The following is a 112,570-nucleotide window of genomic DNA, read 5'->3' as shown; positions in this document are numbered from 1 at the left end:
GGGCAGCTCGGCGCGAATCCGCAGAAGGTGGCGGTCGGCAGCCCGGTCGACTTCAAGCTGGTGCCGGCGGCGCTGTAGATCGCCGTCCATGAAAAAAGGGCGCTGCCAACGCAGCGCCCTTGTTCGTCCGGGCGGCCGCTTGCGCGGGGCGCCCGGATCGATCGTCGGCGGCCGTGCGGCCGCCATGCTCAGTCGGCCGCCGCCGGCACGAGCACCTCGCGGCTGCCGTTGATGCCCATCGGCGACACCAGTCCGGCCGCTTCCATCTGCTCGACGAGGCGCGCGGCGCGGTTGTAGCCGATGCGCAACTGGCGCTGCACCGACGAGATCGACGCGCGCCGCGTGCGCACGACGAACGCGACCGCTTCGTCGTACAGCGGATCGGCTTCCGCATCCGGCGCGTCGCCGAACAGGTCCTGCGTCGCACCGTCGGCGGCCGGGCCGTCGAGAATCCCCTCCTCGTACTGCGGCTCGCCGAACTGCTTCAGGTATTCGACGATCCGGTGCACTTCCTCGTCCGCGACGAACGCGCCGTGCACGCGCTGCGGGTAGCCCGTGCCCGGCGGCAGGAACAGCATGTCGCCCTGGCCGAGCAACGATTCGGCGCCCATCTGGTCGAGGATCGTGCGCGAGTCGATCTTCGACGACACCTGGAACGCGACGCGCGTCGGGATGTTCGCCTTGATGAGGCCGGTGATCACGTCGACGGACGGGCGCTGGGTCGCGAGGATCAGGTGGATGCCGGCCGCGCGCGCCTTTTGCGCGAGACGGGCGATCAGCTCCTCGATCTTCTTGCCGGCGACCATCATCAGGTCGGCCAGCTCGTCGATCACGACGACGATCAGCGGCAGCTTCGACAGCGGCTCGGGATCGTCGGGCGTCAGCGAGAACGGGTTGCCGATCTTCTTTTCCTTCGCCTCCGCGTCGCGGATCTTCTGGTTGAAGCCCGCGAGATTGCGCACGCCGACGGCCGACATCAACCGGTAGCGCTTCTCCATTTCGCCGACGCACCAGTTCAGTGCATTCGCCGCGAGCTTCATGTCGGTGACAACCGGCGCGAGCAGGTGCGGGATGCCTTCGTAGACCGACAGCTCGAGCATCTTCGGGTCGATCATGATCAGCCGCACGTCCTCAGGCGTCGCCTTGTACAGCAGCGACAGGATCATCGCGTTGATCGCGACCGACTTGCCCGAACCCGTCGTGCCGGCAACCAGCATGTGCGGCGCCTTCGCGAGATCGGTGACGACCGGGTGGCCGGTGATGTCCTTGCCCATCGCGATCGTCAGCTGCGATGTCGAGTGCTGGTACTGGCGCGATTCGAGGATCTCCGACAGGCGGATCATCTGGCGTTTCGCGTTCGGCAGCTCGAGGCCCATGCAGGTTTTGCCGGGAATCGTCTCGACGACGCGGATCGACGTGAGGCCGAGGCCGCGCGACAGGTCCTTCATCAGGCCGACGATCTGGCTGCCGCGCACGCCGAGCGCGGGTTCGATCTCGAAGCGCGTGATCACCGGGCCTGCCGATGCGCCGACCACCGTCACCGGCACCTTGAACTCCTGCAGGCGCTGCTCGATGACCTGGCCCGTCTGCGCGAGGTGTTCCTCGGTGATCGTTTCGACGTCGTCGGACGCGGGCTCGAGCAGGTCGAGCGTCGGCAGCTCGACGTTGAACGATGCGGGTGCGTGGAATTCGAACGCGTTCGGGCGCGGCTGGCGCTCGGGTGCGGCCGATGCATCGGCGGCCGGAGCGCTCGATTCCGCCGGTGCCGGCGGCACGGTGGCCGCGGGCGGCGTTGCGGCCGGAAGCGGCGATGTCGTGGCGGCCGGGATGGTGATGCCGGTTGTCGCGGGCGTCGTGCCGATGTCGGACAGGGACCAACTCGCCGGCGCAGCGGCGGGAGCCGGCGAGGTGGTGAACGACGGGGCCTGCGGCAGCGGTGCGGACGCGATGGATTGCGCCGGTGTCGCCGTGTCGACAGATCCGCCCGGCGCGGAGTAGGTCGGCAATGCCGAGACCGACGGGGGCGCGGAAGTCGGCGACGCGGCCGGTGCCGTCGCGGCGGGGGCAGCGGCGAAGGAGGCCGGCGCGCCATTTGTCGCGGCAGGCGTGGCGCTGGTTGTCGTCTGCGCTGCTCCGGTCGTCGCGGCCGGCACACCGAATGCCGAACCGTCAGGCGTGCGGGTGGTCGATGCTGCCGAAGGCGTCGCCGATGCGGTCGACGTTGCGGCCAATGCGCTGCCCGACGAGGTGAAAGACGCGGCGGCAGGCGACACCGACGTGCGTTGCGCAGGTTGCGATCCGGTTGCGCTGAAGGACGTGCCGGTCGATGCGGGCGCCGTGGCGGCTGCCGCGGTCGGCGCGGATGCGAACGGCTGCGCGGTGGCCGGGCCGGAAGCGCTCGCTGCAGACGTCAGGGCAGAAGCCGCTGCCGCTGCGCTTGGCTCGGCCGCAAAAGCTTGTGCCGTTGTCAGGCCGGGGGCGCCAGTCACGGGTATGGGGGCGGATGTCGCCGCTGCCGCGGTCGGCGTGGGTGCGGACGGCTGCGCGGCGGACGGGACGGAGGCACTTGTCGAAGGCGTCCGGGCAGGCGTCGTCGGTGCGGGTGCCGGCGCGACCGTGCTCGATGCCGGATCCGTGGCGTCGATCGTCGACGCTGCGGCAGCCGGCACGCGAACGCTGGAACCGTACGCAGTATCCGTGACACTCACCGGCGCGGACGGCGCGGACGGCGCAACGGGCGCAGCAGGCGCAATAGGTGCAACAGGTGCAACAGGTGCAACGGGTGCATCGGGCGCATCGGGCGCATCGGGCGCAACAGGTGCAACAGGCGCTACTGATGCGGCCGGTCGCGACAGCGAACCGGCGGCCGGGTTCGTCATGCCGGTAAACGCAGGCGCTGCGGCGACAGGTGTGCTGTTCGGCGTGTTCGCGGGTGCCGGCGCAGCAGAACCGGGTGCGCTGCCGACGGGCGACGACGCGTCAGCTGCCGAGGTCGTCTGCGCACCAGCGAAGGGCTCAGCGGACAACGGCTTCGACCATGATGCGGAGGAGGCAGCGGCGTCGACGGACGCAGGTTCCGTGGCCGCGGCGGTCGCCGCCGCCGGTGCCGGCGGCGTGGCGCGTTGCATGCCTGCAGGCGACGGAGCGGTTTCGCCACCGTGCTTTGCTGCCGCGTGCCAGACCGTTCCCGTCACGGCGCCGGCCGGTGCCTTGTTCGACGCGGCCGAGGCTGCCGTCGTCGCTGCTGCGACGGGCATCGCATCGGTACGCGGCTGCGTCGGCGTTGCCGCGATCGACGAAGCGGAGAGGGGAGGAGGCGGCGTGACGGGCTGGACCGGCTTCACAACATCCTGCGTCGCGTGCGCGTGTTCTTGCGCAACGACCGATACGGCGGTATCGGCAAGCGCCGCAGCTTGCGATTGGACCTGGCCGACAATTCCTGCGGCCGTTGCCGCATCCTTCGCATCGACGGTGCGGCCCGTGGCGCTTACGGTCGACGTGACAGCGGCCGAAGGCGTCTCGACCGCTGCGCTCGCGGCCACCGACTCATCCGCGTCCGACAGTGGCACGGCAATCGGGCTTTCATGCGACGCGCCGAGCCCGGAAACCGGTGGGCTGACGATGTCTTCCCACGGCGCAAAGTCGATCGGGGCATCGAATGCCGGCGCGGCAGGGGCATCGGAGTCGTGTCGATGCTCGCCGTCCGCACGACGCGTCGGTTCATCGGTCTCGACGCGGAAATCCGGCATGGCATGCCGCATGGCCTCGCCGAAGGCCGGGGCGCCCGCATCAACGGCAGGCGCTTGCATGCTCGGCTCGGCCGGCATGAATGCATCCAGCACGATCGGTGCGTCGTCATAGGCCGGCGCCGCTTCGTGCGCATCCGGACGGCCTGCGTCGCGGGGCGCGGCCTGATGCGCGTCCGCAACGATCCCGGCCGGTACGGCCGTCGACCCCGACTCGGCGACGCTGCCCGCCGCTGCAACCGCGCTGGCCACGGTCGCCGCGGCGGCCGGCGCCGACGACGCATCGGTCGACCGCACACCGTCCAGCGTCGCCCACTGCGCGGTACTGGCTTCGATCGAGCGCAGCGTGTCGTGAACGCTCGGTGCCGGCGTGATCGGCTCCGCGGGCTGTTGAACCCACGCGTAGAGCGGCGCGCGTGCGGGGGCCGGCGGCGCGGGGCGGCGGCGTGCCGCGTCCGGCGACTGGCCGGCGGCGCCGGCGCCCGTCACCGGGCGGGCGGGCGTGCGCGGCGTCGTCGCGGCGGCCGGGCGTGGCGTGACCGCGGTGCGCGGCGCGGCCGGCTGCTTCAGCGCGGCTGCGGCCGGTCGCGCGGCGGTCGGTTGCGGCCGGACGGGCTCGAACCCGGCCGGCAGCGGGGCCGGACTGGGGCGCGGCACCTGGGTGTTCGCGGCGGCGCGCGCGAGGCTGGCGGTGCTGCCGGTCGTCGGGGGCGGCATGGCGCTCGTCGCGCCCGGTGCGGGCGGCGGGGGCATGCGATTGGCCGACGTCGGCTTCAGCCAGCCCGTCGGCGCGACCGGCTCGGCGAGCGGACGCGGCGCGGGCTTGCTGCGCGGCTTCGGCCGCGCCTGCGGATCGGGCTTCCACAACGTCGGGCGCGAATACCGGCCGTTCTGCCGCGGCGCCATCGAGTTGACGGTATGGGCGGTGCTCGGCTGCACGATGTCGTCGTCGCGATGCAGCGCGCTGCGCGGCAGGTCGGCAACGCCGCGCACGTCGTCGTCGACGTCGCGCGCGAGCTTGACGCCGAACGACGTGTCGACCCACGCGGCGAACTGCCGCCAGCCGATGCCGGTCAGCCACGGCAGGCCCGCGAAGAACAGCACGACCATCGCGACCGGCGTGCCGATCGGGCCGAGCACATGCGCGAAGCCGTTCGAGAACGCGTGGCCGAGCGCATTCGAGTCGGGGCCCGACAGCGGGCTCGTCAGCGCGCAGCTCGCGACGAACACGGCCGCGAAGCCGAGCCACAGGCGAATCGAGCCGCGGCCGGCGAGTCCGCCGCCGCCGGGCAGCATCGTCTGAACGAGACGCCAGATGAGAAGGAGGAACCAGACGGCGGAGATGCCGAACCAGCCGAAGACAACCGTGTGCATGCTTTGATGAAACAGGAAGAGGGCGGGGAGCGCGGTGCGCGACCCGCCGAGTTTAACCGGCCGACGAACAGGACTCTAAGGCAGTTTGAAGGCGTCGAAGCGCTTCCAGGCCGCGGGACGCATGCGTCCGGGATCCGCGCGCGGCGAAGGCGGCCGATCGGCCTTCGCCCGCGCGCTGCATCAGGGGCTCCGGCGCGTGAAGGTCAGCGTCGCGCCGGCTTCGGTCACGATCTGCAACTGCTGCGGCTCGCGCATCTGCACGCCGGTCTTCCCGATGTGCGCGAGCGCATCGAGGTACGCGTGCTCGAGCTGGCCGCCGAGCGTGTTCGGGCATGCCATGCGCGTGCCGGCGAGCGGCCCGAAGCTCAGCAGGCCGTTCTTGAGCGCGTAGGTTCCCATATAGCGGTTGCAGCCCGAAAAGCCGCTGGCGCGGCGGACGCCCGCTTCGGTGGACAGCGCGAGCTTGATCGGCTCGCCGTTGTCGCCGTGCGGAATCGTGCGCGGCGTGCCGTCGGCGTTCACCCAGCTCGTGAGCTCCCAGCTCGTGTCGTCGAGCAGCTGGACGGCGGCGGGGTTGTACGGGTCGGGTGCGGGGGCGGCGGAATCGGGGTGGGTCGGCATCGCGCAGGCGGCGAGAAGCGTGGCAAGCGTCAACGCGCAGAGCGGCGCGCGCAGCGGGCGAAGCAGGCCGGTGCGTGCGCGTGCGGCGGCGGACAGGTGGGACATGAGCCTCGTTCCTCATCGGATTCTGATCAAGGCGTAAGAGTAACGCACCCGCCCCGCGTGAGGCGAGCCGACACTTCGCGCGTGAAAACGTTCGCAATCCGCCCGCGGGCCTCGCGGGGCGGGGCGGCGATGCGACGAAACCGACCGGGCCGGCGCGGGTGCGAGTGGGGTGTGCGTCGGGTGTGCGTGTTAACATCGAAGCCGTTTTCGTCCTCCAACAGAACCAGCGGGAAATCACATGCAGATCGGTCAGCGGCTCGGTACGCCGCTCTCACCCTCGGCCACGCGCGTCATGCTGCTCGGCGCGGGCGAACTCGGCAAGGAAGTCATCATCGCGTTGCAGCGGCTCGGCGTCGAAGTCGTCGCGGTCGACCGCTATCCGGACGCACCGGGCCATCAGGTCGCGCATCGCGCGCACGTGATCGACATGACCGACGCCGCCGCGCTGCGCGCGGTCGTCGAGGCCGAGCGTCCGCACCTGATCGTGCCGGAGATCGAGGCGATCGCGACCGATGCGCTCGCGGCGATCGAGGCGGCCGGCCTGGCCGAGGTGATCCCGACCGCACGTGCGACGCAGCTCACGATGAACCGCGAAGGCATCCGCCGTCTCGCGGCCGAGGAACTCGGGCTGGCAACTTCGCCGTACGCGTTCGCCGAGTCGTTCGACGCGTTCAGCGCGGCCGTCGCGAAGATCGGCATGCCGTGCGTCGTGAAGCCGGTGATGTCGTCGTCGGGCAAGGGACAGTCGGTCGTGCGGACCGAGGCCGACGTGAAGCCCGCCTGGGACTACGCGCTGGCGGGCGGCCGCGTGAACCACGGCCGCGTGATCGTCGAGGGCTTCGTCGATTTCGACTACGAGATCACGCAGCTGACCGTGCGCGCGATCGACCCCGCGACGCTCGAGACGCGCACCTACTTCTGCGAGCCGGTCGGGCACGTGCAGGTGGCGGGCGACTACGTCGAGTCGTGGCAGCCGCAGCCGATGAGCGCCGTCGCGCTGGAAAAGTCGCGCGAGATCGCGCACAAGGTGACCGAGGCGCTCGGCGGGCGCGGGCTGTTCGGCGTCGAGCTGTTCGTGCGCGGCGACGAAGTCTGGTTCTCCGAGGTGAGCCCGCGGCCGCACGACACCGGCCTCGTCACGCTCGCGTCGCAGCGCCAGTCGGAGTTCGAACTGCACGCGCGCGCGATTCTCGGGCTGCCGGTCGATCCGGCGCTCGGTTCGCCGGCCGCGTCCGCGGTGATCTACGGCGGGCTCGACGAGCGCGGTATCGCGTTCGAGGGCGTGCGCGACGCGCTGGCCGTGCCGGGCGCCGACCTGCGCCTGTTCGGCAAACCGGAAAGCTTCGCGAAGCGGCGCATGGGCGTCGCGCTCGCGACCGGCGCGACCGTCGACGAAGCCCGCGAACGCGCGAAGCGCGCCGCGGCGGCCGTGCGGCCCGTGTCGGCGCGCTGACACGACCAGGAGAGCGCGATGGCGTCGACATGGCAGCGGATCGGACGGATCGGCAAGCTGGGCGCCACGCTGGCGCTGGTCGCGAGTCTCGCGGGGTGCGGCCTCGCGGCCGCGCCGTGCCGGGTCGCATCGGCCGGGCTGAAGATCGTGCCGCTCGTCGGCCACGTCGCGGCCGTGCCGACCGACGCGTGCGCCGACGTCATCGATCCCTGACCGGCGAACCCTCGATCCCTAACCAACGATAATCGCGCGTCCCGCGAGGGCGCGCTTCCACCCGTCTCGTGAGAGGAACTGCATGATTCGCCACACCCTCGCCGCGCTCGCGCTGGCCGGCACCGCCGTTTCCGTCGCGCAGGCCGCGCAACTGACCGTCGAGGAGATCGACGCCGATGCGCGCGTGCAGACCCTCTATCAGTGCGCGAACCAGAAGCAGCCGGTACGCGTGTCGTACTGGCGCGCGGGCAACGGCCAGAGCTTCGCCCTGGTGCCGGTCAACGGGCAGCAGCTGCTGTTCGTCGATACCGTTTCGGCGTCGGGCGCGCGTTACCAGGCCGGACGCTATACCTGGTGGACGAAGGGCAGGGAAGGGACGCTGCGCGACGAGATCGCCGACCAGAACGCGGCACCGCTGCTGGGCGACTGCGTGCAGGTCGAGAAGAAGAAAAAGAAGAAGGGTTGAACGCGGCGCCACGATCGGATACGCCGTGCGGGCGTGCCGGTTGCCGCGATCGATCCGGGCAGCCGGGTTCGACCGCGGACCGGACGGCGGAGCAGGCGGCGCTCGGGCTCGCCGGCGGCCTGTCGATTCCCCGAGGCAGATGCCCGAGATTCGACCCTGTATTTTGACCATCAGCCGATCGGGATAGCCCGATCGCACGACGCATCCGCCCCGCGCCCGGCCTGCCGACGCACGCTGCGAGCCGCCGCCGGGGCCGTTCGCGGCGTTGTCACGGACAGATTGCTGCGCAGTGCTACAATACGGCCCTTTCCGCCGGCATTCGCGCCGAACGGAGTCCGCACGGCCTGTGGTGCCCGATGTTCGAATTGAACCGGTCCCAAGCGCCAGAGCGGCGCCGCGCGGCGCGCCGCGGCTCCGTCTACTTCCGAAATGTGATGAGCGCAGGCCCGGCCGGCCTGACGCACGAAGTCCCCGCCGCGCCTTTTGAGCGAAACGCCACCATGTCCGATTCTGTCGCCAAGCCAGTCGACGCAACCTTCGATCAATTCGGCCTTGCCGCCGATATCCTGAAAGCCATTGCGGAGCAGGGCTATACGACGCCGACGCCGATCCAGGCGCAGGCCATTCCGGTCGTGCTCGCCGGCCGCGACGTCATGGGCGCCGCGCAAACGGGCACCGGCAAGACCGCGAGTTTCTCGCTGCCGATCCTCCAGCGCCTGCTGCCGCAGGCCAACACGAGCGCATCGCCCGCGCGCCACCCGGTGCGCGCGCTGATCCTCACGCCGACCCGCGAGCTCGCCGACCAGGTCGCCGCGAACGTGCATGCGTACGGGAAGCACACGCCGCTGCGCAGCGCGGTCGTGTTCGGCGGCGTCGACATGAACCCGCAGATGGCCGAGTTGCGCCGCGGCGTCGAGATCCTGATCGCGACGCCGGGCCGCCTGCTCGACCACGTGCAGCAGAAGACCGCGAACCTCGGGCAGGTGCAGATGCTCGTGCTCGACGAGGCCGACCGGATGCTCGACATGGGCTTCCTGCCGGACCTGCAGCGCATCCTGAACCTGCTGCCGAAGGAGCGTCAGACGCTGCTGTTCTCGGCCACCTTCTCGCCGGAAATCAAGAAGCTCGCGTCGACCTACCTGCGCAACCCGCAGACGATCGAGGTCGCGCGCAGCAACTCGACCAACGCGAACGTCACGCAGATCGTCTACGACGTCGCCGAAGGCGACAAGCAGGCCGCTGTCGTGCAGCTGCTGCGCGATCGCGGGCTCAAGCAGGTGATCGTGTTCTGCAACAGCAAGATCGGCGCGAGCCGGCTGGCCCGCAACCTCGAGCGCGACGGCGTGGTCGCCTCGGCGATCCACGGCGACAAGACGCAGATCGAGCGAATGCAGGCCCTCGACGCGTTCAAGCGCGGCGAGATCGAGGCGCTGGTCGCGACCGACGTGGCCGCGCGCGGCCTCGACATCGCCGAACTGCCGGCCGTGATCAACTTCGACCTGCCGTTCAACGCGGAAGACTACGTGCACCGGATCGGCCGCACGGGCCGCGCGGGCGCGACGGGCGATGCGCTGTCGCTGTGCAGCCCGAACGAGCGCAAGCAGCTCGCCGATATCGAAAAACTGATCAAGCGTCCGCTCGAGGTGCAGACGCTCGCGCTCGACAAGCCGGCGCGCCATCGTCACGACGACCGTGGCGGCGAGCGCGGGGGTGAGCGCGGCGGCGAACGCGGCGGCCGTCGCGAGCGCGACGAGCATCGCGGTGCGTCGGGGCGTCGTTCGGGCGGTTCCGAGCGTGGCGGCCATCACCGTCGTCACGAGGCGCCGGTCGACGATTTCTTCCTGAAGCCGTACGAACCGTCGGCGCCGGCGAAACAGCCGGAAGAGACCAAGTCCGCGCAGCAGCCCGAGAAGAAGGGGCCGAAGCGTCAGGTCGCCGCGCTGCTGGGCGGCTTCGGGATGCCGCGCAAGCCGTCGGCATAAGCGGGCGGTTCGGGCGGTCGGTGCGGCGCGCGAGCGCTGCCGCGAAAACGGGTGCATGCGATGAGCATGTGCCCGTTTTTCATTGGGCGAGACGATTGCGAAGGGACAGGGGCGAGGGGGGGCCGTTGCCGCATGACGGCGACGGGGATTCCGGTGCTGTGGCGTCAGCGGATATGACGTTCGGTCCGGCTTCCGTCACGCTTGCCTGCGTCCGAATTCAACGTCGAACGATGCAGGAATGCGGGTGGCGCAGACGCTGGGCTATAAACGCCTCAACCGGCGCGCGGCCCGAAGCGACGCGCCCACGCATCGATCGCGGACGTGTAGAACGCATCCATCGTCGTGCCCGATGACTCGCTATCGGTCGACAGGCCGAGATGCGCGGCGGCGGCGCGCAGCGCCGGCAGCGGATCGTCGCGCTCGAGCGCGATCGCGCCCGTCTGCTTGCTGAGCTTTTCGCCGTTCGCGTCGACGACGACGGGCACGTGCAGGTACGCCGGCGTCGGCACGCCGAGACAGCGCTGCAGGTAGATCTGGCGCGCGGTCGAATCGAGCAGGTCGGCGCCGCGCACGACGTGCGTGATGCCTGCGTCGGCATCGTCGACCACGACCGCGAGCTGATACGCCCATTGGCCGTCGGCGCGCTTCAGCACGAAATCGCCGACCTCGGTCGCGAGGTTCTGCGCTTGCGTGTGCTGCCAGCGGTCGTCGAACGTGACGAGCGCCGCGTCGCCGTCCGGCACGCGCAGCCGCCACGCGCGGGCGGGCTTGCCGTGCAGGCCGGTGCGGCAGGTGCCCGGGTAGGCGAGCGTCGTGTGGCGCTCGTGCGCGGCACGCAGCGAATCGGCGATTTCCTTGCGCGTGCAGCCGCACGGATAGACGAGCCCCGCGGCGACGAGCCGTTCGAGCGCGGCCGTGTAGTCGGCCTCGCGCGTGCTTTGCCACACGGGCGGCTCGTCGGGCGTCATGCCGAAATGCGCGAGCGTCGCGAGGATGTCGTCGGCGGCGCCGGGCACCGTGCGCGGGCCGTCGATATCCTCGATGCGCACGAGCCATGCGCCGCCGTGCGCGCGCGCGTCGAGCCAGCTCGCGAGCGCACCGACCAGCGAGCCGAAATGCAGCGGGCCGGTGGGCGACGGCGCGAAGCGGCCGCGGTAGCCGTTCATCGGGGCGCGGAGCGACGCGCGCTTACGCGGCGCTGGCTGCCTGCGCGCAGGCCGGGCACGACTTGCCGGGCACGTAGCTCGGCGCTTGCTGGGCTTCCGGCGTGACGACCGCGCGGCACGCGAAGCACGTGACGTTCTCGGTCGGCTGCAGTTGCGGGTTCAGCGCGGTACGGTAGTCGAACACGAAGCAGTCGCCGTGATAGTGCGCGCCGCCGACTTCCTCGAAGTACTTCAGGATCCCGCCCTCGAGCTGGTACACGTTCTCGATGCCGATTTCCTTCATGTGGATCGCCGCCTTCTCGCAGCGGATGCCGCCGGTGCAGAACGACACGACCGTCTTGCCCTCGAGATCGGCGCGGTTCGCGTCGATCACTTCCGGGAACTCGCTGAACTTGTCGATCCGGTAGTCGAGCGCGTTGTCGAACGTGCCGACGTCGACCTCGAACGCGTTGCGCGTGTCGAGCATCACGACCGGGCGGCCTGTGTCGTCGTGGCCGCGGTCGAGCCATGTCTTGAGCGTGGGCGCGTCGACGAACGGCGCGCGGCCGAGCTCCGGCTTGATCGCGGGCTTCTTCATCGTGATGATCTCGCGCTTCAGGCGCACGAGCATCCGGCGGAACGGCTGCGAGTCGGACAGGCTCTCCTTGAACTGCAGCGTCGCGAACTTGCCTTCGAACAGCGGATCGTGGCGGAGGTAGTCGATGAATGCGTCGGCCGCGTCGCGCGGGCCGGCGATGAACAGGTTGATGCCTTCCGGCGCGAGCAGGATCGTGCCGCGCAGGCCGAGTTCGTTGCAGCGCGCGGTGACGAGCGGGCGCCATTGCTCGGTCGCGTCGAGCGACACGAAGTGGTAGGCGGCGAGGTTGACGATGGTCATGATGGTCCGACGGGAAAACGGCCGCGGCCGTGCGGCGGGCGCACGGCGGCCCCGCAAAAAAGGGTGCGAAGCCGGGGCGGTGATTCGAAAACCCGTATTATCCCGCAAACTGCACGTCTGCCGGCACCCGGCCGTTCGGCCGGCGTCGCGCGCATCGGCCGAACGGCCGGGCGCGGGGATTTTTTGGGCAGCCTGCGCGGCGACGCGGCTACAATAACGCCCATGTCAGATCCCCGCTTCGTCCATCTTCGCGTTCACTCCGAATTCTCGATTGCCGATGGCATCGTGCGTCTCGACGACATCGTCAAGGCGGCGGCCGCAGACGGCCAGGGCGCGCTCGCCCTCACCGATCTCGGCAACGCGTTCGGCCTCGTCCGTTTCTACCAGGAAGCCCGCGGCAAGGGCATCAAGCCGATCGCCGGCTGCGACGTCTGGATCACCAATCCGGACGACCGCGACAAACCGTCGCGCCTGCTGCTGCTGGTGAAGGACAAGGTCGGCTACCTGAACCTGTGCGAGCTGCTGTCGAAGGCATGGCTCACGAACCAGTACCGCGGTCGCGCGGAGCTCGACGCGAGCTGGCTCGACGGCGAGCTGTCGCAAGGGCTGCTCGCGCTGTCCGGCGCGCAGCAGGGCGACATCGGGCTCGCGTTCGCGGCCGGTAACGAGGAGGCCGCGCGCCGGCACGCCGAGCGCTGGGCGAAAGTGTTCCCGGGCGGCTTCTACATCGAGCTGCAGCGTTACGGCCAGCCGGGCGCCGAGGCGTACATCCAGCAGGCCGCGACGCTTGCTGCGTCGCTGAAGCTGCCGGTCGTCGCGACGCATCCGACGCAGTTCATGACCGACGACGATTTCACCGCGCACGAAGCGCGCGTGTGCATCTCGGAAGGCGACATGCTCGCGAATCCGCGGCGCCAGAAGCGCTTCACGACCGATCAGTACTTCCGCACGCAGGACGAGATGGCCGCGCTGTTCGCCGACCTGCCGTCGGCGGTCGCGAATACGGTCGAGATCGCGAAGCGCTGCAACCTGAAGCTCGAACTCGGCAAGCCGAAGCTGCCGCTGTTCCCGACGCCGGACGGCATGTCGCTCGACGACTACCTGGTCCAGCTGTCGAAGGAGGGGCTCGAGAAGCGCCTCGAGCAGCTGTATCCGGATGCGGCGGAGCGCGACGCGCAGCGCGACACGTACTACAAGCGGCTCGAATTCGAGTGCGGGACCATCACGAAGATGGGCTTCCCGGGCTACTTCCTGATCGTGGCCGACTTCATCAACTGGGCGAAGAACAACGGCGTGCCGGTCGGTCCGGGCCGCGGCTCGGGTGCCGGTTCGCTGGTCGCGTACGCGCTCGGCATTACCGATCTGGACCCGCTGCGCTACAACCTGCTGTTCGAGCGATTCCTGAATCCGGAACGCGTGTCGATGCCCGACTTCGACATCGACTTCTGCCAGCACGGCCGCGATCGCGTGATCCAGTACGTGAAGGAAAAATACGGCGCGGATGCCGTGTCGCAGATCGCCACCTTCGGCACGATGGCCGCGAAGGCGGCCGTGCGCGACATCGGCCGCGTGCTCGATCTCGGCTACATGTTCACCGACGGCATCGCGAAGCTGATCCCGTTCAAGCCGGGCAAGCACGTGACCATCGCCGACGCGATGAAGGAGGAGCCGCAGCTGCAGGAGCGCTACGACCACGAGGATGAAGTGCACCAGCTGCTCGACCTCGCGCAGCGTGTCGAGGGCCTCACGCGTAACGTCGGGATGCACGCGGGCGGTGTGCTGATCGCGCCCGGCAAGCTGACCGATTTCTGTCCGCTGTACACGCAGGGCGACGAGGGCGGCGTTGTCAGCCAGTACGACAAGGACGACGTCGAAGCCGTCGGCCTCGTGAAGTTCGACTTTCTGGGTCTCACGACGCTGACGATCCTCGACTGGGCCGAGCGCTACATTCGCCGCCTCGATGCGTCGAAGGCCGACTGGTCGCTCGCGCAGGTGCCGCTCGACGATCCGGCGTCGTTCCAGATCCTGAAGAAGGCCAACACGGTCGCCGTGTTCCAGCTGGAAAGCCGCGGGATGCAGGGCATGCTGAAGGATGCGCAGCCCGACCGCTTCGAGGACATCATCGCGCTCGTGTCGTTGTACCGTCCGGGCCCGATGGACCTGATCCCGAGCTTCTGCGCACGGAAGCACGGTCGCGAGAAGGTCGACTATCCGGATCCGCGCGTCGAACCCGTCCTGAAAGAGACCTACGGCATCATGGTCTATCAGGAGCAGGTGATGCAGATGGCGCAGATCATCGGCGGCTACTCGCTCGGCGGCGCCGACCTGCTGCGTCGCGCGATGGGCAAGAAGAAGCCCGAGGAGATGGCCACGCACCGCGAGATCTTCGCCGAGGGTGCGGCGAAGAACGGCCTGACGCGCGAGAAGTCCGACGAGATCTTCGACTTGATGGAGAAGTTCGCGGGCTACGGCTTCAACAAGTCGCACGCGGCGGCCTATGCGCTGCTCGCGTATTACACCGCGTGGCTGAAGGCGCACCATCCGGCCGAATTCATGGCGGCCAACATGACGCTCGCGATGGACGACACCGACAAGGTGAAGATCCTGTACGACGACTGCGTCGTGAACAACCTCGCCGTGCTGCCGCCGGACATCAACGCATCGCATTACCGGTTCGAGCCGGTCGCCGAAGCCGACGGCAAGCGCTCGCGCACGATCCGCTACGGTCTCGGCGCGGTGAAGGGCAGCGGCCAGAACGCGATCGAGGAGATCCTGCGCGCCCGCGACGAAAAGCCGTTCACCGACCTGTTCGACTTCTGCGAGCGGATCGACCGGCGGATGGTGAATCGCCGCACGGTCGAGGCGCTGATCCGCGCCGGCGCGTTCGATTCGCTGAACGCGAACCGCGCGCAGCTGATTGCGTCGGTGCCGCTCGCGATGGAAGCGGCCGACCAGGCCGAAGCGAACGCGATGCAGGCCGGGCTGTTCGACATGGGCGCCGAGTCGCCGCACGCGCATGCGCTCGTCGACGAACCCGCGTGGGACGACAAGCGCCGCCTGCAGGAAGAGAAGGGCGCACTCGGCTTCTACCTGTCCGGCCACCTGTTCGACGCGTATCGCGACGAAGTGCGCCGGTTCGTGCGGCAGAAGGTCGGCGACCTGAAGGAAGGGCGCGACAAGCTCGTCGCGGGCATCATCGCATCGCTGCGCACGCAGATGACCCAGCGCGGCAAGATGCTGATCGCGCTGCTCGACGACGGCTCGGGCCAGTGCGAGATCACGATCTTCAACGAGCAGTTCGAGGCGAACAAGGCGCTGTTCAAGGAAGACGAACTGCTGATCGTGCAGGGGCAGGCGCGCAACGATGCGTTCACCGGCGGCATCCGCTTCACGGCCGACACGGTGATGGATCTCGAACGCGCGCGCAGCCGCTACGCGCAGGCGGTGCGGCTCACGATGAACGGCAACGCGGATGCGGCGGCGCTGCGCCGCGTGCTCGAGCCGCACGTGTCGAAGGACGATCCGGCGGCCGCGCCCGCGGTCGAGGTACCCGCGCCGCGCGGCGGCGGGCGCGACGGCGGCCGTCGCCCGCAGGCGCCGCTGCCGAACGGGCTCGCGGTCCAGGTTCACTACAGCAACGCGCGCGCGCAAGGGGAAATGCGTCTCGGCGACGCGTGGCGCGTGAAGCCGAGCGACACGCTGCTCGCGGAGTTGCGTGCGACGTTCGACGGCAGCATCGTCGAAATCACGTACTGACGGTCCCCGCCGGACGGTCGTTGCCTCGCGGCCCGTCGCATCGCCATCGTGCGGTGCGGCGGGCCGTTTTCATGTCGGCGGATGCTTGGGGCCGTCATCCGGACGCTATACAATCCGTCGCGCGACGCTGATACGGCGCCGGTTGCGGTCTGTCCGCCGGCCGGCGGCGACATCGCGTGCGTGAATAAAACGGGGACGGTTCCGCGCGGCACGCGACGCGCCGCGGTGCCGCGAGCGACCACGCGACGAAGCCGGCACGGTAAAGAACGCCAGGATGCCGGCTGGTACGCGACGACAAAAAATCGACAGCATCACAACAACGATGGCCAACGGGAAACCGGCGGGGCGGATCCTCGTGATCCGGATTGATTTTCTGGGTGACATGCTGTGCACGACCGCTTTTCTCGGCGCGCTGAAACAGCGCTGGCCCGGTGCGGAGCTGCACGTGGTCGCGAACCGCTACAACGCGGCCGCGCTGGCCGGCAACCCGGACGTGCACACGGTCCATACCTACGTGTACAGCCGTCAGTGCGAGCGTAACGACCGCCCCGGACGGATGCGCGCGTTCTTCGGCCGGCTGCGGCTCGTGCACCGGCTGCGCCGCCTGCGGTTCGACCTCGTGGTCGTGCCGAACGGCGGCATGCATCGCAGCAGCATCCGGTTCGCGCGGCAGCTCGGCGTGAAGGATTGCCGCTGGCACGATGCCGATTCCGAATTCGACGACCGCAAGCCCGACCATGTCGCGTCGCGGCCGATGTGCCATGAAGCGCTGTCGGGATTCCGGCTCGTGCCCGAACTCGGCCGCACCGATCTCGAAGGTCTCGCGCTGTCCGTCCACCCGGACCGCGCGCTGCAGGACGCGTGGTATCGGCTGCTCGGGCCGCGCACGAAACCGCGCGTCGGGCTGTTCGTGTCGAACAAGGCGGCCGAGCGGCGCTGGCCGGCCGATCGATGGCGCGACCTCGGCCGGCGGCTCGCACCGTTCGCCGACGTGATCGTGTTCCGCGATTCCGCCGTGTCGGCCGAGGCCGACGCCGACCGCGACGCGTGGCGGGACGTGAACGCCCGGCATGTCGCGCCGTCGTCGGTCGTCGAACTGGTGGCCGCCGCAAGCCTGCTCGACGCGATCGTGTCGGCCGACAGCGCACCCGTGCATCTCGCGTCGGCGCTCGGCGTGCCGGTCGCCGCGCTGTTCGAGGACCGCCCCGAGAAATACCGGCGCTGGTATCCGCTCGGCGTGCCGCACATGATCCTGCGGGCCGGCGCGACGGTCGACGCGATCGGCGTCGACGCGCTCGAGCGCGCGGTGCTTCATCTGTTGACGCAGGCCGGACAGTCCGACGACGCGATGGGGCGCGCGATGCCGCTCCCGGCCGCGACGATCGCGGCACCCGCGGTCGGCGCGATCGTTTCGTAGCCCCCGGAAGGCCGGCGGCGCCTGCATTGCCGGCACCGCCATCGGACGCGCAAACGGGGGCCACGCGGCGCGGCGGCCGCAGGCCCCGCCGTGCGTCGTTGCCTGCCGTGTTGCCAACCGACGCCCACCGCCCACCGCCCACCGCCCACCGCCCACCGCCAACCGCCAACCGCCAACCGCCAACCGCCAACCGCCAACCGCGGCATGTCGCTGACGCCCGCGCCCGACGCCACGCCACCGGCCGCAAAATCCTGTACATTGCGAGCCTTGTCCAGCCAGCTAGACGGAACGATCGCCGTGGCCCTGTTTTCTTCCGCCCGCCCGCCCCGAACCATCCTCGTCGCAGCCCCGCGCCGTATCGGCGACGTGCTGCTGACGACGCCGCTCGTGCGTTCGCTGAAGGCGCGCTGGCCCGATGCGCAGATCGACATGCTGGTGTTTCGCGGCACCGAGGGTGTGCTGGAGCACAACCCCGACGTGCGGCGCGTGATCGTCGTCGCGCAGCGCGCGGGGTTCCGCGAGCGGCTGCGCGATGCGCTGTCGATGTGGCGCCGCTACGATCTCGCATGCGCGGCACTGAGCTCCGACCGGCCGCGCTTCTATACCTGGTTCGCCGGCCGCAAGCGCGTCGGCCTCGTCGATCCGAACCGCGTCACGTGGCTGACTCGAATGATGCTGAACGGCATCGCGATCAATCATCACGAGTCCGCGCATACGGTCGTCAGCACGCTCGCGCTCGCGCCGGTGATCGGCATCGAGCCGGTATCCGAAGTGGTTGCGCCGGGCATCGGCGACGATCCGGCGCGGCGCGCGCGTTTCGACGCGTGGCTGGCCGAATCGCCGGCGATCCGCGACGGCAAGCCGCTCGTCGTGCTGCATCCGTATCCGATGTTCCGCTACAAGCAATGGCGGCTCGAAGGCTGGGTCGAGATGATCGAATGGCTGCGCGCGCAGGGGTTTGCGATCGCGCTGTCGGGTGGCCCGGCCGATCGCGAGCGCGAGTACGCGGAGCAGGTCGCGGCCGAGGCGGGCGGCGACGTGCTGAACCTGGTCGGCCGCCTCACGTTCGGTGAAAGCGCGGAGCTGGTGCGGCGCGCGCGGCTGTTCATCGGGCCCGATACGGGCGCGACGCACGTTGCGGCCGCGACGGGCACCGACACGATCGCGCTGTTCGGTCCGTCCGATCCGGTGCGCTGGGGGCCGTGGCCGCAGCACTGGCCGGCGACCGAGAACCCGTGGGCGCTGCGCGGCTCCGCGCGGCACGGCAACGTATGGCTGCTGCAGGGGGAGGGCGATTGCGTGCCGTGCCGGCACGAAGGCTGCGAGCGCCATGTCGACAGCCACAGCGACTGTCTCGTCAACCTCGGCACGCAGCGTGTGAAGGCGGCGGCCGCCGAGATGCTCGGACTGAATCCGCCGGGCGCCGCCGGCGCGGTCGTCGACACGTCGCGACTGCATCGCGCGCGCCCGGACTGACGCGCGAAAGCCGTACGTTTCCTGATTCGAAAAGCGGGGAGTGGCGACGCGACGCGTCGGCGCCGAGCGGCTGTGCTTCCGACATGCGGCACGCATGCGCCGCCATTGAAGCCGTAGAAGCCGAACCGGCGGCAGGCGGCAACGCGCGCTGCCCGCCAGAGCGCCGCATGATGCGTTACGCGTTACGCGTTACGAGTTACGCGTTACGCGCTGCGCCGGATCGCCGACGTTTCGCGCGGCAGTGCTTCCGTGCGCGCGCCGCAGCCGAGCAGGATCCCGGCGAGCAGCACCAGCAGGTGACCTTCGGCGAAATCGAGCAGCAGCGAATTCGCGAGGCTGCCGATCGCGAAGATCGCGAGCCACGCGAGCAGCACATGCCGCGAGCGCGGGTCGAGCGCGCGGCTGCCGCGCGCGATCTGCACGATCAGGTTCACGAACAGCAATACGCCGAGCGTGCCGAGCTGCACGGCCATCAGCAGGTATTCGTTATGTGGATTCGACGTGAGCTGGCCTTCGGCAGCCGTCTTGCCGGCCGTGAGCTTCTCGAACTCGAACTCGAGGCCGCCGGCGCCGTAGCCGATCACCGGGCGCTGGCGATACAGCTCGAGCCCCTTCTTGTACCACTCGAGACGCAGCCCGGTCGACGTGACCGCATCGGTCTGCCGATACTGCTGCACTTCCGACACGACCTTCACGAGCCGGCCGTTGTGCACCGTGCACGCGGCGACGACGAGCGCGACGCCGGCCAGGACCAGCGCTCCGGCGGCGAGCCCGGCGCGCAGCGCCGACTGGCGGCGCAGCAGCAGCACGAAGCGCACCGCGACGACGAGGATCAGCAGCAGCGCGATGACCTGCCCGGTGCGTCCCTGCAGCATCACGAACACGTTGATCAGCGACCATGCGGCCACGGCGGCATACGCGGCACGCGACAGCGCGGTGCGGGCCGACAGCGCGAGGTCGGCCGCCTGGTAGAACAGCAGCGCGCCGAACATGCCGGCTGCGATGTGGTTCTTGAATACCCAGGCGCGCGACAGCGGCAGTTCGCTCGAATGCGCGGGCCCGATCGCGGTCAGCCCGAGATAGTTGGTGGTCGACAGCAGCAGGATCACGCACAGCGTGCCGAACCAGGCGCGCCGCACGATCGGCGCCCAGTTCGAATGGCGGAAGGCCAGCACGGCAAACGGCAGCAGCAACAGCTTGTCGTACTTGGCGACCCAGTTCCACGCCTTCGGGTGCGGCGCGACCGTATAGGTGACGCTCGCGGCCAGTGCCGCGAGGATCAGGAGCGCCGCGAGCGACGCCGGTTCGGTGACGAACGTGCGCAGGTCGCGCCGGAATTCGGGGGAGATGACGAGCGCGGCCGCGAACAGCCCGCAGAACACGTTGGTCAGCGCGGTCGAGACGGGCACCATGCAGAGCGCGACGACGGCGAAGGCGCGGGCGGCGGTCAGGCGCCGCGTGGCGGGAGCGGAAAACGAAAGCATCGGAACCTGTCGAATGGACGAATGCGGCATGCGGGCACCGTGCTGCGCGCCGCGCGTCCCGGCGGCACCGCGCGGGACGAAGCGCGCAGTATACGCGAAGCCGCAGGCGTTTCCGTGCCGTTTCCGGGGTCGGGTCAGCTGAACGCGCGCTTGATCCGCGAGCGCAGCAGCGCGCGCTTCAGGCGGCCTTCGACGGCCGGCGTGTCGAGCGCGACACGCGCGCCGGCCGGCTCGCCGCGATGCAGGTAATAGCGGTCGAACGTGGCCTGCGTCATGCCCCATTTGTTGAGGAACTGGCGGCGGCCGTCGTTCTTGACGATCTTGCCGGTGCTCTTCTGCTGGAAGTGATAGACGAGGCTGTCGCCCACGCCGAGGAAGATCCGGCAGCCGGCGTCCCAGAATTTCATCGAGAAGTCGTTGTCGCTGCTCATCCCCGGCGACAGTTCGCTGCTGTAGCCGCCGATGCGGTTCCACCAGTCGCGGTGCACGAGCGTCGGCGGCCAGGTCGAGCCGAGCCAGTCCGCGCGCGCGAGCCGCGGCGTGGCCGCGACGAGGCCGGCCGCGTCGAACTGTTCGGCGTCGCGGCCGAAGTTGCTGACGACGACGCACGGGTTGCGCGTGTCGACCGGCTCGACCATCGTGCCGGACAGCATGAACAGGTCGGTCGGCATCTGCTCGATGCGCCGCACGAGCGCCGCGTCCCAGCCGGGGCAGCAGTACATGTCGTCGTTCATGTAGACGACGTAGTCGCGCGTCGCGCGGGCGGCGGCCAGGTTCACCGCGTGGCAGATGCCGATATTGGCCGGCGACGCGGTGTGCTCGATGCCTTCGCTGCGCACCCAGTCGAGCGTGCCGTCCGCGCCGTCGTTCACGTGCACGATGATCTGGTGGTCGTACGCCGAATGACGGCGCAGGCTGTCGACGACGAGCTTGAGGTACGGCAGGTTGTTCCAGGTCGGGATGATGATGGAGAACATGGCGGTCGGATTCGGTGGTCGTCGTATCGGCGGCGCGCAGCGCTGCGCCGTGCTCGGGCGCGCATGGCGCGCGGGCAGCCCGGCATTGTAACGCCGGGCCGGCCGCATGCCGGCGGCGTCAGGGTGGCGGCAGGGCGGGGCGCGCTCAGCGGGCCGCTTCGTGGCCGAGCTTCAGGAACCGGTAGTAGACGGTTTCCGCGTTGAACACGGCGATCATGAAGCCCGCGCGGCCGTCGAGAAATCCGCGCCGCAGCACGTAGGTCCGCACGAACGCCCACGCGCCGCGCGCGAGCGCCTTGCCGAAGCCGCCGCGCTGGCCGGCCGCGCGGCGCTGGCGCGCGCCGGCCGTCGAATACGCATCGAGCTTGCGCACGACGGTTTCGAAATCCTCGTACGAATAGTGCATCAGCTTGCCCGGCAGCCGCTGCGCGGGGGTGTCGAAGACGAGCCGCTCGTGCACCAGGTCGTCGGAGAAGCGGGCGGTGCCGCGCCGGAACAGGCGCGGCACCCAGTCCGGATACCAGCCGCTGTGGCGGATCCACTGGCCGCAGAAGCTCGACAGCCGGTCGAGCGCGTAGACCTGCGCGGCCGGCGTGCGGATGGCCGCGCGGATCGACTGCGCGAGTTCCGGGCTGACGACCTCGTCGGTGTCGAGCGACAGGATCCAGTCGGTGTCGAGCGCGTCGAGCGCGCGGTTCTTCTGCGGGCCGAAGCCCGGCCAGTCGCGCTCGACGATCACGCGGGCGCCGTGCGCGCGGGCGATCTCGACCGTATCGTCGGTGCTGCCGCCGTCGATCACGACGACGTCGTCGGCGAAGGTCAGCGCGTCGAGGCACTGCGCGAGCCGCGCGGCCGCGTTGAGGGCGATGAGGGCGACGCCGAGGGTGGGTTCTGCCATGAAATCGTCGAAAAGGCGGAGAAAACGGTGAGCGGCAGTATACCCGCGCGCAGGCAGCCGGCCGCTTCGGCGATGGCCATGCCGGCGGGGGCGGTACAGCTATAATGTTGGGCCTTTTTCGGCACCCGCCGGACGGGGCGAATTCCGGGCAGTCACGCCCCGGGCGCCGCGTTGCGGCTCAAGAAGGATTGCCTTGGAAACCCAGAACACTCTTCGCAAACCGATGGACGGCACCGGTACCTCGCCGGTCACGGTCCTCAAGCGCCTGTGGCCGTACATCCGGCCGCTCATCGGCATCGTGCTGCTCGCCGTGATGACGATGGGCGTGGTCGCGGCCACGGAAGCCGGGATCCCGGCGCTGCTCAAGCCGCTGCTCGACCACGGCTTCGGCTCGCACGGCAGCGACAGCGCGAAATGGTACGTGCCGATCGCGGTGATCGGCCTTGCGCTCGTGCGCGGCGTGTCTCAGTACACGTCGAACTACCTGCTCAACTACGTATCGAATCGCATCCTGCTGCAACTGCGGCTCGAGATGTTCCAGCGGATGCTCCACACCGGCGCGTCGTTCTTCCAGCGCGAGACCGCGAGCACCGTGATCAACGCGATCGTGTTCGAGGTCAACCAGATCCTGTCGGTGCTGACCGGCGTGATGGTCACGCTCGTGCGCGACTCGCTGACCGTGGTGTTCCTGCTCGGCTACCTGTTCTACCTGAACTGGCGGCTCACGCTGATCGTCGCGGTGATCCTGCCGGGCATCGGCTGGCTCGTCAGCAAGATCAACCGCCGCCTGCGCCGCCTGAACCGCGAGCACCAGACGCTGACCAACGAGTTGTCGTACATCGTCGAGGAGACGGTCGGCGGCTACAAGGTCGTCAAGGTGCACAACGGCGAAGCGTACGAGATGGACCGCTTCACGACGATGAGCAAGCGCCTGCGCGGCTATGCGATGCGCATGACGATCTCGGGCGGGCTCGCGCAGCCGCTGACGCAGTTCCTCGCGTCGATCGCGCTTGCGGTCGTGATCACGATCGCGGTCGTGCAGTCGACCAATGACCAGACGACGGTCGGCGGCTTCGTCGCGTTCGTCACGTCGATGCTGCTGGTGATTTCGCCGCTCAAGCACCTGATCGACGTCAACCAGCCGCTGCAGCGCGGGATGACGGCCGCCGAGCTGATCTTCGGGCTGATCGACGAGCCCGCCGAGCCGCAGGGCGGCGGCCGTGCGCTCGCGCACGCGCGCGGCGAGATCGAATTCCGCGACGTGTCGTTCGACTACGGCGCCTCCGAGCGGCCGACGCTCGACCGCATTTCGTTCAAGGTCGCGCCGGGCGAGATGATCGCGCTCGCGGGGCCGTCCGGCAGCGGCAAGACGACCCTCGTGAACCTGCTGCCGCGCTTCTTCGATCCGACGGGCGGCGCGATCCTGGTCGACGGCGTGCCGGTGGCCGACTACGACATCCACGCGCTGCGCGGCCAGATGGCGATGGTCAGCCAGGACGTCGTGCTGTTCAACGACACGATCGCCGCGAACGTCGCGTACGGGCAGACGCCCGACCGCGCACGCGTGCAGGCGGCGCTCGAGGCCGCGAACCTCGCCGACGCGGTCGCCGCGATGCCCGACGGGCTCGACACGCTGGTCGGCGGCAACGGGATGCGACTGTCGGGCGGCCAGCGGCAGCGGCTCGCGATCGCGCGCGCGATCTACAAGGACGCGCCGATCCTGATCCTCGACGAGGCGACTTCCGCGCTCGATTCGGAATCCGAGCGTCACGTGCAGGCTGCGCTCGAGCGGCTGATGGAAGGGCGCACGACGCTCGTGATCGCGCACCGGCTGTCGACGATCGAGCGCGCGGACCGGATCCTCGTGCTCGAAGCCGGCAAGATCGTCGAAGAGGGCAGCCACGACGAGCTCCTGCGCCACGGCGGGCTGTACGCGCACCTGCACCGGATCCAGTACCAGCAGCAGGCGGCGTGACATGAAGTCGGGTCGCACCCGTGTGCTAGTCTTGATCGGGCAAGTCCAGTTGTTTCCGGTTCGACGTGACAACACGGAGGGAAGGACGATGAGGAAGATGCACGGGATGATGCTGGCCGCGCTGGTTGCGGCGGGTTTCGCCGCGCCGGTCGCGATGGCGCAGGGGCACGGCAACGACGACAACCACGGTGATCACGGCAATCACGGCATGCACCGCGGTCACGGCCCGAAGCACATGCCGCCCGGCCAGGCGATGCATCGCGACGACGACGTACCGCAGCGCTGGGCCGACCAGCCGCGCCGCGACTGGCACAAGGGTGACCGGCTCCCGGACGAATTCCGCGATCGCCAGTACGTGGTCGACGACTGGCGCGGCTATCGGCTGAGCCCGCCGCCGCGCGGCTATCACTGGGTCGGCGTCGGCGGCGACTATCTGCTCGTGCAGATCGGCTCGGGCATCGTGCTGCGGGTCGGTCCGTAACGCCTGCCGCACCTGCCGCCGATCATCGCTTCATCCGGTTGCCGGGGCGTGCGTCCCGGCAACCGCGTCACTTGTCCTGGTCCGACTTCGCCGCCCGGCGGAACCAGCGTCGCTCGATCCGCGACATTGCCCAGCACACCGCCAGCGCGCAGACGGTGCCGAGTGCGACTTCCCCGAGCCGCATCAGCGGAATGTCCCATAGCGGGCCGTTGCCCGGAAACAGCAGCACGATCGTCGCGGTGACGCCGCCGAGCCGCGCCGCGCTGCCGACGTTCAGGCACCAGCAGCCGACGATCGTGATCGCGACCGCAATCGCATAGGCGACGAGGCGGTCGCCGCCGAGCGCGGCCCCCGCGAAGCCGACCACGCCGCCGATCATCGCGCCGATGAACTGGTCGCGCGACAGCGACATCGTGTCCGAATAGTTGTGCTGCGTGACGGCGATCGCGGTGATCGCCGCCCACACGGCCTGCTCGGTGTGCAACGCGCGGCCGATCGCGTACGCGAGGCACGCGCCGCACACGGCCTGCAGCGCCATCAGCGCGCCTTGCGTGAGGCGTTCGCCGAAAGTCAGCCCCTTGAACAGATCGAAGATCGACTGCTGGATCTGCTGGCGGGCTTCGTTGAGGGTCCTGATCGTATCCATCGTGTCGGCCAAGAAGCGGGGCGGCGCGCGCGTCAGTGCGCCTGTTCGGACGATGCGGCGGCCGGCGCGCCCTCGGGTGCGTCGCCGTTGTCGACGCGCGTTTCGGGCATCGCGAGCCAGACGAGCAGGGCCGCGAGCGCGCCGGCAGCGGCGAGCCCGAAGAAGCTGATCGCGTTGCCGAAGTGATCGGCGACATAGCCGGCCACGGCCGTGCTGAGCGTCGCGCCGATCCCGGCCGCGAGACCGAACAGCCCGATGCACAGGTTGTAGCGGCCCTTGCCGCCCGCGACGTCGGCCGCGATCAGCGGCAGCATCACGCCGAACACGGCGGCGCTGATGCCGTCGAGCATCTGCACCGGCACGAGCAGGTAGGGGCTGCTCACGCCGGCGAACAGCAGCGCGCGCACCGGCAGCGCCGAGAAGCCGAGCAGCAGGATCGGCCGGCGTCCCCAGCGTTGCGAGGAACGGCCGACCCACGGCGACAGCATTGCGACGATCGCCTGCGGCACGATGATGCACGCGGCGATCACGAGCTGCACGTTCTCGCCCATCCCGGCCGTCACTTCGCCGGCCGCGAGGTTGAGCATCGCGGCGTTCGACAGGTGGAACAGCACGACGCACGCCGCGAAGATCAGCATCCGGCGATCGCGCAGCAGTTCGAGCAGCGTCTCGCGCTTCTCGCCTTCGTCGTGATCGTCGGGTTTCGACGATTGCGGGATCACTTCGTGCGTCGGCTGGATCATCGCGAGCGCGAACAGCGCGGGCAACGCCAGCACGGCGGTCAGCCAGAACACCGCGCGCGCGGAGAAATACTCGCCGGTGAGCCCCATCAGGCCCGCCGCCACCGCGCTGCCGATCGACGCCCAGCGCGCGTTGCGGCCGAGCCGGTCGCCGAGATCGGCGCGGCCGACCAGCGAGAACGAGATCGCGGCCATCGCCGGCACGAGCATGCAGCTCGCGAAGCCGTGGAACACTTCGGCCGCGATCACCGGCACGATCGTCGGGCTCGACGCGAGCAGCACCGCGGACAGGATGATGGCCGCGATCGCCCACGCGGCCGCGCCTTTCTTGTTCTTCAGCGCATCGACGGCCGCGCCGCCCGGCACCTGGCTGACCATCGCGCTGATCGTGCCGATCGACAGCACCATGCCGATCTCGCCCTGCGTCCACTTGTGCGACGCGAGGTAGGACGCGATGAACGGACCGAACCCGGTTTGAACGTTTGCAACGAAAAAGTTGAGCCAGTCGAGGGACCGCAGACTGCGTACGCTGACGGAATGCTTGATCGTCATCGGGTGGCACTCGCAGACGAAGCCGGCACCGGTGCCGGGGCAACGGGCGGGTAGACCGCGACGATCGGCTTGTCGGCCGCGTAGGGCGGCGACGCCTTGATCTGCGCATCGTTCAGGTCGAGCTGCGGATGCAGCGCCTTGTCGCGCGTGATGAAGCGCAGCGCGCCCCAGCTCGCGGCGATCGAGCGGCGGTCGGTGTTGACGAGCCCGCCGAGGTCGAGCACGACCGCCTGCGGCTGCGCGGCGCGGTCGATCAGCACGTCGACGATGCGGCCGATCTTCGTGCCGTTCGGGCGCTCGACATCGCTGTCGAGCATCGGCAGTCGCGTCGCGGGCAACGCCGCGGCCGAACCCGACAGCGGCACGGCCTTGGGCCGCGCGGCCGGGGGCAGGTCGCCCGACGGCACGTCGAGCACGATCGGCTCCTGTTTGCCGCCCGGCGTGAAGCGGAACACGTTCCACGGGAAGATGACCTTGCGGTCGCCGATGCCCATGAAGCCCTGCAGGTTGACGATCATCTCGCGCGGCTTGCCGCTCGCGTCGGTCACCATGTCGACCGCGCGGCCGATCACCTTGCCGTTGCGGCGCGCGACCTCGCTGTCGAGCAGCGCATGGATCTGCGTGCGGTCGAGCGGGCGCGTCGCGACGATCGGGGCGGGCGGTGGTGGCGGCGGCGTCGGTGTTTCGGGGCGCTGCACGGGTTTCGGCCGCGTCACTTCGCGGTGCGGCTTCTTCGGTGCTTCCGGCGCTTCCGGTTGCGTCGGCGCCGGCACGGGCGGCATCGTCAGCGGTTCGCCGGCGGTTTCCTCGACGGGTTCGACGAGCGCTTCGCTGATCGGCGCGGGCGGATTCTGCGTCGGCAGCAGCCCGCAGCCGGACAGCAGCGCGGCGGCGAGAACGAGGAAGACCGTCGAGGACGGGAACGACATGCGGGATGCGGGAAACGGAAGTCCGCCGCTCATTGACACTCACTCCATGGGTCGGGGGCCGGGCCCGGAGGCGCGCGGCTGGCGATGGATGGCGGGTGCGGGCGGCGCACCACGCGAGGTGAGAGTTTAACGTGTCTTCCTTTCAGGACCGATTTCGATGGCTTGCTGGAGGCGGACTGTCGGGGAAAGGTAGGGATCGGCGGCGGTTGCGTCGCTGTCGGGCGACGGGGAAGGCTGGCGGATGAGGGGCGGCTCACCTGGGTGCCGCCCCGGCCCGCCGCCGTCATGGCGGGCAGGCGCGGGCGCAGCATGAAGCAGGGAGAAAACGGAGCGTCAGGCGTCCGGATACCACGCGTCGGTGAATTCGCTGACCCGGACGTCGGTCAGCTCCGGACGTGCGGCCAGCCAGCCGCGCACGCTCTCGCGGTCGGCGTCGGTCGTCGTGCCGCGCGGCGCGCCGGAGATCACGTAGGCGCCGATCCCTTCGTCAGCGGACGCGACGGTCAGCAGCCCGTTTGCTTCGACGAAATCGATGAACGCGTCGATCAGCTGGCCGCGCTCGAGGTCGGTCAGCTCGTTGCGGTATTGCGCGGTCGCGTTGAACGCGAGTTCCTGGAACTCGGCGATGTGGAGTTTCTTGCGCTGGCGGCGGTTGCGGCGTTGGCTCATGGTGTGTGGTGAGTGAATGTTGGGTGGGAAAGGATCGCGCGGCGGCTGGTGCTGGCACGATGTCGACGTGCCGCGCAGCCCGAGCACGCAGCGAGTGGCCCGAGCGTTGCGCCGTCGCGATATCGGTTTGTCGCGCGGTTGATCATGAAACCATTGTTAAACAATCGATCGACCGGGTTTTCTCGGTGTGGCTTGGCCCGGCGGGTCATCGCGCGTATGACCGAATGATACAGGGATGGCGAGCCGCTTCGGCTTTGCTAAGGTCGGCGGCTATTCGAACAACAACGAGGGCCGTATGTCGGACAATCGCTATTCGTACAATGGTCATGTCGATCTCAAGCCGGGGGATTTGTTTTTCTGGATCGCGGTCGATGAGATCCAGCGGCGCGTTGGGTTCGATGACCTTGCAGCCGCTTCCACCATATTGCTGGGTCAAGCCGATGTGCCGGCACCAGGAAAATTCGTTGCGGCGACCAAGGGCACATCGGTCGCATCAATTGCTGCGCGCAAGCTGTTGCCGATTCAGATGGGAATGCGATTGCCAATGATCATGTCGGTGGGCGCTCAGGGCGTACGTCTCGCGTCCACGCGGAATCTCGGTGCATGGGTCGGCCGAACCATCCCCGTGGTCGGGGAGATGTTCTTGGCCGCCGACGCGGCCGTAATCATGTTCAACACGGTGCGTCGCTACAACGCCGTCGTCAAACTTGAAAACAGGGTGTTCTGATCGTGTCTGCCGCTAGGTGGGAAAAGCTTGCCGCATTTGCGCGCGAAGAGCTCGGTCGCCCGTTGTTCGGCGGCCAATTGCGAATCGAGCCGTCGTCACGTCTCGAGGAGGATCTGCGCGTGACGGGAATCGATGCAATCGAATTCATCGACAAATGGGCCGAAACGTTCGGTGTGAATGCTGCCGAATTCCCTTACGACCGCTACTTCGGCCCTGAAGGGCAGGAGATGGTGACGACGTTTCTCGCGCTGTTTTCCGAGCGTTACCGGAAGCGACCTTGTGTGCCCCTTACCCTCGGCATGCTGGAAGAAGCAATGCGCATCGGCCGATGGGATACGGACGCGATCGAGAGCGTTGCACGAGACCAGGTCGCTCGTGGGAAATGAACCCACGAATCGGCGAAATGTAAAAAGCCCGCTTGCTGTCGCAAAGCGGGCTTCGATGTTTGGTTGCGGGGATAGGATTTGAACCTATGACCTTCGGGTTATGAGCCCGACGAGCTGCCAGACTGCTCCACCCCGCGGCACGAATTATAGTGGCACTGCTGCGGTGCGTCAAACGCTCCGTGACCAAAGTTGAAATCAAGCGGCCGTGCTTCGCTCGCCAGGGGGCGCTTACGTTGCCCGAGCCCTCGAAGCTCGGCGTGCCAACTGATATTTTTGCTCGATGCCCGCGGCAAGGGTTGGGGGCGATCTCCCGATTCGGAGATCGCCGCGCATGACCTTACATCAACACGATGTCGTACTGTTCCTGGCTCAGGTTCGACTCGACCTGCAGCGACACCGGCTTGCCGATGAAGTCGATCAGCATCGCGAGATGCTGCGACTCCTCGTCGAGGAACAGGTCGATCACCTGCTGCGCGGCGATCACGCGGAATTCGCGCGGATTGAACTGGCGCGACTCGCGCAGGATCTCGCGCAGGATGTCGTAGCACACGGTGCGCGACGTCTTCACCTGGCCCTTGCCCTGGCAGGTCGGGCACGGCTCGCACAGCACGTGCGCGAGCGATTCGCGCGTGCGCTTGCGCGTCATCTCGACGAGCCCGAGCTGCGAGAAGCCGTTGACCGTCACGCGCGTGCGATCGCGCGACAGCGCCTTCTTCAGCTCGGACAGCACCGAGTCGCGATGATCGGCGTTCTCCATGTCGATGAAGTCGATGATGATGATCCCGCCGAGGTTGCGCAGCCGCAGCTGCCGCGCGATCGTATGCGCGGCCTCGAGGTTGGTCTTGAAGATCGTGTCGTCGAAGTTGCGCGCACCGACGTAGCCGCCGGTGTTCACGTCGATCGTCGTCATCGCCTCGGTCTGGTCGATCATCAGGTAGCCGCCCGACTTCAGGTCGACGCGGCGCGACAGCGCGCGCTGGATCTCCGTCTCGATGTTGTACAGGTCGAACAGCGGCCGCTCGCCGGTGTAGTGATGCAGCTTCGGGCTCACCGCCGGCGTGAATTCGTTCGCGAATTCCGCGAGGCGCTGGTACGTCTCGCGCGAATCGACCTGGATGCGCGTCGTGTCGTCGTTCGCGAAATCGCGCAGCACGCGCTGCGCGAGATCGAGATCCTGGTACAGCAGGCTCGTCGCCGGCAGCCGCTGCGCCTGGGCCACGATGGTCGCCCAGGTCTTGCGCAGGTAGGCGACGTCGCCGGCCAGTTCGTCGGAGGTCGCGTCCTCGGCGATCGTGCGCACGATGTAGCCGCCTTTCTCTTCCGCCGGGATCACCGCCGTCAGGCGCGCGCGCACGGCCTCGCGCTCGGCCTCGCTCTCGATCTTCTGCGAGATGCCGATGTGCGGCTCCTGCGGCAGGTAGACGAGCGTGCGGCCCGCGATGCTGACCTGCGTCGACAGTCGGGCGCCCTTCGTGCCGATCGGATCCTTGATCACCTGGACCATCAGCGTCTGGCCTTCGAACACGATCTTCTCGATCGGCTGGTGCGGCGCGCCCGACTGCGGCTCGCCCGCGAGGCGCGGATGCCAGATGTCGGCGACGTGCAGGAACGCCGCGCGCTCGAGACCGATGTCGATGAACGCCGACTGCATGCCGGGCAGCACGCGCACGACCTTGCCGAGATAGATGTTGCCGACCCGCCCGCGCGACAGCGTGCGCTCGACGTGAAGCTCCTGCACCGCGCCTTGCTGGACGAGTGCGACCCGCGTTTCCTGCGGCGTGAGGTTGATCAGGATTTCTTCGTTCATGGTGGGATTCAGAAGGCGACGCGCGCGGTGCGCAGCAACGCGGCAGTCTCAAAAAGGGGCAGACCCATGATACCCGAATGGGAACCGTCGATTCGCTCGATGAATTCGGCCGCGCGTCCCTGGATCGCGTAGGCGCCCGCCTTGCCGAACGGTTCGCGGGTGTCGACGTAGCGCTCGAACGCGTCGCGCGGCGCGGCCGAAAAGCGCACCGACGAGCGCGACAGCGCGGGCGGCAGCAGTTCACCGTCGGCGCCGACCACCGCGACGGCGGTCAGCACCTCGTGTTCGCGGCCCGCGAGGCGGGTCAGCATCGCGAGCGCGTCGTCGGCATCGGCCGGCTTGCCGAGGATCGTACCGTCGATGGTCACCGTGGTATCGGCGACGAGCACCGGCGCGGCCGGCTTGCCGCTCGCGACGAGACGCGCCCGCGCGGCCTCGGCCTTCGCGACGGTCACGCGCTGCACATACGCATCGGCGGCTTCGCCGGGCCGTTCGGCTTCGAGCGCCTCGGCGTCCTCGTCGGGGCGCGGCAGCAGCAATTCGAAGCGCACGCCGATCTGCTGCAGCAGCTCCTGGCGGCGCGGGCTTTGCGAAGCGAGATAAAGGGTCGGGAAAAGGGCAGGGGGCGTGCTGGACGGCATGGTGTCGTTATCTCGTTGAGCGCGCGCGGCGCGCGTCTCGAGGACGACACGTCATGCGCGGTGGTAGGGGTGATTCTGCGTGATGCTCCACGCCCGGTAAAGCTGTTCGGCGAGCAGCACGCGCACCATCCCGTGCGGTAGCGTCATGCTCGAGATGCGCAGCAGCACGTCGGCGCGCGCTTTCAGTTCCGGATCGAGCCCGTCGGCGCCGCCGATCACGAACGCGACGTCACGGCCGTCCTGCTGCCAGCCGGGCAGCGCCTGCGCAAGCTGCATGGTGGTCCAGTCGCGGCCGCGCTCGTCGAGCGCGACGATGCGCGCGCCCTTCGGCAGCGCGGCCTCGATCTTCTGCCGCTCGGCCGCCATCACGCTTTCCGCGCTGCGGCCGCCCGAACGCAGTTCGGGCTTGATCTCGCGCAACTCGATGCGCAGCTCGGGCGGCATCCGCTTCGTGTATTCGTCGAAGCCGGACGCGATCCAGCCGGGCATCTTGTGGCCGACCGCGAGGATGAAAAGCTTCATCGGGACGACTCGTTGCGACTCAGCGGCGGCGGGCAGCCGTCTTGCGCGCCGGGCGTGCGGGCGCTTCTTCCTCGTCGTCCTCGTCTTCGCTGGCGGTAGCGAAACCGTTCGGGCCCTTGCCGCCGCCGAGCTTCATCCGTACCGGCTTGTCGCCCCAGATTTCCTCGAGGTTGTAGTACTGGCGCAGGGCCGGCTGCAGGATGTGCACGACCGCGTCGCCGCAGTCGACCAGCACCCATTCGCCGGTGTCTTCGCCTTCGGAGCTGACGATGTCGCCGCCGGCTTCCTTGACCTTGTCGCGCACGCTCGACGCGAGCGCCTTGGTCTGGCGGTTCGACGTGCCCGACGCGACGATCACGCGGTCGAACAGTTCGGTCAGGTGGCTGGTGTTGAACACCTTGATGTCTTGCGCCTTGATGTCTTCGAGAGCGTCGACGATCACGCGCTGCAGTTTGCGGATATCCATGGAATCAGGAATGGTAGAGACGATGTTGAAGAATATAGGCCCAGACGGCGGCCGGCACATGTTCGGCCGACGCATCGGGCATTTGCGCATGACGCGCGATGCATTCGCGCAGGTGTGCGCGGATGTCGGTTGCGGCGATATCGAACGCCAGCGTCGTGTCGATCAGCAGGTGGCCGGCCGGCGTCGCCTTCAGCACGTCGGCACCGGCCTGCCGCCGCGCGATTTCCTGCGCGACGTCCGGCGGCGCCGCGCCGAGGTCGAAGCCCGGGCGCGTCGACGCGCACACGTGCGCGTAGTCGAACAGCTGGCGCCAGTCGCGCCACGTGTCGAGCCGCACCAGCTGGTCGGCGCCGATCAGCAGCGACAGCGACGCATCGGGGCCGATCCGCTCGCGCCAGCGTGCGAGTGTCTCGACCGTATAGGTCGGCCCCGCGTGCTCGATCTCGTCGGGCGCGACGGTGACCGTCACGCCGGGCAGGGACAGCGAGCCGGCAGCGGCGCGCGTCATCGCGAGCCGATGCTCGGCGGCCGACACGTCGCGCTTCTGGTACGGCTGCCCGGCGGGCAGCAGCGCGAGTTCGGTCAGGCCGAGCACGTCGGCGAACCGGCGCGCGAGCGCGAGGTGGCCGTCGTGGATCGGGTCGAACGTGCCGCCCAGCAGGCCGATACGACGTGACAGCGGCTGCGGGGCGGGGCGGGCGGTGGTGTCCAGAAAAACGTGTCCTGTTCTTGAGGCGACGGGGCGCGGCGGGCTCAAACCCAGTCGCGCGGCACGAGGAAGTCGTTCAGGCGCGCTTCCGGCGAGCCCGGCTCGGGCTGCCAGTCGTAACGCCAGTGCGCGACCGGCGGCATCGACATCAGGATCGACTCGGTCCGGCCGCCGCTTTGCAGCCCGAACAGCGTGCCGCGGTCGAACACGAGGTTGAATTCGACGTAGCGGCCGCGCCGGTAAGCCTGGAAGTCGCGTTCGCGCTCGCCGTACGGCAGCGCGACACGGCGTTCGACGATCGGCAGATACGCGTTCAGGAACGCGTCGCCGACGCTTTGCATCATCTCAAACGAGCGTTCGAATCCGGGCTCGGAGAAATCGTCGAAGAAGATCCCGCCGATGCCGCGTGTCTCGTTGCGGTGCTTCAGGAAGAAATACTCGTCGCACCACGTCTTGAAGCGCGGGTAGAGCTCGGCGCCGAACGGATCGAGCGCGTCCTTGCAGGTCTGGTGGAAATGCCGCGCGTCGTCCTCGAACGGATAAACCGGTGTCAGATCCATGCCGCCGCCGAACCAGAAGATCGGCGCCTCGCCGGGCTTCGTCGCGATCAGCATCCGCACGTTCATGTGCACGGTCGGGCAGTACGGGTTGCGCGGATGCAGCACGAGCGACACGCCGAGCGCCTCGAAGCCGCGACCGGCCAGCTGCGGGCGCGCGGCGCTCGCCGACGGCGGCAGCGCGTCGCCGGCGACGTCGGAAAAACCGATCCCCGCGCGCTCGAACACGCGGCCGCCTTCGAGAATCCGCGTGCAGCCGCCGCCGCGCAGGCGCTCTTCCGGCCCGCGCTGCCACGCGTCGGTCGCGAGCGGCGTGCCGTCGAGCGCGCCGAGCGCGTCGGCGATGCGTGCCTGCAGGCCCTGGAGATACGTGCGCACGCGCGCCACGTCGTAGGTCGAATCGGTCATGTCTGGACTGGCTGCCCCCGCGCGAAGCGGGGGCCGTAAAAAAGGCATCTGCCGGGCATTCTATCGAACCCCGGCAGAGGAGGCCGCCGTTTGCGACGGCAAAGCGGCGGTCAGCGCGTTACGTGCTCTTGCGATTCAGCGCGCGGAAGCCGATGTCGCGGCGGTACTGCATGCCTTCGAAATTGATCTGGTTGATCGCGTCGTACGCATGCTGCTGCGCTTCGCGCACCGAATCGGCAAGGCCGACCACGCACAGCACACGGCCGCCGGACGTTGTCAGCTTGTCGCCGTCGAGCGTCGTGCCCGCATGGAACGTCACGGCCTGCTCGGTCTCGGCCGGGATCCCGTTGATGCGGTCGCCCTTGCGCGGCGCGTCCGGATAGCCGTGCGCGGCCAGCACGACGCCGAGCGCGGTACGGCGGTCCCAGTCGAGTTCGACCGTGTCGAGCGTGCCCGCGATCGCCTGTTCGACGACCTTCGAGAAATCGCTCTTCAGGCGCGCCATGATCGGCTGCGTCTCGGGGTCGCCCATCCGGCAGTTGAATTCCAGCGTGCGCGGATTGCCTTCCTTGTCGATCATCAGGCCCGCGTACAGGAAGCCCGTGAAGCGGATGCCGTCCTTCTCCATCCCGCGTACGGTCGGCATGATGATTTCGCGCATCACGCGTGCGTGCATCTGCGGCGTGACGATCGGCGCGGGCGAATAGGCGCCCATGCCGCCCGTGTTCGGGCCGCGGTCTTCGTCGAGCAGGCGCTTGTGGTCCTGGCTCGAGGCCAGTGCCAGCGCGTGCTTGCCGTCGACCATCACGATGAAGCTCGCTTCCTCGCCATCGAGGAATTCCTCGATCACGACGCGCGCGCCTGCGTCGCCGAGCTTGTTGCCCGACAGCATCATGTCGACCGCGGCATGCGCTTCTTCCAGCGTCATCGCGACGACCACACCCTTGCCGGCTGCGAGGCCGTCGGCCTTCACGACGATCGGCGCGCCCTTCGCGTCGATGTATGCGTGGGCGGCAGCCGCGTCGGAGAAGGTTTCGTAGTCGGCGGTCGGGATGCCGTGGCGCTTCATGAACGCCTTCGCGAAATCCTTCGAGCTTTCGAGCTGTGCGGCTTCGCGGGTCGGGCCGAACACCTTCAGGCCGCGCGCGCGGAACAGGTTGACGATGCCGGCCGCGAGCGGCGCTTCCGGCCCGACGAGCGTGAACGCGACGCCTTCGCTTTCCGCGAAATCGGCCAGTGCGTCGAGCGACGTGATGTCGACGTTCTTCAGACGCTCGTCCTGCGCCGTGCCGCCATTGCCGGGCGCGACGTAGACCATCTGGACGCGCGGCGACTGCGCGAGCTTCCACGCCAGTGCATGTTCGCGGCCGCCGGAGCCGACGACGAGTAGTTTCATGGGATTCCCCGCAGACTAGAAAACAGGGCGGCCGGCACGCTCAGGCGCGCCGGCCGCGAAATCGGTCGGGCCGCCGCCGTGACGATGCGCACGGCGGCCGGCATCTCATTCCTCGACGATGACGGCGTTCGTATACACCTCCTGCACGTCGTCGAGGTTCTCGAGCGCGTCCAGGAGCTTCTGCATCTTCGCCGCATCGTCGCCGGTAAATTCGACTTCGTTCTGCGGCTTCATCGTCACTTCGGCGAGTTCGGCCTTGAAGCCCGCGGCTTCGAGCGCGTCCTTCACCGCCGAGAACGCCTGCCAGTCGCACAGCACTTCGATCGAGCCGTCGTCGTTCGTGCTGACGTCGTCCGCGCCGGCTTCGAGCGCCGCTTCCATCAGCGCGTCTTCCGACGTGCCGGGCGCGAACAGGAACTGGCCGACGTGATCGAACATGAACGCGACCGAACCGTCGGTGCCCATGTTGCCGCCGAACTTCGAGAATGCGTGACGGACTTCCGCGACCGTGCGGGTGCGGTTGTCGGTCAGCGTGTCGACGATGATCGCCGCGCCGCTGATGCCGTAGCCTTCGTAACGGATTTCTTCGTAGTTCGCGCCGTCCGCGCCGCCGACGCCGCGGTCGATCGCGCGCTTGACGTTGTCCTTCGGCATGTTCGCGTCGGCCGCCTTGTCGACCGCGAGACGCAGGCGCGGGTTCGAACTCGCGTCGCCGCCGCCGAGGCGGGCCGCGACCTGGATTTCCTTGATCAGTCGGGTCCAGATCTTGCCGCGCTTCGCGTCGGCTGCCGCCTTCTTATGCTTGATGTTGGCCCATTTCGAATGACCAGCCATACCTTTCTCCGTGCCCGGGCGCGCTGCGCGGGCGATTGTGCCAATGTGTCGTTGAATCGGCGGCCGTCTGGGCGGGCATGAAGCCGCGGGGCCGCGCGTGTCGAGTGGAACGTGATTTTATCACGCGGCGACCGTCGCTTCGGGGCCGCCGCGCATGGCCGAACGGCCGGGCGGGCCGTTGCGGCGTGCCGGGCCGCGCGGCCCGGCGGCGCCGTCTGTCAGTTCTTGGTGCCGAACAGGCGGTCGCCCGCGTCGCCCAGGCCCGGCACGATGTACGCATGCTCGTTCAGGTGCGAGTCGAGCGACGCGACGAACAGTTTCACGTCCGGGTGCGCGTCCTGGAACACCTGCACGCCCTCGGGCGCGGCGACCAGCGCGACGAACATGATGTTCGCGGCCGGCACGTTGCGGCGCTTGAGCACGTCGACCGCGTGCACGGCCGAGTAGCCGGTCGCGACCATCGGGTCGCACAGGATGAAGATGCGATCCTCGAGATCGGGCAGGCGGACCAGGTATTCGACCGGGCGGTGGTCTTCGGCGCGGTACACGCCGATGTGGCCGACGCGCGCGGACGGCACCAGGTCGAGCAGGCCGTCCGACATCCCGATGCCGGCGCGCAGCACGGGCACGATCGCGAGCTTCTTGCCCGCGATCACCGGCGCGTCGACCGCCACCAGCGGGGTTTCGACCCGCTTGGTCGTGATCGGCAGGTTGCGGGTGATCTCGTAGCCCATCAGCAGCGTGATCTCGCGCAGCAGTTCGCGGAACGTGCGCGTCGACGTGTCCTTGTCGCGCATGTGGGTCAGCTTGTGCTGGATCAGCGGGTGATCGGTGATGAAGAGATTCGGGAAACGGCTGTCCTGTTTCATGACGGGGTGCCTTGGCGGCAAAAGGGGATCGGGGGCGGCGCCGGCGCCAGGCCGGCCGCCGCTCATGGCCGCAATTTTACCAAGGCGCGCCGCGTGATCCGGATATTATCGACGTCTCACGACAATCCGCGCGCCGTGTTCGCCCGCTCGCCTCCGTTCGCGACCGTTCGCCCGCCCGGCGAACCGGCCTGCGACCCGTCGGCGGCCCGGCGCGGCCGGCGCGCGTCGCCATAAAGGGAATCGACGATGGATCTCGGCATCGCAGGAAAGACCGCGCTCGTGTGCGCGGCGAGCAAGGGGCTCGGGCGCGGCTGCGCGGAAGCGCTGGCCGCCGAGGGCGTGAACCTCGTGATCGTCGCGCGCACGCGCGACACGCTGGAGGAAACCGCGGAGGAGATCCGCGCCGGGTCGAACGTGTCGATCACCGCCGTCGCCTGCGACATCACGACGCCCGACGGCCGCGCGGCCGCGCTCGCCGCGTGCCCGCAGCCGGACATTCTCGTGACGAATGCCGGCGGGCCGCCGCCCGGCGACTTCCGTGATTTCTCGCACGACGACTGGATCCGCGCGCTCGAGTCGAACATGCTGACGCCGATCGAACTGATCCGCGCGACCGTCGACGGGATGATCGGCCGCGGCTTCGGCCGGATCGTCAACATCACGAGTTCGGCCGTGAAGGCGCCGATCGACGTGCTCGCGCTGTCGAACGGCGCGCGCTCGGGGCTGACCGGCTTCGTCGCGGGGCTGTCGCGCAAGGTCGCGGGGCAGGGCGTGACGATCAACAACCTGCTGCCCGGGCTGTTCGACACCGACCGGATCGCGACGACGCTTGCCGCGTCGGCGAAGGCGCAGGGCGTGACTGTCGACGAGATGCGCGCACGGCGCGCGAGGGAAATCCCGGCCGGGCGACTCGGCACGCGCGCCGAATTCGGCGCGGCGTGCGCGTTCCTCTGCAGCGTGCATGCCGGCTATATCACCGGGCAGAACTGGCTGCTCGACGGCGGCGCGTATCCGGGCACGTTCTGACGCGCGCAGCGCCATTCACGAACACGACAACCATCGAACCACGAAGGAAACGGAGATGAGCAAACCCCGCATTGCATTGATTGCGCACGACGCGAAGAAGGACGAGATCGTCGCGCTCGCGGGCCAGTACCGCGAGACGCTGGCGCAATGCCGGCTGGTCGCGACGGGCACGACGGGCGGCCGCATCGCCGCCGCGCACGGGCTCGAGGTCGAGCGCAAGCTGTCGGGGCCGTGCGGCGGCGACCTGCAGATCGGTGCGGAACTGGTCGACGGCCGTGTCGACATCGTCGTGTTCCTGCGCGACCCGATGACCGCGCAGCCGCACGACCCGGACATCACCGCGCTGGTGCGCGCATGCGACGTGCACGACGTGCCGGTCGCGACCAACGTCGCGACCGCGCGGATGCTGCTCGACGATCTGGCTCGCAACATGCAGGACGTTTGCTAGGCGTTCGGCCAGCCCGATTGCCCCTGCTGGTGGCAGGGCCATGCACGCCCGGCGGCGACGCGCGAGAATCGGGCGTCGCGACGCGCATCGGCCGCCGGTTCCTGCCTGCACCGGTCGGCGTCGGCCCGTGCGTCGGCGACCCGAATATCCCCCTGACCGATTCAGAAACGAGGAGCGAAACGATGCCGAAAGCAATCCGATACGACCAGGCAGGCGGCCCGGACGTGATGAAGTGGGTCGACGTCGAGGTCAGCGAGCCGCAGGCGGGCCAGGTCCGCGTCAAGCAGCATGCGGTCGGGCTCAACTATATCGACGTGTATTTCCGCACCGGCCTCTATCCGCAGCCGTTGCCCGCCGGGCTCGGGATGGAGGCGGCCGGCGAGGTGACGGCGGTCGGCGATGACGTGACCGCGTTCAAGCCCGGCGACCGCGTCGCCTATGTGTGGTCGTCGCCCGGCGCGTACACGCAGGAGCGCGTGCTGCCCGCCGACCGCCTCGTCAAGCTGCCGGACGGCATCAGCTACGACGCAGCGGCGTCGGTGATGCTGCAGGGCCTGACCGCGCACTACCTGCTGCGCCGCACGTATCCGGTCAAGGCCGGCGACACGATCCTGATCCATGCCGCGGCGGGCGGCGTCGGCCTGCTGGTCTGCCAGTGGGCGAAGGCGCTCGGCGCAACGGTGATCGGCACGGTGGGCTCCGACGAGAAGGCCGAACTCGCGAAAGCGCACGGCTGCGACCACCCGATCGTCTACACGCGCGAGAACTTCACGCAGCGCGTGAGGGCGATCACGAGCGATGCGCTCGTGCCGGTCGTCTACGATTCGATCGGCAAGGATACCTACATCGGTTCGCTCGACTGCCTCGCGCCGCTCGGGCTTTTCGTCAGCTTCGGCAATGCGTCGGGCCCGCTGCCGCCGATCGACTCGAAGGAGTTCTCGTCGCGCGGTTCGCTGTTCTTCACGCGGCCGACGCTGTTCTCGTACATCGCGAAGCGCGCCGACCTCGAATCCGCGGCCGCCGAGTTGTTCGACGTGATCCTGTCGGGCAAGGTGAAGACGAGCATCAACCAGCGCTATCCGCTCGCGGAAGTCGGCCGCGCGCATGCCGACCTCGAGTCGCGCAAGACGACCGGCTCGACGATCCTCGTTCCCTGACGCATCCCTTCGCGCCGGCACCACGCCGGCGCGCACCCTGGCGGGCGGCGCCGGTCGCCGCCCGTCCAGTCTTCGTCCCACCCGCTGTCCCTCCCGACGTCCCACCCGCCGTCCCATCCGCTGTCCCATCCGCTGTCCCGCCCGCCGTTCCGCCCGCCGTTCCGCCCGCCGTCCCGCGCCGTCCCCCGCCGCACGCGTTTACGCGTTTTTTACACCGGCCCGATGACCTTTGACCCGTCCTTTACGCGCGTTCCCATAAGGTTCTAGTCGTCCGATTTCGACGACGGAGAACACAAAATGGATGGGGTTTTCATCGGCGCACTGGTGCTGTTCACAGCGCTGATCCTCGGTTTGCTTGCCGGTTGCGAGAAGCTCGCGCAATACGGCCGCGGGGGGCGCGCATGACCTGGATGCTTTGGCTGGCGGGTGCCTCGACGGCCCTGCTGTTCGCGTATCTCGTCTTTGCGCTGCTGCGCGCGGAGGACATCGAATGAACGCGAACAACCTGTTGCAGACGCTGCTGTTCATCGTCGTGCTGCTCGCGGCGGCCGTGCCGGTTTCGCGCTACCTGACGGGCGTGATGGACGGCAGCTCGCGCGTCGTGCGCGTGTTCGGGCCGCTCGAGCGCGTGCTGTACCGCCTGGCCGGCGTCGACGCCGGCACCGAGATGAACTGGAAGCAGTATGCGGTCGCGACGATCGCGTTCAACGCGCTCGGCGTGCTGTTCCTGTACGGCCTGCTGCGCCTGCAGGGCTTCCTGCCCGGCAACCCGCAGCAGTTCGGCGCGATGACGCCCGACGGCGCATTCAACACGGCCGTCAGCTTCGTCGCGAATACGAACTGGCAGGACTACTCGCCCGAGCAGACCGTCAGCTACCTGACGCAGATGCTCGGCCTGACAGTGCAGAACTTCCTGTCGGCGGCGACCGGCATCGTCGTCGTGATCGCGCTGATCCGCGGTTTCGCGCGCCACACCGCGCAGACGATCGGCAACTTCTGGGTCGACCTCACGCGCGTGACGCTGTACGTGCTCGTGCCGATGGCGGCGCTCGTCGCCGCGCTGTTGATGAGCCAGGGCGTGATCCAGAACATGAAGGCGTACCAGGACGTGCCGGTGTTGCAGGCGAGCACTTATGCTGCGCCGAAGCTCGACGCGCAGGGCACCCCGGTGAAGGACGACAAGGGCAACCCGGTCACCGTGCCGACGCCGCTCACGAAGCAGACGCTCGCGATGGGCCCGGTCGCGTCGCAGGAGTCGATCAAGATGCTCGGCACCAACGGCGGCGGCTTCTTCAACGCGAACTCCGCACATCCGTACGAGAACCCGACGCCGTTCGCGAACTTCATCGAGATCTTCGCGATCCTGATCATCCCGGCCGCGCTGGCACTCGTGTTCGGCCGCATGATCGGCGACCGCCGGCAGGGCATCGCGGTGCTCGCGGCGATGACGGTCGCGTTCGCGGTCGCGATCGGCGTCGAGGTGAGCGCCGAGCAGGCCGGCAACCCGTCGCTCGCCGCGCTCCACGTCGACCAGTCGACGAGCGTGCTGCAGCCGGGCGGCAACATGGAAGGCAAGGAAACGCGCTTCGGTATCGCGCAGACCGGCATCTTCACGGTCGCGACGACGGCCGCGTCGTGCGGCGCGGTCGACACGATGCACGATTCGCTGACGCCGCTCGGCGGTCTCGTGCCGATGCTGCTGATGCAGCTCGGCGAAGTGATCTACGGCGGTGTCGGGTCCGGTCTCTACGGGATGCTCGTATTCGCGCTGCTCGCGGTGTTCGTCGCGGGCCTGATGATCGGCCGAACGCCGGAATACGTCGGCAAGAAGATCGAATCGTACGAAATGAAGATGGTGTCGATCGTCGTACTGCTCACGCCGCTGCTCGTATTGGTCGGTACGTCGATCGCGGTGTTGGCCGATGCAGGGAAGGCCGGCATCGCGAACCCGGGCCCGCACGGCTTCTCGGAAATCCTGTACGCGTTCAGCTCGGCTGCGAACAACAACGGCAGCGCGTTCGCGGGCCTGACGGTCGGCACGCCGTTCTACAACTGGATGACCGCGATCGCGATGTGGTTCGGCCGCTTCGGCACGATCGTGCCGGTGCTGGCGATCGCCGGCTCGCTCGCCGCGAAGAAGCGCATCGCGGTGACGAGCGGCACGCTGCCGACCCACGGCCCGCTGTTCGTCGTGCTGCTGCTCGGCACCGTGATGCTGGTGGGCGCGCTGACCTACGTGCCGGCGCTCGCGCTCGGCCCGGGCGTCGAGCATCTGATGATGTGGCTGGGCGCGTGATGCGCGCCCGCCTCGCGACACGTTGAAAAGACTCGAGAGATTGAAGAGATCGCAATGACTCAACATTCCGCAACACGGTCCATGTTCGATCCGGCGCTGCTGCGTCCGGCGATCGTGGATTCGTTCAAGAAACTCACGCCGCGCACGCAGTTCCGCAATCCGGTGATGTTCTGCGTGTACGTCGGCAGCATCCTGACCACGATCCTGTGGATCGCGGCGCTCGCCGGCCAGGCCGAGGCGCCGGCGGGCTTCATCCTCGCGATCGCGCTGTGGCTGTGGTTCACGGTGCTGTTCGCGAACTTCGCCGAAGCGCTCGCCGAAGGGCGCTCGAAGGCGCAGGCCGCGTCGCTGCGCAGCGCGAAGAAGGACGTGATGGCGAAGAAGCTCAACGAGCCGCATCCGAAGTCGCCGATCCGCATCACGACCGCGTCGGACCTGCGTAAGGGCGACGTCGTGCTGGTCGAGGCCGGCGACGTGATTCCGGCCGACGGCGAAGTCGTCGACGGCGTCGCGTCGGTCGACGAATCGGCGATCACCGGCGAATCCGCGCCGGTGATCCGCGAATCGGGCGGCGACTTCTCGTCGGTGACCGGCGGCACGCGCGTGCTGTCCGACTGGATCGTCGTGAAGGTCACCGCGAACCCCGGCGAGGCGTTCCTCGACCGGATGATCGCGATGGTCGAAGGCGCGAAGCGCAAGAAGACGCCGAACGAGGTCGCGCTGACGATCCTGCTCGTCGCGCTGACGATCGTGATGCTGCTCGCGACCGCGACGCTGCTGCCGTTCTCGATGTTCTCGGTCGACGCGATGAAGGCCGGCCACGTGGTGACGATCACCGCGCTCGTCGCGCTGCTGGTGTGCCTGATCCCGACGACGATCGGCGGGCTGCTGTCGGCGATCGGCGTGGCCGGGATGAGCCGGATGATGCAGGCGAACGTGATCGCGACATCGGGCCGCGCGGTGGAAGCGGCCGGCGACGTCGACGTGCTGCTGCTCGACAAGACCGGCACGATCACGCTCGGCAACCGCCAGGCGTCGATGTTCGTGCCCGCGCCGGGCGTGAGCGAGGAGGCGCTGGCCGATGCCGCGCAGCTGTCGTCGCTCGCCGACGAGACGCCGGAAGGCCGCAGCATCGTCGTGCTCGCGAAGGAACGCTTCAACATCCGTCAGCGCGACATGGCGCAGCTGCATGCGACCTTCCTCGGCTTCTCCGCGCAGACGCGGATGAGCGGCGTCGACCTGTCCCCCGAGGGGACTTCCTCCGGGGCGCCCGGCCGCGAGATCCGCAAGGGCGCGGCCGATGCGATCCGCCGCTACGTCGAGACGCACGGCAGCCGCTTCCCGGATGAAGTGCGCCGCGCGGTCGACGACGTCGCGCGCCGCGGCAGCACGCCGCTCGTCGTGGCCGACCTGCACGACGGCGTGGCGCGCGTGCTCGGCGTGATCGAGCTGAAGGACATCGTGAAGGGCGGCATCAAGGAGCGCTTCGCGGAACTGCGCAAGATGGGCATCAAGACCGTGATGGTGACGGGCGACAACCGGCTGACGGCCGCGGCGATCGCGGCGGAAGCGGGCGTCGACGATTTCCTCGCGGAAGCGACGCCGGAAACCAAGCTCGCGACGATCCGCGAGCACCAGGCGGCGGGGCGGCTCGTCGCGATGACGGGCGACGGCACCAACGACGCGCCGGCGCTCGCGCAGGCCGACGTGGCGGTGGCGATGAATACGGGCACGCAGGCGGCGAAGGAAGCCGGCAACATGGTCGACCTCGACTCGAACCCGACGAAGCTGATCGAGATCGTCGAGATCGGCAAGCAGATGCTGATGACGCGCGGCTCGCTGACGACCTTCTCGATCGCGAACGACATCGCGAAGTACTTCGCGATCATCCCGGCCGCGTTCGTGACGACGTACCCGCAGCTGCGCGTGCTCGACATCATGCATTTGACGTCGCCGGCCTCCGCGATCCTGTCCGCGGTGATCTTCAACGCGCTGATCATCGTCGCGCTGATCCCGCTCGCGCTGAAGGGCGTCACCTACCGGCCGCTCGGCGCCGCGTCGCTGCTGCGCCGCAACCTGCTGGTGTACGGCCTCGGCGGCATGCTGCTGCCGTTCCCGTTCATCAAGCTGATCGACATGACGCTCGCCGCGCTCGGCTGGGCCTGATGCGCCGCATTTGAAGGAACCATCATGAAAACGTTGATTCGCCCGCTCGTCGTGATCTTTGTCGTACTGACCGCCGTGACGGGGCTCGCCTACCCGGCCGTGATGACCGTGTTCGGCCAGGCCGTGTTTCCGTCGCAGGCGAACGGCAGCCTGATCGAGCAGGACGGCCGCGTGGTCGGTTCCGCGCTGATCGGCCAGCCGTTCGATGCGCCGAAGTACTTCTGGGGCCGGCTGTCGGCCACGTCGCCGATGCCGTACAACGCGACCGGCTCCGGCGGCTCGAACCTCGGCCCGCTGAACCCGTCGCTCGCCGACCAGGTGAAGGCGCGCATCGCCGCGCTGCGCGACGCTGGCACCGACATGTCGAAGCCCGTGCCGGTCGACCTCGTGACGGCGTCGGCGAGCGGCCTCGATCCGGAGATCACGCCGGCTGCCGCCGCGTACCAGGTCGAGCGCGTCGCGAAGGCGCGCAACCTGACGGCTGACGCGGTCGCGCAGCTCGTCGCCGCGAACACGACGGGCCGCCAGTTCGGCGTGCTCGGCGAGCCGCGCGTGAACGTGCTGAAGCTGAACCTCGCGCTCGACGCGGCGCAGGCCGCGCACTGAACGCGCGGCCGGGCTCCCGGCGCGGCAACCGGCGTGCGGCGCGGCCTGATCCGCGCCGCACGCGCTTGTCCGACGGCGCGTGCGCCGTCTTTGCCTTTTGCGGCGATTTGGAACCACAATGACAGTACTCGTTCGCAATTCCGCGTTTCGCCTTCCTGACGCATGAACCGCCCCGATCCCGACCAACTCCTCGACAAGCTGCAGCGAGACGAAGAAAAGCAGCGGCGCGGCCAGCTCAAGATCTTCTTCGGCGCGTCCGCCGGCGTCGGCAAGACCTATGCGATGCTGCAGGCCGCGCGCCAGCGCCTGCAGGACGGCGTCGACGTCGTCGTCGGCATCGTCGAGACCCACGGCCGTGGCGAAACCGCCGCACTGCTCGACGGCCTCGACGTGCTGCCGCTCGCGCGCATCGAGTATCGCGGCCGCACGCTCGCCGAATTCGACCTCGACGGCGCGCTCGCGCGCGCACCGCAGCTGATCCTCGTCGACGAGCTCGCGCATTCGAACGTGCAGGGCGCGCGCCACCTGAAGCGCTGGCAGGACGTCTACGAACTGCTCGACGCGGGCATCGACGTGTACACCACCGTCAACGTCCAGCACCTCGAAAGCCTGAACGACGTGGTCGGCGCGATTACCGGCATCCGCGTGTGGGAGACCGTGCCCGACCGCGTGTTCGATGCGGCCGACGAAGTCACGCTGGTCGACCTGCCGGCCGAGGAGCTGCTCGAGCGGATGCGCGACGGCAAGGTCTATCTCGCGCAGCAGGCCGAGCGCGCGGTGCGCAACTTCTTCCGCAAGGGCAACCTGATCGCGCTGCGCGAACTCGCGCTGCGGCGCACGGCCGACCGCGTCGACGCGCAGATGCGCGAGTATCGGGCCGACCGTTCGATCCAGCGCATCTGGCAGGCGCGCGAGCGGCTGCTCGTGTGCGTCGGGCCGGGCCCCGAGGCCCCGACGCACGTGCGCGCGGCCGCGCGGCTCGCCGCGAGCCTGAAGGCCGACTGGATCGCCGTGTACGTCGAGACGCCGCGGCTGCAGCGGCTGCCCGACGCGCGGCGGCAGCGCACGCTCGACGCGTTGAAACTCGCGGCCGAGCTCGGCGCGGAGACGGCCACGCTCGCGGGCGACGACGCGGTCGCCGCGCTGATCGGCTATGCGAAGGTGCGCAACGTGTCGAAGCTCGTCGCCGGCGGCTCGCCGAAGGTCGGGCTCGCGCGCCGCTTCGCGCGGCCGTTCGGCGAAAAGCTCGCCGAACGCGCGGGCGACGTCGACCTGATGCTGATCCGCGCGTCGGCGAGCGACGAAGTGCGCGCGGCGCCGCTCGACGCGCGCGCACGCGACTGGCGCGATGCGTTCGCGCAATTCGGGTTGCGGCGCTCGCCGCCGCGTCACTACCTGTACGCCGCGGCGATCTGCGCGGCGATCACGGGCGTCGCGAACGTCGTGTCCGAGCGGCTCGACCTCACGAACCTCGTGATGCTGTACCTGCTCGGCGTCGTGTTCTCGGCCGTGCGGCTCGGGCGCGGCCCGGGCGTGCTGCAGTCGTTCCTGTCGGTCGCCGCGTTCGATTTCTTCTTCGTGCCGCCGCGCATGTCGTTCTCGGTCAGCGACACGCAGTACCTGCTGACCTTCTTCGGGATGCTGCTGACGTCGCTCGTGATCAGTCACCTGACGTCGACGCTGACGCGCCAGGCGAGCATCGCGCAGCGCCGCGAGCGCCGCACCGGCGCGATCTACGCGATGGCGCGCGAACTCGGCGCGGCGCTGACGACCGAGCAGATCGTCGAGATCGGCAGCCGCCACGTGGGCGAGGTGTTCCGCGCGCGCGTCGCGTTCCTGCTGCCCGACAGCGCGGACCAGGTGCGGCAGAAGATCGAGGAGCCCGACGCGGCCGTCACGCTGACGGGCGCGGATCTCGACAGCGACGTCGGCCAGTGGGTGTACGACCAGCAGAAGCCGGCCGGCCGCGGCACCGATACGCTGCCCGCCGCCGCCGCGCTGTACCTGCCGCTGAAGGCGCCGATGCGCACGCGCGGCGTGCTCGCGGTCGCGTCGCGCGAGCCGCGCGAGCTCGAGGTGCCCGAGCAGCAGCGGATGCTCGACGCGTTCGCCGCGCAGATCGCGCTTGCGCTCGAGCGCGTGCACTACGTCGAGATCGCGCGCGACGCGCTCGTCAACATGGAGTCCGAGCGGTTGCGCAACTCGCTGCTGTCGGCGATCTCGCACGACCTGCGCACGCCGCTCACGACGATCGTCGGCTTTTCGTCGATGCTCGCGAACGGTCGCGCGGCCGCGCAGGACGGCGACGCCGCGGCGGCCGAACGCTTCGCGCAGCGCGAGGGCGAGCTGGTCGACGCGATCCACGACGAGGCACTGCGGATGACGGGCATCGTCACCAACCTGCTCGACATGGCGCGGCTGCAGGCCGGCAGCCTGCAGCTCAAGCGCCAGTGGTCGCTGCTCGAGGAAACCGTCGGCGCCGCGCTCGCCGCGTGCAAGCGCGTGCTCGCGCGGCATCCGGCTCGCGTGTCGCTGCCGGCCGACCTGCCGCTCCTGCAGATGGACGCGGTGCTGATGGAGCGGCTGTTCACCAACCTGTTCGAGAATGCGGCGAAATACACGCCGGCCGACGCACCGATCGACATCGGCGCCGAACGCGTGACCGACGACGGCCAGCCATTCGTGCGCGTGCACGTCGACGATCACGGCCCGGGCCTGCCGGCCGGCATGGAAACGCGGATCTTCGACAAGTTCACGCGCGGCGAGAAGGAATCGGCGACGCCGGGCATCGGGCTCGGCCTCGCGATCTGCCGCGCGATCGTCGAGGCGCATGGCGGTAGAATCGGCGCGCTCAACCGTACCGCGCCCGACGGCCGCGTGACGGGCGCGCGCTTCTGGTTCACGCTGCCGGTCGACACGCCGCCGGCCGTGCCTGCCGTACCCGACGATGAAATCGACGTGCCCGGCGCGTCGTCTCCCTCAGAGCCATTGCCAGACCATGAGTGAACCGAGCCTGACCGTCGTCCTGATCGAGGACGAAAAACAGATCCGCCGCTTCGTGCGTGCCGCGCTCGAAGAGGAGGACATCGCCGTGTTCGAGGCGGAGACGGGCAAGCAGGGATTGATCGACGCGGCGACCCGCAAGCCCGATCTCGTGATCGTCGATCTCGGCCTGCCCGACACCGACGGCCTCGACGTGATCCGCGAGCTGCGCGGCTGGTCCGAGGTGCCGGTGATCGTGCTGTCCGCGCGCACCCAGGAAGAGGAGAAGGTCGCCGCGCTCGATGCCGGCGCCGACGACTACCTGACCAAGCCGTTCGGCGTGTCCGAGCTGCGCGCGCGGATCCGCGCGCAGCTGCGCCGGCGCAACCAGGGCGGCGCGAACGAGTCGCCGAAGGTGAGCTTCGGCACGGTGAGCGTCGATCTCGCGCTGCGCCAGGTGTGGCGCGACGGCGAGATCGTGCACCTGACGCCGCTCGAGTACCGGCTGCTCGCGACGCTCGTGCGGCACGCGGGGCGCGTGCTCACGCATCGCCAGCTGCTGCGCGACGTGTGGGGGCCGTCGCACGTCGAGAGCCACCACTATCTGCGCATCTACATGGCGCACCTGCGCCAGAAACTCGAGCGCGATCCCGCGCAGCCCGAGCATATCGTCACCGAAACGGGCGTCGGCTATCGGCTCGTCGGCGCTGCGTGACGTCCGCGGCGTGCCGCGCGAAGCGGCCGGAATGCAAGGCCGCACGCCGGTGAAGTTGCATCGGCGCGACATTGCCGCCGCATGCGCCGGCCGCGCACACCGGCCACGGATTCCCCGCTATGCTGACCGTTCCGCGAACGAAATCGAGGAGCGTGCAATGTCCGTCCGTCTGGTCGTCATCTGTGCGCTGGCGCTCGCTGCGCCCGGCGCGTTTGCCCAGCCGCTGCCGCCCGGGCAGCAGCCTTCGGCGCCGCAACAGGCGCTCGCCAATCCCGCGTCGGTCAACTGCGAGAAGCTCGGCGGCCGCCATGTGATCCGCAACCTGCCGAGCGGGCAGGTCGGCATGTGCGTGTTCAAGGACGGCCGGGTGTGCGACGAATGGGCGCTGTACCGCGACGACCGCTGCGTCGGCGGCGGCGGCGCCAAACGCGTGTCGAACTGAGACCGGGCGGCGGCGCGCGGGCGATGCGTCGGCGCGATCCCCCGTTCGCCGCCGGCCGGCGCATCCGGCATGCCCGTAAGCGTCTTGTTATACTCGGCGCCGCCCGGGGACGACCCCGGGCCATTCGCTTCAACGGGGACGGCCCCATCCGATCCGGAGTACGTCGAGATGGCGTGGGTATGGTTGTTGATCGCCGGTTTGCTGGAAGTGGCCTGGGCGGCCGGCATGAAATCGTCCGAGGGTTTCACGAAGCTGGGACCGTCGGTGTTGACGATCGTGGCGGCGCTCGCCAGCTTCGGGCTGCTCGCGGTCGCGATGCGCCAGTTGCCGCTCGGCACCGCGTATGCGGTATGGACGGGCATCGGCGCGGTCGGCGCGTTCGTGTTCGGGATCGTGATGATGGGCGAGGCGCTCACCGCCGCCCGCGTCGCGAGCGCGTCGCTGATCGTGCTCGGGCTGATCGGCCTGAAGCTGTCGTCGGCTGCCTGACGCCGCCGCGCCGGGCGCCGGCCGGCGTCCGCGCCCGGCCGTGACGCACCGCGGAATTGCGGCGGCCCGCCTGCCAGCCTGTCTATAATGGAACGCATTCGGGCCTGAATGCCGCTGCGCCGTTCCCGGCAGGCGGCACCGGTTGCCACGCGCCGCGCGGCCGGTCATACCGACTCGATCCGATCAATCGGCAAAGCGCACGGAAAGTGCAAGGAGAGGGCCATGATCGAAGCCATTTCGCTCGGCGCGGGGCTCGCATGGGCGAGCGGGCTGCGCCTTTACCTGACGGTGCTGATCGCCGGCGTGCTCGCGCGGGTCGGCTGGCTCCATCTGCCCGACACGCTGGCGGTCCTGACGTCGCCGTGGGTCATCGGCGCCGCCGCCGTGCTCGCCGTCACCGAATTCCTTGCCGACAAGATTCCCGCGTTCGATTCGCTGTGGGACGCGGTCCACACCTTCATCCGCATTCCGGCCGGCGCGGTGCTGGCCGCCGGTGCGCTCGGCCATGCCGACCCGACCGTGCTCGCGGTCGCCGGGCTGGCCGGCGGCTCGCTCGCCGGTGCCGCGCACGTCGCGAAGGCCGGCACGCGCGCGCTGATCAACCTGTCTCCCGAGCCGATCTCGAACTGGGTCGCATCGTCCACCGAAGACGGCCTCGTGTTCGGCGGCCTCGCACTCGCGTTCTTCGTTCCGCTCGCGTTCCTCGTGCTGCTCGCGGCGTTCATCGCGGCGTCGGCCTGGGCGCTGCCGCGTCTGTGGCGCGGCGTGTCGGGCGGCTTCCGCGGAATGGCGAACCACATGGTGTCGCGGCTCAACTCGTTCGGGGGCAAGCGCGATTGAAGGCGCCGTCATCCGCCGAGCGGCAGCGTCCTGACCCTTCGCCGGCCGGGCGGCCCGGCCATGCCGGCCGCTTCGGCTGGCACGACCTGATCCGCCAGGCCGCACGGATGACCGCACGCGACTGGCGTGCCGGCGAACTGACGCTACTGGTGCTCGCGCTGGTGCTCGCGGTCGCCGCGCTGACGAGCGTCGGTTTCCTCGCCGACCGGTTGCGCCAGGGGCTCGAGCGCGACGCGCGCCAGATGCTCGGCGCCGATTTCGTCGTGCGTGCCGACCATCCCGTCGATCCGTCGTTCGATCGCGAGGCGCGCGCACTCGGCCTGCGCACCGCGACGACCGCGATCTTCCCGAGCATGATCGCGTCGGCCGCCGGCGGGCAGGCGAGCGACGCGGCGCCCGCGCGCCTCGCGGCCGTGAAGGCCGTGTCGCCCGGCTATCCGCTGCGCGGCGCGGTCGAGATCGTGCCGGCCGGCGCCGCCGCCGCGCACAAGGTGACCGCGATTCCCGCGCCCGGCACCGTGTGGGCCGATCCCGCGCTGCTCGATGCATTGCATCTGAAGGCGGGGGATACCGTGCGTGTCGGGTTGCGCACGTTCACGGTCGCCGCGTCGATCTCCCGCGAACTCGATCGCGGCTTCTCGTTCGTCAATTTCTCGCCGCGGCTGATGATGCGCGCGGACGAGCTTGCCGCGACGGGGCTCACCGGCTACGGCAGCCGCGTCACGTACCGGCTGCTGGTCGCCGGCGACACACCGGCCGTCGCGCGCTTCGAAGCTTATGCACACGGGCGCGTCGACGGCGGCAAGCTGCGCGGCGTCGGTCTCGAATCGCTGCAGGAAGGCCAGCCGCAGGTGCGCCAGACGCTCGATCGCGCGCGCCATTTCCTGACGCTCGTCGCGCTCCTGACCGCATTGCTCGCGGCGGTCGCGATCGCGATGGCCGCGCAGCGCTACATGCGGCGCCACCTGGACGGCTGCGCGACGATGCGCTGCCTCGGCGTGAGCCGGCGCACGCTCGGCGCGCTGTTCGCGCTCGAATTCGCCGGCCTCGGCATCGTCTCGGGCGTTGCCGGCGCGGTGCTCGGCTACGGCGGCCACTGGGCGCTCCTGGCGGCGCTCGGCGGCCTGATCGACGTCGTGCTGCCGCCGCCGACGCTTTGGCCCGCGCTCGTCGGTATCGGCACCGCGCTCGTGCTGCTGCTCGGCTTCGCGTTGCCGCCGCTCGCGCCGCTCACGCGCGTGCCGCCGGTGCGCGTGTTGCGGCGCGACTGGGGCGACGCGTCGCGCACCGCGTGGGCCGCGTATGCGCTCGGTGTCGTGCTGTTCGCGGGGCTGCTGATCGTCGCGGCCGGCAACCTGAAGCTCGGGCTGATCGTCACGGGCGGGTTCGCCGGCGCCTTGGTCGGTTTCTCGCTGATCGCGCGGCTCGTGCTGTACGCGGCGGCGCGCGCGGTGCGCAATGCGCGCGTGGCGGCGGGCATCGGCTGGCGCTATGCGCTCGCGTCGCTGCACCGGCGCGGCACGGCGAGCGCGCTGCAGATCACCGCGCTCGCGCTGGGCCTGATGTGCCTGCTGCTGATCGCGATCACGCGCAACGATCTCGTCGCCGGCTGGCGGCAGTCGATGCCGCCCGATGCACCGAACCAGTTCCTGATCGACATCCAGCCCGACCAGCGCGACGACGTCGCGGCGTGGCTCGCCGCGCACGGCGTGCGCGATGCGGTGCCCGCGCCGACGGTGCGCGGCCGGCTCGTCGCGATCAACGGCAAGCCGGTGAACCCGGAAGCGTATCCGTCCGACGAGGCGCGCCGGCTCGTCGACCGCGAGTTCAACCTGTCGTATACGACCGAGCTGCCGTCCGACAACCGGATCGTCGCAGGCGACTGGTTCGGCAATTCGGCCAGCCCGCAGATCTCGATCGAGGCCGGGCTGGCGCAGACGCTGAACGTGAAGCCGGGCGACACGCTGCGCTTCGACGTGACGGGGCTGACGGTCGATGCGCCGATCACCAGCGTGCGCAAGCTCGACTGGGGCACGTTCCGCGTCAACTTCTTCGTGCTGATGCCGCCGCCGGTGCTGAAGGATTTCCCGGCCGTCTACCTGACGAGCTTCCACCTGCCGGCCGAGCAGGCGGCGCTGCTCGATCCGCTGATCGCGCGCTACCCGAACCTGACCGCGATCGACATCGCGCCGATCCTCGCGCAGCTGCAACGGATGATGCTGCAGGTGGTCGGCGCGGTGCAGTTCCTGTTTGCGTTCACGCTCGCGGCGGGCGTGCTGGTGCTGTACACGGCGCTGGCCGGCTCGCGCGACGAGCGCGTGCGCGAGGCCGCGCTGCTGCGCGCGCTCGGCGCGTCGCGCGCGCAGGTCAATGCGGTGCAGCGCGCGGAATTCATCGTCGTCGGCGCGCTGGCCGGCGCGCTGGCTGCGGCGGGGGCGATCGCGGTCGGCTGGGTGCTCGCGTCGCGCGTGTTCGAGTTCCGGCTCGCCGTCGATCCGTGGCTCGTGCCGGCCGGCATCGCGGCCGGCGTCGCGTGCGCCGGTGCGGCCGGCTGGCTGAGCCTGCATAATGTGTTGCGGCGCCCGGCGCTGCAGTCGCTGCGCGACGCCTGAGCGTCGCCGGCGGCCCCGACTATCCCGTTTCCGATTATCCGATGACCGATGTGAATGATGAAGCGCCGTCGCAGCCGACGGCGTTCGAGCTCGTGGGCGGCGAAGCCCGCGTGCGCGAGATGGTGGACCGCTTTTACGACCTGATGGACCTCGAGCCCGAGTTCGCGGAGATTCGCGCGCTGCATCCGGCGTCGCTCGACGGCTCGCGCGACAAGCTGTTCTGGTTCCTGTGCGGCTGGCTCGGCGGCCCCGATCACTACATCAGCCGGTTCGGCCATCCGCGGCTGCGCGCCCGGCACCTGCCGTTCCCGATCGCGTCGGTCGAGCGTGATCAGTGGCTGCGCTGCATGGCGTGGGCGATGGAGGACGTCGGGTTGCCCGAGCCGCTGCGCGAACGGCTCATGCATTCGTTCTACGATACGGCCGACTGGATGCGCAACCGGCCCGGTTGATCGACCGGTACGCCGCTGTCCGGACGCCCGGCGAACTGCGTCTGGGCGGCCGGTCCGGTGCGGCGCGACACTGGTCGTTTCCCCATCGATACGAGGCTCGCCCGATGATGACCCAGGCCCTGTTTCGCGACGATGCCTATCTGACGCAATGCGAGGCCGTCGTCGCGGCCGTCGGCGAAGACGGCATCCGGCTCGACCGCACCGTGTTCTATCCGCTCGGCGGCGGGCAGGCCGGAGACAGCGGCACGCTGACGCTGCCCGACGGCAGCACGATCGCGATCGTCGACACGCGCAAGGCGAAGTTCGAAGGCGCAACGCCCGACGACGCCGTGCACGTGCCCGAGGCGGGCCAGGAGGCGCGCGTCGCGGCGCTCGCACCCGGCGCGCGCGTGGTTGCGGACATCGACTGGCTGCGCCGCTACCGGCACATGCGGCTGCATACGGCCGCGCACCTGATGTGCGCGGTGCTGCCTTACCCGGTCGACGGCTGCAGCGTGACGGCCGACTACGTGCGGCTCGATTTCGCGACGTCGGACACGATCGACCGCGTCGACGTCGAGCGCCGTCTCGCAGAATTGGTCCACGGCGCGCATGCGGTCACGACCGAATGGATCACCGACGCGGAGATGGCCGAGCGCCCCGAACTCGTGCGCACGATGAGCGTGAAGCCGCCGCTGGGGCTGGGCCGCGTGCGGCTGCTGCGCATCGAAGGTGTCGATCTGCAGCCGTGCGGCGGCACGCATGTGCGCAATACGTCGGAAATCGGCGACCTGCGGGTCGCCAGACTTGAAAAGAAGAGTGCGCGGACACGGCGCCTCGTGCTGGAGTTTGCATGACGATCGACAACCTGACGGACAGCGCCGCGGCGCTCGATCCGCAAGCGCGCGAGATTCTCGATTTCTGGTTCGGCGAACCGGATTCGGCGGCGTTCGGCCACGCGCGCAAGGTGTGGTTCAACGGCGGCGCGGCGTTCGACGACGTGCTGCGTACGCGCTACGGCGCGTTGCTCGACGCCGCGTGCGACGGCGCCTGCGATCGCTGGGCCGACACGCCGCTCGGCGCGCTCGCGCTGATCGTGGTCCTCGACCAGTTCTCGCGCAACGTTCATCGCGGCACGCCGCGCGCGTTCGCCGCCGATCCGAAGGCGCTGGCGCTCGCGCGGCGCGTCGTCGCGGCCGGGTGGGACGCGCAGTTGCCGAGCGGCCATCACCGCGCGTTTGCGTACCTGCCGTTCGAACATGACGAGTCGGACGCGAGCCAGCGCGAGGCCGTGCGCCTGTGCGCGGGCATTCGCGGCGAGGCCGGGTGTGCGAGCTATCACGACTTCGCGTTGCGTCATGCGGCCGTGGTCGAGCGTTTCGGCCGTTTCCCGCACCGGAACGCGATTCTCGGCCGTACATCGACCGAAGCGGAGGCGGCATTCCTGCGCGAGCGCGGTTCGTCGTTTTGACGGGCGGGGTGGTGGGATGGCGGGCATGAAGCCGCGCTCGCGCGCCGCTTGCGCTGGTCTTCCGGAAATGACGACGGCGCCGTTTCGCGGCGCCGCCTTGCATTACTTCGTTTCGTGCGCTTCGGGCGTGCGCACGTAGACGCGCAGCAGTTCCTCGTCGTCGCCGGGGCGGGCGCCGGTCCAGAACAGTTTCCATTCGCTGCCCGGTGCCGGATCGACGGCCCGCACGCCCTGGACGATCATCCACGTGCAGCGCGTCGTTTTCGCGTCGTCGATCGGCGTGTGCTGGATACCGGAGAAGTAGTACAGCATCGGCGCTTCCGATTCGCCGAGCCCGTGCAGGCTCGCCATGCAGTCGCCGTCGCTCCACTCGAGCGCGAGATGCGCGTTCAGGTCGTCGAACACCGACCGGTAGCTCTTCGCGACGTCGAGCCACGGCAGCAGCAGCGTATACACGAGACCCCACGCGACCAGCGCGCCTGCGCCCCACGACAGCGCGCCGCGCCACAGGCCGGTCGTGCGCAGCTTCGGCAGCAGCCACAGCCAGCCGAGCGTCAGCACGAGCGCGCCGATCACGAGCCCGGGCACGATCGGCATGGTCCAGTCGAGCGGCAGCCAGCGGCCGAGCACCGCGAGGTTCGCACGCGATGCACCGGGATCGGCCATGATCGCCCAGATCATCCACGCGAGCGCGACGACGGTGCCGAACAGCAGGCGGCTCAGGTAGTCCCACGCGAGATGCAGCCCGCGCGGCAGGCGTTCGATTGCCTGCACGGCGACCAGCGCGAGCGGCGCGAAGAACGGCAGGATGTAGAGCTGGCGCGAGGTCGCGGACACTTGCAGCACCGCGAGGCCGATCCCGGCGAACAGCACGGGCAGCGCGATGCGCGGCGTGCGCCAGTCGCGCCATACGCCGCGCGCCAGCGCGACGATCGCGAGCGGAGCGACCGGGAAGCCGAGCAGCAGGAACGCACGCAGGATGAAGAACGGCTTGTCGTTTTCCGCGCCGAGTTCCGGCACCGAGAAACCGAAGAAGCGGCCGACGTTGTTGTCCCAGAACCACGTCATGAACAGCGTCTCGGAACGCAGGAACAGCGCGGTCGGCCAGATGAGCGCGAACGGTGCGAACGCCAGCGCGGCGACGCCGAGCGAGCGTGCGAACGCGCGCGTACGGCAGGCGGGGTAGAGCACCAGCGCGCCCGTGAGCGTGGCCGCGAACACGAGCGGCACGAACAGCCCCTTCGCCATCAGCGCGATGCCGACACCCGCGCCGAAGAGCGGCGCGGCCCAGCGGCCGGACGGCCGCACCGGCAGCCCGTGCCGCATCTGCCGCGCCTGCGCGACGTGCCGCATCACGAGCTCGAGCAGGCCGCAGAAGCCCATTGCGGTGCCGGCGAACAGCGCGACGTCCGTCATCATGTCGTGCACGTGCTTGATGACGACGAGCGTACCCGCGCTCAGCACGACGGGGCCGATCACGCGCAGGTCGAGCCAGCTGTCGGCCCGGCCGGCACTGCGGGCCGCGCGAGCGATGAAGCCGAACGCGAGCGCCGCGAACAGCGCGCTCGCGAGCCGTGCCGCGTCGTGCAGCGGCATCACCCGCTGCAGCAGCCACGCGAGGCTCGTCGCGACCCATGCGTAGAGCGGCGGCTTTTCCATGAACGGCAGGCCGGCGCTGGTCGGCACGACGAAGTCGCCCGTCTCGAGCATGTGCTGGATGATGCCGAACGTATAGGTTTCGTCCTGCTTCCACGGATCGTGGCCGAGCACGCCCGGCAGCGTATACGCGCACACCAGCGCGGCAACCAGCAGCCAGACGCGCCAGCCGAGCCGGAGGACGCGATCGCGGGTGGCGCTCGTCGCGGTGGCGCCGGCCGCGGCCACGGCAGGCGTGCCGGCGGCATCGAGTGTCGCGCTGAGGTTGGGATCGGCGGCTGAGCGGGCGTGTGTGGCCGAAGCGGGCACGGACGTGCGTCGCCGGCCGGGCGCTGCGGTTCCTGGCATGGAAAAGATCTCGGTCGGGTCAAGCCGGTCCGGCGACATGGGCCGGGACCAATAAGGGTCGCATCGAGGCGAAATGACAGCCGGATGACCGGCCGTTTTTGGCTTGGCGCTAGTAGAGCACGGAACTGTTACGGATGTTTACTGAAACAGTCACGATATTGTGGAGATTTGTGGTGTCGTGACCACGGACGGCCTCAGTTGGCCGTTTTCCGCCTTTTGGGGCGGGATTACCGACCGCCGCCGACGTCGAGCAGGGCACCCGTCGTGTAAGACGCCGCGTCGCCGAGCAGCCAGACGATCGCTTCCGCGATCTCCTGCGCTTCGCCCGCGCGGCCGAGCGGCGTCTGCGCGCCGAGGCGTGCTGCGCGGCCCGGCTGGCCGCCGCTCGCATGGATTTCCGTCTCGATCAGGCCGGGGCGCACCGCGTTGACGCGGACGCCGTGCGGGCCGAGTTCCTTCGCGAGGCCGATCGTCAGCGAATCGACCGCGCCCTTCGAGCCCGCGTAGTCGACGTACTCGTTCGGCGAGCCGAGCCGGGACGCGATCGACGACACGTTGACGATCGCGCCGCCGCGCCCGCCGCGATCGGTGGACAGCCGGCGTGCGGCTTCGCGCGCGCACAGGTAGGCGCCGAGCACGTTGGTGTCGAACATCCGCCGCAGCCGTTCGACCGGCATGTCGGCGAGCGGCAGCGACGGCGCGACGATTCCCGCATTGTTGACGAGCGCGTCGAGGCGGCCGAACGCGGTCGCGACCGCATCGAACATCGCGATGACGTCCGCTTCGTTCGCGACGTCGCCGGCGACGACGCACGCGCGTGCGCCGGCGTCGCGAACGGCTTGCGCGGTCAGTTCGGCTGCCGCCGCGTCGCGTGCGTAGTTGATGCCGACGTCCCAGCCGCGCTCGGCCGCGAGCACGGCGGTCGCGCGGCCGATGCCGCGGCTCGCGCCGGTGATGAGGACGGCCTTGCGCTCGGACGGTGCGGGCATCGCGTGCGGCTCCTGATGAACGTTACTTGGCCGCGTCGGATGCCCACTTGTCCGGGGCGAGCGGCTGGTAGCGGCGCAGCTGTTCGATCAGTGCGACCGGTTCGGCGTCGATGCACAGCGCGTCGAAGTAGGCCGGGCGCATGAAGCCCTCGTCGACCGTATGGCGCAGCAGCGCGATCAACGGATCGTAGAACGAATCGATGTTGTACAGCGCGACGGGCTTGCGGTGATAGCCGAGCTGCGCCCACGTATAGACCTCGAAGAATTCCTCGAGCGTGCCGGCGCCGCCGGGCATCGCGACGAACGCGTCGGACAGGTCGGCCATCATCTTCTTGCGGTGGTGCATGTCGGGTACGACGTGCAGCTCGGACAGCCCGGTATGGCCGACTTCCTTGTCGACGAGCAACTCGGGGATCACGCCGACCGCACGGCCGCCGGCCGCCATCACTTCATCGGCGATCACGCCCATCAACCCGACGCGGCCGCCGCCGTAGACGAGCGTGAGGCCCGCATCGACGAGCGCGCGGCCGAATGCGCGCGCGGCGTCCGCATAGACGGGCCGCACGCCGGACGACGAGCCGCAGTAAACACAGACTGCCTTCATTGTTTCGTATCCTTCGCGGCGGGCTTGGCGGCGACCGGGCTGCCCGCGGGGCGCGGCGAACCGTCGCGCGGCGGCAGGTAGTCGGTGAACTGGCGCTTGGGCAGCTTGCCGGAGACGAGATCGTCGAACAGCTGGCGCGAACGGCCGCGCAGGTACGGGGCCATGATCGAGATCACGTGCATGCTCACCTGGTGCAGCTCTTCGCGGATCGCGTCCTGGTCGTTGTACTTGCGCGGGTGCATCACGTACTGATACGACAGCCAGTACGTCGAGATCACCGCCATGTTGGTGGCGATGACTTCGATCTCGGCGGGCGTCGCGACCATTTCGGCGTCGGACACGAGCAGTTCGCACATCTCGTGCGCGAAGCGCACCTTGTGGCTGATGATCTGCTTGAAGTGCGTCTCGAGCGTGCGGTTGCGCGCGAGCAGGTCGTTGAGGTCGCGATACAGGAACCGGTAGGTCCACATGAAATCGGCCATGTACTGCAGGTACGACCAGGTTTCGTCGATCGTCGGACGGTGATCTTCGGGGAAGCGCAGCCGCCGTTCGATCTGCTGCTCGAACTGCGCGAAGATGCTGTTGATGATGTCGTCCTTGTTGCGGAAATGGTAGTACAGGTTGCCTGGACTGATTTCCATTTCCTCGGCGATCGTCGTGGTCGTGACGTTCGGCTCGCCGATCTCGTTGAAGAGTTTCAACGACAACTCGAGAATCCGTTCGCGGGTGCGGCGGGGAGGTTTCGCTTCCATGTCGTCCGGCCCTGTGTGTGCCGGACTGGCGGGCGCTGCAATCGATGCTGCGGGATTCGTCCGGCGCGGGTTGCTGTTCTAAGTCTGGCGGACGATTATAAACCGCGGTTTCCTTGCATCGGGCGCATTTCGTGATCGGTATGCGTTCCGCGCATGGTGCGCCGCCGCACGCAGGCGTCGTCGCGGGGGGCTAGAAGCCGAGCCAGCGTGCGATCACTGGCCCGAGCACGAAGCCCCACGTCGTCACGCACGCGAACAGCGCGACCGTGACCGCCGCGCTGCCGAGATCCTTCGCGCGCTTCGACAATTCGTGGCGCTCGAGCGAGATGCGGTCGATCGCGGCCTCGACGCTCGAGTTCAGCAGCTCGACGATCAGCACGAGCAGCACCGACGCGATCAGCAGCGCGCGCGATGCGGCGGGGACCGGTGAGAACGCACCGATCGGCAGCATCAGCGCGGCGAGCGTGAGTTCCTGGCGAAACGCGCTTTCCTCGCGGATCGCGACGCGAAACCCGTTCAGCGAATGCTTGAGCGCGTACCACGCACGCGTGATGCCGCGGTGGCGCTTGTACGGGTTCGGCGGCAGCGGCGCCAGGCGATCGTCGGGGCCGAGCGGTTCGTGCGGGTGCACGTCCGCGTCGGCGTGCGGCTCTTCTTCGTCGAACGGACGATGCAGTTGCGCCGTTGCGGCAGGGGGCGGGGTCTTGTCGTTCAGGTCTCGTTTCAAACGGCGGCACCTTCGGCGGGCGAGTACGCAGCCTTCGGCAGCGGCTTCAGATGCGACGCGAACTGCTCGGACGCCGCGCGCCACGAGAAGCGCTCGGCCCACGCGCGGGCCGTCTCGCGTTCGATCTTCAGCGCCTCGAGGCAGGCTTCCTGCAGGTCTTCGTGCATCGCGCCGGCATCGCCCCCGCCGAGCACGTCGATCGGGCCCGTGACGGGGTAGGCGGCGACCGGCGTGCCGCACGCGAGCGCCTCCAGCAGCACGAGGCCGAACGTGTCGGTGCGACTCGGGAACACGAACACGTCGGCCGCAGCATACACCTTGGCGAGCTCGGCTTGCGACAGTACGCCAAGATAGTTCGCTTCCGGGTAGCGCGACTTCAGCTCGGCGAGCGCCGGACCTTCGCCCGCGACCCACTTCGAGCCGGGCAGGTCGAGGCGCAGGAACGCCTCGACGTTCTTCTCGATCGCGACGCGGCCCACGTACAGGAAGATCGGCCGCGCGGTGTTGAGCACCTTCGACTCCATCGGCCGGAAGATGTCGAGATCGACGCCGCGTGTCCACAGCACGACGTTCGTGAAGCCGAACTTCTCGAGGTCCTGTTTCACGACCGGGGTCGGCGCCATCACCGCGAGCGACGGCCCGTGGAACCAGTGCAGGAACTTGTAGGTCGCCGACAGCGGAATCCCGAAGCGCGCCTGCACGTATTCCGGAAAGCGCGTGTGATACGCGGTCGTGTACGGCAGCTTGCGCGCGCGCGCATAGCGTCGCGCGGCGAGGCCAAGCGGGCCTTCGGTCGCGATGTGCAGCGCGTCGGGTGCGAACGCATCGATCCGCGCGCGCAGCTTGCGGTACGGCAGGATCGACAGGCGGATCTCAGGGTAGGTCGGGCAGGGCACCGTGCGGAATTCCAGCGGCGTCAGCATTTCGACCCGGTGGCCGAGCGCGGTGAGTTCGCGGGTGGTGCTCTTCAGCGTGCGCACGACGCCGTTGACCTGCGGTTCCCACGCGTCGGTGACGATCATGATCTTCATCACGGCATGTGTCCTGTAAGTGGAGTTGTGTCAGGCAGTGGCCTTGGCCTTGCGCGACGGGGCGGCGGACGGTGCGGTGCGCATCGCCGTCCAGTAGACGACCTTCAGTTCGCCTTCCATCGTCTCGACGAGCGCGGACAGGCTCTCGACCCAGTCGCCGTCGTTGCAGTACAGCACGCCGTCGATGTCGCGGATCTCCGCCTTGTGGATGTGCCCGCACACGACGCCGTCGCAGCCGCGGCGGCGCGCTTCGTCGGTCATCACGGTTTCGAACTGCGAAATGAAGTTCACCGCGTTCTTCACCTGGTGCTTCAGGTACTGCGACAGCGACCAGTACTGGAAGCCCAGCCGGCTGCGGATCCGGTTGAACCAGCGGTTCAGCACGAGGATCAGCGTGTAGAGCGTGTCGCCGAGATACGCGAGCCATTTCGCGTGCTGGATCACGCCGTCGAACAGGTCGCCGTGCACGATCCACAGGCGCTTGCCCGCGAGCGTCGTGTGGAACGCCTCGCCGCGCACCTGGATGTCGCCGAACGCGAGGTCGCAGAACTGCCGCGCGCCTTCGTCGTGGTTGCCCGGGATGTAGACCACCTGCGTGCCCTTGCGCGCCTTGCGCAGCACCTTCTGCACGACGTCGTTGTGCGCCTGCGGCCAGTACCAGCCTTTCTTCAGCTGCCAGCCGTCGATGATGTCGCCGACGAGGTACAGGTATTCCGAATCGTTGTGGCGCAGGAAATCGAGCAGGTACGGCGCCTGGCAGCCGCTCGAGCCGAGATGGATGTCGGACAGCCAGATCGTGCGGTAGCGATGGGTGGACGGCTCGGGGTCGTCGCGCTGCGTGACGTGCGCGGCCGCCGGTTCGTGCGACGAAAGGGCATCGGTTGCGGCCGAGCCGGACAGGAAGGCGGTGACGGCGCGGGCGCCGAGCGGTTGACGGAACAGGGAGGTCGCGGACGTTTTCTGGCCCATGCATGACTCGCGCCGGTTGACATTACCGGCATTGCGCCATGCGGGCGTGACCATGCCGTGACAGTCACGAGACGTTCTTATTACTGTCGTCGCGGCGTGTTTAGCAGTGAATGTGGCGGCGTTGCGTAACCTGCCGAACCGACCGGCCTGCGGTTACCGCGCAAGCCGCGCGGGGCGGTCGTGCGGGCGTTTTCGAGGGGTTTCGTCTGATGGATGCGCGAGTGCACGGATGCGCGGATGCACGGAGCCGCCCCGCGATCACGCGAACCGCGCGGGTCAGCGCGGAATCGCGACGACGCGTGTGCGGGCGATGCGGTCGTGCGGAAACTGGCGATCGGTATGCAGGCGGGCGGCGCCGGCCCATACGACGATCCACACGGCGGCGAGCGCGAGCGTGACGGGCACTGACAGGCCGACGAGCGGATGCAGCGCGAGCGGCGGCAGGAACCACAGCCAGCCGAGCGCGTAGCGGACGAGCGCGTGGCCGGCGTTCAGCGGCCGGCCGCTCGACGATTCGAGCCGCAGCCGCCAGGTCTTCATCGGCAGCGTCTGGCCGCCATGGGTCCAGAACCAGACGAAGTACGCGCCGACGACGAGTGCGATCCAGGCGGCGAGCAGGTTGTGATGGACGAGGCCGTTGCGCTGCTGCGTCGCGAGGCTGAAGGCGAGGGCGGCGAAGAATACGACGCCGAACAGCAGCACGGCTTCGTACAGCATCGCCGCGAGGCGCCGCCGCACGGACGGCGCGGCGGCGACGGCCGGGGCCTTGGGTGCGGGGGCGCTTGCCACGGCGGGTCAGGAACCCTTGAACATCGACGGCGCGTCGGCCGGCGACACGGGTGTGACGGTCGCGGGTGCGGGGGCGGTGCCGGACGTGGACGATGCGGTCACCGGCGGCGCGCCGGCGCCGGCCGATGCGGGCGCCGGTGCCGCAACAGGGTTGCTCGCCGGATGCTCGTGCGAGTTGACGAGACGGCGCACGTCGCGGTCGGCGACGGTCGGCGGCGCGCTGACGACGCTCGGCCGGCGCCGGCGCTCGGTCGCGGCGAGGCGCTGCTTCTGTTCTTCGGGCAGTTGCTGGTAGGCCTTCCATGCGCGCTCGCGCGCCTGCGCGGAAAGCTCCTTCGCGCTCTGGTAATTCTCGCGCGCGACGCGGCGCTGCTCGGGCGTCATCCGCGCCCACTCGGACATCCTGTCCTGCAGGTGCTTCTGCTCATCGGGTGTCAATTTCGCGAAACGGGACGCGATCTTCAGCCATTTGCGCTTGCGCGCATCGCTGAAGCCATCCCACTGATCGGCGAACGGCGCGAGTGCCGCGCGTTGCGCGGGCGTCAGGCGCGCCCACGACAGCGGGCCGTTGGCGGCCGGCAGCGGCAGCGGGGCGAGCTCGGTGGTCAGCCCGGCGGCGGCCGAGGTCGGCGCGGGCGCGCTGCTGGCCGAGGCGGCGACCGTCGCGGGGGGCGGGTTGAATCGGGAATAGGTGGCGACGTAGGAAATGGCGATCGCGATCACGCATCCGAAAAATACGGCCAGGCCGCGTTTCTGACTCACCCGTGCGATCCCCTCGTTATTGTCTGTCTGTTAGCGTGCGTGCGAAAGATACGCGTTGAACCCGTGATCGAGATACGCGTTGAGCGGCAGGTCGTCGCTGAGCATCGCCGCGTCGATGTCGGCGAGTTCGGCGGTGCGCTGCATGTCTTCCCAGTACGCGATGCCGACGAGCCCCGCGAGCAGCAGCGCGAGCGGCCACGCGCGCAGCAGGCGGCGCGCGAACGACGTCTGCGGACGGCTCGCGGGCGGCGTGCCGTATGCGGCGGCGGCACCGGCGAAGGCGGGCACGAGCACCGGCGCGGTGGCGGCTTCCGGCTTCTTGCGCGCGAGCGCGGCCCGGCGCGCGACGGCCAGACGATCGGTGGTCGCGGCAGGCAGCGCCGCGGCACGTTCGTCCAGTGCGCGGCGGACCTTCAGCGCGAATTCGTGTTCTCGATTTACGGGAGCGGAGCTCATAGCGTGATTCCTTTGGCCTTGAGCGCTTGCGCCAGGGCATGGGTGGCTCGCGAGCAGTGCGTCTTGACGCTGCCTTCGGAGCACCCCATTGCGGCGGCAGTCTCGGCGACATCCATATCTTCCCAATAACGCATCAGGAACGCTTCCCGTTGACGCGTCGGAAGTTTCTGGATTTCTTCATCGATCAGGGCCAGAACCTGCTCCCGCTCGAGGCGATGCTCGGTGCTCTCGACGCCCGCGTTGTCGTTCGCGGACTCGAGCGTTTCCAGCGGATCGAAGTCCTCGTCGTCCGTATTGTTGAGCGACGAGAACAGCGTGACCCAGGTATTGCGGACCTTCTGCCGGCGGAACCAGTCGTGGATCGCGTTCTGCAGGATCCGCTGGAACAGCAGCGGCAGTTCGGCCGCCGGCCGGTCGCCGTATTTCTCCGCCAGCTTGATCATCGCGTCCTGCACGATGTCGAGCGACGCATCGTCGTCACGCACGGCGTACGCAGCCTGCTTGAACGCGCGCCTTTCGACGCCCGCCAGAAAGTCGGCGAGTTCCTTGTCTGATGCCATTCCGTAAAGGTATGCGCTGCGGACTGCGGCGTGTGAAAAGGTCGAAAAATTTCGTAAAACCCGCGGATGCTAACAAATTTTCGCGCGACTTGGCACCGGTTGCGGCTCGCCACGTTGCATGCGAGCCGCGTCCGCGGCCCGCCGGGCGGGGCGCATGATGCGCTGCGGGATATTTTGCTTGACGACCCAATCATGACCCGCTATCGTCAACGATTCGCAACATGAAGTGATGGTCTCATTTGAGGCTGGCCCAAGAAGCCCGCCCTTCAAACTGGACGCGCCGCTTGAACCCGAGCCACAAGCCCGGCAGAGAGCACCCGATCAATTTTTTGCCGAAAATTCGAAAGGTCAAAATGAACATGCCCAGCGCGGAATTCTCCACGTCGGAACCCCTTTCCCCTCCCGATAGCGACTCCATCGGCGCCACCGTGCTCATGAAGGCACTGGCCGACGAGAACGTCGAATTCATCTGGGGCTACCCCGGCGGCTCGGTACTCTACATCTACGACGAGCTTTACAAGCAGGACAAGATTCAGCACGTGCTGGTGCGCCACGAACAGGCGGCCGTGCACGCAGCCGATGCGTATGCGCGTTCCACCGGCAACGTCGGCGTCTGTCTCGTGACGTCCGGCCCCGGTGTCACCAATGCGGTGACCGGCATCGCGACGGCCTACATGGATTCGATCCCGATGGTCGTGATCAGCGGCCAGGTGCCGACTGCCGCGATCGGCCAGGACGCGTTCCAGGAATGCGATACGGTCGGCATCACGCGTCCGTGCGTGAAGCACAACTTCCTCGTGAAGGACGTGCGCGACCTCGCGGAAACCGTCAAGAAGGCGTTCTACATCGCCCGCACCGGCCGTCCGGGCCCGGTGCTGATCGACATCCCGAAAGACATCTCGAAGACGCCGTGCCAGTACGAGCCGGTCAAGAGCGTGTCGCTGCGTTCGTACAACCCCGTCACGAAGGGCCATTCGGGCCAGATCCGCAAGGCCGTGTCGCTGCTGCTGTCGGCGAAGCGTCCCTATATCTACACGGGCGGCGGCATCATCCTCGCCGATGCGGCACGCGAACTGAACCAGTTCGCCGACCTGCTCGGCTACCCGGTCACGAACACGCTGATGGGCCTCGGCGGCTATCGCGCGTCGGACAAGAAATTCCTCGGCATGCTCGGCATGCACGGCACCTACGAAGCGAACATGGCGATGCAGCACTGTGACGTGCTGATCGCGATCGGCGCCCGCTTCGACGACCGCGTGATCGGCGACCCGGCGCACTTCGCGTCGCGTCCGCGCAAGATCATCCACATCGACATCGACCCGTCGTCGATCTCGAAGCGCGTGAAGGTCGACATCCCGATCGTCGGCGACGTGAAGGAAGTGCTGAAGGAACTGATCGAGCAGTTGCAGACGGCCGAGCACGGCCCCGACACCGACGCGCTCGCGCAATGGTGGAAGGACATCGAGGGCTGGCGCGCGAAGGACTGCCTGAAATTCGACCGCGACAGCGAGATCATCAAGCCGCAGTACGTGGTCGAGAAGGCGTGGGAGCTGACGGACGGCAACGCGTTCGTGTGCTCGGACGTCGGCCAGCACCAGATGTGGGCCGCGCAGTTCTACCGTTTCAACAAGCCGCGTCGCTGGATCAACTCCGGCGGCCTCGGCACGATGGGCTTCGGCCTGCCGGCAGCGATGGGCGTCAAGATGGCGCACCCGGACGACGACGTGCTGTGCATCACGGGCGAAGGCTCGATCCAGATGTGCATCCAGGAACTGTCGACCTGCCTGCAGTACGACACGCCCGTGAAGATCATTTCGCTGAACAACCGCTATCTCGGCATGGTCCGCCAGTGGCAGCAGATCGAATACAGCAAGCGCTATTCGCATTCGTACATGGATGCGCTGCCCGACTTCGTGAAGCTCGCCGAAGCGTACGGCCATGTCGGCATGCGGATCGAAAAGACCTCGGATGTGGAGCCGGCGCTGAAGGAAGCGCTGCGCCTGAAGGACCGCACCGTGTTTCTCGACTTCCAGACCGATCCGACCGAAAACGTCTGGCCGATGGTACAGGCCGGCAAGGGCATCACCGAGATGCTGCTCGGATCGGAAGATCTGTAACGGCGCGACGCGCGTCCAGGCCGGCAGCGGCCGCCTTCACGAAGGGCGGTGCGGCACCGGGCGGCGCGCGGCGCGAGTGAATCGACACGGACACATTCTGGAAGAAGCGAACATGAGACACATCATTTCCGTCCTGCTGGAAAACGAACCGGGCGCGCTGTCGCGCGTGGTCGGTCTGTTTTCCGCACGCGGCTACAACATCGAAACCTTGACGGTGGCGCCGACCGAAGACCAATCGCTGTCGCGGCTCACCATCGTTTCCATTGGCTCGGACGACGTGATCGAACAGATCACGAAGCATCTGAACCGCCTGATCGAGGTGGTGAAAGTGGTGGACCTGACCGACGGTGCACACATCGAACGCGAGCTGATGCTGATCAAGGTACGTGCAGTGGGCAAGGAGCGCGAAGAAATGAAGCGGATGTCGGACATTTTCCGCGGCCGCATCATCGACGTGACCGAAAAGACCTACACGATCGAATTGACGGGCGCGAGCGACAAGCTCGACGCATTCATCCAGGGGCTGGACGCCACCGCGATCCTAGAGACCGTGCGTACCGGCAGCTCCGGCATCGGACGCGGCGAGCGCATCCTGAAGGTGTGATGCCGAAATTGCCAAAGAGGCACGCCGGGTGCGCCGTCATGTCCCGGCCCGCAGTACCCAATCCGAACGAATTGTTGAATTTTTGAATTAGCGAAGGAACCATCATGAACGTTTTCTACGACAAAGACGCTGACCTCTCCCTCATCAAGGGCAAGCAAGTCACGATCATCGGCTACGGCTCGCAAGGCCATGCACACGCACTGAACCTGAAGGAGAGCGGCGTGAACGTGACGGTCGGCCTTCGCAAGGACGGCGCGTCGTGGAGCAAGGCTGAAAACGCCGGCCTGTCGGTCAAGGAAGTCGCGGAAGCGGTGAAGGGCGCGGACGTCGTCATGATGCTGCTGCCGGACGAGCAGATCGCCGACGTGTACGCGAAGGAAGTGCACGCGAACATCAAGCAGGGCGCCGCACTGGCATTCGCGCACGGCTTCAACGTCCACTACGGCCAGGTGATCCCGCGCGCCGACCTCGACGTGATCATGATCGCGCCGAAGGCACCGGGCCACACCGTGCGCGGCACGTACTCGCAAGGTGGCGGCGTGCCGCACCTGATCGCGGTTGCGCAGAACAAGTCGGGCGCGGCCCGCGACATCGCGCTGTCGTACGCGGCAGCGAACGGCGGCGGCCGTGCCGGCATCATCGAGACGAACTTCCGTGAAGAGACCGAAACCGACCTGTTCGGCGAGCAGGCCGTGCTGTGCGGCGGTACCGTCGAGCTGATCAAGGCTGGTTTCGAGACGCTGGTCGAAGCCGGCTACGCGCCGGAAATGGCGTACTTCGAGTGCCTGCACGAACTGAAGCTGATCGTCGACCTGATCTACGAAGGCGGCATCGCGAACATGAACTACTCGATCTCGAACAACGCCGAGTACGGCGAGTACGTGACGGGCCCGCGCGTCGTCACGGAAGAGACGAAGAAGGCGATGAAGCAGTGCCTGACCGACATCCAGACGGGCGAGTACGCAAAGAGCTTCATCCTCGAGAACAAGGCAGGCGCCCCGACGCTGCAGTCGCGCCGCCGCCTGACGGCCGAGCACCAGATCGAGCAGGTCGGTGCGAAGCTGCGCGCGATGATGCCGTGGATCGCGAAGAACAAGCTCGTCGACCAGACGAAGAACTAAGCACGGATCGCGCAAAACGTGCTGTTCCGGCCCTTCGAGTGGAGGGTCGGTTTCAAAAAGCCGTCCGAAGGCAGCAGTGCCCCGGGCGGCTTTTGCTATCCTACGGGCTTTGCAATTCACCGAACACCGAACGAACCCATGAACTATCCTCATCCGATCATCGCGCGCGAAGGCTGGCCGTTCATCGCGATTGCAGCCGTCATCGCGTTGTTGATCCACGCCATCGGGGGCTTCGGCTTCGCGTGGCCGTTCTGGCTGCTGCTCGTCTTCGTCGTCCAGTTCTTCCGCGATCCGCAGCGCCCGATCCCGGCGCAGCCGAATGCGGTGCTGTGCCCGGCCGACGGCCGCATCGTCGCGGTCGAGACCACGCAGGATCCGTACGCGAACCGCGAAGCGCTGAAGATCAGCGTGTTCATGAATGTCTTCAACGTCCACTCGCAGCGTTCGCCGGTCGACGGCGCGATCTCCAAGGTCGAGTACTTTCCGGGCGCGTTCCTGAACGCGGCGATCGACAAGGCGTCGACCGAGAACGAGCGCAATGCGGTCGTGATCCAGACGGCAAGCGGCAAGACCGTCACCGCCGTGCAGATCGCCGGCCTCGTCGCCCGCCGGATCCTCTGCTACGTGCGCGCCGGCGAGCCGCTGTCGCGCGGCCAGCGCTACGGTTTCATCCGCTTCGGTTCGCGCGTCGACGTGTACCTGCCGCTCGGCAGCCGCGCGAAGGTGTCGATCGGCGAGAAGGTCTACGCGTCGTCGACGATCCTCGCCGAGCTCGAACAGTAAGCGGCGGGGCGCACGATGGCCGCATTCAAACCGCGTCGGCCGCGTAACGGCTCCGGCCAGACGCCACGTCCGTTCCGCCGCAACAAGGTGATGGCGCCCGATCCCGCGCCGCTCGAGAGCCGCCGCGCCGCGCGCCAGCGGTTCCTGAAGACGCGCGGCATCTACCTGCTGCCGAACGCATTCACGACCGCCGCGCTGTTCTGCGGCTTCTTCGCGGTCGTGCAGGCGATGAACGTGCGCTTCGAGATCGCCGCGATCGCGATCTTCGTCGCGATGGTGCTCGACGGGATGGACGGGCGCGTCGCGCGCATGACGCATACGCAAAGCGCGTTCGGCGAGCAGTTCGACAGCCTGTCGGACATGGTGTCGTTCGGCGTCGCGCCCGCGCTCGTGATGTACGAGTGGGTGCTGAAGGATCTCGGCCGCTGGGGCTGGCTCGCCGCGTTCGTCTATTGCTCGGGCGCCGCGCTGCGTCTCGCGCGCTTCAACACGAACATCGGCAGCGTCGACAAGCGCTTCTTCCAGGGGCTGCCGAGCCCGGCCGCCGCCGCGCTGATCGCCGGCTTCGTCTGGCTCGCGACCGACAACCGCGTGCCGATGAAGCTCGGCTGGCTGCCGTGGGTCGCGTTCGTACTGACGATCTATGCGGGCGTGACGATGGTGTCGAACGCGCCGTTCTACAGCGGCAAGGCGCTCGACGTGCGGCATCGCGTGCCGTTCGCGGCGATCCTGCTGGTCGTCGTCGCGTTCGTGCTCGTGTCGTCCGATCCGCCGCTGATGCTGTTCTGCCTGTTCGTGCTGTACGGGCTGTCCGGCTACGTGTTCTGGGCCTACATGGCCGTGCGCGGGCGGGCGAATCCCGCGCGCTCGTCGCAACGCGATCACTGACGCGCAACCTGTCCGGAAGCGGCGGCCTCGGAGATGATTCCGGGCCGCCGTTTTCATTTGCCCCTTTTTCGTGCGTCGGGGCCCGGCATCCCGGGTGCCGTCCGATTGCGCACCCGGCGGAATGCCGCTATAGTCTCCGGCATGACCGCATTTTCCCGCCTCTCCCTCCTTCTAGCCGGTGCGCCGCTACGCGCGCTAGCTTTGGCGCGCCTGCCGCGCTGACCGTTCTCGCCCTCCGTCAAGCCTCGTCTGTTGTTGAGCGTCGCCAGCGGTGGCGCGATCTCATTACGTTCGATTCCCGTATAAAGAGCCCTGGAGCCCCCCATGACAGACAAGCTGATCATTTTCGATACGACGTTGCGTGACGGTGAACAATCACCCGGCGCGTCGATGACGAAGGAAGAGAAAGTCCGCATCGCGAAGCATCTCGAGCGGATGAAGGTCGACGTGATCGAGGCCGGTTTCGCGGCCAGCTCGAACGGCGACTTCGACGCGATCCACACGATCGCCGGTCTCGTGAAGGACAGCACGATCTGCTCGCTGGCGCGCGCCAACGACAAGGACATCCAGCGTGCGGCCGACGCGCTGAAGCCGGCCAACAGCTCGCGGATCCACACGTTCATCGCGACGTCGCCGCTGCACATGGAAAAGAAGCTGCGGATGACGCCGGACCAGGTGTTCGAGCAGGCGCGCCTCGCGGTGCGCTTCGCGCGCAAGTTCACCGACAACGTCGAATTCTCGCCGGAAGACGGCAGCCGTTCGGATCTCGACTTCCTGTGCCGCGTGCTGGAAGCGGTGATCGCCGAAGGGGCGACGACGATCAACATCGCCGACACGGTCGGCTACGGCGTGCCGGAGCTCTACGGCCACCTCGTGAAGACGCTGCGCGAACGCATTCCGAACTCGGACAAGGCGATCTTCTCCGTGCATTGCCACAACGATCTCGGGATGGCGGTGGCGAACTCGCTCGCCGGCGTGAAGATCGGCGGTGCGCGCCAGGTCGAGTGCACGATCAACGGTCTCGGCGAGCGCGCGGGCAACACGTCGCTCGAAGAAATCGTGATGGCCGTGAAGACCCGCAAGGACTACTTCGGCCTCGACGTCGGCATCGACACGACGCAGATCGTGCCGACCTCGAAGCTCGTGTCGCAGATCACCGGTTTCGTCGTGCAGCCGAACAAGGCGGTGGTCGGCGCGAACGCGTTCGCGCACGCGTCGGGCATCCACCAGGACGGCGTGCTGAAGGCGCGCGACACCTACGAAATCATGCGCGCGGAAGACGTGGGCTGGACCGCGAACAAGATCGTGCTCGGCAAGCTGTCGGGTCGCAATGCGTTCAAGCAGCGCCTGCAGGAGCTCGGCGTGTCGCTCGACAGCGAGGCCGAATTGAACGCCGCGTTCATGCGCTTCAAGGACCTCGCCGACCGCAAGGCCGAGATCTTCGACGAAGACATCATCGCGATCGTCTCGGAAGAATCGGCGCTCGCGCACGAGCAGGAGCACTTCAAGTTCGTGTCGCTGTCGCAGCGTTCGGAGACGGGCGAGCAGCCGCAGGCGAAGATCGTGTTCGCGGTCGAAGGCGAGGAAGTGACCGGCGAGGCACGCGGCAACGGGCCGGTCGACGCGACGTTCAACGCGATCGAGGGTGAAGTCGGCAGCGGTTCCGAACTGCTGCTGTACTCGGTGAACGCGATCACGACCGGCACGCAGGCGCAGGGCGAAGTGACGGTCCGGCTGTCGAAGAGCGGGCGGATCGTCAACGGTGTCGGCACCGATCCGGACATCGTCGCCGCGTCCGCGAAGGCGTACATCTCGGCGCTGAACAAACTGCATTCGAAGGACGACAAGGTCAACCCGCAGCGCGCGTAAGCGCTGCGCGTCGAGCGCCCGAAGCACACGAAACGCCCCGTGCGGCCTTGCGCCGCCCGGGGCGTTTTTCATGCGGCGCTCATTCGGCGGCCGGCGCGCGGAACAGCCAGCGGCGCGCGGCCGGGCGGGGCGCCGGGCTGCGGCGGCGGAATTCGACCGCGATCCCGCGCCGCGGCGCATCGGCGATGAACGCGTCGAGCAGTTCGAGCACGTCGAGGTCGATGTAGTCGGCGCGCGTCGCGTCGATGATCACGGCCGCGCGGTCCGGAATGTGCCGCAGGTGATGCTTGACCTGCACCTTGCCGAGGAACGACACGTCCTTGCGGAACGACAGCAGGAAGTGGTCGTCGTGCTGCGCGAGCGTGACGGGGCTCTTCAGGTTCGCCACCGCGACCGCCAGCACGCTGCAGGCGAGGCCGAGCGCGATGCCGAACAGCAGGTCGACCGCCAGCACGCCCGCGATCGTCGCGGCGAACGGCACGAACGCGGCCGGGCCCTGCTTCAGCACCGAGCGGAACAGCGCCGGTTTCGCGAGCTTGAAGCCGGTGTGGATCAGGATCGCCGCGAGGCTCGCGAGCGGGATCAGGTTGATCAGCCCGGTGAGCGCGAACACGCTGGCGAGCAGCAGGATCCCGTGCACGATCGCCGACATCCGGCTTTGGGCACCCGCGTTCACGTTGACCGAACTGCGCACGATCACCGACGTGATCGGCAGCCCGCCGACCGCGCCCGCGACGAGATTGCCGACGCCCTGGGCCTTGAGCTCGCGGTCCGGCTGGGTCGGCCGGCGCTTCGGATCGATCTGTTCGACCGCCTCCAGGCTCAGCAGCGTCTCGAGGCTCGCGACGACCGCGAGCGTGATCGCGACGCGCCATACGTCCGGATTGACGAGTTGCGCGAAGTTCGGGCCGAGCTCGGCATGCTTCAGCGATGCCGCGAGCGCCGCGAACGATTCGAGTTCCGGCAGCGTGACGCGATGCGCGGCGCCCGGCGCGACCGACGGTGCAACGACCCCGAGCACCAGCGTCGCGCCGATGCCGAACACGACGACCGCGAGCGGCGCGGGCACCGCGCGCACCCAGCCGAAGCGCTTGAGCGCCGGCGTGTCCCACGCGACCAGCAGCGCGAGCGAGACGAGCGCGATGGCCGTTGCGGCCCAGGCGGTCGGCAGGCCAGGCCACGATGCAAACGATTGCGCGGCCGGCCCGCCGATGCCGAATGCGAACGGAATCTGCTTCACGACCAGCAGCAGGCCGATCGCCGCGAGCATGCCCTTGATGACGGGCGACGGTACGTACGCGGCGAAGCGGCCGGCGCGCAGCATGCCGAAGCCGAACTGCAGCACGCCGGACAGCAGCACCGCGAGCAGGAACGCGGAAAAGCTGCCGAGTTGCGCGATCCCTTCGACGACGATCACGACGAGGCCGGCGGCCGGCCCGCTGACCGACAGTGACGAGCCGCTCAACAGCGCGACGATGATCCCGCCGACGATGCCGGACACGAGCCCGGCGAACGGCTCGACGCCGGACGCATTGGCGATGCCGAGACACAACGGCAGCGCGACGAGGAACACGACGATGCCGGCGACGATGTCGCGCGGCAGGGTGGACAGGCGGTCGTTCAGTTTCATGGTTGGGGTGATTTCATTGGCGTAGGGAGGGGCGGGTCAGCCGAGTGCGGCGGCCATGGCGGCATACTCCGGTTCGGCTTCGGCCGGCGCTGCCGTGTAGCCGGAGTCGAGTTCCTTCAGGCGACCGTCGGCGAGCGAAAAGATCCAGCCGTGCACGAGCGGCGGCCGCTGCCGGCCATGCACGATCGGCGAAGCGCGCAGCAGCCGCACCTGTTCGAGCACGTTGAGTTCCGCCAGACGGTCGGCGGCGGCCGTGTCGTCGAGTCCGTCGAGCGTGTCGCGATGGCGCCGTGCAAGCGCGCACAGCGGCGCGATGCGGCGCGCGACGTGCGGCAGGTCGGCCGGCGGCGGCAGCAGCGACGCGCGCACCCCGCCGCATCCGTAGTGGCCGCACACGATCACGTGGTCGACTTCGAGCACGCGCACGGCGTACTCGAGCACGCTCGCGGAATTGTCGTCGTCGGGATGGAACAGGTTCGCGATGTTGCGATGGACGAACAGCTCGCCGGGCACGCAATGCGTGATGGTTTCGGCTGGCACCCGGCTGTCGGCGCAGCCGATCCACAGCACGCGCGGATTCTGGCCGCGCGCGAGCGCGTCGAAGAAACCGGGCGTGTGCTCGTGCGTCTCGCGGGCCCAGGCGATGTTGGCAACCAGCATGCTCTTGGGGCGATTCATGAGGACTCCTTTATGATAAGGAAAAACAAATATCGAGCGAAGTGGAGCAATAGGATGCTTTCTAAATTGAAAGGTTCAATTTCGTCCGATATTAGGGGTATGCCCTAACGTCCGGTGCCAATGATACAAATTGTTTCAACTCGATCTGGAGAGGTGCACCGAATGCACCAATGCAACGCATGACATGTATCGTGTATGCCTGTTTCCCGCCGGCGCCCGCGTGGTACGGGGCTCACCGCGATGCTGTCGGCGCATATTCGATCGGAAAGGATTGCTGCTTCAATTCGAAATTAATCGAATATGACGGAAAAAATGAAATGGCCATTCACGCAATAATTCGTGAATGGCCATTGCGAAAATTGCGCGTAAATGCGCAATCGATCCGATCAGCGATCAGAACAGGTTGCGGCGGTCGGGATCGTGCAGCGGGTCCGGTGTTTTCTGCGTGGTGCGCAGGATGCCCTGCGGGTCGAAGTAGAAGCTGTACATCATGTACCAGACGTTGTCTTCGAGATAGCGGTAGGTCCATACCTCGCGCTTCATCAGCGGGAAGTAGGACGTCTCGACCGGGCGGCCGAAATTGACGAGCACGTCGGTCTTGGTCCACTTGCCGATGTCCGCGCGATAGAACTCGCTCGGCTGCAGCACCTGGCGCACGCTGACGATACGGTGGGCCGCGTCGACGTCGGCCGCGACGGTGATCTCGCCCATCGGCTGGGTCGGCCACATCAGGCGCTTGCCGCCGCCGGGCAGGTCGTAGATCTCGCGCGGCGGGCCCATGCGCGCGACGATCGCCGACTCGTCCTGGCCGGCCTGGTATTGCTGCCATGGTTGCGCACAACCGGCGAGCAGCGCCGCCGCGCAGGCGACCAGCACCGGCAGGCGCGCGGGAATGCGAATGCGCATGGGATTCTCCGGAACGCTCTAACCGTTCAGTTGTATCACGGACGGCGCGCGTCGGCGCATCGTGCCGAAAAAATCGGTGCGGATCGCCGGCTGGGTGCCGTCGGGGTGTCGTTTCGCGCCGGGCTTGCGGCCGGCGCCGCCCGCGGCCTATGATCCGCGCTTCTCGGACAGGTTGAAGGGCAGGGAGCCGATGCAGCTGTGGAAACGGTACGCGCTCGCATGGAGCGCGGGGTGGATGCTGGCGTCGTCCGCGTTCGCGGCAGGCGAGCCGGTGCGGATCGCGCTGATCGAAGGGATGTCGGGCCCGTTCGCGAACGCGGGCGCGGCGGTCGAGCGCAACCTGCGCTTCGGCGTCGAGCGGGTCAACGCGGCGGGTGGCGTGAAGCTGCGTGACGGCGCGCACCCGCTCGAACTCGTCGTGCTCGACAGCAAGGGCAGCCCGGAGGAGGCGCTCGTGCAGTTGCGCGCGGCGGCGGACCGGCACATCGGTTTCGTCGCGCAGGGCAACAGCTCGGCGGTCGCGGCCGCGCTCGTCGCGGCGCTCGACAAGCTGAACGCGCGCAATCCGGACAGCCGGATGCTGTTCCTCAACTATTCGGCCGACGATCCGGCGCTCACCGGTGCGCGCTGCAGCTTCTGGCATTTCCGCTTCGACGCGCACGCGGGGATGCGGATGGCCGCGCTGGCGGACGTGATGGCGCGCGACCGCACGCTGCGCAAGGTCTACCTGCTGAATCAGGACTACAGCTTCGGCCACGACGTCAGCGCGCTGGCGCGGCAGGCGCTGGCCGAGCGGCGCCCCGACGTGATGATCGCCGGCGACGAATTCCACCCGATCGGCCGCATCAAGGATTTCTCGCCCTATATCGCGAAGATCCGGGCGAGCGGCGCGGACGCCGTCGTGACCGGCAACTGGGGCAATGACCTCACGCTGCTCGTGAAGGCGGCACGCGAGCAGGGGCTGAACGCGAAGTTCTATACGTTCTACGGCAACAGCCTCGGCGCGCCGGCCGCGCTCGGCGACGCGGGCGTCGGCCGGGTGGTCGCCGTCGCGGACTGGCATCCGAACGCGGGCGGCGCGCAATCTGACGCGTTCTACCGCGCGTTCCGGACCCGTTTTCCCGCTGCCCCGGACGACTATCCGGTGCGACGGATGAGCCTGATGATCGAGATGCTCGCGGCGGCGATGAATCGCGCCGGCTCGTCCGACCCCGTCGCGGTGGCGCGCGCGCTGGAAGGGCTGTCGCTCGACGACGGCTTCCACGCGTCGTCGATGCGTGGGCAGGATCACCAGTTGATCCAGCCCCTTTATGTGATGGAAATGGACAAGGCCGGCACGCCGGGCGTGCGCTTCGACAACGAGGGCTCGGGATACGGTTTCCGGACGGTCCTCGCGGTGCCCGCGCAGCGCACGCAGATGCCGTCGACCTGCTCGATGACGCGCCCGTGACAGGAGGCGGTAGAACGGCGTGCAGTTGTGCTACAATGCCCGCCGGTTGTAAGTCACGGCACGGCCATTCTTCCGTGTCCGCCTGTTAGTTAGCCAGTAGGAAACAAAGGAAATCTCATGTCTGTTGCAGATATCAAGAAGTCGGAAGTCGTTGCTCAGTTCGCCCGCGGTACCAACGACACGGGTTCGCCCGAAGTCCAGGTCGCACTGCTGACCGCACGTATCGTCGAACTGACGGGTCACTTCAAGACCCACGCGAAGGATCACCACAGCCGCCGCGGCCTGCTGCGCATGGTGAGCCGCCGCCGCAAGCTGCTCGACTACCTCAAGGGCAAGGATGCCGACCGTTACCGCGCGCTGATCGAGAAGCTGGGTCTGCGTAAGTAATCGAGGCGATTGCCGCCAGCAAGATGCCTGTGTCAGTCCGCTGATGCAGGCATTTTGTTTTTGCGCGGTGCGTAGCGTCACGCGCACCGCAGGTTGTCCGGCACGTGCGTGCCGGGCTGCCGGAACGGCTGATACCGGGGTCGGGATTTGTGTCATTCCAGCGCGCCGCTCGACGAGCGGCGTGCTGGAATGGCATAAAAAACACACCTTGCTCCGGGTGATTCGGTCGGGACGCCGCCGCGCGGGATGGCCCGCACGGCGAATGAAATGAATGAATCCAAAGGAGCAACCATGTCCATGTTCAACAAGGTCGTGAAGGAATTCCAGTGGGGCCAGCACAAGGTGCGCCTCGAAACCGGTGAAGTCGCCCGCCAGGCGAGCGGTGCCGTGATCGTCGACGTGGAAGACACCGTCGTGCTGGCAACCGTCGTCGGCGCGAAGTCGGCGAAGCCGGGTCAGGACTTCTTCCCGCTGACCGTCGACTACCTCGAAAAGACCTACTCGGCCGGCAAGATCCCGGGCGGCTTCTTCCGTCGCGAAGGCCGTCCGTCGGAACACGAGACGCTGACGTCGCGCCTGATCGACCGTCCGCTGCGCCCGCTGTTCCCGGAAGGCTTCTACAACGAAGTCCAGGTCGTGATCCACGTGCTGTCCGTGAACCCGGAAATTCCGGCGGACATCCCCGCGCTGATCGGCGCATCGGCCGCGCTCGCCGTGTCGGGCCTGCCGTTCAACGGTCCGGTCGGTGCCGCGCGCGTCGCGTACATCGACAACGCCTACGTGCTGAACCCGACGCGTGACCAGATCAAGGCATCGAGCCTCGACCTCGTCGTCGCCGGTACGGAGCGCGCGGTGCTGATGGTCGAATCGGAAGCCGACCAGCTGTCGGAAGACGTGATGCTGGGCGCGGTCGTGTTCGGCCACGAGCAGATGCAGGTCGCGATCGACGCGATCCACGAGCTGGTGCGTGAAGGCGGCAAGCCCGAGTGGGACTGGCAGCCGGCGCCGAAGAACGAGGCGCTGATCGCGCGCGTGACCGAGCTGGCGCAGAACGACCTGCTCGCCGCTTACCAGCTGCGCGACAAGCAAGCGCGTTCGACGAAGCTGAAGGAAGTCTACGCGGCAACCTCGGCGAAGCTCGAGGAAGACGCGCTGGCGGCTGGCACGGTCGCGGCCGACAAGGCGACCGTCGGCAACGTCCTGTTCGACATCGAAGCGAAGATCGTCCGTTCGCAGATCCTGAACGGCGAGCCGCGCATCGACGGTCGCGACACGCGCACCGTGCGTCCGATCGAGATCCGCACCGGCGTGCTGCCGCGCACCCACGGTTCGGCGCTGTTCACGCGTGGCGAAACGCAGGCGCTCGTCGTCGCGACGCTCGGCACGAAGGGTGACGAGCAGATCATCGACGCGCTCGAAGGCGAATACCGCGAGCGCTTCATGCTCCACTACAACATGCCTCCGTTCGCGACCGGCGAAACGGGCCGCGTCGGCTCGCCGAAGCGTCGCGAAATCGGTCACGGCCGTCTCGCGAAGCGCGCGCTGGTCAAGTGCCTGCCGAGCGCCGACGAATTCGGCTACTCGATCCGCGTCGTGTCGGAAATCACCGAATCGAACGGTTCGTCGTCGATGGCATCGGTGTGCGGCGGCTGCCTCGCGCTGATGGACGCCGGCGTGCCGATGAAGGCGCACGTCGCGGGTATCGCGATGGGCCTGATCCTCGAAGGCAACAAGTTCGCGGTGCTGACCGACATCCTCGGCGACGAAGATCACCTCGGCGACATGGACTTCAAGGTGGCCGGCACGGAGCAAGGCGTGACGGCGCTGCAGATGGACATCAAGATCCAGGGCATCACGAAGGAAATCATGCAGGTCGCGCTCGCGCAGGCGAAGGAAGGCCGCATGCACATCCTCGGCAAGATGACGTCGGCGGTGTCGGGTGCGAACACGCAACTGTCGGAATTCGCACCGCGCATGATCACGATCAAGATCAACCCGGAAAAGATCCGCGACGTGATCGGCAAGGGTGGTTCGGTGATCCGTGCGCTGACCGAAGAAACCGGCACGACCATCGACATCTCGGATGACGGCGTCGTGACGATCGCGAGCACGAACAGCGAAGGCATGGCCGAAGCGAAGAAGCGCATCGAGCAAATCACGGCCGAGATCGAAGTCGGCCAGGTGTACGAAGGCACGGTGCTCAAGCTGCTCGATTTCGGCGCGATCGTGAACCTGCTGCCGGGCAAGGACGGCCTGCTGCACATCTCGGAAATCGTCAACGAGCGCGTGAAGGACATCAACGACTACCTGAAGGAAGGCCAGCAGGTGAAGGTCAAGGTGATCCAGACGGACGAGAAGGGTCGCGTGCGTCTGTCGGCGAAGGCGCTGCTGAACGAAGCAGCGGCGGCGTCGCATTCGGATACGCCGCCGCAGCAGTAAGCGGACAGGCGTGAGAACGGCCGGCAGTGCGAAAGCGTGCCGGCCGTTTTTTCTGTAGCATCGTTGTGCGGCGCAGCAGCGCCGGCGAGGCGCCCGTGCCGCGCACGGGTGCGCCACCCGATTCCGATCCTGGAGCGACCACCATGAAAGCCATCGAAATCACCGAATTCGGCGCCCCCGACGTGCTGAAGCTCGCGGAGCGTCCGCGCCCCGAACCGAAGCGCGGCGAAGTGCTGATCAAGGTGGCGGCTTCCGGCGTGAACCGGCCCGACGTATTCCAGCGCAAGGGCGCCTATGCGCCGCCGCCGGGGGCATCGGATCTGCCGGGCCTCGAGGTCGCGGGCGAGATCGTCGGCGGCGACCTGTCGGATGCGGCGCTGAACCCGTTCGGCCTGAAGCTGGGCGATCGCGTCTGTGCGCTGCTCGCGGGCGGCGGCTACGCCGAGTACGCGGTCGCGCCGCTGCCGCAATGCCTGCCGGTTCCCGACGGGCTGACCGACATCGAAGCCGCATCGCTGCCCGAAACGTTCTTCACGGTGTGGAGCAACGTGTTCGACCGCGCGCTGCTCGGCGCGGGCGAGGGCGGCGAGCAGGAAACGCTGCTCGTGCAGGGCGGCTCGAGCGGGATCGGCGTGACGGCGATCCAGATCGCGCACGCGCTCGGCTATCGCGTGTTCGCGACGGCCGGGAGTGCCGACAAATGCCGCGCATGCGAGGCGCTCGGCGCCGAGCGTGCGATCAACTACAAGACCGAGGACTTCGTCGAGGTCGTCAAGTCGCTGACGCACGATCGCGGCGTCGACGTGATCCTCGACATGGTCGCGGGCTCGTACGTGCCGCGCGAACTGTCCGCGCTCGCGGATGGCGGCCGCCTCGTGCTGATCGCGCTGCTTGGCGGTGCGAAGGCCGAGGTCAACCTGAACGAGATCCTGCGCCGCCGGCTGACGGTGACGGGCTCGACACTGCGTCCGCGTCCGGTCGAGTTCAAGGCGCGCATCGCCGCACAGCTGAAGGCGCGCGTCTGGCCGCTGCTCGCGGACGGCCGCATCAAGCCCGTGATCTACCGCGTGCTGCCGGCCGGCGAAGCCGCGCAGGCGCATGCGCTGATGGAAAGCGGCGAGCACATCGGCAAGATCGTGCTCGATTGGGGTACGACCACCTGACGGCCGTGCGGCCGGACTTGACATGCGCGGTTTGACCGGTTCAAGTCGCGCGCAGTAAAATCGCGGGTTTGCTTCGCCAGATCCAACCTGACGGCCGGTTTCCGGTGCGTTAATGACAAGATAGTGACGAGACGGACACGATGTCGAAACAACGAACGAAGCGAGTGATCGGCAACTGGAAGATGCACGGCCGGCTGGCCGGCAACCAGGCATTGCTGAACGAAGTGGTGCAGGGCGCAGGCGCGGTGGCGGCCGAGACGTCGATCGGCGTGTGCGTGCCGTTCCCGTATCTCGCGCAGGTTCAGGCGCAGCTCGCCGGCGGCCGTGTCGCGTTCGGCGCGCAGGACGTGTCCGCGCACGAGCAGGGCGCGTTCACCGGTGAAGTGGCGGCCGCGATGGTGGCGGAGTTCGGCGCGCAGTATGCGATCGTCGGTCACTCGGAGCGTCGCGCGTATCACGGCGAGTGCAGCGAAACCGTCGCTGCGAAGACGCAGCGCGCGCTCGCGGCAGGCCTCACGCCCGTCGTGTGCGTCGGTGAAACGCTCGACGAGCGCGAAGCGGGTGCGACCGAGCAGGTGGTCGGTGCGCAGCTCGACGCCGTGCTGGCCGTGCTGACGGCCGACGAAGCGGCGCGCATCGTCGTCGCGTACGAGCCGGTCTGGGCGATCGGCACGGGCAAGAGCGCGACGTCGGCACAGGCGCAGGACGTGCACGCATTCCTGCGTGCGCGTCTCGCGGCGAAGGGGGCGGCGGACGTATCGGTGCTGTACGGCGGCAGTGTGAAGCCGGACAACGCGGAAGAGCTGTTCGCGCAGCCGGACATCGACGGCGGCCTGATCGGCGGCGCGTCGCTGAAGGCGGAAGATTTCCTGGCGATCTGCCGGGCCGCGCGTTGAGCGGTCCGGGGTCGAATTGAACCATGATGGCGGCCGGTCGGTCCGGTCGCCTGATCCAATCGGGTGGGTGTGATGCTGTTATTCAAGACGCTGATTATTGTCGTGCAGGTACTGTCTGCACTGGGTGTGATCGGGCTGGTGCTGCTGCAGCACGGCAAGGGTGCCGACATGGGTGCTGCATTCGGCAGCGGCGCGTCGGGCAGCCTGTTCGGTGCGACGGGCTCCGCGAACTTTCTGTCGCGCACGACGGGCATTCTCGCGACGATCTTTTTCGTCGCAACGCTCGCACTGACTTACCTCGGTTCGTACAAGTCGACGCCGTCGGCAGGCGTGCTCGGCGCGGCGGCGACCGCGCCGGCATCGGCGCCTGCGGCGTCGGCCCCGGCCGTCGCAGCGTCCGCCGCCGCGGGTTCGGCTGCGAGCGCGCCGGGCCAGGACGTCCCGAAATAAAAAGTCAAAATTTTTGCGGTTGTGCGTTGAACAAATCTGGAACTCGGGTTAGAATTTAATTCTTGAAGCGATTCGCGGGAACAAGCAGTACAACCCGAGTTGCATGCAGTGCCGACGTGGTGAAATTGGTAGACACGCTATCTTGAGGGGGTAGTGGCGAAAGCTGTGCGAGTTCGAGTCTCGCCGTCGGCACCAAAGTTACTCAATGCCAGCCGCTTCTAGTGGCTGGCATTTTTCATTTGTGGGGTGTGCCTTGCGATTGTCTTGTGATTGCACGCACTCCGAAATGATTCCTTCCGCCGGAAGTGGTATTCTCCGGACGCTCAGAACCAACCGATAGAGGATTGCCTTGAACCTCGCAGCCTATTACCCCGTCTTGTTGTTCCTCCTCGTGGGCACTGGTTTAGGTATAGCGCTGGTCAGCATCGGCAAGCTCCTTGGTCCCAACAAGCCGGACGTCGAGAAGAACGCACCGTACGAGTGCGGCTTCGAAGCCTTTGAAGACGCCCGGATGAAATTCGACGTCCGGTACTACCTCGTCGCCATCCTGTTCATCATCTTCGATCTCGAAACCGCATTCCTGTTTCCGTGGGGCGTCGCGCTCCGGGACATCGGCTGGCCGGGTTTCATCGCAATGATGATTTTTCTGCTCGAATTCCTGCTGGGCTTTGCCTATATCTGGAAGAAAGGCGGGCTCGACTGGGAGTGATGGGTTAATCGCCGGTTTGCATGGGCGGCCACGCTGGGCCGCTCGTCTGGAGTGGAAAGCAAATGAGTATCGAAGGGGTCTTGAAGGAAGGGTTTGTCACCACGACGGCTGACAAGCTGATCAACTGGACGCGTACCGGCTCGCTGTGGCCGATGACGTTCGGGCTCGCGTGTTGCGCCGTCGAGATGATGCATGCGGGCGCGGCCCGTTACGACCTGGACCGGTTCGGGGTCGTGTTCCGTCCGAGCCCGCGTCAGTCGGACGTGATGATCGTCGCCGGCACGCTGTGCAACAAGATGGCGCCCGCGCTGCGCCGCGTGTACGACCAGATGGCCGAGCCGCGCTGGGTGATCTCGATGGGGTCGTGCGCGAACGGTGGCGGCTACTACCACTACTCGTACTCGGTGGTCCGCGGTTGCGACCGGATCGTGCCGGTCGACGTCTACGTGCCGGGCTGTCCGCCCACGGCCGAGGCGCTGGTCTACGGCGTGATCCAGCTGCAGGCGAAGATCCGCCGCACCAACACCATCGCCCGTCAATAAAGCCCCGAGCGTCCCCTCAATATGGCAAGCAAAATCGAGACCCTCAAGGCCAACCTCGAAGCCGCGCTCGGCGCGCGCGTGGTGAGCCTCACCGAAGCGATCGGTGAACTGACGCTCGTCGTGAAGGCGAGCGATTACCTCGAAGTCGCAAAGACGCTGCGCGACGATCCGAAGCTCCGTTTCGAGCAGCTGATCGACCTGTGCGGCGTCGACTATCAAACGTACGGCGACGGCGCCTACGACGGCCCGCGTTTCGCGGCCGTGTCGCAGCTGCTGTCGGTCACGAACAACTGGCGCCTGCGCCTGCGCGTGTTCGCGCCGGACGACGATCTGCCGATCGTGGCGTCGCTCGTCGACATCTGGACCTCCGCAAACTGGTACGAGCGCGAAGCGTTCGACCTGTACGGCCTCGTGTTCGAGGGTCACCCCGACCTGCGCCGCATCCTCACCGACTACGGCTTCATCGGCCATCCGTTCCGCAAGGACTTCCCGGTGTCGGGCTATGTCGAAATGCGTTACGACCCGGAAGAGAAGCGGGTCGTCTACCAGCCGGTGACGATCGAGCCGCGCGAAATCACGCCGCGCGTGATCCGCGAGGATCGCTATGGCGGTCTGAAACATTAAGGGGGCGTCATGGCAGAAATCAAGAACTACACCCTCAACTTCGGCCCGCAGCACCCGGCAGCGCACGGCGTGCTGCGCCTGGTGCTCGAGCTCGACGGCGAAGTCATTCAGCGTGCCGATCCGCACATCGGCCTGCTGCACCGCGCGACCGAAAAGCTCGCGGAAAGCAAGACCTTCATCCAGTCCGTGCCGTACATGGATCGTCTCGACTACGTGTCGATGATGGTCAACGAGCACGGCTACGTGCTCGCGATCGAGCGCCTGCTCGGCATCGACGTGCCGGAGCGCGCGCAGTACATCCGCGTGCTGTTCGACGAGATCACCCGCGTGCTGAACCACCTGATGTGGATCGGCGCGCACGCGCTCGACGTCGGCGCGATGGCCGTGTTCCTGTACGCATTCCGCGAGCGCGAAGACCTGATGGACGTGTACGAGGCGGTGTCCGGTGCCCGGATGCACGCGGCGTACTACCGTCCGGGCGGCGTCTATCGCGACCTGCCTGACGCAATGCCGCAATACAAGGCGTCGAAGATTCGCAACGAGAAGGCGCTCGCGAAGATGAACGAAGCGCGCAGCGGCTCGGTGCTCGACTTCATCGACGACTTCTTCACGCGCTTCCCGAAGTGCGTCGACGAATACGAAACGCTGCTGACCGATAACCGGATTTGGAAACAGCGTCTGGTCGGGATCGGCGTCGTCAGCCCGGAGCGTGCGCTGCAGATGGGCCTGACGGGCCCGATGCTGCGCGGCTCGGGTATCGCCTGGGACCTGCGCAAGAAGCAGCCGTACGAAGTGTACGACCGCATGGATTTCGACGTGCCGGTCGGCGTGAACGGCGATTGCTACGACCGCTATCTGGTGCGCGTCGAAGAAATGCGCCAGTCCGTCCGTATCGCGAAACAGTGTATTGAGTGGCTCCGCAAGAATCCGGGCCCGGTGATGACCGACAATCACAAGGTTGCGCCGCCGTCGCGCGTCGGCATGAAGACCAACATGGAAGACTTGATTCACCACTTCAAGCTCTTCACCGAAGGTTTTCACGTGCCGGAAGGCGAGGCGTACGCGGCAGTCGAGCATCCGAAGGGTGAATTCGGCATCTACCTCGTGTCGGATGGTGCCAACAAGCCGTATCGCCTCAAGATCCGCGCACCGGGCTTCGCGCACCTCGCGTCGCTCGACGAAATGGCGCGCGGTCACATGATTGCCGACGCCGTCACGATCATCGGTACGCAGGACATCGTGTTCGGCGAAATCGATCGCTAATGGTTGCGCCGCCTGCGCGAGCGGGCGGCGAGCAGTCAGTCACACGCGAAGTCACATGCGGTATGCGCCGAACCGGCGCGGCTTCGCAAGCTGTCAACAGTGAGCGCCAGGTCTGCCGTCCATGCACTGCAGTGCGGCAGGTTGTTCGTTCGGTAGGAATTGAAAGAGTCGTGTCTGAAAATGATCTCAGCTGAAGGCCTGAAGGAAATCGATCGAGCGTTGACGAAGTATCCCGCCGATCAGAAACAGTCCGCCGTGATGTCGGCGTTGGCCGTCGCTCAGGAAGAGCACGGCTGGCTGTCGCCCGAACTGATGCAGTTCGTCGCGGACTATCTCGGCATGCCGGCCGTCGCCGTGCAGGAAGTCGCGACGTTCTACACGATGTACGAGCTCAAACCGGTCGGCAAGCACAAGATCACGCTCTGCACGAACCTGCCGTGCCAGCTTGGCCCGCACGGCGGCGCGGAAGCGACGGCCGACTACCTGAAACAGAAGCTGGGCATCGGCTTCGGCGAGACCACGCCCGACGGCAAGTTCACGCTGAAGGAAGGCGAATGCATGGGCTCGTGCGGCGATGCGCCGGTGCTGCTGGTGAACAATCACAGAATGTGCAGCTTCATGAGCCGCGAGAAGATCGACCAGCTGCTTGAGGAGCTCTCGAAATGACGTCCCTCCACGACCGTCACATCAAACCGCTGATCCTCGCTGGTCTGAACGGCGAGAACTGGCATCTCGAAGACTACGTTGCGCGCGGCGGCTACAAGCAGCTGCGCCGCATTCTCGAAGAAAAGATTCCGCCGGAGCAGGTGATCGCCGACGTGAAAGCGTCGGGCCTGCGTGGCCGTGGCGGTGCGGGCTTCCCGACCGGCCTGAAGTGGAGCTTCATGCCGCGCCAGTTCCCGGGGCAGAAGTACCTCGTCTGCAACTCGGACGAAGGCGAGCCGGGCACGTTCAAGGATCGCGACATCCTGCGCTGGAACCCGCATGCGCTGATCGAAGGCATGGCCATCGGCGCGTACGCGATGGGCATCACCGTCGGCTACAACTACATCCACGGCGAAATCTTCGAAGTGTATCGACGCTTCGAGGCCGCGCTCGATGAGGCGCGCGCCGCGGGTTTCCTCGGCGACAACATCATGGGCTCGGAATTCTCGTTCCAGCTGCACGCGCATCACGGTTACGGCGCGTACATCTGCGGCGAGGAAACGGCGCTGCTCGAGTCGCTCGAAGGCAAGAAGGGCCAGCCGCGCTTCAAGCCGCCGTTCCCGGCGAGCTTCGGCGTGTACGGCAAGCCGACCACGATCAACAACACCGAGACGTTCGCCGCGGTGCCGTTCCTGCTGTCCATCGGGCCGCAGAATTACCTCGAAATCGGCAAGCCGAACAACGGCGGCACGAAGATCTTCTCGGTGTCGGGCGACGTCGAGCGTCCGGGCAACTATGAAGTGCCGCTCGGCACGCCGTTCGCGACGCTGATGGAGCTCGCCGGCGGGATGCGCGGCGGCCGCAAGATCAAGGCCGTGATTCCGGGCGGCTCGTCGGCGCCGGTGATCCCGGGCGACATCATGATGCAGACCGATCTCGATTACGACTCGATCGCGAAGGCGGGCTCGATGCTCGGCTCCGGCGCGGTGATCGTGATGGACGAGACGCGCTGCATGGTGCGTTCGCTGCTGCGCCTGTCGTACTTCTACTACGAGGAATCGTGCGGCCAGTGCACGCCGTGCCGTGAAGGCACCGGCTGGCTGTATCGCGTCGTGAATCGTATCGAGCACGGCGAAGGCCGCCAGGAAGATCTGGACCTGCTGAACTCGGTTGCCGAGAACATCATGGGCCGCACGATCTGCGCGCTCGGCGATGCGGCGGCGATGCCGGTTCGCGGGATGCTCAAGCACTACTGGGACGAATTCGCGTACCACGTCGAGCACAAGCACTGCATGGTCGGCGGCCACGCGCACGCGGCGGCAGCCTGAAGCGAAGCACCGGTTGCGGAATTTGAGCGCACGGTCGGGCGAAGGCGCGAACGGGCGGAAATAGGTTAAGGACCATTCACCATCATGGTTGAACTTGAAATAGACGGCAAGAAGGTCGAGGTGCCCGAAGGCAGCATGGTGATCCAGGCTGCGCACAAGGCGGATACGTACATTCCTCACTTCTGCTATCACAAGAAACTGTCGGTCGCGGCCAACTGCCGGATGTGTCTCGTCGAAGTCGAGAAGATGCCGAAGGCCGTGCCTGCCTGCGCGACGCCCGTGTCGGCCGGCATGATCGTGCACACGCAGTCCGACAAGGCCGTGAAGGCGCAGCAGTCGGTGATGGAATTCCTCCTCATCAACCACCCGCTCGACTGTCCGATCTGCGATCAGGGCGGCGAATGCCAGCTGCAGGATCTGGCGGTCGGCTACGGCAAATCGTCGTCGCGCTACTCGGAAGAGAAGCGCGTGGTGTTCCACAAGAACGTGGGCCCGCTGATCTCGATGGAAGAAATGTCGCGCTGCATCCACTGCACGCGCTGCGTCCGCTTCGGCCAGGAAGTCGCCGGCGTGATGGAGCTCGGCATGCTGGGCCGCGGCGAGCACTCGGAAATCACGACGTTCGTCGGCAAGACGGTCGACTCCGAACTGTCCGGCAACATGATCGACCTGTGCCCGGTCGGCGCGCTGACCAGCAAGCCGTTCCGCTACAGCGCCCGTACGTGGGAACTGTCGCGCCGCAAGTCGGTGAGCCCGCACGATTCCGTCGGCGCGAACCTCGTCGTGCAGGTGAAGAACAACCGCGTGATGCGCGTGCTGCCGTTCGAGAACGAAGCGATCAACGAATGCTGGATCTCGGACAAGGATCGTTTCTCGTACGAAGGCCTGAACAGCGAAGAGCGCCTGACGAAGCCGATGCTGAAGCAGGGCGGCCAGTGGATCGAAACCGACTGGCAGACCGCGCTCGAATACGTCGCGAAGGGCCTGAAGGGCATCGCCGCGGATCACGGCGCGAATGCGCTGGCGATGCTCGCGAGCGCGCACAGCACCGCTGAAGAGCTGTTCCTCGTGAAGCAGCTCGCCAACGAACTGAAGACGCCGAACGTCGACTTCCGTCTGCGTCAGCAGGATTTCTCGGCGCCGGTCCAGGGCGCACCGTGGCTCGGCATGCCGATCGCCGACCTGTCGAACGTGGATGCCGCGTTCGTCGTCGGCTCGTTCCTGCGCCGTGACCACCCGCTGTTCGCCGCACGCCTGCGCCAGGCCGCGAAGAACGGCGCGAAGCTGCACTTCCTGCACGCGACCGCTGACGATTCGCTGATTCCGACCGCGAAGCGCATCGTCGCCGCGCCGTCGGCATGGCTCGACGAACTGGCCGGCGTGGCCGCAGCCGTCGCGCAACTGCGCGGTGTCGCGCTGCCGGACACGCTCGCGGGCGTCACGGCGTCGCCGGCTGCGCAAGCGGTCGCCCAGTCGCTCGCGAACGGTGAGCGCCGTGCGGTGCTGCTCGGCAACGCAGCTGTCCGTCATCCGCAATTCGCGAAGCTGCACGCCGTCGCACAGTGGATCGCCGACAACACCGGCGCCACGTTCGGCTTCCTGACGGAAGCGGCGAACACGGTTGGCGCGCACGTCGTCGGCGCACTGCCGGGTGAAGGCGGCCTGAACGCACGTGAAGCGTTCGCGCAGCCGCGCAAGGGCTACGTGCTGCTGAACGTCGAACCGGAATTCGACACGGCCGATCCGGCGCAGGCGCTTGCCGCGCTGAACCAGGCCGAAATGGTCGTCGTGATGTCGCCGTTCAAGCACGGCCTCGATTACGCCGACGTGCTGCTGCCGATTGCGCCGTTCACGGAAACGGCCGGTACGTACGTGAACGCGGAAGGCTCGGTGCAGAGCTTCAACGGCGTCGTGCGCCCGCTCGGCGACACGCGTCCGGCATGGAAGGTGCTGCGCGTGCTCGGCAGCCTGCTCGGCCTGCCGAACTTCGAATACGAAACGGCGGAAGAAGTGCGTCTCGCGGCGCTCGGCGACGCAGGCGTCGCGAACCGTCTGTCGAACCAGGCGTCGGCCGCACCGGCTCGCGTCGCGGCAACGGCGGCGAACGGCGGCTTCGAGCGCCTCGCCGACGTGCCGATCTATCATGCCGACGCACTCGTGCGCCGCGCAGGTGCGCTGCACCTGACGGCCGCCGCGAAGGTAGCGAACGCCGCAGCCCTGCCGGCCGCGCTGTTCGACAAGCTGGGCTTGAAGGAAGGCGACGCGGTGCGCGTGCGCCAGGGCGAGCGTGCGGTGCAGTTGCCGGCCGTGCGCGACGCGAATCTTGCGGAGACGGTCGTTCGCGTGTCGGCGGCAACGCCTGCCGGCGCAGCGCTCGGCAGCCTGTCCGGTGAACTGGTGGTGGAGAAGGCGTAAATGAGCTTGTTCGATACGATCAACGCGGGCGGCGCCCAGGTTCTCGGCGTCGCGTGGCCGACGGTGTGGGCAATCGTGCGCATCCTCGTCGTCTCCGTCGTCATCCTGCTGTGCGTCGCATACCTGATTCTGTGGGAACGCAAGCTGATCGGCTGGATGCACGTGCGTCTCGGCCCGAACCGCGTCGGCCCCGCCGGCCTGCTGCAGCCGATCGCCGACGTGCTGAAGCTGCTGCTGAAGGAAGTGATTCAGCCGAGCGCCGCCAGCCGCTGGCTGTACCTGATCGCGCCGGTCATGACCGTCGTGCCGGCGTTTGCCGTGTGGGCCGTGATCCCGTTCCAGGCTCAGGCCGTGCTCGCGAACATCAACGCGGGCCTGCTGTACGCGATGGCGATTTCGTCGATCGGCGTGTACGCGGTGATCCTCGCCGGCTGGGCGTCGAACTCGAAGTACGCGTTCCTCGGCGCGATGCGCGCGGCTGCCCAGATGGTCTCGTACGAAATCTCGATGGGCTTCGCGCTCGTGCTCGTGCTGATGACGGCCGGCAGCCTGAACATGTCGGAAATCGTCAACTCGCAGCAGCATGGCTTCTTCGCGGGCCACGGCGTGAACTTCCTGTCGTGGAACTGGCTGCCGCTGCTGCCGGCATTCGTCGTCTACTTCATCTCGGGCATCGCCGAAACGAACCGTCACCCGTTCGACGTGGTGGAAGGGGAGTCGGAGATCGTCGCGGGTCACATGATCGATTACTCGGGCATGGCGTTCGCGCTGTTCTTCCTCGCCGAGTACATCAACATGATCGTGATCTCGGCGCTGGCCTCGACGCTGTTCCTCGGCGGCTGGGACGCACCGTTCGAATTCCTGTCGTTCATTCCGGGCATCTTCTGGCTGGTGCTGAAGGTATTCGCGCTGCTGTCGGTGTTCATCTGGGTGCGCGCGACGTTCCCGCGCTACCGTTACGACCAGATCATGCGTCTGGGCTGGAAGGTGTTCCTGCCCGTCACGGTGATCTGGGTGGTCGTGGTCGGCTTCTGGATGATGTCGCCGCTCAACATCTGGGTGAAGTAAAGATCGGACGAAATCATGACGGCTATCCAACACTTCTTTAAGACCTTCTTCCTGACCGAGCTGCTGAAGGGGCTTGCGATAACGGGGCGTTACACGTTCCGGCGCAAGTTCACCGTGCAGTTCCCGGAAGAGAAGACCCCGATTTCGCCGCGCTTCCGCGGGCTGCATGCGCTGCGCCGCTACGAAAACGGCGAAGAGCGCTGCATCGCGTGCAAGCTCTGCGAGGCCGTGTGCCCCGCGCTGGCGATCACGATCGAATCGGAAACGCGCGCGGACAACACACGCCGCACGACGCGCTACGACATCGACCTGACGAAGTGCATCTTCTGCGGTTTCTGCGAAGAAAGCTGCCCGGTCGATTCGATCGTCGAGACGCAGATTCTCGAATACCACGGCGAAAAGCGCGGCGACCTCTATTTCACGAAGGAAATGCTGCTCGCGGTGGGCGATCGCTACGAGAAGGACATCGCTGCGGCGAAGGCTGCCGACGCGCCGTATCGTTGATTGTGTTTGCAGTGCCGGCCCGGCATGAACGGGCCGAGCCGCCGCGACGGGTGCGGCACGCGAGAGCGTCCCGCAAGCCGCGCCTGACTATGGCCTAACGATGAACCGGTAATCATGGAATTCACGACCGTACTGTTCTACATCTTCGCGCTGCTCCTGGTGGTATCAGGGCTGAAGGTGATCACTTCGCGCAACCCGGTGGCGTCTGCGCTTTTCCTTGTGCTGGCGTTCTTCAACGCCGCCGCGATCTGGATGCTGCTGGAAGCGGAGTTCCTCGCGATCCTGCTGGTGCTGGTGTACGTGGGCGCCGTGATGGTGCTGTTCCTGTTCGTCGTGATGATGCTGGACATCAACATCGATTACCTGCGCCGCGACTTCAAGCGCTTCGTGCCGATGGCGACCGTCGTCGGCGCGATCATCGTGGTCGAGACCGCGCTGATCCTGTGGCGCGGCTACGGCGACACGCACACCGTGCACGCGATGGCGACGGGCGCGATGGCCGACTGGTCGAACACGCGTCTGATCGGCAAGGTGATCTACACCGACTACATCTTCGCGTTTGAAATCGCCGGCCTGGTGCTGCTGGTCGCGATCATCGCCGCGATCGGGCTGACCGAGCGCAAGGGCAAGGACAGCAAGCGCCAGCGCGTGTCGGATCAGGTCAAGGTGCGCCGCGACGACCGCGTGCGCCTCGTGAAGATGGAAGCGGACAAGCCGCAGCCGGAAACGGCGCAGAGCGAAGCCGGTACGAGCACCAACGGCTAAGCGGAGGAAAGGAAAACCATGCTGACTCTTGCTCATTACCTCGTGCTCGGCGCGATCCTCTTTGCGATCGCGATCGTCGGGATCTTCCTGAACCGCCGCAACATCATCATCATCCTGATGGCGATCGAACTGATGCTGCTGGCGGTGAACACCAACTTCGTCGCGTTCTCGCACTACCTCGGCGACGTGCACGGCCAGATCTTCGTGTTCTTCGTGCTGACCGTCGCCGCAGCGGAAGCCGCGATCGGTCTCGCGATTCTGGTGACCCTGTTCCGTAAGCTCGACACGATCAATGTCGAGGATCTCGATCAGCTCAAAGGTTAATTTCAGGCAACGCTGTTATGTCAACGACACTCAATGAAAACCTGCTGCTGGCGATTCCGCTCGCTCCGCTGGCCGGCTCGCTGATTGCGGGGCTGTTCGGGAACGCAGTCGGGCGCAAGGGCGCACACCGGATCACGATCCTCGGCGTAATGATCGCGTTCCTCCTGTCGGCGAAAGTCTTCGCCGACGTCGTGATGGGCGGCGCGAGCTTCAACGCGACCGTCTACGAATGGATGCGGGTCGGTTCGCTGAAGCTCGAAGTCGGCTTCCTCGTCGATTCGATGACGGCGATGATGATGGTCGTCGTGACCTTCGTGTCGCTGATGGTGCACATCTACACGATCGGCTACATGCAGGAAGAGGACGGCTACCAGCGCTTCTTCTCGTACATCTCGCTGTTCACGTTCTCGATGCTGATGCTCGTGATGAGCAACAACTTCCTGCAGCTGTTCTTCGGCTGGGAGGCGGTGGGTCTGGTGTCGTACCTGCTGATCGGCTTCTACTTCACGCGTGAGAGCGCGATCTACGCGAACATGAAGGCGTTCCTCGTGAACCGCGTGGGCGACTTCGGCTTCCTGCTCGGCATCGGCCTGCTGCTCGCGTTCGCAGGTTCGATGAACTACGGCGAAGTGTTCGCGAAGCGTGCCGAGCTCGCCAGCCTGCACTTCCCGGGCACCGACTGGGGCCTGCTGACCGTCGCCTGTATCTGCCTGTTCATCGGCGCGATGGGTAAATCGGCACAGTTCCCGCTGCACGTGTGGCTGCCCGACTCGATGGAAGGCCCGACCCCGATCTCCGCGCTGATTCACGCGGCGACGATGGTGACGGCCGGCATCTTCATGGTGTCGCGCATGTCGCCGCTGTTCGAACTGTCGGATACCGCGCTGTCGTTCATCACGGTGATCGGCGCGATCACGGCGCTGTTCATGGGCTTCCTCGGCATCATCCAGAACGACATCAAGCGCGTGGTCGCGTATTCGACGCTGTCGCAGCTCGGCTACATGACCGTCGCGCTCGGCGTATCCGCGTACCCGGTCGCGTTGTTCCACCTGATGACGCACGCGTTCTTCAAGGCGCTGCTGTTCCTCGGCGCGGGCTCGGTGATCATTGGCATGCACCACGACCAGGACATCCGCAACATGGGCGGCCTGCGCAAGTACATGCCGATCACGTGGATCACGTCGTTGATCGGCTCGCTCGCACTGATCGGCACGCCGTTCTTCTCCGGCTTCTACTCGAAGGATTCGATCATCGAGGCCGTGAAGGAATCGCATCTCGCGGGTTCGGGCTTCGCGTACTTCGCGGTGGTCGCAAGCGTGTTCGTGACGGCGCTGTACTCGTTCCGCATGTACTTCCTCGTGTTCCACGGCGAAGAGCGCTTCCGCAACCCGAAGCATCCTGAATCGCCGATGGGCATGGCGGCCGCGCACGGCCACGACGATCACGGCCACGGCCATGGTCACGACGACCACGCGCACGAACCGCACGAGACCCCGTGGGTCGTGTGGCTGCCGCTCGTGCTGCTCGCGATTCCGTCGGTCATCGTCGGTGCGATCGCGATCGGTCCGATGCTGTACGGCAGCTTCTTCGAACATGGCGTGGCATTCGACAAGGTGATCTTCATCGGCGAAAACCACCCGGGCCTCGAAGAACTGGGCAAGGAATTCCACGGCTGGGCCGCGATGGGCCTGCACTCGCTGACGACGCTGCCGTTGTGGCTCGCGATTGCCGGCGTCGTGGTCGCGTGGTTCCTGTACCTGAAGCGTCCTGAGCTGCCTGCCGTGATCCGCCGCGCGTTCGGCCCGATCTACACGCTGCTCGACAACAAGTACTACATGGACAAGATCAACGAAGTGGTGTTCGCCCGTGGTTCGGTGGCGATCGGCCGCGGCCTGTGGAAGGAAGGTGACGTCGTCGTGATCGACGGCCTCGTCAACGGCAGCGCCCGGTTCATCGGCTGGTTCGCCGGCGTGATCCGCTTCCTCCAATCCGGTTACATCTATCACTACGCGTTCGCCATGATCATCGGCATGCTGGGGCTCCTGACCCTGTTTGTAACGCTCGGCGGCAAATAAGGCGAGGGGACAAGAACAATGCACGCTTTTCCGATTCTCAGTACCGCGATCTGGTTGCCGATCGTTTTCGGCCTCCTGGTACTCGCGGTAGGTAACGACAAAAATCCGGGGACGGCCCGCTGGGTCGCGCTGATCGGCTCGCTGCTCGGTCTCGCGGTCACGGTCCCGCTGATCACGGGCTTCGACTCGAGCACGGCTGCGCTGCAGTTCGTCGAGCAGTCGACCTGGATCGAACGCTTCAAGATCTCGTACCACCTCGGCGTCGACGGCATCTCGATGTGGTTCGTCGTGCTGACCGCGCTGATCACGGTGATCGTCGTGATCGCCGCGTGGGAAGTGATCACCGAGAACGTCGCGCAGTACCTCGCGGCCTTCCTGATCCTGTCCGGGATCATGATCGGCGTGTTCTCGGCGGCTGACGGCCTGCTGTTCTACGTGTTCTTCGAGGCGACCCTGATCCCGATGTACATCATCATCGGCGTGTGGGGCGGCCCGAACCGCGTGTACGCGGCATTCAAGTTCTTCCTGTACACGCTGGCCGGCTCGCTGCTGATGCTGGTCGCGCTGATCTACCTGTACACGCAGACGCATTCGTTCGACCTCGCGACGTGGCAGAGCGCCAAGATCGCGATGACGCCGCAGATCCTGCTGTTCATCGCATTCTTCCTCGCGTTCGCGGTGAAGGTGCCGATGTGGCCGGTGCACACCTGGCTGCCGGACGCGCACGTGGAAGCGCCGACGGGCGGTTCGGTCGTGCTGGCGGCGATCATGCTGAAGCTCGGCGCATACGGTTTCCTGCGCTTCTCGCTGCCGATCACGCCCGACGCAAGCCACTTCCTGGCACCGGTCGTGATCACGCTGTCGCTGATCGCGGTGATCTACATCGGTCTCGTCGCGATGGTGCAGTCCGACATGAAGAAGCTGGTCGCGTATTCGTCGATCGCGCACATGGGCTTCGTGACGCTCGGCTTCTTCATCTTCAACCAGCTCGGTGTCGAAGGCGCGATCATCCAGATGATCTCGCACGGCTTCGTGTCGGGCGCGATGTTCCTGTGCATCGGCGTGCTGTACGACCGCGTGCACTCGCGCCAGATCGCCGATTACGGCGGCGTCGTGAACGTGATGCCGAAGTTCGCGGCATTCGCGATGCTGTTCTCGATGGCCAACTGCGGCCTGCCGGGCACCTCGGGTTTCGTCGGCGAGTTCATGGTGATTCTCGCGGCCGTCCAGTACAATTTCTGGATCGCATTCGGCGCGGCATTCACGCTGATCCTCGGCGCGGCCTACACGCTGTGGATGTACAAGCGCGTATACTTCGGCGCGGTCGCGAACGATCACGTTGCCAAGCTGAAGGACATCGGTCGTCGCGAATTCGTGATGCTGGCGGTGCTCGCCGCGTTCACGATGCTGATGGGCCTGTATCCGAAGCCTTTCACCGACGTGATGCACGTTTCCGTGGAAAACCTCCTCTCCCAAGTCGCGCAGTCGAAGCTGCCGCTGGCCCAGTAATCGCGAGCGGAGGAACTCAAGATCATGAACGCTCCTATGAATGTCCTGTTGCCTGACGCGCTGGTGATGGTCGCCATCGTCGTCGCATGGCTGAACGACACCTTTACCGGTGCCGCTGGCCGCCGCCTGACCTATCTGATCGCGGTGGTTTCGTCGGTCGTCGCCGGCGTGTGGTTCGCCGTGCAGGCGCTGGACCCGCAGCAGTACTACTTCTTCTCGCGGATGGTCGTCGTCGACTCGTTCGCGAGCATGATGAAGGCCGTCGTGTCGATCGGCTTCGCGGTCTCGCTCGTCTATTCGCGCAAGTACCTCGAAGACCGCGACATGTTCCGCGGCGACGTGTTCCTGCTGGGCATGTTCTCGCTGCTCGGTCAGCTGGTGATGGTGTCGGGCAACAACTTCCTGACGCTGTACCTCGGCCTCGAACTGATGTCGCTGTCGCTGTACGCCGTCATCGCGCTGCGCCGCGATGCCGCGCAGTCGAGCGAAGCCGCGATGAAGTACTACGTGCTGGGCGCGCTCGCGTCGGGCTTCGTGCTGTACGGCATCTCGATGCTCTACGGCGCGACCGGCTCGCTCGAGCTGGGCGAGGTGTACAAGGCGGTCGGCGGCAACACCGACGCAGCCGTGCTGATGTTCGGCGTGGTCTTCATCGTCGCCGGTATCGCGTTCAAGCTCGGCGCCGTGCCGTTCCACATGTGGGTGCCGGACGTCTACCAGGGCGCACCGACCGCGATGACGCTGTTCGTCGGCGGCGGCCCGAAGGTTGCCGCGTTCGCGTGGGGCCTGCGCTTCCTGGTGATGGGCCTGCTGCCGCTCGCACAGAACTGGCAGACCGCGCTCGTGATCCTCGCCGCGCTGTCGCTGATCGTCGGTAACATCACCGGTATCGTCCAGCGCAACATCAAGCGGATGCTCGCGTATTCGGCGATCTCGAACATGGGCTTCGTGCTGCTCGGCCTGCTCGCCGGCATCGTGAAGGGCGACGCGGCCGCACCGGCGAACGCATACAGCTCGGCGATGTTCTACGCGATCGTCTACCTGATCACGACGCTCGGCTCGTTCGGCGTGGTGATGCTGCTCGCACGCCGTGATTTCGAAGCGGAAACGATCGACGACTTCAAGGGCCTCAACAAGCGCAGCCCGGTGTTCGCGTTCGTGATGATGGTCATGATGTTCTCGCTGGCAGGCATCCCGCCGACCGTCGGCTTCTACGCGAAGCTCGCGGTGCTCGAGGCGACCGTCAACGCGGGCCTCACGTGGCTGGCCGTGCTGGCCGTGATCACGTCGCTGTTCGGCGCGTTCTACTACCTGCGCATCGTCAAGCTGATGTACTTCGATGCACCGCAGGATACGGCTCCGGTCACCGGCGATTTCTGCAAGCGCACGATCCTCGTGCTGAACGGCCTCGCAGTCGTCGTGCTCGGCCTGATCCCGAGCCCGCTGCTGACGGCCTGCCTGCAGGCGATCCGTCACACGCTGCCGCTGTAATGTCGGCAGCCGGCTGGTTCATCGTGCTGTTGGCGCTCGTCTGCGCCAACCTGCCGTTCCTGAACCAACGCCTCTTCGCCGTCGTGCCGATCGGTGCGACGAAGAAGAACGCGTGGGTTCGGATCGGCGAGCTGATCGTGCTGTATTTCGTCGTCGGCGCGCTCGGCTTCTGGCTCGAGTCGCGCGCCGGCAACCGCTTCGAACAGGGCTGGCAGTTTTACGCGATCACGTTCAGTCTCTTTGTCGTGTTCGCGTTTCCCGGCTTCACGTTCCAGTATCTCGTCAAACGACGCTGACGGCTTCGGCCGTCGCGCTCATTCTTGGAGCCGCCGATGGCCGAACTACCCAATCACGACGCCGCACTGACCGAAACCTGCCTCGAGAGCGAGGCGATTTTCGAAGGCTCGTTCCTCAAGCTGAAGCGCGATACCGTCCGTTTGCCGGACGGCAAGCAGGCCACGCGCGAATACGTCCAGCACCCGGGCGCGGTGATGGTGATCCCGCTGTTCGACGACGGCCGCGTGCTGATGGAAAGCCAGTACCGCTATCCGATCGGCAAGGTCATGGCCGAATTCCCGGCCGGCAAGCTGGATCCGAACGAAGGCGCGCTCGCCTGCGCGGTGCGCGAACTGCGCGAGGAAACCGGCTACACGGCACGCGAATACGTGTTCCTGGCCCGGATTCACCCGATCATTTCCTATTCGACCGAATTCATCGACCTGTATCTCGCGCGCGGGCTGACGGCCGGCGAGCGCAAGCTCGACGAAGGCGAATTCCTCGAAACCTTCACGGCGACGCTGCCCGACCTGCAGGAGTGGGTGCGCACGGGCCAGATCACCGACGTGAAGACGATCATCGGCACGATGTGGCTCGACAAGGTGCTGTCCGGCACCTGGCCGCTGGGTCCGGTCGAGCAGCCCTGACGACGCGTCAGCGGCGGGTGGGGCGCCGCGTTACAATCGGGTGACGCGGCTGCCGGCCGGCCGCGCGATCCTGGTTTAGCACGATCGTTCACAAAAGCGCGTTTTGCGCTACACTCGTCACACGCCCTGATTCAGCATGAAGGTCCTCGATTTACAGTGCTCGCACGGCCATCGGTTCGAAGGCTGGTTCGCTTCCGCCGATGAGTTCGAAGCGCAGTTGTCCCGCAAGCTGGTCGAATGTCCGGTGTGCGGGACGACCGAGATCAACCGGATGCCGTCGGCGCCTCGCCTGAACCTGTCGGGCGCGACGCAGGCACAGCCGGCCGATCCGCGTGCGCTGCAGGCGCAGGTGATGCGCGCGCTGCGCGAGGTGCTGGAGAAGACCGAGAACGTGGGCGAGCGCTTCGCCGAGGAAGCGCGGCGCATCCATTACAACGAGGCGCCGGCACGCAGCATTCGTGGCGTCACGACGCCGGAGGATGCGCAATCCTTGGCTGAAGAAGGCATCGACGTGATGCCGCTGCCGATTCCTGCCGCGCTGAAAGAACCGCTGCAATGACGTATGCAGTGTGTCCTTGGCCGGGGACGGCCGCGGTCAGGAGACACTGCGCATGGATCTGGATTATTCCCCCGCCGACGACGCGTTCCGCGTCGACGTCCGCGCCTGGCTCGAGGCCAATCTGCCTCACGCACTGCGCGCCAAGGTACTCGATCACAAACGACTCGACCGCGAGGATTTCGCGAGCTGGCACCGGATTCTCGGCCAGCGCGGCTGGTCCGCGCCCGCGTGGCCGGCCGAATACGGCGGCCCGGACTGGAACGCGACGCAGCGGCACATCTGGGACGAGGAGTGTGCACGCATCGGCGCGCCGACCGTGCTGCCGTTCGGCGTGTCGATGGTCGCGCCGGTGCTGATGAAATACGGCAGCGAAGCGCAGAAGCGCCATTATCTGCCGCGCATTCTCGACGGCACCGACTGGTGGTGCCAGGGCTATTCGGAGCCGGGCTCCGGGTCGGACCTCGCATCGCTGCGCACGCGCGCCGAACGCCATGGCGATCACTACGTCGTCAACGGCCAGAAGACCTGGACGACACTCGGCCAGTACGCGGACATGATGTTCTGTCTCGTGCGCACCGATCCGGCGGCGAAGAAGCAGGAGGGCATCTCGTTCCTGCTGATCGACATGAAGACGCCCGGCATCACCGTGCGTCCGATCATCACGCTCGACGAGGATCACGAAGTCAACGAGGTGTTTTTCGAGGACGTGAAGGTGCCCGTCGAGAACCTCGTCGGCGACGAGAACCGCGGCTGGACCTACGCGAAATACCTGTTGGGCCACGAGCGCACCGGCATTGCACGCGTCGGCGCGTCGAAGCGCGAGCTCGCATTCCTGAAGCGCGTGGCGTCGAACCAGCGCAAGAACGGCAAGCCGTTGCTCGCCGATCCGGTGTTCGCCGCGAAGGTCGCGGCGCTCGAGGTCGAGCTGATGGCGCTCGAGGTGACGGTGCTGCGCGTCGTGAGCCGCGAGACGAGCGGCAAGGGGCCGGGCCCCGAGGCATCGATGCTGAAGATCAAGGGCACCGAGGTGCAGCAGGCGCTCACCGAGCTGATGTTCGAGGCGATCGGGCCGCTCGCCGCGCCGTTCGATGTCCCGTTCCTCGAGGGCGAGCGCGAACACAGCAGCGCGGGCGACGACGATGCGGCGCCGCTCGCCGCGTACTACTTCAATTACCGGAAGACGTCGATCTACGGTGGTTCGAACGAGATTCAGAAGAACATCATCGCGCAGATGATCCTGGGGCTGTGATCAGGGAACGGAGACAACCATGGATTTCAGCTTTACCGATGAGCAGCAACAGTTCGCCGACGCGCTGCGCCGTTATCTCGGCGAGCAATATGGTTTCGACGCGCGCCAGGCCATCGTGCGCAGCGAGGCGGGCGTGTCGGACGCACAATGGAGCGCATTCGCGGAGCTGGGCCTGACCGCGCTGCCCGTGCCGGACGCACAGGGCGGATTCGGCGGCGGCCCGGTCGACATGCTGGTCGCGATGCAGGAGCTCGGCCGCGCACTCGTGGTCGAGCCGTACTGGGCGACGGCGGTCGGTATCGAGGCGCTGCGCATTGCCGGGTCCGGCACGGGCGACGATGCCGCGCTGCTGGAAGCGGTCGCACAAGGGCAGAAGCGCGTCGCCGTTGCATTCCACGAACCGCAGGCGCGCTACGACCTGTACGAACTCGAAACGCACGCGCGCGAACAGGGCGGCACGTACCGGCTGACCGGCACCAAGTCGATCGTTCAGCACGGCGCACAGGCACATGCGTGGATCGTGCCCGCGCGCGTCGACGGCGGCGGTATCGGCCTGTTCGTCGTCGATCGCGATGCCGCGGGCGTGAAGCTCGTCGACTACCGGACGATCGACGGCCAGCGCGCCGCGACGATCGAGTTGCAGGAAACGCCCGCGCGGCAGCTGACGGGCGGCGCGCGCGATGCGGCCGCACTCGAGCAGATTGCCGATTACGCGACCTTCCTGCTCTGCGCGGAAGCGGTCGGCGCACTCGACGAACTGAACCGCGCGACGGTCGAATACACGAAGACGCGCGAACAGTTCGGCGTGCCGATCGCGCGCTTCCAGGCGCTGCAGCACCGGATGGTCGACATGCTGATTCACGCGGAGCAGGCGCGCTCGCTGACTTACCTGGCCGCCGTGCGTTACGCTGGCGGCGACGCCGACGCGCGGCGCAAGGCGGTGTCGGCCGCGAAGGCGCGGGTCGGCGCGGCCGCGCGCTTCGTCGGCCAGCAGGCCGTGCAACTGCACGGCGGCATGGGCGTGACCAACGAGGTCGCCGCCGCACACCTGTTCAAGCGGCTGTCGATCATCGAGACGACCCTCGGCGACACCGATCATCACCTTGCGCGCATCGCGGCCCTGCCGGATTTCGCGCAGACCGACGCGGCATGACGGCGACGCGCGAGCGCGCTACAGGAGATAGACAGTGGGTATCAGTTACGAAGATCTGGAAGTCGGCAGTACGACCGAAATCGGCCGCTATACGTTCGAACCGGACGACATCAAGGCGTTCGCGCAACGCTACGATCCGCAGCCGTTCCACCTCGACGAGGAAGCCGGCAAGGCCTCGCCGTTCGGTGGACTGGTCGCGAGCGGCTGGCATACGTGTTCGGTGTTCATGAGCCTGCTCATCAAGAAGCTGGGACCGGATTCGACCAGCATGGGCTCGCCCGGCATCGATTCGATCCGCTGGCTCAAGCCCGTGCGTGCCGGCGACACGATCACGATGTACCAGAAGGTCCACGACAAGCGCGTGTCGGCGAGCAAGCCCGATCGCGGCATCGTGTCGACGGAGTGGATCGGCCTCAACGGTGCCGGCGACATGGTGATCACCGTGCATACCAAGGTGATCTTCGGGCTGCGCCATCCGCAAGGAGCGGATGCATGACGGACGTGACATTGCCGCTGATCGCGTCGACGCAAGCGCTGCTTGAGCGGGTCGGCGCGGAACCGCTCGCGAGCGGCTGGGTCGAGATCGAGCAGCGCCGGGTCGACGGGTTCGCCGACGCGACCGGCGATCACCAGTGGATTCACGTCGATCCCGAGCGTGCGCGGCGCGAGTCGCCGTTCGGCGGCCCGATCGCGCACGGCTTCCTGACGCTGTCGCTGATTCCCGCGCTGATGACCGATGCGATGCGCTTCGAGCAGAAGATGGGCGTGAACTACGGACTGAACCGCGTGCGGTTCCTGAAGCCGGTGCCGGTCGGCGCGCGAGTGCGCGCGCTGTTCGCGGTGAAGGAAGCCGCGCAGGCCGCGCGGGGCGGCGTGCAGGTGACGTGGTCGGTGTCGATGCAGGTCGAGCGTCCGGATGCGCCGTTGCTCGTTTGTTCGGCGGAATTCATTACGCTGCACTACTTCTGACGCGCGCGGCGGCAGCGACGGATGCCGCTGCGTCGCACGGCGCGCGGTGCTTCAGTGCTTCGCGTATTGCGTCGCGCCGAACAGCATCTCGCGTGCCTTGTCGTCCTGCAGCGGCTTGCGCAGCGATGCGAGTACTTCGACGCCGCGCTGCACGGCGGCACGCGCGGCAATGGCTTCGTGCCAGCGCTTCACGTTCGGCAGTTCGTCGAGCACGATGCCCTGGTTTTGCCACGAACGCGTCCACGGGAACGTCGCAATGTCCGCGATCGTGTACGTGTCACCCGCGAGATAGGCGGATTCGCCGAGGCGCTTTTCCATCACGTTGTACAGGCGCTTCGCTTCGTTCGTGTAGCGATTGACCGCGTACTCGATCTTCTCCGGCGCATACAGCCGGAAGTGATGCGCCTGGCCGAGCATCGGGCCGACGCCGCCCATCTGGAACATCAGCCATTCGAGCGTCGCGTAGCGCGCGGCCGGCTCGGTCGGCAGGAACTTGCCGGTCTTTTCCGCCAGGTAAATGAGGATCGCGCCCGATTCGAACAGCGAGATCGGCTTGCCGCCGGGGCCGTCCGCGTCGACGATCGCGGGGATCTTGTTGTTCGGGCTGATCTTCAGGAATTCGGGCTCGAACTGGTCGCCTGCACCGATATCGACCGGATGCGCACGATACGCGAGGCCTGTTTCCTCGAGCATGATGTGTACCTTGTGGCCGTTCGGGGTCGCCCAGCTGTAGACGTCGATCATCGTCAACTCCTTTATTGCATGCGCGAAAACGGCGCCGACAGGGCGCCGCGACAGGCGGTCATTAGAGCATGGATCGATGCGGGCTGCAGGCGACGGCAACGTGCGACCACGCGCCTGCGCGCGCGTGTCGCCGAGGCGGCGGAACCGACGTTTGAGCGTTGGCCGCGCGCCGGATCAGCGCTTGTAGTGTGGCTGGCGTTTCTCGAGAAATGCGGTAATGCCTTCGAACGCGTCCGCGTGATGCAGTGACGCGACGAAGTGATCGCGCTCGGTACCGAGGTGCGCATCGAGCGGCTGCGCGGTCGCATCGTCGAGCAATGACTTGATGCGTGTCAGCGCGTTCGGCGAGATGCCGGCAAGCGAGTCGGCCCACGCGAGCGCGTCGGACAGCACGGCACCGGGCGCGGCGAGCCGGTTGACGACGCCGAGCGCATGCAGGCGTTCGGCCGCGACAGGCTTGCCCTCGAACAGGATTTCGGCGGCGAGCGCACGCGGCAGCGCACGTGCGAGGAACCACGAGCCGCCGCCGTCGGGCGTGAGGCCGACGCGTGCGTACGACATTACGAACTTCGCATCGTGCGCGGCAACGATCAGGTCGCACGCGAGCGCGAGCGAGAAGCCCGCGCCGGCCGCCGCGCCTTCGACGGCCGCGATCACGGGCTTCGTCGTTGCGCGCAGCGCCGTGATCCACGCGCCGAGCTGATCGATGCTGTCGGCCTGGCAGGACGGATCCTTCGAGCGGTTGTCGAGCAGCCGGTTCAGGTTGCCACCCGCGCAAAAGAAACGATCGGCCCCCGTGAGCACGACCGCGCGAATCGCGGGATCGCGCTCGGCGGTGGCGAGCGCTTCGACGCCGGCCGCATACATGTCGGGATGCAGCGCGTTGCGCGCGCCGGGATTGGACAGCGTGAGGACCAGCGTCGATTCGCTTTCGGGTGGACGCGAGGCCAGCAGTTCAGCACTCATGCGAGTGTGTCTCCATCGAATGGCGGGGTTGCGGCACCGCATGTTGCGCGGGCTTGCGCGCATACCCGTGAGGGTGATGCCGCAGCGGATGTATCGTTGTCTTGACGGACGCGAAACTGCCTTAGACTAGCACGAACGTGCTTTTCAGCGCGACGCATCCCGATGCGGCCGACATCACTGCGGCCGCGTTTCAGCAACGAAGGAGACTCCGATGCTACAGCTGTGCGGTATTCCGTTGTCCAACTATTACAACAAGGTGAAGTTCGTCCTGCTCGAGCATGGCATCCCGTTCGAGGAATCGGCATGCGGTCTGCCGATCAACGATCCGGCACTGCTTGCCGATTCGCCGCTCGGCAAGATTCCGTTCTTGAAGACGGAAGAGGGCGCGCTGTTCGAGTCGCAGGTGATCATCGAGTATCTGGCGGCGCGTTATCCCGACAAGGCCATTTTCCCGGCTGGGCCGTTCGCGGCCGCGAAGGTGCGCGAACTCGTCGAGACGCTCGAGCTGTATCTCGAATGGACCGCGCGCGAGGTCTATACGGAAGCGTTTTTCGGCGGCAAGGTCAGCGACGGGATGAAGGCGCACGTCGAGAAGCGCCTGCCGCGCGCGATCGATGCGTTCAAGCGGATGACGCAGTTCTCGCCGTACGTGCTCGGTGACACGTTCAGTCTTGCGGACATTGCCGCAGCGATCCATCTGCCGGTGATCGGGATGGCGACGAAGGCCGTCTTCGGCCGCGATTTCCTGCTCGATGCCGGCATCGACTGGAAGGCGCACGCGAAGCTGGTCGGCGAGCGGCCGGCCGCGCAGCGCGTGGCGGCCGATCGCAAGGCCTACGTCGGGGCGGCGAGCGCCGCGCGTTCGTAAGCGCGGTGCGGGCGCGGTGTCGTACCACGCCCGGTCGCCGAGGCAAGCCTTACAGGCGCGCGAGCCGTTCGAGTGCGGATGCGAGCGTGCTTTCCTGCTTCGCAAAGCAGAAGCGCACGACGCCCGACTCGTGCGGCTCGTGGTAGAACGCCGACACCGGAATCGCTGCCACGCCGATCTCCGACGTGAGCCACTTCGAGAATTCCGCTTCGGGCAGATCGCTGATCGCCGAATAGTCGACGCACTGGAAGTACGTGCCGGTGCACGGCAGCAGCTTGAAGCGCGTGCGCTCGAGGCCGGCGCGGAAGAAGTCGCGCTTGTTCTGGTAGAAGCCGGGCAGCGTCAGGTACGGCGCCGGATCGCGCAGGTAGTCGGCGAGCCCGATCTGCATCGGCGTGTTCACCGTGAACACGTTGAACTGATGGACCTTGCGGAACGCCGCGGTCAGCGCGGCAGGCGCCGCGACGTAGCCGACCTTCCAGCCCGTCACGTGGTAGGTCTTCCCGAAGCTCGACACGATGAAGCTGCGCGCGGCCAGGTCCGGGTAGCGCGCGGCGCTCTCGTGCCGTGCGCCGTCGTAGACCATGTGTTCGTACACTTCGTCCGACAGGATCAGCACGTTGGTGCCGCGCACGATCTCCTCGAGCCTGCGCATGTCGGCCTCGCGCCACACGGTGCCGGTCGGGTTGTGCGGCGTGTTGATCATGATCATCCGAGTCTTCGGCGTGATCGCGGCGGCCAGGCGATCGAACGGGATCGCATAGTCGGGCGCTTCCAGCGTGACGAACACGGGCTTGCCGCCGGCCAGTTCGATCGAAGGCAGATAGCTGTCATAGGTCGGTTCGACGACGATCACTTCGTCGCCGGGATGCACCGCGCACAGGATCGCCGTCAGCAGGGCCTGCGTCGCGCCGGCCGTGACCGTGATCTCGGTGGCCGGATCGTAGCGCCGGCCGTAGACCTGCGCGATCTTGTCGGCGATCGCATCGCGCAACGGCGCGACGCCGGCCATCGGCGGATACTGGTTGTGACCGTTGCGCATCGCGGCCGCGACCGCGTCGACGATGCGCGGGTCGCAGTCGAAATCCGGGAAGCCCTGGCCGAGGTTCACGGCGCCTTTCTCGGCGGCGAGCGCGCTCATGACCGTGAAGATCGTCGTGCCGACGTTCGGCAGGCGCGAGGGGAAAACGGGAGTCGTAGGCATGTCGGAAGGAGCGTTCATCGATACGGTCGCAAGCGGGTGGCGCCGGGCTCGTCAGGCCGGCGTGGTGGGGGTGGCCGACGCGGCATCGAGCGCGCAGGCTTCGGTAAATGGCGCAGGCTGTGCGATCCGGAAGCCGAAGTCGCGTGCGGTGCGCTTCGCGAGCTTGAGCAGCGCACGGTCCTTCGACACGAGCCAGTCGGCCTGCGCGGCGCGCGCGAGTTCGAGAAACTTCTGATCGTCGCGGTCCTTGCACTTCGGCAGCGGTGGCGCGTCGGCGTCGACGGGCGGCGGCTCGACGAGGCGCGTCAGGCGGGCGACGGTCGCGAGCGCTTCGGCCTTGTCGATTGCGCGCGCCTGGAACTGCGGATAGTCGAGCACGAGCTCGAGTTCGTTCAGGCAGCGGCCGTCGATCACGGCGGCCAGCGTGCCGCGTTCGAGCGCAGCCCGGATCGGGCGTGTGGCGGGGTCGTCGAATACGAGTATGTCGATCCAGACGTTCGAGTCGAGCACGACGCGATGTGCGGCATGCGGGGCGAGGGAGCGGGTCATTCGTTACAATCGGTGGTTTTCGTCTGACCGCAAGGCACGGCGTGCCAGCGAGCCTCTATGATAATCGTTCTCTCCCCAGCCAAATCTCTCGACTACGATACGCCCGCCCACGTCCCGTCTTACACGAAGCCTGCATTCGTCGACGATGCGTCGGAACTGATCGACGGCCTGCGCAAGCTGTCGCCGCAGGACATCTCGACGCTGATGGACATCTCCGATCCGCTCGCGCGGCTGAACTTCCAGCGCTACGCGGACTGGTCGCCGACCTTCACGACGGCCAATGCGAAGCAGGCGGTGCTCGCGTTCAATGGCGACGTGTACGAAGGGTTCGATGCCAAATCGCTGTCGGCCGCCGATCTCGACTATGCGCAGCAGCACGTGCGCGTGCTGTCGGGCCTGTACGGGCTGCTGCGTCCGCTCGACCTGCTGCAGCCGTACCGGCTCGAGATGGGCACCCGTTTCGCGAACGCGCGCGGCAAGGATCTGTATGCGTTCTGGGGTGACCGCATCACGCGGGCACTGAACGAGCAGCTCGAGACGCGCAGCGGCGCGGCACGTGTGCTGGTCAACTGCGCGTCGACCGAGTACTTCAAGTCGGTCAAGCCGAAACTGCTGGCCGCGCCGATCGTCACGCCGGTGTTCGAGGACTGGAAGGGCGGCCGCTACAAGATCATCAGCTTCCATGCGAAGCGCGCCCGTGGCCTGATGGCGCGCTATATCGTCGAGAATCGCATCACCGAGCCGGCGGCGCTGAAGGATTTCGCGGTGGAAGACTACGCGTTCGATGCCGCTGCGTCGAACGATTCGACTTACGTATATCGCCGGCGAATCGGCGAGTGACCAAGCCGGCCGTTCACGAGACGGCCGGTGCATGCATGAGGCCGGACACGTGGCAAACCGCCCGCTCCGGTCGCAATTGGAGAGACAGATGACCCTTTCGATCACCAGCAATTTCGACGCAGGCGCCGTCGACGTCGTGTCGTGCGACAGCCCGGACGCGATCCGGCTGCGCATACGCGGCGACAACCGCTCGGAATTCGCGCAATGGTTCTACTTTCGCCTGACGGGCGCGCGCGGCGAGCGGTGCGTGATGTCGTTCGAGAATGCAGCCGAATGCGCGTATCCGTCGGGATGGCGCAACTACAGTGCGGTCGCGAGCTACGACCGGGTCGACTGGTTCCGCGTGCCGACGACATTCGATGGCAAGACGATGACCATCGACCATACGCCCGAGTTCGACAGCATCTACTACGCGTATTTCGAGCCGTACTCGGAAGAGCGCCATGCGGCGTTCCTCGGCGCAGTTCAGCAATTGCCGCAGGCGAGCGTCGTCGAACTCGGCCGCACGGTCGAAGGCCGTCCGATGTCGCTGCTGACGCTCGGTACGCCGGAAATCGACGGGGCACCGAAGAAGAAGGTGTGGATCATCGCGCGCCAGCACCCGGGCGAGACGATGGCCGAGTGGTTCGTCGAAGGGCTCGTCAAGCGGCTGGCCGGATGGGGCGACTGGGCGGGCGATCCGGTGGCACGCAAGCTGTACGACCGCGCGACGTTCTACATCGTCCCGAACATGAATCCGGACGGCAGCGTGCACGGCAACCTGCGCACCAACGCGGCGGGCGCGAACCTGAATCGCGAGTGGATGGAGCCCGATGCCGAGCGCAGCCCCGAAGTGCTGGCCGTGCGCGATGCGATCCATGCGATCGGCTGCGACATGTTCTTCGACATTCACGGCGACGAGGATCTGCCGTACGTGTTCGTTGCGGGTTCGGAGATGCTGCCGAGCTTTACCGAGCAGCAGGGCAGGGAGCAGACCGCGTTCATCGATGCGTTCAAGGTCGCGAGCCCGGATTTCCAGACCGAGCACGGCTATGCGGCGAGCAAGTACAAGGAAGACGCGCTCAAGCTCGCGTCGAAGTACATCGGCCATCAGTTCGGCTGCCTGTCGCTGACGCTCGAGATGCCGTTCAAGGACAACGCGAACCTGCCCGACGAGCGGGTCGGCTGGAATGGCGAGCGGAGCGCGGCGCTTGGCGCTGCGATGCTGGCGGCAATCCTGGTGCACGTCGAGACGTTCGCGTAAGCGCATCGTCGTCGATATGAAAAAAGCCGGCGCGTCGCATGATGTGCCGGCTTTTTGGCTTCTGTCGTTGCCGCTCCGTCGTATCAGGACTTCTTCGCGGTTTTCTTCTTCACGACATTCTTCTGGCCGCTGGATTTTTTCGTTGCGACGGCTTTCTTGCCGGTGCGGCCGGATGCCTTGGCCTTCACCTTGCCGCGGTGCGACTTGCCGTTGAACTTCTTCGTCGACGACGACGGCCGCTCGACGCGCGGCTTCAGCGGCGGCACGGGATCGTTCCAGCTGAACGCAAGCATTTGCTGACCGACGTAGCCGCAGCGGAATTTCAGCGGTGTCGGGTCGCTGCCGTCGCTGTGGACGCCGAGGCCATCCACGGAAACGATGTTGTCGACCTTCACGCGCTGCTTGCCCTGATCGAACGAATCGTTCCACGGCGTGATCGTCGCCTTGCCGCTTTCGAACGCGTTCGGCGCGAAGTCGACGCGATCGAAGGCCGAGGACGTGCTGGCGATGAAGCTGCCGTGCGCCGCACAATCGGCGACGATCGGATCGGCATGCATCTCGTTGACGAATTTGTTGATCAGTTCTGAGCGCTGGTCGAGGAGGTCGGCGAATACCGGTGCCGGAAGCGCAAGCGACAGGCCCGCGACACAGGCCGCCAGCTTGCCGAGCGCCCGGAAAATCCGGAGCGAGGCAGGTGAGCTGTCCATCTGGTTATTGGTGAGGAGCGAATGAGGCATCGGGCACGTATAGATGCCCGATGAAGAGCAGGAGTTCAATCTTAGCGTAAAAAAGTTGTGCGGCAGTAGGCGTTGCACTCTCCCGCGCTGCGCAAACGGATCGCCGCGCGCACCGATCGCATCGGGGCCGGCGCGTTCAGGCGCGCGGGCCGCCGAGGCGATAGCGCCGAACGTCGAACGTCGTGACCCACGCCGGACGATAGACAGCGATGAGCGCGGTGGCCATGCCGGTGAACCACGCTTCGCCGAGCGCGAGCAGCGCGGTGTTCAGCAGATAGCCGGCGGGAATCACGACGGGCACGCCGTCCGCGAGCGCGAGCTGGACACCGGCCGCGGCCGCGGCGACCGAGACGATCGCGATGGCCGGTGACAGGAACCCCTGGCCGGTGATGAACGATGCGAGGTTGTGCGGGAGCCACGCGATCGCGGCGCGTTGCAGCAACGCGGACACGGCGACCGGTAGCGCGCCGTAGATCAGATAGGTGAGGCCGATGCCTTGCCACGGCGCATCGAAGACGATCGCGGCGACGGCCGTGACGGCACCCATCGCGATCAGCGCAAGCGTCCAGTCGAACAGCGTGACGAGCAGCGTCGCGCCGAGCAGGTGCATGACGATGCCGTCCTCGAGCCACGCATTCGAGGCCCAGAGCACCGTGATCGCAGTGACGAGCGCGAGCCACACGTGCTGGAGCGTTGCGTCCTGCAACCGGACGAAGGGACGATTCCAGAGCGCGAGCACGAGCAGCGCCACGGCGGCGATCCAGCCACCGATGCCAACCCAGAGCGGAAGCGGTGTGAAAAGAAAACCCATGGGTCCATATTACTCGTTGAGCATCAAAGGTGGGAATCCGCACATGTCGACCGTCGCAATATCGAGACTGTCCGATCAGCGTTCGCGCCGAAACCGCGCCCGCGGTTCGGCCGCGAGCGGCAGGTCCCGGGTGCTGGTGTTCGCGGCAGGCAGCGGGTATGGACGGTCGTTCCGTTGCTTGCGCAGGGGGACTGGGCCGCGTTCGCCGATGACGGGCTTGCTTGCACGATCACGGTTCGCCAGCAGCACCTCGAGATGCGGCGACATCCAGCCGTTGTAGATCGCGACTGCGGCAGCGCGGTTTGCCGCGCCCAGCTGCTGGAAGATGCTGGCGAGGTGGATCTTCACTGTGCCTTCGCTGATGCCGAGCGTGCGGGCGATCATCTTGTTGGTGCTGCCCATATGGACGAAGCGCATGATCTGCGCCTGTCTAGGCGACAGGAGGCTGCTTGGCGGGCGGCGCGGCAGCGATCCGGCGAGCGTCTGGAAATGGGCATCGTGACGCGCCGCGGCGGCGGAAGGCAGCAGGCTGAGCGCGATCGGCGGGATGTAATGGCCGCCCAGCAGAACCATTTCGAGCGCGCGCACGATCAGGTGCGGCCGTGTGGAGTGCGGGATCACGCCCGCGACGCCGTAGTTGTAGAAGCGCTGGATGGCCTCCGGCGTGGATTCGTCGATCAGAACCGCGGCGGGCGTCGGCGAGCAGGCGCTGCAGAGCGCCTGGAGTTCGCTGTGCCGCCCGACGTCCAGCCAGTCGATGGCAACGAGGTCGAAACGCTGGGTGCGCAGCAGCCGGCGCGCCTGGAAACCATCGGGCGCATCGTTGATGCTGGCGTGACGGTCGATCTGCCGCAGCAGGGCTTTCAGTCCGTCACGCCGTTCGGCGTCTGAGTTAAGCACCAAGAACCGCATATTCAACCTCCGTAAGGTGAGTCATTGAGCTGCCGTCGGCATGCGTTGGATCCGATAATGACAAAAACCTTACACGATGTCTGCTTGGCTGAAAGGATTAGGAAAAGTCTGAAATTTCTCGTGAGGGAAATGCGGGCGAAAAAAAAGCCGCTCCGGCGGGAACCGGGAACGGCTTCGTTGGGCAGGCTCAGCGGGCCTGCCGTGCACGATCAGTGAAAGTGCGGCTGGGCGGGCGATGCGTCTTCCGGCATTTCCGCGTGGACGATCTCGCCGAGCGGATCCGCATAGAGCGGCACGCCGCAGTCGTCGCAGTATTCGGGCTCGAAGCGGCCTGCGTGCCGGCGGACGTCGGTTACGCCGCATTCCTTCAACAGGCTCACGATCTCTTCGAGCGGCCCTTCGATCGGTGCTTCGCCTTCGAGCGTCGCGCTGTCGATCGACACGTCACCGTTCTCGCGACCGTACAGCGGCCACACGACGCCATAGATCACGTCGTTGCTGGCACGTCGCGTGAAGCCGACGCGATACTCGTCGATCCGGCGCTCGCCGAAGCCCGCGACCACCGCGCGCAGCTCTTGCGGTGCCGCACCAAGTGTGTCGAAAAGATAACGGATGGCCGTTCGGACCGTGTGCGGACGGATGCGCTCGTCCGCATCGCGGCAGGCCGAGTAGTACGCGTCCGGAAGCAGGCATTCGAACTCGCAGCCGGGCAGGGCAGCCGACAGGTTCGGGCCGCCCTGGGCGGTCCATTGCTCGAGACACTGGCCGCGTTCGATCCGGTTGCCGTGTTCTTCCTCCTGCCAGCGAAACAGCGGTGCGCCGGCCGGCGCGGCGACGACGGCGAGCAGGAAGCGCGGGTCGGCCAGGATCGGTGAGGTTTCGGGCAGGTCGCCGAAGCTGAGCTTGGCGGCGTGCTGGCCGAGCGCCGCGTGCGCGAGCTGCTGGGCGAGCCGATAGGTCTCGACGTGGTGGCGCGGCAACTGGTCGATGCTGTACAGGAACGGGGCCAGCCCGACGAGCGTGCCGGTGGCGAGCACGTGCGCCTGCAGGTGCGTGCGCAGTGCGTCGGCGACGTCGCCTTTCAGCGGGCCCGACGGAATCATGTAGCGCGTCCAGGCGAGAACGGGAACGGCGACCAGCAGCGCATCGTACGGCTGGCCGTCGTGTTCGATCACCATCGATTCGCTATGCGTCTCGGCCATGTCGGCGAGCGCGCCATAGGCGTCGGGGTGGTTCTGCTGCAGATGGTCGAGTGCTGCGTCGAGCGTGGTCTGGTTGCCGTTGCGAACAATCTTGGCGAGCAGCGCATCGAGCTTCGCTTCCCAGAAGCGATCCTCGATGCGACTGCCCGAGGCGAAGAGCGCAAGCGACAGGCCGACCAGTTTGTCGGCGTCGGGGGGGAGGCGTTTGGCGATTCGCTGGCGCATATTAAATACGTATAGAAAGAGGCGAAGAACCTCACATTCTAGTCCGTTCTTTGCGCCATAAGCGGTCTCGTGCTCCGGCATGGCCGGAAGGCCGAATCGGCGGGGGTGGAAGAAAAATCCATCG

Annotated in this window: 106 protein-coding genes and 2 tRNA genes (1 of these 108 cut by a window edge); 65 read left to right on the top strand and 43 right to left on the bottom strand. The window is 67.3% G+C overall.

The features are described from left to right. On the top strand, positions 1-78 hold the 3' portion of the coding sequence (locus U4Y91_RS28980) for a lactonase family protein (protein ID WP_321807942.1). Its footprint begins 1,170 nt before the window's first position; 78 of the gene's 1,248 nt are visible here — the last part of the coding sequence; its start codon lies off the left edge, out of view; its stop codon occupies positions 76-78. Between the two features lie 110 nt (positions 79-188). On the opposite strand, the gene U4Y91_RS28975 is transcribed toward U4Y91_RS28980, so the two are convergent. After that, on the bottom strand, positions 189-5,120 hold the full coding sequence (locus U4Y91_RS28975) for a DNA translocase FtsK (RefSeq protein ID WP_415750508.1): 4,932 nt from the start codon (positions 5,118-5,120) through the stop codon (positions 189-191). 180 nt (positions 5,121-5,300) lie between these two features. Beyond that, positions 5,301-5,846, bottom strand: coding sequence for an META domain-containing protein (locus tag U4Y91_RS28965; RefSeq protein WP_044844729.1), 546 nt, complete (start codon positions 5,844-5,846; stop codon positions 5,301-5,303). A 238-nt stretch (positions 5,847-6,084) separates the two neighbouring features. Between U4Y91_RS28965 and purT the strand changes: the two genes are divergently transcribed. From purT to U4Y91_RS28945, 4 genes are all read left to right on the top strand, one after another. After that, the gene (purT, locus tag U4Y91_RS28960; RefSeq protein ID WP_321807941.1) at positions 6,085-7,299 is read left to right on the top strand and encodes a formate-dependent phosphoribosylglycinamide formyltransferase; all 1,215 of its coding nucleotides are present in this window, start codon (positions 6,085-6,087) and stop codon (positions 7,297-7,299) included. 18 nt (positions 7,300-7,317) lie between these two features. Then, positions 7,318-7,512, top strand: a complete 195-nt coding sequence (locus U4Y91_RS28955) for a DUF6726 family protein (RefSeq protein WP_321807940.1) — start codon at positions 7,318-7,320, stop codon at positions 7,510-7,512. An 82-nt stretch (positions 7,513-7,594) separates the two neighbouring features. After that, positions 7,595-7,978: an MliC family protein gene (locus U4Y91_RS28950; RefSeq protein WP_321807939.1), complete on the top strand. Its 384-nt coding sequence runs from the start codon at positions 7,595-7,597 to the stop codon at positions 7,976-7,978. A gap of 434 nt (positions 7,979-8,412) precedes the next feature. Continuing rightward, the gene (locus U4Y91_RS28945; RefSeq protein ID WP_321807938.1) at positions 8,413-9,960 is read left to right on the top strand and encodes a DEAD/DEAH box helicase; all 1,548 of its coding nucleotides are present in this window, start codon (positions 8,413-8,415) and stop codon (positions 9,958-9,960) included. Positions 9,961-10,232: 272 nt separating this feature from the next. Here U4Y91_RS28945 and gluQRS read toward each other — a convergent pair whose 3' ends face one another. Next, on the bottom strand, positions 10,233-11,126 hold the full coding sequence (gene gluQRS / locus U4Y91_RS28940) for a tRNA glutamyl-Q(34) synthetase GluQRS (protein ID WP_321807937.1): 894 nt from the start codon (positions 11,124-11,126) through the stop codon (positions 10,233-10,235). A gap of 22 nt (positions 11,127-11,148) precedes the next feature. Next, on the bottom strand, positions 11,149-12,003 hold the full coding sequence (locus U4Y91_RS28935) for a sulfurtransferase (protein ID WP_321807936.1): 855 nt from the start codon (positions 12,001-12,003) through the stop codon (positions 11,149-11,151). Positions 12,004-12,225: 222 nt separating this feature from the next. Here U4Y91_RS28935 and dnaE point away from each other — a divergent pair, with 222 nt between their 5' ends. The 3 genes from dnaE to U4Y91_RS28920 all read left to right on the top strand — a co-directional run bounded on the left by dnaE (position 12,226) and on the right by U4Y91_RS28920 (position 18,652). Further along, on the top strand, positions 12,226-15,759 hold the full coding sequence (gene dnaE / locus U4Y91_RS28930) for a DNA polymerase III subunit alpha (protein WP_321807935.1): 3,534 nt from the start codon (positions 12,226-12,228) through the stop codon (positions 15,757-15,759). Positions 15,760-16,081: 322 nt separating this feature from the next. Continuing rightward, positions 16,082-17,176, top strand: a complete 1,095-nt coding sequence (locus U4Y91_RS28925; RefSeq protein WP_321807934.1) for a glycosyltransferase family 9 protein — start codon at positions 16,082-16,084, stop codon at positions 17,174-17,176. A 297-nt stretch (positions 17,177-17,473) separates the two neighbouring features. After that, positions 17,474-18,652, top strand: a complete 1,179-nt coding sequence (locus U4Y91_RS28920; protein ID WP_321807933.1) for a glycosyltransferase family 9 protein — start codon at positions 17,474-17,476, stop codon at positions 18,650-18,652. Between the two features lie 203 nt (positions 18,653-18,855). Here U4Y91_RS28920 and U4Y91_RS28915 read toward each other — a convergent pair whose 3' ends face one another. From U4Y91_RS28915 to U4Y91_RS28905, 3 genes are all read right to left on the bottom strand, one after another. Beyond that, positions 18,856-20,136 carry an O-antigen ligase family protein gene (locus U4Y91_RS28915; RefSeq protein ID WP_321807932.1) on the bottom strand — a complete coding sequence of 427 codons (1,281 nt, stop codon included), beginning with the start codon at positions 20,134-20,136 and terminating at the stop codon, positions 18,856-18,858. Between the two features lie 134 nt (positions 20,137-20,270). After that, a complete protein-coding gene (locus tag U4Y91_RS28910) occupies positions 20,271-21,113 on the bottom strand; it encodes a glycosyltransferase family 2 protein (protein ID WP_044844717.1) in 843 nt (280 codons plus the stop codon). A 145-nt stretch (positions 21,114-21,258) separates the two neighbouring features. Continuing rightward, entirely contained in the window at positions 21,259-22,011 is a 753-nt protein-coding gene (locus tag U4Y91_RS28905; RefSeq protein ID WP_124487204.1) for a glycosyltransferase family 2 protein, read from the bottom strand. A 223-nt stretch (positions 22,012-22,234) separates the two neighbouring features. Between U4Y91_RS28905 and msbA the strand changes: the two genes are divergently transcribed. Both msbA and U4Y91_RS28895 read left to right on the top strand, forming a co-directional pair. Beyond that, positions 22,235-23,986: a lipid A export permease/ATP-binding protein MsbA gene (gene msbA, locus U4Y91_RS28900; protein WP_321807999.1), complete on the top strand. Its 1,752-nt coding sequence runs from the start codon at positions 22,235-22,237 to the stop codon at positions 23,984-23,986. Positions 23,987-24,074: 88 nt separating this feature from the next. Further along, the gene (locus U4Y91_RS28895) at positions 24,075-24,467 is read left to right on the top strand and encodes an RcnB family protein (RefSeq protein ID WP_321807931.1); all 393 of its coding nucleotides are present in this window, start codon (positions 24,075-24,077) and stop codon (positions 24,465-24,467) included. Positions 24,468-24,534: 67 nt separating this feature from the next. Here the strand turns inward: U4Y91_RS28895 and U4Y91_RS28890 are convergent, their stop codons facing one another. The 4 genes from U4Y91_RS28890 to U4Y91_RS28875 all read right to left on the bottom strand — a co-directional run bounded on the left by U4Y91_RS28890 (position 24,535) and on the right by U4Y91_RS28875 (position 28,003). Continuing rightward, complete coding sequence (locus tag U4Y91_RS28890; protein ID WP_044844713.1) at positions 24,535-25,113, bottom strand: FUSC family protein; 579 nt, start codon at positions 25,111-25,113, stop codon at positions 24,535-24,537. A gap of 32 nt (positions 25,114-25,145) precedes the next feature. After that, complete coding sequence (locus U4Y91_RS28885) at positions 25,146-26,405, bottom strand: MFS transporter (RefSeq protein WP_321807930.1); 1,260 nt, start codon at positions 26,403-26,405, stop codon at positions 25,146-25,148. Continuing rightward, positions 26,402-27,367 (bottom strand): PRC-barrel domain-containing protein, encoded by a 966-nt coding sequence (locus U4Y91_RS28880; protein WP_321807929.1) that lies wholly within the window; start codon positions 27,365-27,367, stop codon positions 26,402-26,404. The genes U4Y91_RS28885 and U4Y91_RS28880 overlap by 4 nt, the downstream gene beginning before the upstream one ends. Positions 27,368-27,667: 300 nt before the next feature. Then, positions 27,668-28,003: a YggL family protein gene (locus U4Y91_RS28875; RefSeq protein ID WP_321807928.1), complete on the bottom strand. Its 336-nt coding sequence runs from the start codon at positions 28,001-28,003 to the stop codon at positions 27,668-27,670. Positions 28,004-28,298: 295 nt separating this feature from the next. Here U4Y91_RS28875 and U4Y91_RS28870 point away from each other — a divergent pair, with 295 nt between their 5' ends. Together U4Y91_RS28870 and U4Y91_RS28865 are read left to right on the top strand one after the other, a co-directional pair. Then, positions 28,299-28,730, top strand: a complete 432-nt coding sequence (locus U4Y91_RS28870) for an STM2901 family protein (protein ID WP_415750511.1) — start codon at positions 28,299-28,301, stop codon at positions 28,728-28,730. Positions 28,731-28,732: 2 nt separating this feature from the next. After that, positions 28,733-29,116, top strand: coding sequence for a DUF1493 family protein (locus tag U4Y91_RS28865; RefSeq protein ID WP_321807926.1), 384 nt, complete (start codon positions 28,733-28,735; stop codon positions 29,114-29,116). A 60-nt stretch (positions 29,117-29,176) separates the two neighbouring features. Here U4Y91_RS28865 and U4Y91_RS28860 read toward each other — a convergent pair. From U4Y91_RS28860 to upp, 10 genes are all read right to left on the bottom strand, one after another. Further along, positions 29,177-29,253: transfer RNA gene (locus U4Y91_RS28860), tRNA-Met, on the bottom strand. A gap of 200 nt (positions 29,254-29,453) precedes the next feature. Then, the gene (gene rng / locus U4Y91_RS28855) at positions 29,454-30,923 is read right to left on the bottom strand and encodes a ribonuclease G (protein ID WP_321807925.1); all 1,470 of its coding nucleotides are present in this window, start codon (positions 30,921-30,923) and stop codon (positions 29,454-29,456) included. 8 nt (positions 30,924-30,931) lie between these two features. After that, complete coding sequence (locus U4Y91_RS28850) at positions 30,932-31,564, bottom strand: Maf family protein (RefSeq protein ID WP_321807924.1); 633 nt, start codon at positions 31,562-31,564, stop codon at positions 30,932-30,934. 51 nt (positions 31,565-31,615) lie between these two features. Next, the gene (gene rlmH, locus U4Y91_RS28845) at positions 31,616-32,086 is read right to left on the bottom strand and encodes a 23S rRNA (pseudouridine(1915)-N(3))-methyltransferase RlmH (RefSeq protein ID WP_059468149.1); all 471 of its coding nucleotides are present in this window, start codon (positions 32,084-32,086) and stop codon (positions 31,616-31,618) included. A gap of 19 nt (positions 32,087-32,105) precedes the next feature. After that, positions 32,106-32,552, bottom strand: coding sequence for a ribosome silencing factor (gene rsfS / locus U4Y91_RS28840; protein WP_124612501.1), 447 nt, complete (start codon positions 32,550-32,552; stop codon positions 32,106-32,108). Positions 32,553-32,556: 4 nt separating this feature from the next. Beyond that, the gene (locus U4Y91_RS28835) at positions 32,557-33,309 is read right to left on the bottom strand and encodes a nicotinate-nucleotide adenylyltransferase (protein WP_415750507.1); all 753 of its coding nucleotides are present in this window, start codon (positions 33,307-33,309) and stop codon (positions 32,557-32,559) included. After that, positions 33,306-34,226, bottom strand: coding sequence for an oxygen-dependent coproporphyrinogen oxidase (gene hemF, locus U4Y91_RS28830; RefSeq protein WP_321807923.1), 921 nt, complete (start codon positions 34,224-34,226; stop codon positions 33,306-33,308). The genes U4Y91_RS28835 and hemF overlap by 4 nt, the downstream gene beginning before the upstream one ends. Positions 34,227-34,344: 118 nt before the next feature. Then, positions 34,345-35,622, bottom strand: a complete 1,278-nt coding sequence (purD, locus tag U4Y91_RS28825) for a phosphoribosylamine--glycine ligase (protein WP_321807922.1) — start codon at positions 35,620-35,622, stop codon at positions 34,345-34,347. 105 nt (positions 35,623-35,727) lie between these two features. After that, the gene (locus tag U4Y91_RS28820) at positions 35,728-36,456 is read right to left on the bottom strand and encodes a YebC/PmpR family DNA-binding transcriptional regulator (RefSeq protein ID WP_044844700.1); all 729 of its coding nucleotides are present in this window, start codon (positions 36,454-36,456) and stop codon (positions 35,728-35,730) included. 218 nt (positions 36,457-36,674) lie between these two features. After that, entirely contained in the window at positions 36,675-37,325 is a 651-nt protein-coding gene (gene upp / locus U4Y91_RS28815; protein WP_006478229.1) for a uracil phosphoribosyltransferase, read from the bottom strand. A gap of 246 nt (positions 37,326-37,571) precedes the next feature. Here upp and U4Y91_RS28810 point away from each other — a divergent pair, with 246 nt between their 5' ends. The 16 genes from U4Y91_RS28810 to U4Y91_RS28735 all read left to right on the top strand — a co-directional run bounded on the left by U4Y91_RS28810 (position 37,572) and on the right by U4Y91_RS28735 (position 55,006). Next, positions 37,572-38,351 carry an SDR family oxidoreductase gene (locus U4Y91_RS28810; protein ID WP_321807921.1) on the top strand — a complete coding sequence of 260 codons (780 nt, stop codon included), beginning with the start codon at positions 37,572-37,574 and terminating at the stop codon, positions 38,349-38,351. Positions 38,352-38,406: 55 nt separating this feature from the next. Next, a complete protein-coding gene (locus U4Y91_RS28805; protein WP_321807920.1) occupies positions 38,407-38,799 on the top strand; it encodes a methylglyoxal synthase in 393 nt (130 codons plus the stop codon). A 182-nt stretch (positions 38,800-38,981) separates the two neighbouring features. Next, on the top strand, positions 38,982-39,956 hold the full coding sequence (locus U4Y91_RS28800) for a quinone oxidoreductase (protein ID WP_321807919.1): 975 nt from the start codon (positions 38,982-38,984) through the stop codon (positions 39,954-39,956). Positions 39,957-40,357: 401 nt separating this feature from the next. Next, positions 40,358-40,450, top strand: a complete 93-nt coding sequence (gene kdpF, locus U4Y91_RS28795) for a K(+)-transporting ATPase subunit F (RefSeq protein WP_006752209.1) — start codon at positions 40,358-40,360, stop codon at positions 40,448-40,450. After that, positions 40,447-42,252, top strand: a complete 1,806-nt coding sequence (gene kdpA / locus U4Y91_RS28790) for a potassium-transporting ATPase subunit KdpA (RefSeq protein ID WP_321807918.1) — start codon at positions 40,447-40,449, stop codon at positions 42,250-42,252. Before kdpF ends, kdpA begins: the two co-directional genes overlap by 4 nt. A 54-nt stretch (positions 42,253-42,306) precedes the next feature. Next, entirely contained in the window at positions 42,307-44,418 is a 2,112-nt protein-coding gene (gene kdpB / locus U4Y91_RS28785) for a potassium-transporting ATPase subunit KdpB (RefSeq protein WP_321807917.1), read from the top strand. Positions 44,419-44,442: 24 nt separating this feature from the next. Beyond that, positions 44,443-45,024 (top strand): potassium-transporting ATPase subunit KdpC, encoded by a 582-nt coding sequence (gene kdpC, locus U4Y91_RS28780; protein WP_321807916.1) that lies wholly within the window; start codon positions 44,443-44,445, stop codon positions 45,022-45,024. Between the two features lie 162 nt (positions 45,025-45,186). Beyond that, complete coding sequence (locus U4Y91_RS28775; RefSeq protein WP_321807915.1) at positions 45,187-48,030, top strand: sensor histidine kinase KdpD; 2,844 nt, start codon at positions 45,187-45,189, stop codon at positions 48,028-48,030. Then, complete coding sequence (gene kdpE / locus U4Y91_RS28770) at positions 48,023-48,721, top strand: two-component system response regulator KdpE (RefSeq protein ID WP_040127870.1); 699 nt, start codon at positions 48,023-48,025, stop codon at positions 48,719-48,721. Before U4Y91_RS28775 ends, kdpE begins: the two co-directional genes overlap by 8 nt. Positions 48,722-48,878: 157 nt before the next feature. After that, positions 48,879-49,163: a DUF333 domain-containing protein gene (locus U4Y91_RS28765; RefSeq protein WP_321807914.1), complete on the top strand. Its 285-nt coding sequence runs from the start codon at positions 48,879-48,881 to the stop codon at positions 49,161-49,163. 168 nt (positions 49,164-49,331) lie between these two features. Continuing rightward, positions 49,332-49,652, top strand: a complete 321-nt coding sequence (gene sugE, locus U4Y91_RS28760) for a quaternary ammonium compound efflux SMR transporter SugE (RefSeq protein WP_124612514.1) — start codon at positions 49,332-49,334, stop codon at positions 49,650-49,652. A 222-nt stretch (positions 49,653-49,874) separates the two neighbouring features. Beyond that, positions 49,875-50,492, top strand: a complete 618-nt coding sequence (locus U4Y91_RS28755; RefSeq protein ID WP_321807913.1) for a DUF4126 domain-containing protein — start codon at positions 49,875-49,877, stop codon at positions 50,490-50,492. A gap of 107 nt (positions 50,493-50,599) precedes the next feature. After that, positions 50,600-53,104, top strand: coding sequence for an ABC transporter permease (locus U4Y91_RS28750; RefSeq protein ID WP_321807997.1), 2,505 nt, complete (start codon positions 50,600-50,602; stop codon positions 53,102-53,104). Between the two features lie 41 nt (positions 53,105-53,145). Continuing rightward, positions 53,146-53,556, top strand: coding sequence for a group II truncated hemoglobin (locus U4Y91_RS28745; RefSeq protein ID WP_044844686.1), 411 nt, complete (start codon positions 53,146-53,148; stop codon positions 53,554-53,556). A 104-nt stretch (positions 53,557-53,660) separates the two neighbouring features. After that, the gene (locus tag U4Y91_RS28740; protein WP_321807912.1) at positions 53,661-54,392 is read left to right on the top strand and encodes an alanyl-tRNA editing protein; all 732 of its coding nucleotides are present in this window, start codon (positions 53,661-53,663) and stop codon (positions 54,390-54,392) included. Beyond that, positions 54,389-55,006 (top strand): DUF924 family protein, encoded by a 618-nt coding sequence (locus U4Y91_RS28735; RefSeq protein ID WP_321807911.1) that lies wholly within the window; start codon positions 54,389-54,391, stop codon positions 55,004-55,006. Before U4Y91_RS28740 ends, U4Y91_RS28735 begins: the two co-directional genes overlap by 4 nt. 102 nt (positions 55,007-55,108) lie before the next feature. Here U4Y91_RS28735 and U4Y91_RS28730 read toward each other — a convergent pair whose 3' ends face one another. The 11 genes from U4Y91_RS28730 to U4Y91_RS28680 form a co-directional block, all read right to left on the bottom strand. Then, entirely contained in the window at positions 55,109-57,010 is a 1,902-nt protein-coding gene (locus tag U4Y91_RS28730; RefSeq protein ID WP_321807910.1) for a glycosyl transferase, read from the bottom strand. Positions 57,011-57,237: 227 nt separating this feature from the next. Then, complete coding sequence (locus U4Y91_RS28725) at positions 57,238-57,999, bottom strand: SDR family oxidoreductase (RefSeq protein WP_321807909.1); 762 nt, start codon at positions 57,997-57,999, stop codon at positions 57,238-57,240. A gap of 22 nt (positions 58,000-58,021) precedes the next feature. After that, on the bottom strand, positions 58,022-58,603 hold the full coding sequence (locus U4Y91_RS28720) for a TIGR00730 family Rossman fold protein (RefSeq protein WP_321807908.1): 582 nt from the start codon (positions 58,601-58,603) through the stop codon (positions 58,022-58,024). Further along, a complete protein-coding gene (locus U4Y91_RS28715; RefSeq protein ID WP_044844681.1) occupies positions 58,600-59,355 on the bottom strand; it encodes a TetR/AcrR family transcriptional regulator in 756 nt (251 codons plus the stop codon). The genes U4Y91_RS28720 and U4Y91_RS28715 overlap by 4 nt, the downstream gene beginning before the upstream one ends. A 190-nt stretch (positions 59,356-59,545) precedes the next feature. Further along, complete coding sequence (locus tag U4Y91_RS28710; protein ID WP_321807907.1) at positions 59,546-60,082, bottom strand: diacylglycerol kinase; 537 nt, start codon at positions 60,080-60,082, stop codon at positions 59,546-59,548. Continuing rightward, positions 60,079-61,113 (bottom strand): glycosyltransferase family 1 protein, encoded by a 1,035-nt coding sequence (locus U4Y91_RS28705; protein WP_321807996.1) that lies wholly within the window; start codon positions 61,111-61,113, stop codon positions 60,079-60,081. Before U4Y91_RS28705 ends, U4Y91_RS28710 begins: the two co-directional genes overlap by 4 nt. A gap of 30 nt (positions 61,114-61,143) precedes the next feature. Continuing rightward, complete coding sequence (locus tag U4Y91_RS28700) at positions 61,144-62,082, bottom strand: UDP-2,3-diacylglucosamine diphosphatase (RefSeq protein ID WP_321807906.1); 939 nt, start codon at positions 62,080-62,082, stop codon at positions 61,144-61,146. Between the two features lie 276 nt (positions 62,083-62,358). Next, entirely contained in the window at positions 62,359-62,871 is a 513-nt protein-coding gene (locus U4Y91_RS28695) for an RDD family protein (protein WP_321807905.1), read from the bottom strand. Between the two features lie 6 nt (positions 62,872-62,877). Then, positions 62,878-63,633 (bottom strand): DUF3106 domain-containing protein, encoded by a 756-nt coding sequence (locus U4Y91_RS28690; protein ID WP_321807904.1) that lies wholly within the window; start codon positions 63,631-63,633, stop codon positions 62,878-62,880. A gap of 30 nt (positions 63,634-63,663) precedes the next feature. Further along, positions 63,664-64,089: a DUF3619 family protein gene (locus U4Y91_RS28685; RefSeq protein ID WP_321807903.1), complete on the bottom strand. Its 426-nt coding sequence runs from the start codon at positions 64,087-64,089 to the stop codon at positions 63,664-63,666. Next, positions 64,086-64,649 carry an RNA polymerase sigma factor gene (locus U4Y91_RS28680; RefSeq protein ID WP_321807902.1) on the bottom strand — a complete coding sequence of 188 codons (564 nt, stop codon included), beginning with the start codon at positions 64,647-64,649 and terminating at the stop codon, positions 64,086-64,088. Before U4Y91_RS28680 ends, U4Y91_RS28685 begins: the two co-directional genes overlap by 4 nt. A 353-nt stretch (positions 64,650-65,002) precedes the next feature. Between U4Y91_RS28680 and U4Y91_RS28675 the strand changes: the two genes are divergently transcribed. From U4Y91_RS28675 to U4Y91_RS28650, 6 genes are all read left to right on the top strand, one after another. Then, positions 65,003-66,766, top strand: coding sequence for an acetolactate synthase 3 catalytic subunit (locus U4Y91_RS28675; protein WP_321807901.1), 1,764 nt, complete (start codon positions 65,003-65,005; stop codon positions 66,764-66,766). A 112-nt stretch (positions 66,767-66,878) separates the two neighbouring features. Next, positions 66,879-67,370 (top strand): acetolactate synthase small subunit, encoded by a 492-nt coding sequence (gene ilvN / locus U4Y91_RS28670; protein ID WP_034207977.1) that lies wholly within the window; start codon positions 66,879-66,881, stop codon positions 67,368-67,370. A 104-nt stretch (positions 67,371-67,474) separates the two neighbouring features. Then, on the top strand, positions 67,475-68,491 hold the full coding sequence (gene ilvC, locus U4Y91_RS28665) for a ketol-acid reductoisomerase (protein WP_034190794.1): 1,017 nt from the start codon (positions 67,475-67,477) through the stop codon (positions 68,489-68,491). A gap of 138 nt (positions 68,492-68,629) precedes the next feature. After that, on the top strand, positions 68,630-69,274 hold the full coding sequence (locus tag U4Y91_RS28660) for a phosphatidylserine decarboxylase (protein WP_014896491.1): 645 nt from the start codon (positions 68,630-68,632) through the stop codon (positions 69,272-69,274). 15 nt (positions 69,275-69,289) lie between these two features. Beyond that, a complete protein-coding gene (pssA, locus tag U4Y91_RS28655) occupies positions 69,290-70,162 on the top strand; it encodes a CDP-diacylglycerol--serine O-phosphatidyltransferase (protein ID WP_321807900.1) in 873 nt (290 codons plus the stop codon). A gap of 324 nt (positions 70,163-70,486) precedes the next feature. Continuing rightward, positions 70,487-72,031, top strand: a complete 1,545-nt coding sequence (locus U4Y91_RS28650) for a 2-isopropylmalate synthase (protein WP_321807899.1) — start codon at positions 70,487-70,489, stop codon at positions 72,029-72,031. Positions 72,032-72,110: 79 nt separating this feature from the next. Here U4Y91_RS28650 and U4Y91_RS28645 read toward each other — a convergent pair whose 3' ends face one another. The 3 genes from U4Y91_RS28645 to U4Y91_RS28635 all read right to left on the bottom strand — a co-directional run bounded on the left by U4Y91_RS28645 (position 72,111) and on the right by U4Y91_RS28635 (position 75,245). Next, entirely contained in the window at positions 72,111-73,661 is a 1,551-nt protein-coding gene (locus tag U4Y91_RS28645) for a SulP family inorganic anion transporter (RefSeq protein WP_321807898.1), read from the bottom strand. A gap of 36 nt (positions 73,662-73,697) precedes the next feature. Next, positions 73,698-74,339: a carbonic anhydrase gene (locus U4Y91_RS28640; protein ID WP_321807897.1), complete on the bottom strand. Its 642-nt coding sequence runs from the start codon at positions 74,337-74,339 to the stop codon at positions 73,698-73,700. A gap of 393 nt (positions 74,340-74,732) precedes the next feature. Beyond that, complete coding sequence (locus U4Y91_RS28635; RefSeq protein WP_321807896.1) at positions 74,733-75,245, bottom strand: hypothetical protein; 513 nt, start codon at positions 75,243-75,245, stop codon at positions 74,733-74,735. 190 nt (positions 75,246-75,435) lie between these two features. On the opposite strand from U4Y91_RS28635, the gene U4Y91_RS28630 reads away from it, so the two are divergent. The 28 genes from U4Y91_RS28630 to U4Y91_RS28495 all read left to right on the top strand — a co-directional run bounded on the left by U4Y91_RS28630 (position 75,436) and on the right by U4Y91_RS28495 (position 102,145). Beyond that, positions 75,436-76,695, top strand: a complete 1,260-nt coding sequence (locus tag U4Y91_RS28630) for a branched-chain amino acid ABC transporter substrate-binding protein (protein WP_321807995.1) — start codon at positions 75,436-75,438, stop codon at positions 76,693-76,695. Between the two features lie 117 nt (positions 76,696-76,812). After that, a complete protein-coding gene (gene rpsO / locus U4Y91_RS28625; protein WP_006398792.1) occupies positions 76,813-77,082 on the top strand; it encodes a 30S ribosomal protein S15 in 270 nt (89 codons plus the stop codon). A 291-nt stretch (positions 77,083-77,373) separates the two neighbouring features. Beyond that, positions 77,374-79,521 (top strand): polyribonucleotide nucleotidyltransferase, encoded by a 2,148-nt coding sequence (gene pnp, locus U4Y91_RS28620; protein ID WP_321807895.1) that lies wholly within the window; start codon positions 77,374-77,376, stop codon positions 79,519-79,521. A 143-nt stretch (positions 79,522-79,664) separates the two neighbouring features. Beyond that, on the top strand, positions 79,665-80,684 hold the full coding sequence (locus U4Y91_RS28615; protein ID WP_321807894.1) for an NAD(P)H-quinone oxidoreductase: 1,020 nt from the start codon (positions 79,665-79,667) through the stop codon (positions 80,682-80,684). A 140-nt stretch (positions 80,685-80,824) separates the two neighbouring features. Next, positions 80,825-81,580: a triose-phosphate isomerase gene (gene tpiA, locus U4Y91_RS28610; protein WP_321807893.1), complete on the top strand. Its 756-nt coding sequence runs from the start codon at positions 80,825-80,827 to the stop codon at positions 81,578-81,580. Positions 81,581-81,652: 72 nt separating this feature from the next. Next, positions 81,653-82,030, top strand: coding sequence for a preprotein translocase subunit SecG (secG, locus tag U4Y91_RS28605; RefSeq protein WP_047898610.1), 378 nt, complete (start codon positions 81,653-81,655; stop codon positions 82,028-82,030). A 110-nt stretch (positions 82,031-82,140) separates the two neighbouring features. Then, positions 82,141-82,225, top strand: a tRNA-Leu gene (locus U4Y91_RS28600). 154 nt (positions 82,226-82,379) lie between these two features. After that, positions 82,380-82,739 carry an NADH-quinone oxidoreductase subunit A gene (locus tag U4Y91_RS28595; RefSeq protein ID WP_006398798.1) on the top strand — a complete coding sequence of 120 codons (360 nt, stop codon included), beginning with the start codon at positions 82,380-82,382 and terminating at the stop codon, positions 82,737-82,739. 62 nt (positions 82,740-82,801) lie between these two features. After that, entirely contained in the window at positions 82,802-83,281 is a 480-nt protein-coding gene (locus tag U4Y91_RS28590) for a NuoB/complex I 20 kDa subunit family protein (RefSeq protein WP_006398799.1), read from the top strand. A 21-nt stretch (positions 83,282-83,302) separates the two neighbouring features. Beyond that, positions 83,303-83,905: an NADH-quinone oxidoreductase subunit C gene (locus U4Y91_RS28585; RefSeq protein WP_124498165.1), complete on the top strand. Its 603-nt coding sequence runs from the start codon at positions 83,303-83,305 to the stop codon at positions 83,903-83,905. A 9-nt stretch (positions 83,906-83,914) separates the two neighbouring features. Then, entirely contained in the window at positions 83,915-85,168 is a 1,254-nt protein-coding gene (locus tag U4Y91_RS28580; RefSeq protein WP_044844663.1) for an NADH-quinone oxidoreductase subunit D, read from the top strand. Between the two features lie 180 nt (positions 85,169-85,348). Next, positions 85,349-85,834, top strand: coding sequence for an NADH-quinone oxidoreductase subunit NuoE (nuoE, locus tag U4Y91_RS28575; protein WP_006478266.1), 486 nt, complete (start codon positions 85,349-85,351; stop codon positions 85,832-85,834). Continuing rightward, positions 85,831-87,141, top strand: a complete 1,311-nt coding sequence (nuoF, locus tag U4Y91_RS28570) for an NADH-quinone oxidoreductase subunit NuoF (RefSeq protein ID WP_006756904.1) — start codon at positions 85,831-85,833, stop codon at positions 87,139-87,141. Before nuoE ends, nuoF begins: the two co-directional genes overlap by 4 nt. An 84-nt stretch (positions 87,142-87,225) precedes the next feature. Beyond that, positions 87,226-89,556 (top strand): NADH-quinone oxidoreductase subunit NuoG, encoded by a 2,331-nt coding sequence (nuoG, locus tag U4Y91_RS28565; protein ID WP_321807892.1) that lies wholly within the window; start codon positions 87,226-87,228, stop codon positions 89,554-89,556. After that, positions 89,557-90,624 carry an NADH-quinone oxidoreductase subunit NuoH gene (gene nuoH, locus U4Y91_RS28560; protein WP_321807891.1) on the top strand — a complete coding sequence of 356 codons (1,068 nt, stop codon included), beginning with the start codon at positions 89,557-89,559 and terminating at the stop codon, positions 90,622-90,624. 15 nt (positions 90,625-90,639) lie between these two features. Next, positions 90,640-91,128: an NADH-quinone oxidoreductase subunit NuoI gene (nuoI, locus tag U4Y91_RS28555; protein WP_321807890.1), complete on the top strand. Its 489-nt coding sequence runs from the start codon at positions 90,640-90,642 to the stop codon at positions 91,126-91,128. Positions 91,129-91,242: 114 nt separating this feature from the next. Further along, positions 91,243-91,893 carry an NADH-quinone oxidoreductase subunit J gene (locus U4Y91_RS28550; protein ID WP_044844660.1) on the top strand — a complete coding sequence of 217 codons (651 nt, stop codon included), beginning with the start codon at positions 91,243-91,245 and terminating at the stop codon, positions 91,891-91,893. Positions 91,894-91,911: 18 nt separating this feature from the next. After that, the gene (gene nuoK / locus U4Y91_RS28545; RefSeq protein WP_004185739.1) at positions 91,912-92,217 is read left to right on the top strand and encodes an NADH-quinone oxidoreductase subunit NuoK; all 306 of its coding nucleotides are present in this window, start codon (positions 91,912-91,914) and stop codon (positions 92,215-92,217) included. A gap of 17 nt (positions 92,218-92,234) precedes the next feature. Further along, positions 92,235-94,292 (top strand): NADH-quinone oxidoreductase subunit L, encoded by a 2,058-nt coding sequence (gene nuoL / locus U4Y91_RS28540; RefSeq protein WP_321807889.1) that lies wholly within the window; start codon positions 92,235-92,237, stop codon positions 94,290-94,292. Positions 94,293-94,310: 18 nt separating this feature from the next. Continuing rightward, positions 94,311-95,801, top strand: coding sequence for an NADH-quinone oxidoreductase subunit M (locus tag U4Y91_RS28535; protein ID WP_321807888.1), 1,491 nt, complete (start codon positions 94,311-94,313; stop codon positions 95,799-95,801). Between the two features lie 36 nt (positions 95,802-95,837). Then, the gene (gene nuoN, locus U4Y91_RS28530) at positions 95,838-97,292 is read left to right on the top strand and encodes an NADH-quinone oxidoreductase subunit NuoN (protein ID WP_321807994.1); all 1,455 of its coding nucleotides are present in this window, start codon (positions 95,838-95,840) and stop codon (positions 97,290-97,292) included. Further along, positions 97,292-97,588, top strand: a complete 297-nt coding sequence (locus tag U4Y91_RS28525) for a DUF2818 family protein (protein WP_044844656.1) — start codon at positions 97,292-97,294, stop codon at positions 97,586-97,588. Before nuoN ends, U4Y91_RS28525 begins: the two co-directional genes overlap by 1 nt. A gap of 36 nt (positions 97,589-97,624) precedes the next feature. Continuing rightward, positions 97,625-98,215 (top strand): NUDIX domain-containing protein, encoded by a 591-nt coding sequence (locus U4Y91_RS28520; RefSeq protein WP_257772856.1) that lies wholly within the window; start codon positions 97,625-97,627, stop codon positions 98,213-98,215. A 136-nt stretch (positions 98,216-98,351) separates the two neighbouring features. Then, entirely contained in the window at positions 98,352-98,774 is a 423-nt protein-coding gene (locus U4Y91_RS28515) for a DUF1178 family protein (RefSeq protein WP_321807887.1), read from the top strand. Positions 98,775-98,826: 52 nt separating this feature from the next. Beyond that, positions 98,827-100,023: an acyl-CoA dehydrogenase family protein gene (locus tag U4Y91_RS28510; protein WP_044844732.1), complete on the top strand. Its 1,197-nt coding sequence runs from the start codon at positions 98,827-98,829 to the stop codon at positions 100,021-100,023. Positions 100,024-100,042: 19 nt separating this feature from the next. Then, complete coding sequence (locus U4Y91_RS28505) at positions 100,043-101,176, top strand: acyl-CoA dehydrogenase (RefSeq protein ID WP_321807886.1); 1,134 nt, start codon at positions 100,043-100,045, stop codon at positions 101,174-101,176. 34 nt (positions 101,177-101,210) lie between these two features. Further along, positions 101,211-101,672, top strand: a complete 462-nt coding sequence (locus U4Y91_RS28500) for a MaoC family dehydratase (protein ID WP_321807885.1) — start codon at positions 101,211-101,213, stop codon at positions 101,670-101,672. Beyond that, a complete protein-coding gene (locus tag U4Y91_RS28495) occupies positions 101,669-102,145 on the top strand; it encodes a MaoC family dehydratase (protein WP_321807884.1) in 477 nt (158 codons plus the stop codon). Before U4Y91_RS28500 ends, U4Y91_RS28495 begins: the two co-directional genes overlap by 4 nt. Positions 102,146-102,196: 51 nt before the next feature. Here the strand turns inward: U4Y91_RS28495 and U4Y91_RS28490 are convergent, their stop codons facing one another. Beyond that, positions 102,197-102,889 (bottom strand): glutathione binding-like protein, encoded by a 693-nt coding sequence (locus tag U4Y91_RS28490; RefSeq protein ID WP_321807883.1) that lies wholly within the window; start codon positions 102,887-102,889, stop codon positions 102,197-102,199. Positions 102,890-103,063: 174 nt separating this feature from the next. Beyond that, positions 103,064-103,855, bottom strand: a complete 792-nt coding sequence (locus tag U4Y91_RS28485) for an oxepin-CoA hydrolase, alternative type (RefSeq protein ID WP_321807882.1) — start codon at positions 103,853-103,855, stop codon at positions 103,064-103,066. A gap of 211 nt (positions 103,856-104,066) precedes the next feature. Between U4Y91_RS28485 and U4Y91_RS28480 the strand changes: the two genes are divergently transcribed. Then, entirely contained in the window at positions 104,067-104,723 is a 657-nt protein-coding gene (locus U4Y91_RS28480; RefSeq protein WP_321807881.1) for a glutathione S-transferase, read from the top strand. Between the two features lie 49 nt (positions 104,724-104,772). On the opposite strand, the gene U4Y91_RS28475 is transcribed toward U4Y91_RS28480, so the two are convergent. Continuing rightward, a complete protein-coding gene (locus U4Y91_RS28475; RefSeq protein WP_321807880.1) occupies positions 104,773-105,945 on the bottom strand; it encodes a pyridoxal phosphate-dependent aminotransferase in 1,173 nt (390 codons plus the stop codon). 33 nt (positions 105,946-105,978) lie between these two features. Further along, on the bottom strand, positions 105,979-106,476 hold the full coding sequence (locus U4Y91_RS28470) for a putative toxin-antitoxin system toxin component, PIN family (protein ID WP_044844648.1): 498 nt from the start codon (positions 106,474-106,476) through the stop codon (positions 105,979-105,981). 57 nt (positions 106,477-106,533) lie between these two features. Between U4Y91_RS28470 and yaaA the strand changes: the two genes are divergently transcribed. Together yaaA and U4Y91_RS28460 are read left to right on the top strand one after the other, a co-directional pair. Next, the gene (gene yaaA / locus U4Y91_RS28465; protein WP_321807879.1) at positions 106,534-107,316 is read left to right on the top strand and encodes a peroxide stress protein YaaA; all 783 of its coding nucleotides are present in this window, start codon (positions 106,534-106,536) and stop codon (positions 107,314-107,316) included. 88 nt (positions 107,317-107,404) lie between these two features. Further along, entirely contained in the window at positions 107,405-108,559 is a 1,155-nt protein-coding gene (locus U4Y91_RS28460; RefSeq protein WP_321807878.1) for a M14-type cytosolic carboxypeptidase, read from the top strand. An 83-nt stretch (positions 108,560-108,642) separates the two neighbouring features. On the opposite strand, the gene U4Y91_RS28455 is transcribed toward U4Y91_RS28460, so the two are convergent. From U4Y91_RS28455 to U4Y91_RS28440, 4 genes are all read right to left on the bottom strand, one after another. After that, the gene (locus U4Y91_RS28455; protein WP_321807993.1) at positions 108,643-109,296 is read right to left on the bottom strand and encodes a BspC domain-containing protein; all 654 of its coding nucleotides are present in this window, start codon (positions 109,294-109,296) and stop codon (positions 108,643-108,645) included. Positions 109,297-109,432: 136 nt separating this feature from the next. After that, positions 109,433-110,107: an energy-coupling factor ABC transporter permease gene (locus tag U4Y91_RS28450; RefSeq protein WP_321807877.1), complete on the bottom strand. Its 675-nt coding sequence runs from the start codon at positions 110,105-110,107 to the stop codon at positions 109,433-109,435. A 75-nt stretch (positions 110,108-110,182) separates the two neighbouring features. Next, positions 110,183-111,019: a response regulator transcription factor gene (locus U4Y91_RS28445; RefSeq protein ID WP_321807876.1), complete on the bottom strand. Its 837-nt coding sequence runs from the start codon at positions 111,017-111,019 to the stop codon at positions 110,183-110,185. 209 nt (positions 111,020-111,228) lie between these two features. Continuing rightward, positions 111,229-112,446, bottom strand: coding sequence for a DUF2863 family protein (locus U4Y91_RS28440; RefSeq protein WP_044844642.1), 1,218 nt, complete (start codon positions 112,444-112,446; stop codon positions 111,229-111,231). Between the last annotated feature and the right edge of the window lie 124 nt (positions 112,447-112,570).

The organism is Burkholderia sp. BCC1993, assembly GCF_905339865.1.
Taxonomy (GTDB): domain Bacteria; phylum Pseudomonadota; class Gammaproteobacteria; order Burkholderiales; family Burkholderiaceae; genus Burkholderia.
Note: the sequence above shows the minus strand (reverse complement) of the source record. Positions and strands in the feature narration are given on the sequence as shown.

Excerpts from the sequence above, each read along its gene's own strand:
- U4Y91_RS28975 (WP_415750508.1), bottom strand. The coding sequence starts at position 5,120 with ATGCACACGGTTGTCTTCGGCTGGTTCGGCATCTCCGCCGTCTGGTTC.
- U4Y91_RS28965 (WP_044844729.1), bottom strand. The coding sequence starts at position 5,846 with ATGTCCCACCTGTCCGCCGCCGCACGCGCACGCACCGGCCTGCTTCGC.
- purT (WP_321807941.1), top strand. The coding sequence starts at position 6,085 with ATGCAGATCGGTCAGCGGCTCGGTACGCCGCTCTCACCCTCGGCCACG.
- U4Y91_RS28955 (WP_321807940.1), top strand. The coding sequence starts at position 7,318 with ATGGCGTCGACATGGCAGCGGATCGGACGGATCGGCAAGCTGGGCGCC.
- U4Y91_RS28950 (WP_321807939.1), top strand. The coding sequence starts at position 7,595 with ATGATTCGCCACACCCTCGCCGCGCTCGCGCTGGCCGGCACCGCCGTT.
- U4Y91_RS28945 (WP_321807938.1), top strand. The coding sequence starts at position 8,413 with ATGAGCGCAGGCCCGGCCGGCCTGACGCACGAAGTCCCCGCCGCGCCT.
- gluQRS (WP_321807937.1), bottom strand. The coding sequence starts at position 11,126 with ATGAACGGCTACCGCGGCCGCTTCGCGCCGTCGCCCACCGGCCCGCTG.
- U4Y91_RS28935 (WP_321807936.1), bottom strand. The coding sequence starts at position 12,003 with ATGACCATCGTCAACCTCGCCGCCTACCACTTCGTGTCGCTCGACGCG.
- dnaE (WP_321807935.1), top strand. The coding sequence starts at position 12,226 with ATGTCAGATCCCCGCTTCGTCCATCTTCGCGTTCACTCCGAATTCTCG.
- U4Y91_RS28925 (WP_321807934.1), top strand. The coding sequence starts at position 16,082 with ATGGCCAACGGGAAACCGGCGGGGCGGATCCTCGTGATCCGGATTGAT.
- U4Y91_RS28915 (WP_321807932.1), bottom strand. The coding sequence starts at position 20,136 with ATGCTTTCGTTTTCCGCTCCCGCCACGCGGCGCCTGACCGCCGCCCGC.
- U4Y91_RS28910 (WP_044844717.1), bottom strand. The coding sequence starts at position 21,113 with ATGTTCTCCATCATCATCCCGACCTGGAACAACCTGCCGTACCTCAAG.
- U4Y91_RS28905 (WP_124487204.1), bottom strand. The coding sequence starts at position 22,011 with ATGGCAGAACCCACCCTCGGCGTCGCCCTCATCGCCCTCAACGCGGCC.
- msbA (WP_321807999.1), top strand. The coding sequence starts at position 22,235 with ATGGACGGCACCGGTACCTCGCCGGTCACGGTCCTCAAGCGCCTGTGG.
- U4Y91_RS28895 (WP_321807931.1), top strand. The coding sequence starts at position 24,075 with ATGAGGAAGATGCACGGGATGATGCTGGCCGCGCTGGTTGCGGCGGGT.
- U4Y91_RS28890 (WP_044844713.1), bottom strand. The coding sequence starts at position 25,113 with ATGGATACGATCAGGACCCTCAACGAAGCCCGCCAGCAGATCCAGCAG.
- U4Y91_RS28885 (WP_321807930.1), bottom strand. The coding sequence starts at position 26,405 with ATGACGATCAAGCATTCCGTCAGCGTACGCAGTCTGCGGTCCCTCGAC.
- U4Y91_RS28880 (WP_321807929.1), bottom strand. The coding sequence starts at position 27,367 with ATGAGCGGCGGACTTCCGTTTCCCGCATCCCGCATGTCGTTCCCGTCC.
- U4Y91_RS28875 (WP_321807928.1), bottom strand. The coding sequence starts at position 28,003 with ATGAGCCAACGCCGCAACCGCCGCCAGCGCAAGAAACTCCACATCGCC.
- U4Y91_RS28870 (WP_415750511.1), top strand. The coding sequence starts at position 28,299 with ATGTCGGACAATCGCTATTCGTACAATGGTCATGTCGATCTCAAGCCG.
- rng (WP_321807925.1), bottom strand. The coding sequence starts at position 30,923 with ATGAACGAAGAAATCCTGATCAACCTCACGCCGCAGGAAACGCGGGTC.
- U4Y91_RS28850 (WP_321807924.1), bottom strand. The coding sequence starts at position 31,564 with ATGCCGTCCAGCACGCCCCCTGCCCTTTTCCCGACCCTTTATCTCGCT.
- rlmH (WP_059468149.1), bottom strand. The coding sequence starts at position 32,086 with ATGAAGCTTTTCATCCTCGCGGTCGGCCACAAGATGCCCGGCTGGATC.
- rsfS (WP_124612501.1), bottom strand. The coding sequence starts at position 32,552 with ATGGATATCCGCAAACTGCAGCGCGTGATCGTCGACGCTCTCGAAGAC.
- hemF (WP_321807923.1), bottom strand. The coding sequence starts at position 34,226 with ATGACCGATTCGACCTACGACGTGGCGCGCGTGCGCACGTATCTCCAG.
- purD (WP_321807922.1), bottom strand. The coding sequence starts at position 35,622 with ATGAAACTACTCGTCGTCGGCTCCGGCGGCCGCGAACATGCACTGGCG.
- U4Y91_RS28820 (WP_044844700.1), bottom strand. The coding sequence starts at position 36,456 with ATGGCTGGTCATTCGAAATGGGCCAACATCAAGCATAAGAAGGCGGCA.
- upp (WP_006478229.1), bottom strand. The coding sequence starts at position 37,325 with ATGAAACAGGACAGCCGTTTCCCGAATCTCTTCATCACCGATCACCCG.
- U4Y91_RS28810 (WP_321807921.1), top strand. The coding sequence starts at position 37,572 with ATGGATCTCGGCATCGCAGGAAAGACCGCGCTCGTGTGCGCGGCGAGC.
- U4Y91_RS28805 (WP_321807920.1), top strand. The coding sequence starts at position 38,407 with ATGAGCAAACCCCGCATTGCATTGATTGCGCACGACGCGAAGAAGGAC.
- U4Y91_RS28800 (WP_321807919.1), top strand. The coding sequence starts at position 38,982 with ATGCCGAAAGCAATCCGATACGACCAGGCAGGCGGCCCGGACGTGATG.
- kdpF (WP_006752209.1), top strand. The coding sequence starts at position 40,358 with ATGACCTGGATGCTTTGGCTGGCGGGTGCCTCGACGGCCCTGCTGTTC.
- kdpA (WP_321807918.1), top strand. The coding sequence starts at position 40,447 with ATGAACGCGAACAACCTGTTGCAGACGCTGCTGTTCATCGTCGTGCTG.
- kdpB (WP_321807917.1), top strand. The coding sequence starts at position 42,307 with ATGACTCAACATTCCGCAACACGGTCCATGTTCGATCCGGCGCTGCTG.
- kdpC (WP_321807916.1), top strand. The coding sequence starts at position 44,443 with ATGAAAACGTTGATTCGCCCGCTCGTCGTGATCTTTGTCGTACTGACC.
- U4Y91_RS28775 (WP_321807915.1), top strand. The coding sequence starts at position 45,187 with ATGAACCGCCCCGATCCCGACCAACTCCTCGACAAGCTGCAGCGAGAC.
- kdpE (WP_040127870.1), top strand. The coding sequence starts at position 48,023 with ATGAGTGAACCGAGCCTGACCGTCGTCCTGATCGAGGACGAAAAACAG.
- U4Y91_RS28765 (WP_321807914.1), top strand. The coding sequence starts at position 48,879 with ATGTCCGTCCGTCTGGTCGTCATCTGTGCGCTGGCGCTCGCTGCGCCC.
- sugE (WP_124612514.1), top strand. The coding sequence starts at position 49,332 with ATGGCGTGGGTATGGTTGTTGATCGCCGGTTTGCTGGAAGTGGCCTGG.
- U4Y91_RS28755 (WP_321807913.1), top strand. The coding sequence starts at position 49,875 with ATGATCGAAGCCATTTCGCTCGGCGCGGGGCTCGCATGGGCGAGCGGG.
- U4Y91_RS28750 (WP_321807997.1), top strand. The coding sequence starts at position 50,600 with ATGACCGCACGCGACTGGCGTGCCGGCGAACTGACGCTACTGGTGCTC.
- U4Y91_RS28745 (WP_044844686.1), top strand. The coding sequence starts at position 53,146 with ATGACCGATGTGAATGATGAAGCGCCGTCGCAGCCGACGGCGTTCGAG.
- U4Y91_RS28740 (WP_321807912.1), top strand. The coding sequence starts at position 53,661 with ATGATGACCCAGGCCCTGTTTCGCGACGATGCCTATCTGACGCAATGC.
- U4Y91_RS28735 (WP_321807911.1), top strand. The coding sequence starts at position 54,389 with ATGACGATCGACAACCTGACGGACAGCGCCGCGGCGCTCGATCCGCAA.
- U4Y91_RS28730 (WP_321807910.1), bottom strand. The coding sequence starts at position 57,010 with ATGCCAGGAACCGCAGCGCCCGGCCGGCGACGCACGTCCGTGCCCGCT.
- U4Y91_RS28725 (WP_321807909.1), bottom strand. The coding sequence starts at position 57,999 with ATGCCCGCACCGTCCGAGCGCAAGGCCGTCCTCATCACCGGCGCGAGC.
- U4Y91_RS28720 (WP_321807908.1), bottom strand. The coding sequence starts at position 58,603 with ATGAAGGCAGTCTGTGTTTACTGCGGCTCGTCGTCCGGCGTGCGGCCC.
- U4Y91_RS28715 (WP_044844681.1), bottom strand. The coding sequence starts at position 59,355 with ATGGAAGCGAAACCTCCCCGCCGCACCCGCGAACGGATTCTCGAGTTG.
- U4Y91_RS28705 (WP_321807996.1), bottom strand. The coding sequence starts at position 61,113 with ATGAAGATCATGATCGTCACCGACGCGTGGGAACCGCAGGTCAACGGC.
- U4Y91_RS28700 (WP_321807906.1), bottom strand. The coding sequence starts at position 62,082 with ATGGGCCAGAAAACGTCCGCGACCTCCCTGTTCCGTCAACCGCTCGGC.
- U4Y91_RS28685 (WP_321807903.1), bottom strand. The coding sequence starts at position 64,089 with ATGAGCTCCGCTCCCGTAAATCGAGAACACGAATTCGCGCTGAAGGTC.
- U4Y91_RS28680 (WP_321807902.1), bottom strand. The coding sequence starts at position 64,649 with ATGGCATCAGACAAGGAACTCGCCGACTTTCTGGCGGGCGTCGAAAGG.
- U4Y91_RS28675 (WP_321807901.1), top strand. The coding sequence starts at position 65,003 with ATGAACATGCCCAGCGCGGAATTCTCCACGTCGGAACCCCTTTCCCCT.
- ilvN (WP_034207977.1), top strand. The coding sequence starts at position 66,879 with ATGAGACACATCATTTCCGTCCTGCTGGAAAACGAACCGGGCGCGCTG.
- ilvC (WP_034190794.1), top strand. The coding sequence starts at position 67,475 with ATGAACGTTTTCTACGACAAAGACGCTGACCTCTCCCTCATCAAGGGC.
- U4Y91_RS28660 (WP_014896491.1), top strand. The coding sequence starts at position 68,630 with ATGAACTATCCTCATCCGATCATCGCGCGCGAAGGCTGGCCGTTCATC.
- pssA (WP_321807900.1), top strand. The coding sequence starts at position 69,290 with ATGGCCGCATTCAAACCGCGTCGGCCGCGTAACGGCTCCGGCCAGACG.
- U4Y91_RS28650 (WP_321807899.1), top strand. The coding sequence starts at position 70,487 with ATGACAGACAAGCTGATCATTTTCGATACGACGTTGCGTGACGGTGAA.
- U4Y91_RS28645 (WP_321807898.1), bottom strand. The coding sequence starts at position 73,661 with ATGAAACTGAACGACCGCCTGTCCACCCTGCCGCGCGACATCGTCGCC.
- U4Y91_RS28640 (WP_321807897.1), bottom strand. The coding sequence starts at position 74,339 with ATGAATCGCCCCAAGAGCATGCTGGTTGCCAACATCGCCTGGGCCCGC.
- U4Y91_RS28635 (WP_321807896.1), bottom strand. The coding sequence starts at position 75,245 with ATGCGCATTCGCATTCCCGCGCGCCTGCCGGTGCTGGTCGCCTGCGCG.
- U4Y91_RS28630 (WP_321807995.1), top strand. The coding sequence starts at position 75,436 with ATGCAGCTGTGGAAACGGTACGCGCTCGCATGGAGCGCGGGGTGGATG.
- rpsO (WP_006398792.1), top strand. The coding sequence starts at position 76,813 with ATGTCTGTTGCAGATATCAAGAAGTCGGAAGTCGTTGCTCAGTTCGCC.
- pnp (WP_321807895.1), top strand. The coding sequence starts at position 77,374 with ATGTCCATGTTCAACAAGGTCGTGAAGGAATTCCAGTGGGGCCAGCAC.
- U4Y91_RS28615 (WP_321807894.1), top strand. The coding sequence starts at position 79,665 with ATGAAAGCCATCGAAATCACCGAATTCGGCGCCCCCGACGTGCTGAAG.
- tpiA (WP_321807893.1), top strand. The coding sequence starts at position 80,825 with ATGTCGAAACAACGAACGAAGCGAGTGATCGGCAACTGGAAGATGCAC.
- secG (WP_047898610.1), top strand. The coding sequence starts at position 81,653 with ATGCTGTTATTCAAGACGCTGATTATTGTCGTGCAGGTACTGTCTGCA.
- U4Y91_RS28590 (WP_006398799.1), top strand. The coding sequence starts at position 82,802 with ATGAGTATCGAAGGGGTCTTGAAGGAAGGGTTTGTCACCACGACGGCT.
- U4Y91_RS28585 (WP_124498165.1), top strand. The coding sequence starts at position 83,303 with ATGGCAAGCAAAATCGAGACCCTCAAGGCCAACCTCGAAGCCGCGCTC.
- U4Y91_RS28580 (WP_044844663.1), top strand. The coding sequence starts at position 83,915 with ATGGCAGAAATCAAGAACTACACCCTCAACTTCGGCCCGCAGCACCCG.
- nuoE (WP_006478266.1), top strand. The coding sequence starts at position 85,349 with ATGATCTCAGCTGAAGGCCTGAAGGAAATCGATCGAGCGTTGACGAAG.
- nuoF (WP_006756904.1), top strand. The coding sequence starts at position 85,831 with ATGACGTCCCTCCACGACCGTCACATCAAACCGCTGATCCTCGCTGGT.
- nuoG (WP_321807892.1), top strand. The coding sequence starts at position 87,226 with ATGGTTGAACTTGAAATAGACGGCAAGAAGGTCGAGGTGCCCGAAGGC.
- nuoH (WP_321807891.1), top strand. The coding sequence starts at position 89,557 with ATGAGCTTGTTCGATACGATCAACGCGGGCGGCGCCCAGGTTCTCGGC.
- nuoI (WP_321807890.1), top strand. The coding sequence starts at position 90,640 with ATGACGGCTATCCAACACTTCTTTAAGACCTTCTTCCTGACCGAGCTG.
- U4Y91_RS28550 (WP_044844660.1), top strand. The coding sequence starts at position 91,243 with ATGGAATTCACGACCGTACTGTTCTACATCTTCGCGCTGCTCCTGGTG.
- nuoK (WP_004185739.1), top strand. The coding sequence starts at position 91,912 with ATGCTGACTCTTGCTCATTACCTCGTGCTCGGCGCGATCCTCTTTGCG.
- nuoL (WP_321807889.1), top strand. The coding sequence starts at position 92,235 with ATGTCAACGACACTCAATGAAAACCTGCTGCTGGCGATTCCGCTCGCT.
- U4Y91_RS28535 (WP_321807888.1), top strand. The coding sequence starts at position 94,311 with ATGCACGCTTTTCCGATTCTCAGTACCGCGATCTGGTTGCCGATCGTT.
- nuoN (WP_321807994.1), top strand. The coding sequence starts at position 95,838 with ATGAATGTCCTGTTGCCTGACGCGCTGGTGATGGTCGCCATCGTCGTC.
- U4Y91_RS28525 (WP_044844656.1), top strand. The coding sequence starts at position 97,292 with ATGTCGGCAGCCGGCTGGTTCATCGTGCTGTTGGCGCTCGTCTGCGCC.
- U4Y91_RS28520 (WP_257772856.1), top strand. The coding sequence starts at position 97,625 with ATGGCCGAACTACCCAATCACGACGCCGCACTGACCGAAACCTGCCTC.
- U4Y91_RS28515 (WP_321807887.1), top strand. The coding sequence starts at position 98,352 with ATGAAGGTCCTCGATTTACAGTGCTCGCACGGCCATCGGTTCGAAGGC.
- U4Y91_RS28510 (WP_044844732.1), top strand. The coding sequence starts at position 98,827 with ATGGATCTGGATTATTCCCCCGCCGACGACGCGTTCCGCGTCGACGTC.
- U4Y91_RS28505 (WP_321807886.1), top strand. The coding sequence starts at position 100,043 with ATGGATTTCAGCTTTACCGATGAGCAGCAACAGTTCGCCGACGCGCTG.
- U4Y91_RS28495 (WP_321807884.1), top strand. The coding sequence starts at position 101,669 with ATGACGGACGTGACATTGCCGCTGATCGCGTCGACGCAAGCGCTGCTT.
- U4Y91_RS28490 (WP_321807883.1), bottom strand. The coding sequence starts at position 102,889 with ATGATCGACGTCTACAGCTGGGCGACCCCGAACGGCCACAAGGTACAC.
- U4Y91_RS28485 (WP_321807882.1), bottom strand. The coding sequence starts at position 103,855 with ATGAGTGCTGAACTGCTGGCCTCGCGTCCACCCGAAAGCGAATCGACG.
- U4Y91_RS28480 (WP_321807881.1), top strand. The coding sequence starts at position 104,067 with ATGCTACAGCTGTGCGGTATTCCGTTGTCCAACTATTACAACAAGGTG.
- U4Y91_RS28475 (WP_321807880.1), bottom strand. The coding sequence starts at position 105,945 with ATGAACGCTCCTTCCGACATGCCTACGACTCCCGTTTTCCCCTCGCGC.
- U4Y91_RS28470 (WP_044844648.1), bottom strand. The coding sequence starts at position 106,476 with ATGACCCGCTCCCTCGCCCCGCATGCCGCACATCGCGTCGTGCTCGAC.
- yaaA (WP_321807879.1), top strand. The coding sequence starts at position 106,534 with ATGATAATCGTTCTCTCCCCAGCCAAATCTCTCGACTACGATACGCCC.
- U4Y91_RS28460 (WP_321807878.1), top strand. The coding sequence starts at position 107,405 with ATGACCCTTTCGATCACCAGCAATTTCGACGCAGGCGCCGTCGACGTC.
- U4Y91_RS28455 (WP_321807993.1), bottom strand. The coding sequence starts at position 109,296 with ATGCCTCATTCGCTCCTCACCAATAACCAGATGGACAGCTCACCTGCC.
- U4Y91_RS28450 (WP_321807877.1), bottom strand. The coding sequence starts at position 110,107 with ATGGGTTTTCTTTTCACACCGCTTCCGCTCTGGGTTGGCATCGGTGGC.
- U4Y91_RS28445 (WP_321807876.1), bottom strand. The coding sequence starts at position 111,019 with ATGCGGTTCTTGGTGCTTAACTCAGACGCCGAACGGCGTGACGGACTG.
- U4Y91_RS28440 (WP_044844642.1), bottom strand. The coding sequence starts at position 112,446 with ATGCGCCAGCGAATCGCCAAACGCCTCCCCCCCGACGCCGACAAACTG.